This window comes from Amycolatopsis echigonensis (genome assembly GCF_014174495.1).
GTDB classification, from domain to species: domain Bacteria; phylum Actinomycetota; class Actinomycetes; order Mycobacteriales; family Pseudonocardiaceae; genus Amycolatopsis; species Amycolatopsis echigonensis.
Map to the genome: position 1 here is coordinate 1 of NZ_JACJHR010000004.1, position 115343 is coordinate 115343.

At 67.5% G+C, this 115343-nt stretch carries 101 protein-coding genes and 6 pseudogenes; 77 read left to right on the top strand and 30 right to left on the bottom strand.

Going from position 1 to position 115343, the window contains the following annotated elements; genetic code table 11:
* The 7 genes from H5411_RS04050 to H5411_RS48335 all read left to right on the top strand — a co-directional run.
* On the top strand, window positions 1-987 hold a 987-nt coding region (locus H5411_RS04050; protein WP_183122999.1), incomplete at its 5' end, for a branched-chain amino acid ABC transporter permease.
* Window positions 984-1763 carry an ABC transporter ATP-binding protein gene (locus H5411_RS04055; RefSeq protein ID WP_183123000.1) on the top strand — a complete coding sequence of 260 codons (780 nt, stop codon included), beginning with the start codon at window positions 984-986 and terminating at the stop codon, window positions 1761-1763. The genes H5411_RS04050 and H5411_RS04055, both read left to right, overlap by 4 nt.
* Window positions 1760-2581, top strand: a complete 822-nt coding sequence (locus H5411_RS04060; protein WP_183123001.1) for an ABC transporter ATP-binding protein — start codon at window positions 1760-1762, stop codon at window positions 2579-2581. Before H5411_RS04055 ends, H5411_RS04060 begins: the two co-directional genes overlap by 4 nt.
* A gap of 665 nt (window positions 2582-3246) precedes the next feature.
* The gene (locus H5411_RS04065) at window positions 3247-4149 is read left to right on the top strand and encodes a LysR family transcriptional regulator (protein WP_183123002.1); all 903 of its coding nucleotides are present in this window, start codon (window positions 3247-3249) and stop codon (window positions 4147-4149) included.
* A 134-nt stretch (window positions 4150-4283) separates the two neighbouring features.
* Window positions 4284-5615, top strand: coding sequence for an MFS transporter (locus tag H5411_RS04070; RefSeq protein WP_240690818.1), 1332 nt, complete (start codon window positions 4284-4286; stop codon window positions 5613-5615).
* The gene (locus H5411_RS04075) at window positions 5612-6367 is read left to right on the top strand and encodes a maleate cis-trans isomerase family protein (protein WP_101438500.1); all 756 of its coding nucleotides are present in this window, start codon (window positions 5612-5614) and stop codon (window positions 6365-6367) included. Before H5411_RS04070 ends, H5411_RS04075 begins: the two co-directional genes overlap by 4 nt.
* Window positions 6368-6515: 148 nt before the next feature.
* Complete coding sequence (locus H5411_RS48335; RefSeq protein WP_255443468.1) at window positions 6516-6644, top strand: hypothetical protein; 129 nt, start codon at window positions 6516-6518, stop codon at window positions 6642-6644.
* A 519-nt stretch (window positions 6645-7163) separates the two neighbouring features.
* On the opposite strand, the gene H5411_RS04080 is transcribed toward H5411_RS48335, so the two are convergent.
* Window positions 7164-7913: an IclR family transcriptional regulator domain-containing protein gene (locus tag H5411_RS04080; protein WP_078870664.1), complete on the bottom strand. Its 750-nt coding sequence runs from the start codon at window positions 7911-7913 to the stop codon at window positions 7164-7166.
* 117 nt (window positions 7914-8030) lie between these two features.
* Here H5411_RS04080 and H5411_RS04085 point away from each other — a divergent pair, with 117 nt between their 5' ends.
* Genes H5411_RS04085 through H5411_RS04105 form a run of 5 tightly spaced genes read left to right on the top strand, consistent with a single transcriptional unit; the run spans window position 8031 to window position 13196 of the window.
* Window positions 8031-9344: an aromatic ring-hydroxylating dioxygenase subunit alpha gene (locus H5411_RS04085; protein WP_240690817.1), complete on the top strand. Its 1314-nt coding sequence runs from the start codon at window positions 8031-8033 to the stop codon at window positions 9342-9344.
* On the top strand, window positions 9344-9808 hold the full coding sequence (locus tag H5411_RS04090; RefSeq protein WP_020661405.1) for an aromatic-ring-hydroxylating dioxygenase subunit beta: 465 nt from the start codon (window positions 9344-9346) through the stop codon (window positions 9806-9808). The genes H5411_RS04085 and H5411_RS04090 overlap by 1 nt, the downstream gene beginning before the upstream one ends.
* On the top strand, window positions 9805-10779 hold the full coding sequence (locus tag H5411_RS04095) for a PdxA family dehydrogenase (RefSeq protein WP_101438501.1): 975 nt from the start codon (window positions 9805-9807) through the stop codon (window positions 10777-10779). Before H5411_RS04090 ends, H5411_RS04095 begins: the two co-directional genes overlap by 4 nt.
* A 1-nt stretch (window position 10780) precedes the next feature.
* A complete protein-coding gene (locus H5411_RS04100) occupies window positions 10781-11806 on the top strand; it encodes a 2Fe-2S iron-sulfur cluster-binding protein (protein WP_101438502.1) in 1026 nt (341 codons plus the stop codon).
* Window positions 11807-11828: 22 nt separating this feature from the next.
* On the top strand, window positions 11829-13196 hold the full coding sequence (locus H5411_RS04105; RefSeq protein WP_101438503.1) for an MFS transporter: 1368 nt from the start codon (window positions 11829-11831) through the stop codon (window positions 13194-13196).
* A gap of 170 nt (window positions 13197-13366) precedes the next feature.
* On the opposite strand, the gene H5411_RS04110 is transcribed toward H5411_RS04105, so the two are convergent.
* A complete protein-coding gene (locus H5411_RS04110) occupies window positions 13367-14431 on the bottom strand; it encodes a LacI family DNA-binding transcriptional regulator (RefSeq protein ID WP_312877571.1) in 1065 nt (354 codons plus the stop codon).
* A 598-nt stretch (window positions 14432-15029) separates the two neighbouring features.
* Between H5411_RS04110 and H5411_RS04115 the strand changes: the two genes are divergently transcribed.
* From H5411_RS04115 to H5411_RS04165, 11 genes are all read left to right on the top strand, one after another.
* Window positions 15030-16502, top strand: coding sequence for a nicotinate phosphoribosyltransferase (locus H5411_RS04115; RefSeq protein ID WP_183123004.1), 1473 nt, complete (start codon window positions 15030-15032; stop codon window positions 16500-16502).
* Between the two features lie 141 nt (window positions 16503-16643).
* The gene (locus H5411_RS04120; RefSeq protein ID WP_183123005.1) at window positions 16644-17738 is read left to right on the top strand and encodes an LLM class flavin-dependent oxidoreductase; all 1095 of its coding nucleotides are present in this window, start codon (window positions 16644-16646) and stop codon (window positions 17736-17738) included.
* A gap of 40 nt (window positions 17739-17778) precedes the next feature.
* A complete protein-coding gene (locus H5411_RS04125) occupies window positions 17779-18186 on the top strand; it encodes an NIPSNAP family protein (RefSeq protein ID WP_312877572.1) in 408 nt (135 codons plus the stop codon).
* Window positions 18187-18336: 150 nt separating this feature from the next.
* Window positions 18337-19836: an aldehyde dehydrogenase gene (locus H5411_RS04130; RefSeq protein WP_183123006.1), complete on the top strand. Its 1500-nt coding sequence runs from the start codon at window positions 18337-18339 to the stop codon at window positions 19834-19836.
* A gap of 53 nt (window positions 19837-19889) precedes the next feature.
* Window positions 19890-20531: an HAD family hydrolase gene (locus H5411_RS04135; protein WP_183123007.1), complete on the top strand. Its 642-nt coding sequence runs from the start codon at window positions 19890-19892 to the stop codon at window positions 20529-20531.
* Complete coding sequence (locus H5411_RS04140) at window positions 20528-21325, top strand: glutamine amidotransferase (RefSeq protein ID WP_183123008.1); 798 nt, start codon at window positions 20528-20530, stop codon at window positions 21323-21325. The genes H5411_RS04135 and H5411_RS04140 overlap by 4 nt, the downstream gene beginning before the upstream one ends.
* On the top strand, window positions 21322-22311 hold the full coding sequence (locus tag H5411_RS04145) for a ribokinase (protein WP_183123009.1): 990 nt from the start codon (window positions 21322-21324) through the stop codon (window positions 22309-22311). Before H5411_RS04140 ends, H5411_RS04145 begins: the two co-directional genes overlap by 4 nt.
* A gap of 60 nt (window positions 22312-22371) precedes the next feature.
* Window positions 22372-23442 carry a ribose-phosphate diphosphokinase gene (locus tag H5411_RS04150; RefSeq protein WP_312877577.1) on the top strand — a complete coding sequence of 357 codons (1071 nt, stop codon included), beginning with the start codon at window positions 22372-22374 and terminating at the stop codon, window positions 23440-23442.
* Window positions 23443-23484: 42 nt separating this feature from the next.
* A complete protein-coding gene (locus H5411_RS04155) occupies window positions 23485-24789 on the top strand; it encodes a metal-dependent hydrolase family protein (protein WP_183123010.1) in 1305 nt (434 codons plus the stop codon).
* Between the two features lie 114 nt (window positions 24790-24903).
* Entirely contained in the window at window positions 24904-25092 is a 189-nt protein-coding gene (locus H5411_RS04160) for a tautomerase family protein (protein WP_101438505.1), read from the top strand.
* Between the two features lie 495 nt (window positions 25093-25587).
* The gene (locus tag H5411_RS04165) at window positions 25588-26865 is read left to right on the top strand and encodes a bifunctional 3,4-dihydroxy-2-butanone-4-phosphate synthase/GTP cyclohydrolase II (RefSeq protein WP_246368745.1); all 1278 of its coding nucleotides are present in this window, start codon (window positions 25588-25590) and stop codon (window positions 26863-26865) included.
* A 277-nt stretch (window positions 26866-27142) separates the two neighbouring features.
* Here the strand turns inward: H5411_RS04165 and H5411_RS04170 are convergent.
* Both H5411_RS04170 and H5411_RS04175 read right to left on the bottom strand, forming a co-directional pair.
* Window positions 27143-27352: pseudogene (locus tag H5411_RS04170) on the bottom strand (hypothetical protein); the annotation flags it as partial.
* 603 nt (window positions 27353-27955) lie between these two features.
* The gene (locus tag H5411_RS04175; protein ID WP_037817683.1) at window positions 27956-28906 is read right to left on the bottom strand and encodes a flavin reductase; all 951 of its coding nucleotides are present in this window, start codon (window positions 28904-28906) and stop codon (window positions 27956-27958) included.
* Between the two features lie 861 nt (window positions 28907-29767).
* Here H5411_RS04175 and H5411_RS04180 point away from each other — a divergent pair.
* From H5411_RS04180 to H5411_RS49745, 4 genes and pseudogenes are all read left to right on the top strand, one after another.
* Complete coding sequence (locus H5411_RS04180) at window positions 29768-30865, top strand: phosphotriesterase family protein (RefSeq protein WP_101438507.1); 1098 nt, start codon at window positions 29768-29770, stop codon at window positions 30863-30865.
* Between the two features lie 216 nt (window positions 30866-31081).
* Window positions 31082-31444: a cupin domain-containing protein gene (locus tag H5411_RS04185; protein WP_027927857.1), complete on the top strand. Its 363-nt coding sequence runs from the start codon at window positions 31082-31084 to the stop codon at window positions 31442-31444.
* A gap of 127 nt (window positions 31445-31571) precedes the next feature.
* Window positions 31572-32522, top strand: coding sequence for a nucleoside hydrolase (locus tag H5411_RS04190; RefSeq protein WP_199817981.1), 951 nt, complete (start codon window positions 31572-31574; stop codon window positions 32520-32522).
* 1064 nt (window positions 32523-33586) lie between these two features.
* A pseudogene (locus H5411_RS49745) lies at window positions 33587-33798 on the top strand (sugar kinase); the annotation flags it as partial.
* Window positions 33799-34045: 247 nt separating this feature from the next.
* On the opposite strand, the gene H5411_RS04200 reads toward H5411_RS49745, so the two are convergent.
* The 8 genes from H5411_RS04200 to H5411_RS04235 form a co-directional block, all read right to left on the bottom strand.
* On the bottom strand, window positions 34046-34891 hold the full coding sequence (locus H5411_RS04200) for a carcinine hydrolase/isopenicillin-N N-acyltransferase family protein (protein ID WP_037817750.1): 846 nt from the start codon (window positions 34889-34891) through the stop codon (window positions 34046-34048).
* Window positions 34892-34911: 20 nt separating this feature from the next.
* Complete coding sequence (locus tag H5411_RS04205; RefSeq protein WP_134667171.1) at window positions 34912-36609, bottom strand: purine-cytosine permease family protein; 1698 nt, start codon at window positions 36607-36609, stop codon at window positions 34912-34914.
* 367 nt (window positions 36610-36976) lie between these two features.
* A complete protein-coding gene (locus H5411_RS04210) occupies window positions 36977-37960 on the bottom strand; it encodes a zinc-dependent alcohol dehydrogenase family protein (protein WP_134667169.1) in 984 nt (327 codons plus the stop codon).
* Complete coding sequence (locus H5411_RS04215; protein WP_051729383.1) at window positions 37957-38733, bottom strand: aspartate/glutamate racemase family protein; 777 nt, start codon at window positions 38731-38733, stop codon at window positions 37957-37959. Before H5411_RS04215 ends, H5411_RS04210 begins: the two co-directional genes overlap by 4 nt.
* Window positions 38730-39773, bottom strand: coding sequence for a dipeptidase (locus H5411_RS04220; protein ID WP_020661379.1), 1044 nt, complete (start codon window positions 39771-39773; stop codon window positions 38730-38732). Before H5411_RS04220 ends, H5411_RS04215 begins: the two co-directional genes overlap by 4 nt.
* Window positions 39770-40165 (bottom strand): nuclear transport factor 2 family protein, encoded by a 396-nt coding sequence (locus H5411_RS04225; protein ID WP_020661378.1) that lies wholly within the window; start codon window positions 40163-40165, stop codon window positions 39770-39772. The genes H5411_RS04220 and H5411_RS04225 overlap by 4 nt, the downstream gene beginning before the upstream one ends.
* Before the next feature lie 11 nt (window positions 40166-40176).
* The gene (locus tag H5411_RS04230) at window positions 40177-41727 is read right to left on the bottom strand and encodes a hydantoinase/oxoprolinase family protein (RefSeq protein ID WP_134667163.1); all 1551 of its coding nucleotides are present in this window, start codon (window positions 41725-41727) and stop codon (window positions 40177-40179) included.
* Window positions 41728-41735: 8 nt separating this feature from the next.
* Window positions 41736-42803 (bottom strand): DUF917 domain-containing protein, encoded by a 1068-nt coding sequence (locus H5411_RS04235; RefSeq protein ID WP_020661376.1) that lies wholly within the window; start codon window positions 42801-42803, stop codon window positions 41736-41738.
* Window positions 42804-42964: 161 nt separating this feature from the next.
* Here H5411_RS04235 and H5411_RS04240 point away from each other — a divergent pair, with 161 nt between their 5' ends.
* The 4 genes from H5411_RS04240 to H5411_RS04255 all read left to right on the top strand — a co-directional run bounded on the left by H5411_RS04240 (window position 42965) and on the right by H5411_RS04255 (window position 48107).
* A complete protein-coding gene (locus H5411_RS04240; RefSeq protein ID WP_183123012.1) occupies window positions 42965-43930 on the top strand; it encodes an ornithine cyclodeaminase family protein in 966 nt (321 codons plus the stop codon).
* Window positions 43927-45189 (top strand): NAD(P)/FAD-dependent oxidoreductase, encoded by a 1263-nt coding sequence (locus H5411_RS04245; RefSeq protein ID WP_051729380.1) that lies wholly within the window; start codon window positions 43927-43929, stop codon window positions 45187-45189. The genes H5411_RS04240 and H5411_RS04245 overlap by 4 nt, the downstream gene beginning before the upstream one ends.
* A 234-nt stretch (window positions 45190-45423) precedes the next feature.
* The gene (locus H5411_RS04250) at window positions 45424-46500 is read left to right on the top strand and encodes a DUF917 domain-containing protein (protein ID WP_037817668.1); all 1077 of its coding nucleotides are present in this window, start codon (window positions 45424-45426) and stop codon (window positions 46498-46500) included.
* On the top strand, window positions 46497-48107 hold the full coding sequence (locus H5411_RS04255; RefSeq protein ID WP_134667159.1) for a PucR family transcriptional regulator: 1611 nt from the start codon (window positions 46497-46499) through the stop codon (window positions 48105-48107). Before H5411_RS04250 ends, H5411_RS04255 begins: the two co-directional genes overlap by 4 nt.
* Before the next feature lie 73 nt (window positions 48108-48180).
* Here the strand turns inward: H5411_RS04255 and H5411_RS04260 are convergent, their stop codons facing one another.
* The gene (locus H5411_RS04260; protein WP_134667157.1) at window positions 48181-49545 is read right to left on the bottom strand and encodes an MFS transporter; all 1365 of its coding nucleotides are present in this window, start codon (window positions 49543-49545) and stop codon (window positions 48181-48183) included.
* 686 nt (window positions 49546-50231) lie between these two features.
* Here H5411_RS04260 and H5411_RS04265 point away from each other — a divergent pair.
* From H5411_RS04265 to H5411_RS04325, 13 genes are all read left to right on the top strand, one after another.
* The gene (locus tag H5411_RS04265) at window positions 50232-50843 is read left to right on the top strand and encodes a TetR/AcrR family transcriptional regulator (protein WP_037817664.1); all 612 of its coding nucleotides are present in this window, start codon (window positions 50232-50234) and stop codon (window positions 50841-50843) included.
* A gap of 111 nt (window positions 50844-50954) precedes the next feature.
* A complete protein-coding gene (locus tag H5411_RS04270; protein WP_101438518.1) occupies window positions 50955-52499 on the top strand; it encodes a class I adenylate-forming enzyme family protein in 1545 nt (514 codons plus the stop codon).
* Between the two features lie 75 nt (window positions 52500-52574).
* The gene (locus tag H5411_RS04275) at window positions 52575-53285 is read left to right on the top strand and encodes an SRPBCC family protein (protein WP_101438519.1); all 711 of its coding nucleotides are present in this window, start codon (window positions 52575-52577) and stop codon (window positions 53283-53285) included.
* Entirely contained in the window at window positions 53282-54682 is a 1401-nt protein-coding gene (locus H5411_RS04280) for an aldehyde dehydrogenase family protein (RefSeq protein WP_101438520.1), read from the top strand. The genes H5411_RS04275 and H5411_RS04280 overlap by 4 nt, the downstream gene beginning before the upstream one ends.
* Window positions 54679-55791, top strand: a complete 1113-nt coding sequence (locus H5411_RS04285) for a zinc-binding dehydrogenase (RefSeq protein WP_037817659.1) — start codon at window positions 54679-54681, stop codon at window positions 55789-55791. The genes H5411_RS04280 and H5411_RS04285 overlap by 4 nt, the downstream gene beginning before the upstream one ends.
* Window positions 55788-56582, top strand: a complete 795-nt coding sequence (locus H5411_RS04290) for an MBL fold metallo-hydrolase (RefSeq protein ID WP_020661364.1) — start codon at window positions 55788-55790, stop codon at window positions 56580-56582. The genes H5411_RS04285 and H5411_RS04290 overlap by 4 nt, the downstream gene beginning before the upstream one ends.
* A 2-nt stretch (window positions 56583-56584) precedes the next feature.
* Window positions 56585-57349 (top strand): SDR family NAD(P)-dependent oxidoreductase, encoded by a 765-nt coding sequence (locus H5411_RS04295; RefSeq protein WP_037817657.1) that lies wholly within the window; start codon window positions 56585-56587, stop codon window positions 57347-57349.
* The gene (locus H5411_RS04300) at window positions 57346-59679 is read left to right on the top strand and encodes a xanthine dehydrogenase family protein molybdopterin-binding subunit (protein WP_101438521.1); all 2334 of its coding nucleotides are present in this window, start codon (window positions 57346-57348) and stop codon (window positions 59677-59679) included. The genes H5411_RS04295 and H5411_RS04300 overlap by 4 nt, the downstream gene beginning before the upstream one ends.
* Window positions 59676-60401: an enoyl-CoA hydratase gene (locus H5411_RS04305; protein WP_020661361.1), complete on the top strand. Its 726-nt coding sequence runs from the start codon at window positions 59676-59678 to the stop codon at window positions 60399-60401. The genes H5411_RS04300 and H5411_RS04305 overlap by 4 nt, the downstream gene beginning before the upstream one ends.
* A gap of 10 nt (window positions 60402-60411) precedes the next feature.
* Window positions 60412-61230, top strand: a complete 819-nt coding sequence (locus H5411_RS04310) for an FAD binding domain-containing protein (protein ID WP_020661360.1) — start codon at window positions 60412-60414, stop codon at window positions 61228-61230.
* On the top strand, window positions 61227-61709 hold the full coding sequence (locus H5411_RS04315; RefSeq protein WP_020661359.1) for a (2Fe-2S)-binding protein: 483 nt from the start codon (window positions 61227-61229) through the stop codon (window positions 61707-61709). Before H5411_RS04310 ends, H5411_RS04315 begins: the two co-directional genes overlap by 4 nt.
* On the top strand, window positions 61706-62209 hold the full coding sequence (locus H5411_RS04320) for an LLM class flavin-dependent oxidoreductase (RefSeq protein WP_158242519.1): 504 nt from the start codon (window positions 61706-61708) through the stop codon (window positions 62207-62209). The genes H5411_RS04315 and H5411_RS04320 overlap by 4 nt, the downstream gene beginning before the upstream one ends.
* Window positions 62210-62226: 17 nt before the next feature.
* Complete coding sequence (locus tag H5411_RS04325) at window positions 62227-62841, top strand: TetR/AcrR family transcriptional regulator (protein ID WP_240690815.1); 615 nt, start codon at window positions 62227-62229, stop codon at window positions 62839-62841.
* A 298-nt stretch (window positions 62842-63139) separates the two neighbouring features.
* Here H5411_RS04325 and H5411_RS04330 read toward each other — a convergent pair whose 3' ends face one another.
* On the bottom strand, window positions 63140-63466 hold the full coding sequence (locus H5411_RS04330) for a hypothetical protein (protein ID WP_158714542.1): 327 nt from the start codon (window positions 63464-63466) through the stop codon (window positions 63140-63142).
* A 52-nt stretch (window positions 63467-63518) separates the two neighbouring features.
* On the opposite strand from H5411_RS04330, the pseudogene H5411_RS04335 reads away from it, so the two are divergent.
* From H5411_RS04335 to H5411_RS49755, 3 genes and pseudogenes are all read left to right on the top strand, one after another.
* Window positions 63519-63812: pseudogene (locus H5411_RS04335) on the top strand (NlpC/P60 family protein); the annotation flags it as partial.
* 197 nt (window positions 63813-64009) lie between these two features.
* Window positions 64010-64561, top strand: a pseudogene (locus H5411_RS49750) (site-specific integrase); the annotation flags it as partial.
* Window positions 64562-65020: 459 nt separating this feature from the next.
* Window positions 65021-65767, top strand: a complete 747-nt coding sequence (locus H5411_RS49755) for a DUF2637 domain-containing protein (protein WP_240690823.1) — start codon at window positions 65021-65023, stop codon at window positions 65765-65767.
* Between the two features lie 486 nt (window positions 65768-66253).
* Here H5411_RS49755 and H5411_RS04345 read toward each other — a convergent pair whose 3' ends face one another.
* Window positions 66254-66862 carry a response regulator transcription factor gene (locus H5411_RS04345; protein WP_101438524.1) on the bottom strand — a complete coding sequence of 203 codons (609 nt, stop codon included), beginning with the start codon at window positions 66860-66862 and terminating at the stop codon, window positions 66254-66256.
* The gene (locus H5411_RS04350; RefSeq protein WP_101438525.1) at window positions 66856-68070 is read right to left on the bottom strand and encodes a sensor histidine kinase; all 1215 of its coding nucleotides are present in this window, start codon (window positions 68068-68070) and stop codon (window positions 66856-66858) included. The genes H5411_RS04345 and H5411_RS04350 overlap by 7 nt, the downstream gene beginning before the upstream one ends.
* A gap of 2 nt (window positions 68071-68072) precedes the next feature.
* On the opposite strand from H5411_RS04350, the gene H5411_RS04355 reads away from it, so the two are divergent.
* The 7 genes from H5411_RS04355 to H5411_RS04385 all read left to right on the top strand — a co-directional run bounded on the left by H5411_RS04355 (window position 68073) and on the right by H5411_RS04385 (window position 74051).
* Entirely contained in the window at window positions 68073-68282 is a 210-nt protein-coding gene (locus H5411_RS04355) for a hypothetical protein (protein ID WP_134667151.1), read from the top strand.
* A 567-nt stretch (window positions 68283-68849) separates the two neighbouring features.
* The gene (locus tag H5411_RS04360; protein ID WP_158242522.1) at window positions 68850-70052 is read left to right on the top strand and encodes an iron-containing alcohol dehydrogenase; all 1203 of its coding nucleotides are present in this window, start codon (window positions 68850-68852) and stop codon (window positions 70050-70052) included.
* Between the two features lie 332 nt (window positions 70053-70384).
* Window positions 70385-71746: a glycosyltransferase family 2 protein gene (locus H5411_RS04365; RefSeq protein ID WP_134667149.1), complete on the top strand. Its 1362-nt coding sequence runs from the start codon at window positions 70385-70387 to the stop codon at window positions 71744-71746.
* A 58-nt stretch (window positions 71747-71804) separates the two neighbouring features.
* The gene (locus tag H5411_RS04370; RefSeq protein ID WP_101438528.1) at window positions 71805-71972 is read left to right on the top strand and encodes an LPXTG cell wall anchor domain-containing protein; all 168 of its coding nucleotides are present in this window, start codon (window positions 71805-71807) and stop codon (window positions 71970-71972) included.
* A gap of 59 nt (window positions 71973-72031) precedes the next feature.
* Window positions 72032-73180 (top strand): non-hydrolyzing UDP-N-acetylglucosamine 2-epimerase, encoded by a 1149-nt coding sequence (gene wecB / locus H5411_RS04375; RefSeq protein WP_101438529.1) that lies wholly within the window; start codon window positions 72032-72034, stop codon window positions 73178-73180.
* Window positions 73177-73899 carry a class E sortase gene (locus H5411_RS04380; protein WP_101438530.1) on the top strand — a complete coding sequence of 241 codons (723 nt, stop codon included), beginning with the start codon at window positions 73177-73179 and terminating at the stop codon, window positions 73897-73899. Before wecB ends, H5411_RS04380 begins: the two co-directional genes overlap by 4 nt.
* Window positions 73896-74051 (top strand): hypothetical protein, encoded by a 156-nt coding sequence (locus H5411_RS04385; protein ID WP_167442035.1) that lies wholly within the window; start codon window positions 73896-73898, stop codon window positions 74049-74051. The genes H5411_RS04380 and H5411_RS04385 overlap by 4 nt, the downstream gene beginning before the upstream one ends.
* 217 nt (window positions 74052-74268) lie before the next feature.
* On the opposite strand, the gene H5411_RS04390 is transcribed toward H5411_RS04385, so the two are convergent.
* From H5411_RS04390 to H5411_RS04420, 7 genes are all read right to left on the bottom strand, one after another.
* Entirely contained in the window at window positions 74269-74640 is a 372-nt protein-coding gene (locus H5411_RS04390; RefSeq protein ID WP_101438531.1) for a helix-turn-helix domain-containing protein, read from the bottom strand.
* 51 nt (window positions 74641-74691) lie between these two features.
* The gene (locus H5411_RS04395; RefSeq protein ID WP_158242523.1) at window positions 74692-75426 is read right to left on the bottom strand and encodes a response regulator transcription factor; all 735 of its coding nucleotides are present in this window, start codon (window positions 75424-75426) and stop codon (window positions 74692-74694) included.
* 190 nt (window positions 75427-75616) lie between these two features.
* Complete coding sequence (locus tag H5411_RS04400; RefSeq protein ID WP_255443453.1) at window positions 75617-76714, bottom strand: UDP-N-acetylglucosamine--N-acetylmuramyl-(pentapeptide) pyrophosphoryl-undecaprenol N-acetylglucosamine transferase; 1098 nt, start codon at window positions 76712-76714, stop codon at window positions 75617-75619.
* Window positions 76704-77312 (bottom strand): D-Ala-D-Ala dipeptidase VanX, encoded by a 609-nt coding sequence (vanX, locus tag H5411_RS04405; RefSeq protein WP_101438534.1) that lies wholly within the window; start codon window positions 77310-77312, stop codon window positions 76704-76706. Before vanX ends, H5411_RS04400 begins: the two co-directional genes overlap by 11 nt.
* Window positions 77309-78343, bottom strand: coding sequence for a D-alanine--(R)-lactate ligase (gene vanA / locus H5411_RS04410; protein WP_183123013.1), 1035 nt, complete (start codon window positions 78341-78343; stop codon window positions 77309-77311). Before vanA ends, vanX begins: the two co-directional genes overlap by 4 nt.
* Window positions 78336-79343, bottom strand: coding sequence for an NAD(P)-dependent oxidoreductase (locus H5411_RS04415; protein WP_101438536.1), 1008 nt, complete (start codon window positions 79341-79343; stop codon window positions 78336-78338). The genes vanA and H5411_RS04415 overlap by 8 nt, the downstream gene beginning before the upstream one ends.
* Entirely contained in the window at window positions 79340-79768 is a 429-nt protein-coding gene (locus tag H5411_RS04420; protein ID WP_240690814.1) for a beta/alpha barrel domain-containing protein, read from the bottom strand. The genes H5411_RS04415 and H5411_RS04420 overlap by 4 nt, the downstream gene beginning before the upstream one ends.
* On the opposite strand from H5411_RS04420, the gene H5411_RS47350 reads away from it, so the two are divergent.
* Window positions 79761-79973 (top strand): hypothetical protein, encoded by a 213-nt coding sequence (locus H5411_RS47350; RefSeq protein WP_240690813.1) that lies wholly within the window; start codon window positions 79761-79763, stop codon window positions 79971-79973. The genes H5411_RS04420 and H5411_RS47350 overlap by 8 nt on opposite strands.
* A gap of 31 nt (window positions 79974-80004) precedes the next feature.
* Here H5411_RS47350 and murC read toward each other — a convergent pair whose 3' ends face one another.
* A complete protein-coding gene (gene murC, locus H5411_RS04425) occupies window positions 80005-81435 on the bottom strand; it encodes a UDP-N-acetylmuramate--L-alanine ligase (protein WP_101438538.1) in 1431 nt (476 codons plus the stop codon).
* 541 nt (window positions 81436-81976) lie between these two features.
* Between murC and H5411_RS48835 the strand changes: the two genes are divergently transcribed.
* From H5411_RS48835 to H5411_RS49225, 9 genes and pseudogenes are all read left to right on the top strand, one after another.
* Window positions 81977-83761: an Ig-like domain-containing protein gene (locus H5411_RS48835; protein ID WP_183123014.1), complete on the top strand. Its 1785-nt coding sequence runs from the start codon at window positions 81977-81979 to the stop codon at window positions 83759-83761.
* Window positions 83762-83923: 162 nt separating this feature from the next.
* A complete protein-coding gene (locus tag H5411_RS04435) occupies window positions 83924-86155 on the top strand; it encodes a hypothetical protein (protein WP_183123015.1) in 2232 nt (743 codons plus the stop codon).
* 173 nt (window positions 86156-86328) lie between these two features.
* Entirely contained in the window at window positions 86329-87534 is a 1206-nt protein-coding gene (locus H5411_RS48840) for a sensor histidine kinase (RefSeq protein WP_101438541.1), read from the top strand.
* A 156-nt stretch (window positions 87535-87690) separates the two neighbouring features.
* Window positions 87691-88581, top strand: a complete 891-nt coding sequence (locus tag H5411_RS04445; protein ID WP_101438542.1) for a sphingomyelin phosphodiesterase — start codon at window positions 87691-87693, stop codon at window positions 88579-88581.
* Window positions 88578-89837 carry an MFS transporter gene (locus H5411_RS04450; RefSeq protein WP_101438543.1) on the top strand — a complete coding sequence of 420 codons (1260 nt, stop codon included), beginning with the start codon at window positions 88578-88580 and terminating at the stop codon, window positions 89835-89837. Before H5411_RS04445 ends, H5411_RS04450 begins: the two co-directional genes overlap by 4 nt.
* Window positions 89838-90259: 422 nt before the next feature.
* On the top strand, window positions 90260-91756 hold the full coding sequence (locus H5411_RS04455; protein WP_101438544.1) for an aldehyde dehydrogenase family protein: 1497 nt from the start codon (window positions 90260-90262) through the stop codon (window positions 91754-91756).
* A gap of 53 nt (window positions 91757-91809) precedes the next feature.
* Window positions 91810-92238, top strand: a complete 429-nt coding sequence (locus H5411_RS48340) for a helix-turn-helix domain-containing protein (RefSeq protein ID WP_158242524.1) — start codon at window positions 91810-91812, stop codon at window positions 92236-92238.
* 111 nt (window positions 92239-92349) lie between these two features.
* Entirely contained in the window at window positions 92350-92784 is a 435-nt protein-coding gene (locus tag H5411_RS04465) for a GlcG/HbpS family heme-binding protein (RefSeq protein ID WP_101438546.1), read from the top strand.
* 68 nt (window positions 92785-92852) lie between these two features.
* Window positions 92853-93017: pseudogene (locus H5411_RS49225) on the top strand (hypothetical protein); the annotation flags it as partial.
* Between the two features lie 14 nt (window positions 93018-93031).
* On the opposite strand, the gene H5411_RS47370 reads toward H5411_RS49225, so the two are convergent.
* From H5411_RS47370 to H5411_RS04485, 3 genes are all read right to left on the bottom strand, one after another.
* Window positions 93032-93382: a hypothetical protein gene (locus H5411_RS47370; RefSeq protein ID WP_183123040.1), complete on the bottom strand. Its 351-nt coding sequence runs from the start codon at window positions 93380-93382 to the stop codon at window positions 93032-93034.
* Window positions 93383-93497: 115 nt separating this feature from the next.
* On the bottom strand, window positions 93498-93701 hold the full coding sequence (locus H5411_RS04480; protein ID WP_101438547.1) for an LxmA leader domain family RiPP: 204 nt from the start codon (window positions 93699-93701) through the stop codon (window positions 93498-93500).
* Window positions 93702-94003: 302 nt separating this feature from the next.
* A complete protein-coding gene (locus H5411_RS04485; RefSeq protein WP_158242525.1) occupies window positions 94004-95038 on the bottom strand; it encodes a DUF2891 family protein in 1035 nt (344 codons plus the stop codon).
* A gap of 567 nt (window positions 95039-95605) precedes the next feature.
* Here H5411_RS04485 and H5411_RS04490 point away from each other — a divergent pair.
* Window positions 95606-96274 (top strand): HAD family hydrolase, encoded by a 669-nt coding sequence (locus H5411_RS04490; RefSeq protein WP_101438549.1) that lies wholly within the window; start codon window positions 95606-95608, stop codon window positions 96272-96274.
* Between the two features lie 61 nt (window positions 96275-96335).
* Window positions 96336-97277, top strand: a complete 942-nt coding sequence (locus H5411_RS04495; RefSeq protein ID WP_134667140.1) for a hypothetical protein — start codon at window positions 96336-96338, stop codon at window positions 97275-97277.
* 1192 nt (window positions 97278-98469) lie between these two features.
* Here the strand turns inward: H5411_RS04495 and H5411_RS04500 are convergent.
* A complete protein-coding gene (locus H5411_RS04500) occupies window positions 98470-98718 on the bottom strand; it encodes a hypothetical protein (RefSeq protein ID WP_134667137.1) in 249 nt (82 codons plus the stop codon).
* A 1241-nt stretch (window positions 98719-99959) separates the two neighbouring features.
* Between H5411_RS04500 and H5411_RS04505 the strand changes: the two genes are divergently transcribed.
* Window positions 99960-100379, top strand: coding sequence for an AMP-binding protein (locus H5411_RS04505; RefSeq protein ID WP_240690812.1), 420 nt, complete (start codon window positions 99960-99962; stop codon window positions 100377-100379).
* 302 nt (window positions 100380-100681) lie between these two features.
* Here the strand turns inward: H5411_RS04505 and H5411_RS04510 are convergent, their stop codons facing one another.
* Window positions 100682-101545: an AraC family transcriptional regulator gene (locus H5411_RS04510; RefSeq protein ID WP_158242526.1), complete on the bottom strand. Its 864-nt coding sequence runs from the start codon at window positions 101543-101545 to the stop codon at window positions 100682-100684.
* Window positions 101546-101665: 120 nt separating this feature from the next.
* Here H5411_RS04510 and H5411_RS04515 point away from each other — a divergent pair, with 120 nt between their 5' ends.
* The 3 genes from H5411_RS04515 to H5411_RS04525 are packed head-to-tail and all read left to right on the top strand — an operon-like array spanning window position 101666 to window position 103706.
* Window positions 101666-102424, top strand: a complete 759-nt coding sequence (locus tag H5411_RS04515; RefSeq protein WP_101438552.1) for a nuclear transport factor 2 family protein — start codon at window positions 101666-101668, stop codon at window positions 102422-102424.
* Window positions 102425-102442: 18 nt separating this feature from the next.
* Complete coding sequence (locus H5411_RS04520) at window positions 102443-102772, top strand: MoaF-related domain-containing protein (protein ID WP_101438553.1); 330 nt, start codon at window positions 102443-102445, stop codon at window positions 102770-102772.
* Window positions 102773-102806: 34 nt separating this feature from the next.
* On the top strand, window positions 102807-103706 hold the full coding sequence (locus H5411_RS04525; RefSeq protein ID WP_101438554.1) for an SDR family oxidoreductase: 900 nt from the start codon (window positions 102807-102809) through the stop codon (window positions 103704-103706).
* 181 nt (window positions 103707-103887) lie between these two features.
* On the opposite strand, the gene H5411_RS46910 is transcribed toward H5411_RS04525, so the two are convergent.
* On the bottom strand, window positions 103888-104061 hold the full coding sequence (locus H5411_RS46910) for a hypothetical protein (RefSeq protein ID WP_205670154.1): 174 nt from the start codon (window positions 104059-104061) through the stop codon (window positions 103888-103890).
* Window positions 104062-104068: 7 nt separating this feature from the next.
* Between H5411_RS46910 and H5411_RS49230 the strand changes: the two genes are divergently transcribed.
* The 7 genes and pseudogenes from H5411_RS49230 to H5411_RS04560 all read left to right on the top strand — a co-directional run.
* Window positions 104069-104236 (top strand): hypothetical protein, encoded by a 168-nt coding sequence (locus H5411_RS49230; RefSeq protein WP_369333437.1) that lies wholly within the window; start codon window positions 104069-104071, stop codon window positions 104234-104236.
* Window positions 104237-104317: 81 nt separating this feature from the next.
* Window positions 104318-104677 (top strand): hypothetical protein, encoded by a 360-nt coding sequence (locus tag H5411_RS04535; protein ID WP_134667133.1) that lies wholly within the window; start codon window positions 104318-104320, stop codon window positions 104675-104677.
* 418 nt (window positions 104678-105095) lie between these two features.
* A complete protein-coding gene (locus H5411_RS04540; protein WP_134667131.1) occupies window positions 105096-106799 on the top strand; it encodes an Ig-like domain-containing protein in 1704 nt (567 codons plus the stop codon).
* A 256-nt stretch (window positions 106800-107055) separates the two neighbouring features.
* A complete protein-coding gene (locus tag H5411_RS04545) occupies window positions 107056-109980 on the top strand; it encodes a penicillin acylase family protein (protein WP_205670153.1) in 2925 nt (974 codons plus the stop codon).
* A 448-nt stretch (window positions 109981-110428) separates the two neighbouring features.
* A complete protein-coding gene (locus H5411_RS04550) occupies window positions 110429-111508 on the top strand; it encodes a lytic transglycosylase domain-containing protein (protein WP_101438556.1) in 1080 nt (359 codons plus the stop codon).
* 265 nt (window positions 111509-111773) lie between these two features.
* Window positions 111774-112901: a hypothetical protein gene (locus H5411_RS04555; RefSeq protein WP_101438557.1), complete on the top strand. Its 1128-nt coding sequence runs from the start codon at window positions 111774-111776 to the stop codon at window positions 112899-112901.
* 102 nt (window positions 112902-113003) lie between these two features.
* Window positions 113004-114437, top strand: a pseudogene (locus H5411_RS04560) (M1 family metallopeptidase); the annotation flags it as partial.
* Between the last annotated feature and the right edge of the window lie 906 nt (window positions 114438-115343).

A 115343-nucleotide genomic window follows, 5' to 3' on the forward strand; every position in this document is an offset into this window, starting at 1 on the left:
ACCGTCGAGGCACCGGCGCCTTCCCTGCCGGAGAACCCGCCCGCCGCCCGCCGCTTACGCCGTCCCCTGCTGCTGGCGCTGATGGCGGTGGTGCTGGTCGCGCTGCCCTTCGCCGCCGTCGGCTGGACCGAACTGCTCGTGGTCGTCGAGATCTTCCTGCTCGCCGTGCTCGGGCTCGACGTCCTCACTGGACAGACCGGCCAGGTCTCCTTGGGGCAGACGCTGTTCATCGCGATCGGCGGCTACGGCGCCGGCCTGCTGACCGTGAAAGCGCACTGGCCGACCTGGATCGCCGCGATCGTCCCGGCGTTCGCCGCGGCCGCGGTCGCGTTCCTGCTCGGCCGCGCGTTCCTGCGGCTGCGCGGTTACTACCTCGCGCTCGCTACGCTCGGACTGGCCGTGGTCACCCAGGCCGTCGCCACCGGCGTCGGCAAGGTGACCGGCGGCCCGTCGGGACTGGTCGGCATCCCCAGCTTGTCGCTGTTCGGCTGGGAGGTCTTCTCCGATCTTTCCAACTATTACGTGTTGCTCGTGCTGTGCGTGCTCGGCGGGCTGTTCGTCACCAACCTCCGCCGCAGCCAGTCCGGCAGGGCGCTCGCCGCCGTGGCCCACGACCCGCAAGCCGCCGCGATGCTCGGCATCAACGCCGCTCGTTACCGTACCGGCGCGTTCGTGGTCTCCGCGGTCTTCGCCTCCCTCGCAGGCAGCATGTACGCCTACTACCTGCGCTTCTTCTCACCGGACGTCATCAACGTGACCGTGGCGCTGTCCATCGTGATCATGCTGTCGATCGGCGGCGTGCGCTCGGTCGCCGGACCGGTCCTCGGTGTGCTGCTGCTGCAAGGGCTGCCGCTGGTCGGGCAGTCGTTCGCTCTGTGGCAACCGCTCGTGGCCGGCCTCGTCCTGGTCGTGGTCCTGACCTACCTGCCTGACGGGCTCTGGGGCGGGCTGCGCAAGCTGATCACCGGTCTGAGGAGGACCGCATGACCGACGTGCTGCTCGAGGTCCGTGGCCTGACCAAGTCCTTCGGCGGCCTCTGCGCGGTCGACGGCGTGGACTTCACCGTGCGCGCCAACAGCGTCCGCGGGCTGATCGGGCCGAACGGGGCAGGCAAGACCACCCTGCTGGACCTGATCACCGGCTTCACCGCGCCCGACGCCGGAACCGTCCGCTTCGGCGGCGAGAACGTCCTGGGCAGGCCGTCGCACACACTGCCCGCGCGTGGGCTCATGCGGACGTTCCAGTCGGCGAGGCTCGTGCCGCGGCTGACGGTGCGCGAGAACGTGATGCTGGGTGCGCACCACCTGACGAAGGCCGGGTTCCTCGCCGACGGCCTGAGGCTGCCGCTAGCGCGCCGCGAGCAGCGCGCCCTCGAACGCCGTGCGGACGCGGTCCTGGACTTCCTCGGCCTTGGACGCTTCCGGGACACCGCCGGAGCTGAGCTGCCGACGGGCGCGCAGCGGCTCTTGGAGGTGGGCCGGGCGCTGGCCGGTGCGCCGACGTTGCTGCTGCTCGACGAGCCTGCCGCCGGTCTCGACGGGACCGAGACCGCCGAGCTGGGCACGGTGCTGCGCGCGATGGCTGCCGCGGGGACGGCGCTGGTCCTCATCGAACACGACGTCGAGCTCGTCATGGCGATCAGCGACGAGGTCCTGGTCCTGGACGCGGGCAAGGTCATCGCGGACGGGCCGCCCGCTGAGGTCCGCACAAACCCCGCGGTCCTCGCCGCGTACCTGGGAAGCACCGAGGAGGCACCGGCATGACACTGGAGATCCAGGACCTCGAAGTCCGCTACGGCGTGGTCCGGGCACTGCGCGGGATCAGCCTCACCGCGGCGACCGGCCGGGCGACGGCCCTGCTGGGCGCGAACGGCGCCGGAAAGACCAGCCTGCTGCGCGCGGTAGCCGGGCTGAAACGCCCGGCGGCCGGCCGGATCCTGCTCGACGGCACGGACATCACCGGCGTGCCTGCGCACAAGCTCGCCGCCGACGGCCTGGTCCTCGTGCCCGAAGGCCGTCAGCTCTTCGACGAGCTCACGGTCGCGGAGAACCTGCGGATGGGCCTGCACGGGACCGGTGTCCGCGGTGCGCGGGCCCAGGAGCGGATCGACGAGGCGTGCACGCTGTTCCCCGCTCTGCCCGGGGCGATGGCACGGCGGGCCGGCCTGCTGTCCGGCGGGCAGCAGCAGATGGTGGCCATCGCCCGCGCGCTGGTGCGCCGGCCCCGGGTGCTGCTGCTCGACGAACCGTCGCTCGGCCTCGCTCCACGGCTGGTGACCGAAATCCTCGAGACCGTCCGCCGGCTGGCGAGTGACGTGGTGACGGTGCTCGTGGCCGAGCAGAACGTGGCCGCCACCCTGCGGGTCGTCCACACCGGAGCAGTCCTGCAAAACGGCCGGATCGTTGCCGAAGACGAGGCTGCCGCGCTGCTCGGTGACGAGGAGTTCACCCGGCACTACCTGGGCTCTCTCGCCGACCTGGGCAACGGGGGAGCGACCGCCCCGCCGGCGGTCGAGTTGCCCGAAGAGCTGCTCCGGACCACGCTCGTCCCGGCGGACCGAAAGGGGCGAGCGTCACGGTAAAAGGCGGTTTCGTGAGCCGTCGGGCACGCACTGCATCGGTGGCGGAAACGTGACCCCAGTATCGGGAGAATCGGTGCGATGAACGCAAGAAACTATGGTTTGACCACCTCGTGAGACGTGAGCCATGGGTCTCGCCAGCCAAGCTGTCCGGCCACTCATCTTCCTTTCCGGCAGAGTTTCGGCTGGCTTTACCCATCGTCGATGGTGGCGAACGTGGCCAGCGGGACGTTAACCGTCGATAAAGATTCCGTCGATTTCGTGGCGCACTCCGAACGCTGCGGAAGAGCGCGTGGTCTTTCGGGATGTGGTTTCCGGACACGACCTGTGCGGCGCGGACTCCTTCGACCAACGGTCGCCGGCACGGCGCACGCACTCGGCGTGCAACTCGTCGAAGGATCCGAAGCGTGCCTGGACGAACGATTCCGGCGCCTGTGCGGCGGCTGCGGCAGCCGGAGACGTGCGGGAGTATCCGCGGCTCCGGAATTCTGCGGGGGCTGCTTCGGGGACCCGGATGCCCGGTGTTCCCGCGGGAGGTCTGCGTCGTGCTCGGGCATGCGTATTCTGTCGGCCGAAGCGTCCCGATCGCGTTGCTTTCCCGTACCCGGCCGAAACGAGCCGGGAGCAACCGGGGAATGCTCAGATCGGTGGAAGGAGAGACCGGAGCGATGACGCTGGACCCGATGTCGCTGAAACTGTTCGTGCAAGTGGTCGACCACGGCACGATTGCCGAGGTCGCCGACCGCGAGCATCTCGCCGCCGCTGGGATCAGCAGGCGGCTGCGCGATCTGGAACAGATGCTGGGAACGGAACTGCTGGTGCGCACCAATCGCGGAATCACCCCGACCGCGGCCGGTGCCGCTTTCGCGGTCTCGGCCCGGCAGGTGCTCGACGACCTGGCCGACCTGACGCGACGGATGCGGGACTTCTCGTCCGGGGCGCGCGGGCTCGTACGTCTGCTGGCGAACATCTCCGCGGTGTCGACCTTCGTGCCGCCGCTGGTCGCGTCGTTCGCTGCCCGCTATCCCGGCGTCCGGCTGCAGGTGCTCGAACAGGACAGTCTCGCGATCACCGAGGCGGTCGCCGAGAACCGGGCGGATATCGGGCTGTTCACCAGCCTGCCGTACCACGCCGACATCGAGGTCTACCCGTTCCGCAGGGACGAGCTGAAGGTGCTGGTGCCGGAACGGCATCCGCTGGCCGCGCGCGATTCGGTCGCCTTTGCCGAAACGCTCGACCACGAGCACGTCGTGCTCCGCACCGGAACGCATCTGCGGCTGCAGATGCTGACCGCCGCCGGGCAAGCCGGGCGGACGCTGCGGCATCAGATCGAAGTCGCGTCCTACGACGCCCTGTGCCGGATGGTCGAATGCGGCCTGGGGATCGGCGTCGTTCCGGCCGGGAACCTCGTGGGGTACGCCTTGACCGGCACCAGAACGCTGGCTCTCGACGAGCCGTGGGCCAGCCGCGACCTGTCCCTGTGCGTCCGCCGAGCCGAGGCGCTGCCACCCGCGGCGCGGCTCATGTTCGAACACCTCCTCAGCGACGAAGGTCGCGCCCTCCAGCCATGACGGCAGGTGATGGCGGTCTCGCGAATCATTGCTGTGCAACGGCAACGCGTCCTGCTTAATCTTCATCGTCCGCTCCGGACCAGCCGTCGGGCACTGGCGCCGGAACACCGGAACAAGGGAGAGAGAGGACATCGATGATCCGTGCTGACTCGCCAGAGTCGCCGTCTGCCGGCATGGGCTCGGTCGCACCTTCCGTGCGCTGGAAAACGCTCGGAGGTTGCTGGGGTGCTTGGCTTTTCGACGCGCTCGACGCCGCAGTGTTCAGCTTCGTCCTGCTCGCGGTCGCGCACACGTTCCACACCACACTCGCCGAGGTCGCTGCCTCCGTCGCCTGGTTCTTGCTGGCTACCGGTGTCGGCGGCTATCTTTTGGGCTACCTCTCCGACCGCATCGGGCGGAAACGCACGTTGCTGGTATCGGTCGTCACCTATGCGACCGGAACCCTGCTCTGTGGCTTCGCCCACAATGTCGTGGAGCTGAGCGTCTACCGGCTGTTGGTCGGCATCGGCGTCGGCGGCCTGTGGTCGGCCGCGGTCGCGCTGGTCAGCGAAGTCTGGCCGACGCGGAAACGCGCGTGGGCGATTGCGGTCATGCAGACCGGATGGTCCGCGGGCAACCTCCTGGCCGCGGTCCTCGCCTGGACCGTGCTGGATCCCGCCGACCCGGCGTCATGGCGCAAGCTGTTCGTCATCGCCGCGATCCCCGCGTACGTCGTCGCTCTCGGCATTCTCGTCGCGGTGCGCGAATCTCCCGTCTGGATCGCCGAGCAAGCATGTGGGGGACGCGAAACCGCCCGGCCCGGCATCGCGGCGATCTTCCGGCGGGAACTCCGTGCGACCACCGCAAAAGCCTTGTCGATTTCCGTCCTGGGCATGTTCGGCTACTGGGTGATCATGACGTTCACGCCGACGTTTCTCCAGAGCGTGCTGCACGTCCGGATCGACCAGGCGCCGGTTTTCCTGGTGTGGACCGGGGTCGGCGCGACCGCCGGCTACCTGCTGTTCGGCGCCCTCGCCGAACGGATCGGCAGGAGGCGGGCATTCGCGTTCTTCTTCGCGGGCATCGCCGTCGCGATCCCGCTGTTCGCCTACGGCGTGCGCATGATCCCGCTGCGCGACGGAGCAATGGCCTGGACGACAGCGAACATCGCGATCGTCGGCGGGCTTTCGGCCCTGCTCGGCTTCTTCACCGGGTACTTCAGCGGATTTGGCGCCTGGTACGCCGAACTGTTCCCCACCCGTGTCCGGGCTGCCGCGGCCGGGTTCTGCTTCAACTTCGGGCGGGTCGGGGCGATCGCGGGAATCGTCGTCGTGCCGCTGCTGGTGCCCGTCGCCGGCTTTGCCCTCACCTACTGCCTGGCCTCCGTGACCTACCTCCTCGCCGCCGGCCTCGTTTTCACTTTGCGCGAAACCGGCGGCGAGGAACTCGACGTGAACCACTACCCCGTTTCCGAGGAGAACGCATGACCACCAACTTCCGCATCGGCCAGATCGTGCCGAGTTCGAACACGACGATGGAGACCGAGGTTCCTGCGATGCTGCACGCGCGGCACCGGCTCTTCCCCGAAGAGCGCTTCACGTTCCATTCCGCGCGGATGCGGATGATGCACGTGGATCCCGACGAGCTCAAGCGCATGGACCTCGACAGCGACCGCTGCGCCGTCGAGCTCAGCGACGCGCGGTGCGATGTGCTCGCCTACGCATGTCTGGTGGCGATCATGTGCCAGGGGCCGGGTTACCACCGCGTGTCCGAGCAGCGGCTCGGCGAGGTGGCCGAGGCTAACGGGGCACCGACGCCCGTGATCAGCTCGGCCGGGGCGCTGGTCGCCGGTCTCAAGACGATCGACGCCAAGAAGGTGGCGATCGTGACGCCGTACCTGAAGCAGCTGACCGCTCAAGTCGCCGGATACCTGGAGAGCGAGTCGATCGAGGTGAGCGACGCGCTGAGCCTGGAGGTGGCGGACAACCTCGCAGTGGGCCGCCTCGACCCCGCCGACCTGCTCGACCATGTCGAGCGCCTGAACATCACGGGTGCGGACGCTGTCGTCCTGTCCGCGTGCGTCCAGATGCCCTCGCTGTCCGCGATCGAGCCGGTGCAGGACAAGCTCGGCGTGCCAGTGGTCACCGCGGCCGCGGCGACCGTGCATCGCATCCTCACCACGCTGCGTCTCGACACCACGGTGCCGGACGCCGGTCATCTGCTGTCCGGCGCCTACTGACTCCTCCATACGGGATACCTCGAACGGACAGTCGTGCGGTGCCGCAGGCGTGCTGCCTCCACCGGGCAGAACGTGCGCCAAACGGCCGCAACGGCAGGCAAACCGGCTACATCGACGTTCTCCATTACGTCCACTATGGAGCGAATCGATGACGTCCGGCGAAGGGTCCCTGCGACGCAGTCTGTCCACCCGCGCCGTGATCGCCACCGTCGCGATGGTGTTCACCGCACGGTCGCCCGGCGCGGCCGGGGCAGGCCACTCGGAGGGCCCGATGTGAGCACCCCGATTCCGTTGTGCCGCCTGGATATCGCGGATCGCCCGGAAGGAGCCGTTGACCGGATCCGGTTCCCGGGCGTGGGCGAAAGCCGGCGGCGCTCGCTGTGCCGAGAGAACCTGTGGTGCATCCCGTGTTCGGGGATGTCATGCGACGAAGCCTGTCTTGGTACCTCGCGCCTGGCGTTGGGAAATCCTTCGTCCAGTTGAGGTTCGCTCGTGCTCTGGACACGGGTGCGAGCGTTGGCAGAGGGCCGGTCTGGCGTGCCTAGCCGCCCGGGCGAGGGCAGCCGCGTGCACGGTTGAGTGGTAGTGGCAGCGGTTGCTCCTTCGATGAGGCCCATGTCCCGCAGCATCGCTAGTTACCGGTCCGCTGAGGGCACCGGTATCGCCCACTGCCCAGCAAGCTCCTTCACTGAGGCATCGGCCGCTGCGCGGCGAGGGCGAACAACGTCACCAGCGCCCGGCGAGCGCTGTCGGGTTCGGGCGTGCCACCCCGGTGTTCTCCGCGGCTCGTTCCCAGTCAGAGCTGCCGCCCGAGTTCGGCCGCGTGCTGTTGCATGACCGGCCGGACACGGTCGCGGAACTCCTCGACAGTGACCCGGGAGCTCGAGGCGCTGATGGAGATGGCGGCAACGACCTGGCCGGCCGGGTCGCGGACCGGCACGGCGATGGAGAGCAGTCCTGGTTCGAGTTCCTCGTCGCCGATGGCCACACCGTCCGCACCGGCGTCCTTGACGCGCTGTGCGACGGCGTCGGCAGTGGTGGGCGTCTTGGGGGTGCGCGCTGGAAATGGCGCGGCGGCGAGGTAGTCGGCCAACTCGGATTCGCTCAACGCGCCGAGCAGGATCTGTCCGGTCGAGGAGGCATAGAGCGGGATTCGCGCGCCCACCCGAATGCTGCTGTTGAGGATCCGGGTGCCCTCGCTCCGGGCGACGAACAGCGAGTCGTTTTCGTCGCGGACCGCCAGCGAGACGGATTCGTCGATCACGTCGCGGATAGCCGCCAGGTGTGGTCGTGCGAGCTGCGGGAGAGCTGCGGACTCGGTGTAGGCGGCACCGATGCGGAGGACTCGGGGAGTGGGGGAGAAGAACTTCCCGTCGAAGGTGACATAGCCGATTTCCGCAAGCGTGGTCAGACAGCGTCGAGCGGCGGCGCGGCTCAGCCCGGCGGCCTGGGCGGCGTCGCTGATCGTCAGCCGGGGCGTGGCCGTCCCGAATGCCTCGAGGACAGCGAGCCCTTTGGCGAGTCCTGCCATTCCTTCGACTGCCATGCAGCCCTCCTCTTGACATGCGCGCCCCGCGGCACGTCTACTGAAGCAGATGTTCGGAAAGCGGTTATACGTTCGCATACCGAACGGAATTAGTCAAGTGTCTCCGGAGGGAATGCGTTGAACGAGTCGAGAGGGGCAGGGGCGGCGTCGCAGGCCGCGGCGCGTGCCGACATGTCGAGCCGCGCGTGGCCTGTGTCGCTGACCGAAGTTCCGTACTGGGTTTTCCAGGACGAGGACGTCTATCGAGCCGAGCAGCAGAACATCTTTCACGGCCCCACGTGGAACTACCTCTGCCTGGAAGCGGAGCTCGCCGAGCCGGGAGACTTCTGCGCCACCTTCATCGGAGAGCAACCGGTGCTCGTGACCCGCGATCACGACGGCCAGATCTATGCCTTCGAAAACCGGTGCGCACACCGCGGCTCCTTGATCGCGATGGAGCACTACGGGCATACCAAGGACTTCACGTGCGTCTACCACGCCTGGACCTACAACCTCCAAGGCGACCTCACCGGCGTTGCCTTCGAAGACGGCATCAATGGCAAGGGCGGAATGCGCAAGGAGTTCTGCAAGGCCGCGCACAGTCCGCGGCGGCTCCGCCTCGCGAACGTCCACGGCCTGATCTTCGGCAGCCTCGACAACGACGTACCCGCGATCGAGGAGTACCTCGGCCAGGAGATCCTCGACCGGATCGAGCGTGTTCTCGGCGGGCGCAAGCCGGTAGTGCTCGGGCGGTTCACCCAGACGCTGCCGAACAACTGGAAGCTGTACCTGGAGAACGTCAAGGACTCTTACCACGCCAGCATCCTGCATCTGTTCTTCACCACCTTCGGGCTCAACAAGCTGAACCAAAAGGGCGGCATCATCGTCTCCGAATCCGGCGGCAACCACGTGAGCTGGTCGGCGATCAACCGGGAGGCCGAAGCCAAGACCGCTGAGCACTACAAGGACCAAGGCATCCGCTCCGACTCGGAATACCAGCTCGAGGACCCCTCGCTGGTGAACAGCTTCCGCGAGTTCGGCGACGACGTCACCCTGCAGATCCTGTCGGTCTCGCCGGGATTCGTGCTGCAGCAGATCCAGAACTCCATCGCGGTGCGCCAGGTGCTCCCGACCGCGGTCGACTCCACCCGCCTCAACTGGACTTACCTCGGCTTCGAGGACGACACCGAGGAACAGCAGCTGGTGCGGATGAAGCAGTCGAACCTGGTCGGCCCAGCCGGGTTCGTCTCGATGGAAGACGGCGCGATCGGCGGCTTCGTGCAGCGGGGCATCGCCGGCGCGAGCGGTGAGTTCGCCACCGTTCAGATGGGCGGCGACCAGGCGGTTTCCAGCGAGAGCAGGGTAACCGAGGCCTCGATCCGCGGCTTTTGGAAGGTCTATCGCGAAGCCATGGGTTTCTCGATCGACGAGTGCGAAGGAGTGCGCCGGTAATGGACGCGTTCACGCTGATCAGCAGGGCCCAGGGCAGTTACGTGCGCGCCATCGACGACGGCCCGATCGAAGACTGGCCCGAGCATTTCGCCGAGGACGCCTTCTACAAGGTGACCACCGCCGACAATCACCGCCGCGGCCTGCCCGCTGGCCTCATCTGGGCCGACAACAAGGCGATGCTCAAAGACCGGATCTCCGCGCTCAAGGAAGCCAACATCTACGAGCCGCACGTCTACCGGCACCTGCTTGGCCAGCCTGCGATCCTCGCCGAGAGCAAGTCCGGCGCCACCAGCGAAACCGCCTTCCTGGTCCTTCGCATCGCCGGCAACGGGCCGACGGATGTCTTCGCCAGCGGCCGCTACCTTGACGAGTACGTCTTCGCCGACGGCGCGGCGCTGTTGAAAAAGCGGGTGGTGGTCTGCGACAGCTCCCGCACCGACACATTGCTGGTGCTTCCGCTGTGAGCGAGCCGCGCAGAGCGCTGCTGAGCATCGGTGACCCGAACGGCAGCGGCCCCGACATCGCGGTCAAAGCGGTTGCGATGCTCGGCGCCGCCGCACCGGTCGTGGTGGGAGACCGGCACGTCCTCGTGGAACCTGCCCGCAAGGCCGGCCTTGCCCTTCGGGCAGCGGTCCCCGGGGCGAGGGCCGACGCGGGAATGTGCGACGTGATCGACGTCGGCGCACTCGATCCCGCGGAGCTGGCCATCGGCCGAGTGACCGCTGCGGCAGGCGCAGCGACCATCGCCTATGCCGCCAAGGCAGTTGCGCTGGCGATGGACGGCGGCTACCGAGGCGTCGTCGCCTGCCCGCATTCAGAGAACGCGGTCCGCCAGGCCGGCATCGCCTTCGCGGGCTACCCGCCGCTGATCGCCGAGCTGACTGGTACGCCGATCGACGAAGTCTTCTTGATGCTGGTCGGCGGCGGCGTCCGGATCGCGCATGTGACTCTGCATGAACGGCTCGTCGACGCGATAGGCCGGCTGACCCCAGAGCTGGTCGTCCAGGCCGGTGTCGCTCTCCATACGGCGCTTCGCCGGATGGGCATTGCCGCGCCACGGATCGGCGTTTTCGGGATCAACCCGCACGCAGGCGAGCATGGCCTCTTCGGGGACGACGACCGCCGGGTCACCGAGCCTGCGGTGGCGGCCTTGCGTGCGCGTGGCATTGACGCCGAGGGGCCGACCGGGGCAGACGTCTTGCTCGGCGGCACGCGGGACGCGGACGCGTACTTGGCGATGTACCACGACCAAGGGCACCTCCCGGTCAAGACACTGGCCGGGCGCACCGCCGCCGCGATCACGATCGGCGCGGGCATTCCGTTCTCCAGCGTCGGTCACGGCCCTGTTTTCGACAAAGCCGGGAGCGGCACCGCCGACCCGAGCGCCGTGCTCTCCGCCCTCCGGTTGCTCGCACCGCCCGTTCAGGAGGACTGAGATGACCGCCATCAGCGTCAAAGACACCGCTATCACCTTCGACTGCGCGCCCGAACAGAATGTGCTCGACGCGGCAGAGGCCGCGGGGTGGGCAATCCCTTACTCCTGCCGCAAAGGCGTATGCGACACCTGCGTCGGCACCTTGACGGCTGGAGAGGCGGAAATACCCGGCAGCGGCCGAGCGTGCGGTCCTGCGGAAGTCCGGCTATGCCGAGCGCGCCCGATCGGCGACGTGGAGATCGCCCCTCGCCGCATCGAGGCACGCACGCCTCCGGTGCGCAAGAAGCTCACCACCACCGTCTACCGCCGGCGCCAGGTCGCGCCCAGCGTCACGATTCTCGACCTGCGTTACCCGATCGGCCGGCGCACGCCGTTCCGCGCCGGCCAGTTCCTCAACGTCATCCTGGACGACGGCGACACCAGATCCTATTCGCTGGCCAACTCTCCCCAGCACAATGACCTCGCCCAGCTGCACGTGCGCCACGAGCCCGGCGGAGCGTTCTCCGCGAGGATCCTGCAGCAGCTGGAATTCCACGACACCGTAGAGATCGAAGCCCCCTTCGGCGAGTTCTTCGTCGAAGACCCCGCCGAAGGGGCGGACCAGGCCGGCTCCCCGATCCTGCTGCTGGCGACCGGCACTGGATTCGCGCCGATGCGGTCCATCATCCTAGACCACATCGCGCGCCGACTGACCCGTCCCGTCCACCTGTACTGGGGCGCACGCACTGTCGAGGACCTGTACCAGTTCTCCACCCTTCAAGCCTGGGCCGGCCGTTTTGACTGGCTGAGTTTCACGCCCGTGCTCTCCCGGCCGCACCCTGGCTGGGAAGGCGCCACCGGCTGGGTCCAGCAGGTCGTCATCGCCGACCACGCGGACCTCGGCGGCCACCAGGTCTACGCCTGTGGCAGTGAATCCATGACCCGTTCCGCTGCGGAGGAGCTGGGCCGTGCGCGAGGCATTCCTCCCGAGCGGTTCCACTCCGACGCGTTCGTCTCCGCCGTGCCCGTGCCGTACCCCGTCGGCTGATCCTCTCGCACCTGGAGTTCCCATGCCCGAATACACTTCGCCTCCCGCCACCGCCGCCGGGCCGCCGGGACTGTTGCGCCTCCCGGCCTTGATCGACGAACGCCGCCCGGGCCGCTTCCAGTTCGCCGTTGCGCTGCTGTGCGGACTGGTCATGCTGCTCGACGGGTTCGACACCCAGGCGATCAATTACATGGCCCCCGCCATCACCCGAGACTGGGGTATTTCCACCGGCACGATGAGCACGATCTTCTCCGCTGCGCTGGTCGGCCTGATGATCGGCTATCTGCTGCTCGCTCCGCTGTCGGACAAGTTCGGCCACAAACGGCTCGTCCTCGCCGGGGTGGCGGTCTTCTCGCTGTCCACGCTGCTCTCGGTCTGGGTGCGCAACCCCGATCAGCTCCTGGTGCTCCGGCTCGTCACCGGCATCGGACTCGGCATGGCAACCCCGAGCACGATCGCGCTCACCGCCGAGTACAGCCCGAAACGGGCCCGGGCCAGTTTCGTACTGGCGATCTACTGTGGATTCTCTTTGGGATTCGTGGCTGCCAATTACGCCGCCGACTGGCTCATCCCGATGCACGGCTGGCGCTCGGTCTTCCTCGCCGGAGCGATCCTGCCGCTCATTCTGCTGGGCTTGCTGACCTGGCGGCTGCCGGAATCGCTGGCTTTTCACGTGCGCCGCGGCGAGACCGCCAAGGCATACGCCCTGTGCCGGCGGATCGACCGGCGGCTGCCGGATACGACCGCCGTGCGGATCGAGGCGGCGAGCGCCGACCCGCGCAAGCGAGTCAAACTGTCCGAACTCCTCTCTGGTCGGCAGCTGTTCGGCACAGTCCTGTTGTGGGTCGTCTTCGCCGTCAATTTGGCGATGTTCTACGGCCTGCAGAGCTGGATGCCCACCGTTCTGCACGAACGCGGATACTCGGCGGGCACCCTGGCCACCGCTTCCTCGATGACCACGATCGGCGGCATCGCGATCGCGTTCCTGGTCGGCCCCGCGATGGACCGGCTCGGCGCGTATGGCGCGCTCGCCACGCTCTACCTGTCCGGCTGCGGTTTCCTGGCACTGATGAGCGCGGTACTCGGCGCACCGGCGTGGCTCGTCCTCGTCGCCATCTTCCTGATCGGCTGTTCGGTCTCAGGTGGACAGAAGAGCGTGATCGCGCTCGCCGCCGTCTTCTACCCCGAAGAAGTGCGGTCCACCGGTGTCGGGTGGGCACTGGGGATCGGCCGGGTCGGAGGCATCCTCGGCCCGCTGATCGTGGGCGGCATGCTGTCCGCCGGATGGAGTCATCAGCAGTTGTTCCTCACCCTGGCAATTCCGTCCGCGTTCTGCGGGTTGATCGTGCTCTACCTCGGCTTGCGTGCGAAGAAATCCACGCGCACCTGATCCTGGCGGCTCGTCTCGCACGCTTCCTGGCCCGGTGTCGTGAACGCTTGGCCAGGAAGCGGCGACGTACAGCCGGTCCCGGCTCACCCCGGGTGTCAGATGCCGAGTCCGCAACCTTGCCGGGCAGCTCTAGGGGCACGTACCTCTGAGCATCGATGCTTTTACGCTCGTCAGTGGACGGAGACGGGACCTGTCGACTCCCGGATCTTCAGAGTTACCGGCGACGGAGGGGGAGGGGTCGGATCGGTGCCGTCGACCATGCCGAGCAGCAGCTTGACGGCCTGGATGCCCATCTCCCGAGCGGGCTGCCGGACGGTGGTGAGAGCTGGCGTCAGGAGGGAAGCGAACGGCAGGTCATCGAATCCGACCACCGAGACGTCCTCCGGCACCCGCAGGCCAGCGCGGCGACAGTAGGACAGAGCCCCAATTGCCATGAGGTCGTTCGCGCAGAGTAAAGCAGTGGGCCGAACGTGCGCCGGGCGGCTCAGGATCGCGGCGGCCAACTGCTCGCCCGACGACATCTTGTAGTCACCTACGAGCACGGGGATGCCATCGGGATCCAATCCGGCGGCGGCGATGGCCTCTCGGTAGCCCGAGAGGCGCTGTTCGGCCGTCCAGAGCTCGAGCGGACCGCCAAGGATGGCCAGGCGCTCGTGCCCGAGCGAGGTGAGATGGGTGGCGATCTCCCTCGCGCCCCGACGGTTCTGCGAGACCACGGACGGCAGGTTGAATCCGGGGAGCTTTTCGTCGACGAGGACGACAGGGCCGACCTGGGTCAGCTCGACCAGAGCCTCCATTCGCGTCTCTGACCCGGAGAGGTAGATGAGCCCGTCGAGGCGCTGACTGCGCAGCAGTCTGCTGTTCCAGGACTCGCTGCCACCGGTCGCTTCCGGTGTGCAGAACACCACCAAGACGTCCTTCTCGGACGCGGCTTGTTCCACTCCCTCGGCGATCAGCGCGAAGTACTGGTTCACCAGGTCGGGGACGACGAGGCCGACGGTGGCCACGCTGTGTCTCTTGAGGTTGCGAGCAGACTCGTTGGGCAAATAGCCCAGCGCGCGGACAGCCTCCAGCACCCGCGCACGCCGGTCGGCCGCGACAGGCCCGCTGTCGTTGAGCACGTAACTTACCGTGCTGATAGCGACTCCTGCCCGCTCAGCAACCTCCTTCATCGTGGGCCTGCGCGTCGGCATGGCTCCCGAGTTTCGGGTCAAGTCACCCCCACGTGTCCTCATGCGGCACTTCGTTCACGTCGCGAAGGGTAACCATAGCTGATTCCAGCTCAGAGATAGAACGGTTTCCAGAACTACTGCTGGACTAGGCTGGCCGCGAGTGGCGCAGCGTCCCCGATGACGCGGGTGGCGCGGGTCTGTCGGCCGCTGCGCATCGCCGCTCCGCGCCCCGGTTCGGGCGCTGGCCGCTGAGGCGGCCTGGAGCCGCAAGCCCGCCGGACACGAGCGGGCGCGGCCGGCGACGGACGAGCAGTGATCCGCGGTAGGGGGTGGTGGCACCGGAATCTCCGACCTCCACGGTCACGACATCTTCGAGTTCGATCGAGAGCTCGACCGCCGTCAGGTACCCCTGGCCGGGCCGCTCGGGTCCTCCCTGATCTGGTTCCCTCCGGCCGATCGAAACTCACCGTTTACAGAGCCGATCTGCCGCTGATACAGTCCGGTCGCTAGAAAGGTTTCTACCTGATGAGTCAACGATACTGAGCAGCGAAAGTCGTGGTCGCAGACCGGATGCTTCGGCACCTGTGTAGAATCGTTAATGGCCTGCCGGCGACTGCTGGTGACTACTCCAGTCGCGGGGCGACCGAGAGGAAGGACAAAGATGTCCCTGGGCGAGCAGTTCGACAACATCATCGTCAACACCGACAACTACAAGCATTGCCACTACTCGCTGTACCCGCCGGGCACCGAGTACATCTCGTCGTACATCGAGTCCCGCGGCGGCGAGTTCCCCGTCACGATGTTCGTCGGCCTCCAAGCCTTCATCCGGGATTACCTGATGCGCCCCGTGACGCTCGAGGATGTCGATGAGGCCGAGTACCTCATGCGCGAGCAGGGGATGCACTTCAACCGCGACAACTGGATGGGCATCATCAACGACCACGGCGGCTATCTGCCCGTCGAGATCGAGGCGATCCCCGAGGGCACCGTGCTGCCCAGCAACAACGTGCTCGTGCAGCTCATCAACACTGACCCGAAGTATCACTGGGTGACCAGCTTCTTCGAGACCGCCCTGCTGAGGGCGGTGTGGTACCCGACCACGATCGGCACCCTGAGCTGGCTGTGCAAGCAGGTGATCCGCACCGCCCTGGAACGTACTTCCGACAACGAGGGAGCGCTCCGGCACATGCTTCACGACTACGGCGCACGGGGCGTCAGCTCGCAGCAGTCCGCCGCGCTGGGTGGCATGGCGCACTTGGTGAACTTCAGCCAGAGCGACACCACCCCGGGCATCCTCGCCGCCAAGCGCTGGTACAACGCCGTGGCTCCATCGAACTCCGGCCCCAACTCCGAGCACGCCGGCTTCACCGCCTGGGGGCGAGACTTCGAGGTCGACGCCATCCGAAACATGCTCGAGACCTACCGGGACAACGGCTTCGCGCTGGTCTTGACCGACACCTACGACCACGAGCACTGCGTCAAGAAGATCCTCGGCGGCGAGCTGAAGGAATTGATCCAGAACTTCCCCGGCCTGGTGGGCGCGCGCCCCGACTCCGGCGACGTCGTCCAGGTCACCTCCGACACCACCGAGTGGCTCATGGACGCCTTCGGCTACGAAGTCAACAGCAAGGGCTTCAAGATCCTCCCTCCGTTCATCCGAGTGGTGCAGGGCGACGGCGTGACCGGCGAGAGCCTCCGGGCGGTCCTCATCGAGATGGAGCGCCGCGGCCTGGCGGCCGACAACGCCGTCTTCGGCATGGGCGGCGGCCTCCTCCAGCACGTCAACCGCGACACCAACAACTTCGCGCAGAAGGCAAACGCCGTGTGCGTCAACGGCGAGTGGCGCGATATCTCCAAGCAGCCCACCGGAGCCAGCTTCAAGAAGTCCAAGGCCGGGCGGCTCGCCCTCGTTCTGGAGGACGGTGAGTACAAGACCGTGCCGCGCGACTCGGTCAGCCCCGAGCAGAACCTGCTCAAGCCCGTCTTCCGCAACGGAAAGCTGCTGAAGAAGTGGGACTTCTCTGAGCTGATCGCTGCCAGTGAGGCACCAGTGCCGCAGGAATGGTACGGCGATTACCTCGCGCCGATGGTCACCGGATCCGCACCGGCACCCGACGGCGCGGCCGTCAGCTGAATCACTCACCCGCGAGGCATTCAAGAAGCAGTCCACGGCATCGTGGTCTTTCCCGATTCCGTGGACTGCCGCGCCGAGAGCCTCGGGGGTTGGTCCTGCGGTCCCCTTGGAAGTCAGCGAACAAGAGTTGAGGAAAACACCATGGCAATGAAGTTCTGGGTTACGGCGCCGTTCTTTTATCCGGACACGACCCGGCCCTGGTCCGAGGTTTTGGACAGCATGCTCAGGATCGTCGATGCCGCTGAGGAGTTCGGCTTCGAGGGGATCACGATCAACGAGAACCAGTTCCAGAACTACGTAGCCAATCCCTCGGCGATGATGTTCGCGACGGTCGCGGCTCAGCGGACCAAGCGGCTGCGGATCGTCCCGGGGGTGGTCGTCCTGCCGGCTTACAACCCGCTCCTGGTCGCTTCCGAGATGAGCCTGCTGGATCATCTCGCGCCAGGTCGGATCGGGATCGGCGTGGCACGCGGCGGGAGCAGGTTCCAACTCGATCGGCTCGGGGTGAAACCGGAGAACCAGCGGGCAATGTACGAAGAAGGGCTGGAGATCGTCCGTCGGCTCTTCGCTGAAGACGACGTGTCCCATGACGGCCAGTTCTATTCATTCCCGCCGACGACCCTGGTCCCGAAGCCGGCGACGAAGCCGCATCCTGACATCTGGGTCGCATCGCAGAGCAACGAAGGTGTTCGCCGGGTCGCTCAGCAGGGCCTGAATCTGATCACGGCGCCGAACTACGGCAACTTCGAGCCCTACGGCGACCTCGAGGAGCTCATCGGGAGCTACAACGACGAGATCGAAAAGACCGGGAATCCTCGCGGCGAGGTCATGGTGCTCCGCCACACCTGGGTCGGTCGTACCGAGGAAGAGGCGTTGGAGTACTTCGACGACGTCGTGAACGAATACAACTACTACATGGCCCTGGTCAAGGGGCCCGGCACGGTCGACACCAAGGAAGAGCGGCTCGCCACCCGCAATGTCGGCGAGAGCCGAGACTATGTGCACCGCGGGAATATGACACCTGAGCAGCATTCCTTCTCCAAGGACAACCTGCTGGAGAAGTACGCCGACCCGGTATTGACCACGCCGGATCGCATGATCGAGCGGTTCAAGTCCTACGAAAAGCTTGGAGTGGACCACTTGGCGTGCCTCATCGCGGTCGGTCAGCCCACCGACGCGATCGTCAAGAACATGAAGATGATGGCTGAAGAGGTCTTTCCCGCGTTCGCGGACTAGCACCCTTCGCGTCTCCAAGTGCGCCTGAGCGATACCAGCCGTGGACGTCCACCCGTCGATTGCCGTGAGGGCTCAGAAGTCGAAGACCGCAGAGGAGGTCAACAAGGTGATTTACGAGGTTCGCGAGTATGTCCCGGCGGCAGGTCGTTTCCGAGATGTCGTCGACCTGTTCACGTCCGTGGTGGTGCCGCTGTTCAGGAAGCACGGGATGGAGATGACGCAGGTGGGTTACACCACCATCGGCGACAACTCTTTCAACGAGGTCGTCTACACGATGCGGTTCTCCGACCTTGCCGAGCTGGAGCGCAAATGGGGCACGTTCCTTGCGGACCCTGATTGGGCATCAGCGTTGGCCAGTCGTGAGGAGAACGGTCCGCTGTACCAGGCCATCCGTCGACGGGTAATCGAATCCACGCCCTTCGAGGGAGTTTTGGATCACGCTGCGTGACGGCGAGTCGCTGGTCCGCCGCGTCCAGTTCCTTGGCCACCGGCCTCGCGCCCATCGCCGACTGGGCGCGATCCGATGAAGTGCCGGGTCGGCAATTGACGACAACCACCAGCTCTGCGGTAGCCGACCAGTTGGAGGCGAAGCATTCCGATGACAATCAAGACGCCCAGCGCGCCGATCTCGAATCCGGGGCAATTCTACATTGACGGGCAGTGGGTCGATCCTTCGACGACCCACACGATCGACGTGATCGAAGCGGCGACGGAGGAGCGGTTTTTCAGTGTCGCTGAGGCCGAAGCGGCGGATGTCGCGCGGGCGGTGGGAGCGGCACGCCGGGCCTTCGACGACGGCCCGTGGCCACGGATGCCGCCGAGCCGGCGGGCGGAGTTCCTTCGCGCCATCGCTCAGGCCGCAGCCAAACGCTCCGACGACCTGGTCCAGTTGTGGCCCCGAGAGACGGGGATCATCGCCGGCATTGTGCCGGCCGTCCTGCAGGAGGTCCCTGCGGCGTTCGACTACTACGCGGATCTCGCCGATCGGTATCCGTTCGAGCAAGAGGTGCCCACCAGCTCGGGCGAAGGCTTCGGGATGATCGTCGGGGAGCCCGTAGGCGTCGTGGGGGCGATCATTCCGTGGAACACCCCGATGCACCTGGCCGCCTGGAAGCTGGCACCCGCGCTGCTCGCCGGGTGCACGGTGATCGTCAAGGCGTCACCGGAGGCACCGGGAGCCGCGTATGTCCTCGCGGAGATCGCTGAACAGGTCGGCCTCCCCCGCGGCGTGGTTAACGTGCTCACCGCCGACAGGGAGGCCTCTGAAGCGCTGGTGACCGATCACCGCGTGGACAAGATCACCTTCACCGGGTCGACGGCAGTGGGGAAGAGGATCGCGGGGATCATGGCCGAGCGCATCGGGCGGTACACCCTCGAGCTGGGAGGCAAATCGGCCGCGGTCGTCCTCGACGACATGGACATTGCGGAGGCTGCCGACAGCCTGACCGGGGGCGCGTGCTTTGTTTCCGGCCAGATCTGCGCATCGCTGACTCGGGTGATCGTGGCGCGCCATCGGCACGACGAGATGCTCGAGGCGCTCGCCGAGCGGTTCTCTCGGGTCAAGGTGGGGAACCCGTTCGACCCCAGCGTCCAGATGGGGCCGCTGGCCTCTCGCCGACAGCGTGAGCGCGTCGAGGGTTATGTCCAGATCGGCAAGGACGAAGGGGCCACTCTGGCGTTCGGCGGTAACCGCCCCAAGGACCTCGACCGGGGCTGGTTCATTGAGCCGACCGTTTTCGGGAATGTGAACAACTCCTCCCGGATCGCCCAAGAGGAGATCTTCGGGCCAGTGATCTCCGTCATCGCCGCTGCTGACGAGGAAGACGCGATCCGGATCGCCAATGACTCTGTGTTCGGCCTCAATGCTTCGGTGTTCACCAACGACGCGGACCGTGCTCGCGAGGTGGCCAGGCGCCTGCGCGCAGGGACAGTGGGGCAGAACGGCAACCGGGCAGACTTCGGGATCGGCTTCGGCGGCTTCAAGCAGTCTGGCGTCGGCCGAGAGGGCGGCGTAGCCGGCCTTCTGCCGTACCTCGAGAACAAGACCGTCGTACTCGATCAGAAGCCGCGGTTCTCCTCGCCTGAAGGGCGGGCCTGAAAGTGAACACATCCGCTGAGGCCAGCCAGGTGGGCTGCCTCCATGTCTTCGACATGGACGGCACCCTCCTGCGGAGCACCGCCACGATCGAGCTGGCTCGCCAGATGGGCCAACTCGAGGCAGGACAGGAAATCGAGAGGGCATGGGGCGAGGGGACAATCTCCGACACCGACTTCTGGTCGAAGCTCCTCGACATCTGCAAGGACGCATCCCCTGCCGACTTCGACGATGCCTTTCAGAGCTCGCCCTGGATGGACGGTGTCGCCGAAACGTTCGAGAACATTCGATCTCACGGCGAGGACGTGATCGTGATTTCCCAGTCGCCGACGTTCTTCGTCCGCAGGCTGGAGCTTTGGGGCGTCAACGAGACCTACGGCTCGGCCGTCGAGCTGGGCAGCCCGCTGGAGAAATCAGCCACGCTGATGCCAGAGGCGAAGGTGGCAATCACCCAGTCTGCTCTCGCTGCTCGCAACCTGACCGCCGACGAGTGTGTGGTCTACGGGGACTCATCCAGCGACGTGGAGCTGTTCACGACGTTCCCGCACTCGGTCGCGGTGAACCCGTCGCCCGTCTTGGCACCCCTGGCCGCGAAGACCTACCTCGGGATCGACATCCGCGAGGCGCATGCGCTGGGTCGCCAGCTCAAAGCCGCATCAACCAGAAACCATTTCGCGCAAGGGAGTTCCAGTTCATGAGCACCATCGGGTCGCCGCTCAGGGTTCTGTTCGTGGGGGAGTCGTGGGTGAAACACACGATCCACATGAAGGGCTTCGACCAGTTCCACTCGACCGAGTACGAGGAGGGCGCGGGCTTCTTCCTCCGCTGCCTGAATGACGCTGGGTTCGACGTCACCTACGTCCGCGGCCACGAGATCACCTTGCGGTTCCCCCGCTCGCCGGAGGAAATCGACGAGTTCGACGTAATCGTCATCTCTGACATCGGATCCAACTCCTTCCTGCTGCCGGACGAGAGTTTCCTGCGATCGGAGAGGTCGCCAAACCGGCTTGGCCTGGTTGCGGATTACGTCAAGCGCGGTGGCGGGCTCGTCATGGTCGGGGGGTATCTTTCCTTCACCGGAATCGATGGCAAGGGCCGCTTCGGCATGAGCCCGCTCGCCGATCCGCTGCCCGTAGCCATGCTCCCGTACGACGACCGTGTCGAGAGGTCGGAGGGGGTCGAGGTGGAGGTCTGCCAGCCTGATCACCCGGTCCTGGGCGGCACGCCGCCGGAATGGCCCCACCTTCTCGGCTACAACAAACTCATCGCGAAGCCGGACGCCACCGTCGTGGCGCGGGCGGGCGAGGACCCGATGTTGGTCGTGGGCCAGCACGGTGACGGCAGGACCGCGGCGTTTGCCTCCGACCTCGCCCCGCACTGGGCACCTCAGGAGTTCCTGGACTGGCCGCACTACGGCGAGATGTGGACGGCGATTGTCTCGTGGACCGCGCAGGCGCAAAAAGCGCCGGCGCTCGGGGAAAAGGTGTCGTGAGCTTGAGCGACGGTGCGCGGTCGGCCGGATCAGGCAGGGGCGGGCGCCTCCTCGTCGTCGGGGCGCTGAACGTCGACATGGTCGTCGCCGCCTCCAGGCTTCCCGGACCAGGGGAGACCGTGGTGGGGGCGGACTTGCAGCGTCACGGCGGAGGGAAGGGCGGCAACTCCGCTGTCGCGGCGGTGCGCTCAGGCGCCGACGTCCGCTACGTCGGCGCCGTCGGGCCTGACGAGTTCGGAACGGCTGCGTTGGCCGAACTGCGAGCCGAAGGGATCGACGTCAGCGATGTCGTGATCAAGGAGGGGTCCGCTACTGGAGCTGCGCTCATTGTCGTGGATCCCTTCGGGGAGAACCAGATCGCCGTCGCCGCCGGTGCAAATGCGGCGGTGGGCGCTCGGGACGTGAGGGCCGCGATCGAGCGAGCGAGCGGGTGGCCAGGGTGTGTTCTGGTGAGTACGGAGATCTCCGCCGCGGCAGTCGTCGAAGCGGTCGAAGCCGCCACCGCGCAGGGGTGGCAGTGTGTGCTCAACCCGGCGCCTGTCGCCCCCGGCATCCAAGAGCTCCTCAAGCTCGCCCCGATCATCACCCCGAACCAAGGCGAGCTGCGAGACCTCTACCAGCTGCTCGGTGAGCCCGGAGACCCGCCGGCGGAGAAGATGGCGGCCGCGGTGGCATCGCATACGAGAGCGCCGGTGGTAGTCACACTGGGCGCCGACGGGGTGCTGTTGTGCGGTGCTGACGGAGTCAGCACCCGGATCCCGGCTTGGCCGGCACGTCGAGTGGTCGATACCACCGGCGCTGGGGACACCTTCAACGGCGTGTTTGCCGCCAGCTTGGCAGCGGGAACGGACGTCGCCGGCGCGGCGCGGCGCGGAGTGGTTGCTGCGGCGTTGTCGGTTGAGTCGGCGGGCGCGCGCACGGGCATGCCGAGTGCGGCGACGATCGACGCCGTCTTGGCGACCACCGAGCGCCGCGCGGGCACGTAACGGCGGTCGAACCCGCAGCGTCTCCGATTTTTCGGACCGAAGTAGAAAGGCTTCTGCATCGTGAATCTGACCACTGACCGAGGAAGGTCGGATGCGCCCTCGGGCGCCCGTAATCCGCACTGGCGGAGTGGTGAGCTCATGAACGCGTCGTTGCAGGCTAATTGGGGCAGGCGGCTGATGGTGTTCTCCGGCCGGTCCAACGCGCCATTGGCGGGTGCCATCGCTGAGCTTCTTGAGATCGAGCTCGGCAAGGTGACCCTGAAGACGTTCTCCAGCGGAGAGGTCTACAGCAGGTTCGAAGAATCAATCCGTGGCGCGGATGTCTTCATCGTTCAGCCGATGTGCGCGAACCCGGAGACGGGCGTCAATGCGAACGACTCGCTCCTGGAGCTCCTGGTGATGGTGGACGCCGCCGTCGGCGCGAGCGCGCACCGCGTGATCGCAGTGACTCCGTGGTATGGCTACTCGCGGCAGGACAAGAAGTCAGCTCCGCGCGAGCCGATCTCGGCTCGCATGGTGGCTCGCGCACTTGAGGCGACGGGCGTTGACCGAGTGCTGACGATGGACCTGCACGCCGGCCAGCTGCAGGGGTTCTTCGGCATCCCGGTCGACCACATGACGGCGTTGGGCATCCTCAGTGACTACTTCGCCGGCCTCGACGACGACCTGGTGATCGTCGCTCCGGACTCGGGTCGGGTGAAGCTCAACAAGCAGTTCGCCACGCAGATCGGGGCCGGCCTGGCCATCCTGGACAAGGAGCGGCCCCAGCAGCAGGTCGCCGAGATCACCACCGTCATCGGCGATGTCCGCGGGAAAACCGCCATCGTGATCGACGACATGATCGACACCGCCGGCACGTTGTGCGCGGCAGGAGAGGCGCTCAAGCACGCGGGTGCTCGACGAGTGCTCGCCGCAGCGACCCACGGGGTCTTCAGCGGGCATGCGTACGAACGTCTTGCTGCGTCGCCTTTCGAGCAAGTCGTCGTCACCGACACGATCCCGCTCCGCGCAGGTGCCCCTGACAAGATCAAGGTGCTTTCCTGTGCCCCGCTGCTCGCGGACTCGATCAGCAGCATCTTCACCGACGGTTCCGTGAGCGCTGTCTTCGGCGGAAAGAACCACACCTTCTAAGGGGATGAGAATGTCAGATCCAGCGTGCTTCCCGGGCTCGCGATGACTGCCGGCGACATCGCGATCGAAGGCGGCTTGGTGTGGTCGGGGCCGGGCCAGCATCACAGCGACGGACTCGTGCACATCCGAGCAGGCACAGTGGCCTACGCAGGGCCGCGGGCAGAGGGCAGGGTCCCCCCGGGGACTCCCCGGCTTGACGCTGCAGGTTGCACCGTCCTGCCCGGCCTGATCGACGCCCACGTCCACCTGACGACCAATTCCGATCACCAGCACGTAATTGCAAGCGATGTCTTCCGCGGCCAGGTGAGCAAGCCAGCCAAGCTGCTGCACGGGCTGCGCAACGCCCACCGAGCGCTCGCCGCCGGATTCACGACGCTGCGTGTCATGGGGCACCGCGGCGCCGGAGAGCCCGAGCTTCGCGATTTCACCGATGAAGGCTTGGCGGTCGGACCTCGTTTGGTGGTCGCTCCGTGGTGGATCACCATGACCAACGGTCACGGCGATCTGTTCTACCCGCCGTACACACCACGAGAACAGTGGGACACGGCAGACGGCATCGAGGAGTGCCGCAAGCTCGTGCGCCTCCAAGCCCGGGCTGGTGCGGACTTCATCAAAGTGATGGCCAGCGGCGGGATGTCGAAGGGCGAACGGCCGAGCTGGCCCAACTACAGCATCGCCGAGCTGACCGCCATCGTCGAGACCGCCCACGAGCTGGACCTGCGGGTCGCAGCGCACGCACTCTCTGCCGAAGGCATTCGACGCAGCCTTGCCGCAGGTGTCGACTCCATCGAGCACGGTTCGTATCTCGACCAGGAGATGGCGATCGAGATGGCTGAGCGCGGGACCTTCCTCGTCCCCACCATGTCCTTCAACGACTGGTGCCAACGGGAGGGGACACTCCGGGGCCTGACCCCCCAAGGGGTGGCGGACCTCAGCGAAGCACACGACCGCACGCTGAAGTCGTTCACACTGGCACGCGAGGCCGGGGTCAAGGTGGCGATGGGCACCGACTCCTCGGGCACGCTGTGTCCGTTCGGCGCGCACGCGCGCGAGCTCGAGCTGTACGTGCGGCACGGCATGTCCGCAGAAGAAGCGATCACCACCGCTACGACGAACGCGGCGTCGCTGTTGGACCGACCGGATCTTGGCTCACTGCGGAACGGTGCCGTCGGCGATGTCGTCGTAGTCGAGGGAAACGTGCTCAACGACATCGGCCGCCTGGCCCAGCCCTCCAACATCAGGCACGTCGTGCGGGCCGGGCGTGAGCTCAGCGGGTATCTGCGCGCCGTATCGGAGGCGCTCGACCTCCAGGAAACGGAGCACCCGACTCGGGCCGAGGATTCCTGATCGAACTACCACCACGAACTCACCGAGAACGGCGCCAGCGAACGGCGGGGCCGGCCCCAGCCGGGCTCAGACGACTTTCGCACGTGGTAACAACGGAAGAGGAGAAAGAAAACAATGGCTCACATCGAAGCATCGTTCTTCAAGAGTCGTTTCGACGACGAGACGTTCAGCGCGAAGATGGTCGAGGCGCTGACGCAGGCAGTCGGCTCGGTACTCGGGGACGAGGCTGCCAACGACACAGCCATCGTCCTCCACGATATCGAGCCCTCGCACTGGGGCTACCGCGGCAAGCTGCTGGGCTGACCAACCGCCGACCCTGCTGACGGAGTTGTGGCCGCGCCTACGGCCTGGGACCGGCGAGTGCTGGCCGACGACCTGCACGTCGGCCAGCACTGCGCCCGTGCGCGGACTCTGACCGTGATCTGGAGACAACGATGACCGATACCACCTTCGCGGTTCAGAACCCGGCGACCGGCCTTCCTTCGAGCGGACCGCTCCGTACGGACAGGAGCTTCGTGTGATTCGAGAATACCGGTCAAGCGCGCATTCAGAGCTTGTCGCTGTCGCGACCGCTGGGTCTTTTTTATTCTGACCCGGACACATGGTCATATGATCGGTGCGTCCTGCCGGGCGGGATCACGAACTCGTCCTTTTCCGAGTGGGCACGTTCGAAACCTCGACGTTGTCTCACTCCCGGCTTCCCCGGCAGCAAGTTTCGTGAGCTGGTGATGTGAATGTCCGTGTCATCGTCAGCGAGCGGTCAAGTCCTGGGACTGGCCTTGACAGCGTCGCGGGCCGATGTCTCGCTGTCGCGCATATGACGACTCACTGAAGAAGGAAACCGTGCACGGAACAGCTGCAGTCGAGGCGGCCATAGCCGATTTCGCCGCTGGGCGACCGGTGATCGTAGTCGACGATGAAGACCGCGAGAACGAAGGCGATCTGATCTTCGCCGCCCAGTTCGCCACCGTCGAGCTGGTCGCATTCACCGTCCGCCACACGTCCGGATACATTTGCGTGTCGCTGACGAGCGAGGATGCGGACCGGCTCGACCTGCCGCCGATGGTCAACACCAACCAGAATCGGCGGGGAACCGCCTACGCGGTCACGGTCGACGCTAAGCACGGGATCTCGACGGGGATCTCGGCACGCGACCGGGCGAGAACCATTCGCTGCCTGGCTGATCCGGCGTCCACCAGCGGCGACTTCAGCCGTCCCGGTCACGTCGTCCCGTTGCGCGCCAGGCCCGGCGGGGTGTTGCGCCGGAAGGGGCACACCGAGGCGGCCGTCGACCTGGCGGTGCTCGCGGGCCTCGCCCCGGTGGCTGCGTTGTGCGAGCTCACCAGTGAGGACAACCCGGTCGAGATGGCCCGCGGCCCGGAGCTGCAGCGCTTCGCGGAACAGCACGACCTGAGAATGATCTCGATTGCCGATCTGATCGCCTATCGGTGGCGGGTCGAGAAACTGGTCGAACGTGTTGCCTCGGCCCGTCTCCCCTTGCCGTCGGGGCAGTTCACCGCGATCGGCTATTCGTCCCTCCACGACGAGCGTGCGCATATCGCATTCGTCTGCGGCGACTTGTCCGACGGCGAGGACGTGCTCGTGCGCGTGCATTCCGAGTGCCTCACCGGTGACGTCTTTCGTTCGCTGCGCTGCGACTGCAGTCCCCAGCTGGATGCCGCCCTCTCGGCCGTCGCGCGGGAGGGCCGAGGTGTCGTGCTGTACATGCGGGGCCATGAAGGACGGGGGATGGGGCTGCTGCACGAACTGCAGGCCTACCAGCTGGAGGAGCTGGGCGCGGACACCGTCGACGCCAATCTGGGGCTCGGCCCGCCCGCGGACTCCGCCGACCACGGCACCGAGGCGCAGATTCTCAGCGACCTCGGAATCCGTTCTGTGCGCCTGCTGACGAACGATCCCGCCAAACGCGTCGGGCTCGAAGCTTACGGCCTGCAGGTGCTCGGTCAGGTGCCGGTGCCGGCGACCCCCCAGAACATCCGTTACCTGGAGATCAAGCGGGATCGGGCGGGGCACGAACCGAAGCTGATCCTCGACGACGGCCGAGTCGCCCAGTGACCTGAAGGAGCCGATATGGGCGAGCACGTCCTGTGCGCGGTCAGGGGTGTTGTCGTCATCGGCGCGCAGCGCGGGTGAGCGCTGGGTTCCGCACCGCCAATGTGGACCCGGGCCCCACGTCGCCGGTGCAGCCGCCTGATGCGGCACCCGCACTCAGCTGGTGGGCGACTTCGTCGTTTGCCGTGACTGAGGCGAGCTTAGTGCTGGCATCGGCGTTGCCAGTACGACCATGAGCAGACGTACTCGGGATCGGGAACCTGCCGGTGCACCTGGTTGATCAAGAGTCGGCGGATCGCGTGCTGGATAGCAGATCACCGCATCGCGGACACCGATTCCCTTTTGCGGCGATGGTTCTGGTCGTGGGCAGCCAGGCGCGCGCGAGCATGGGCAGGGTGGTGTGCGCGGACCACGCCCGCCAGGACCGGACCTGGCAGCGATCCAGCCCGGCCGCGTTCTTGGCCTGCTGGAAGCACTCCGTGAAATGCCAGTAGTGAACCGGAATAGCTCAGGGCCGCAGCACACTCACCGCATTCTCTGGAGCGAACCGGCGGCGACCACGCGTCGCAACAGGTACTTCTGGATCTTCCCGGTGGACGCTTGGGCAGCTCGCCGACCGGAGGGCCGTGGGCACCTTGAACCGATGTTGCTGCAGCTGCCCGGAGCCGGTCCCGTCCTGGCCGCCCGCATGATTAGTCGTTTCGGATCACTCGACCGGTTCCCCACCCCGATCCCTTTGCGTCCTGCTGCGGCATCGCGCCCATTGAGTTCTCCTCTGGCGACGTCACACGCCGCTGGCTATCCCGCACCGGGGGCCGGAGCTCAACCACGCACCGCATCTCATCGCACTCAGCCACGCCCCGGCGTGAACTCAATGCCAGTGCAAGCGCGCAGACGGCAACGGTCGCCGCGAAGCCATGTGCTGCCTCAAACGACGGCTTGCCACTGTCATCTGCCGCCGCCCGACAACCTGCCTACCCCTTCAACACACGCCGGGACTTGACAGAGAGGAGCTGGCTTCGAGCGCGCACCGCGGCGGGAAACCAGCCACCCAGCTTCGCGCAGGCGTCACCAACGCCATGGCCTCGTGCGGCTACATCTCTTCCAGCGTGGCCCCGTCGTAAAACTTCGCAGCCTTGTAGACCATCGGATCCGAGCTGGAAACTTCCAGGTAGGTGACTTGCGCAACGATCAGAACATGCGTTTTTGCGCGGAAGCGTTCTTTGATCTCTGCCTCGATCGATGCGGCAGACCCGCGGATCAGAGGGGAATTGTCCGGCCCGGAGTGCCAATCGAGCCCGGCGAACTTGTCGTCCGATTTGGACGCGAATCTGTCGATGACCGCACGCTGTGTGTTAGCGATGATGTTGATGCCAAGGTGCTTGGATTCGAAGAGCGACGGGTAGGTCGAGGATGTCTTCTGCACGCACAAGGCCACCAGCGGCGGGTCCAGCGAGATGGGCATGTAAGCGCTGACAGCCAGTCCGCGGGGCCGATCTGCGGAGTCCATGGTCGTCACCACGGTCACACCGGTGACGAACTTCCGGTTGAACTCCTTGAGATCCTCGATGCTGGGCATCTCGTCCGCGTCGCCCGTGCCGGTGAACGCGGCGGACGCTTCGAGCGCCGATCCCAGGCCAGGTGCTCCGAGGTCGGACAGCATGTCGACCGACGGATCCCAGGTCACGCGCTCGCGAATGATCCGGCCGTCGCGGAGCGTTCCCTGTACTGCGCCTCGGGCGTGCAGCGCAGACCTTGTCGGAGGGACGTCGCCGAACGCGTTCATGAACGTACCGGTTGCCGACCAGAAAAGCGCGAAGTCGTCGCCGTCCACGACGATGCTGTCCACCGTCGTCTGCAGGTCCGGGATGGACATCCGCATGTCGTGAACCTGGCGCTTGAGCTCGGCCAGCCCTGAGGTGCTCCCCAGCCCGGCGTTCTCCAACTCGTAGTCGGCGTGGACGATCTCGTCCAAGGCATCGGAGTCGCCTCGGTTCCAGGCTGCATCCCAGGCCGAACGCACCAGGTCTTTGAAGTCCGACATCTCTTCTCATCCTCACTTCTGGCACCGAGAGGCACACGACTCCACGGTTGCGGCTCGGTCTGGTCGACTTTGCCGAGTCCCCCCGGGGTGTGCGAACTCGGCCGCGGGCCTCGCTGGGCGCATGGACTGCAGGTACGCTCTGGGGCAAAAGTATTATCGATTCTACTTTCGGTGTCAACGACCTCTCCGATCTTGTCATTTCTGGCGATAGAAGTGCGATACGGCGCTTCAGGGCACCTGTGGAAGCGATTCGATACAGTTCTGGCTGCTCTTGACCGCGAGCAGTCGTGGCAGGGCCCGCATCCTTCTGCCGTCCCACGATCGCCGCGCGCCGGCTGTCCGCCGACGTGGGGCGGGGGCGTTGCTTTAGCGTGCGGGCTCCCGAACCGGCGCGGTCGCGCGTGAAGGGAACCCGGCGGGTCTGTGCCCCGTTGCCTGTTGCGGCGCGTTGCCAACTGCTCGAAGCCCTTGGCCTCGCGGTTTTGGAGCCAGCGTTGCGCGGAAAACAGCGCGCTCGCTGCCGGTCAACCGGCATGCCGGTTGACCGCTGGCCGACGGTGCGCTCGACGTCGGCCAAGGTGCCTCTGCGAAGGGATTCGTCCAGCAAGCGGCGGGTGTAAGCCCATGCTGCAGGCACCGTGAGCAGCCTCGCGCTGATCCTCTCGCAGGTGTCGATCGCGCGCCCGACGAGGTGTTGGTGCCGATCTGTGCATCCGGAAACGACGCGCGCTCAAGTCGGGGGTGCCATGCGGCTGCCGCGCGGGTGGTTCTCGCTGAGCTATGCTCCGACTAGAAACGATTCGAGTGTCTGTGGGCGCCGCGGCGGCGCGGCACCGTGAATTCAATGAGGGAACCGCACCTATGGACGAAGCCTCTGCCAGCCAGGTCCAGGTCAACGCCGTCCTGGGTCCCGTGCCGGCCGACAAGCTCGGAACGACGCTGACGCACGAGCACCTCATCTGTGACTGGACGAAGGCCCTGCGCAAACCGCAGTGCGCCGTTGACCGCGGTGTCTTCGCTCGCCGTGTGGATCCCTCGATCCGTTGGCTGCTCACAGAGGATCCGTCCTGCTGCTACGACAACGCACGCCTAGAAGACACCGCGGCCGCGGTCGATGAACTCCAGTGTTTCATCGACGCAGGAGGACGGACGGTCGTTGACTGCACCAACGGAGACATCGGTCGAAACCCTCGTGCGCTGCGCGAGATCTCGGTGCGAACCGGTCTCAATATCGTCATGGGTTCTGGTTGGTACGTGCACCGGTATCACGACAGGGGGACCGCCCTGGCCACTGCAGCGGAGCTCTGCGCGCAGATCCTCGCCGAGTTTGCGCACGGCGTCGGCGACACGGGGGCGAGGCCGGGTGTCATCGGAGAGATCGGCGTCTCGCCCGAGTTCACCGAAGCAGAAGAGGTCCGCCTCCGCGCGGCCGCTCGGGCTCAGTTGGCACTGGGCGTACCGCTTCTCATCCACCTGCCGGGATGGCAACGCCGTGCCTTCGAGGTGCTGGACATTGTCCTGACCGAGGAGGGCGTTGCGCCGGAGGCAGTGGTCCTCTGTCACATGGATCCATCCGGCGAGGACGTTGTCTACCAACGCGAAGTAGCTGATCGGGGTGTCTGGCTCGAGTTCGACATGATCGGCATGTCCAACTACTTTCCGGGCGAGGGACAGTCGCCTGCGCCGGAACAGACGGCCGCGGCGATCGCGCGCCTCGTCGCGGCTGGGCACGCCTCCCGCCTCCTCCTCAGCCATGACCTGTCGCTCAAGAACATGTGGACGCGGAACGGGGGAAACGGCCTCGGCTACGTGCCTCGGCTGTTCCTCCCTCGGCTCCAGCGCCACGGCGTGCCGGGCGGGGTGACCGCCGATCTGCTGACGGCCAACCCCCGGCGCCTGTTCGTCGGTTCCGCGCTTGCCTCGGCCGCTGGCGACAGCGGCTCGGGAGCGCGGAGGTGAACGCAGGGGAGACCACGCACAGCAGAAGCGACTTGCCTTGCGCTCGCCTGAGCACTCCGCAATTGCCGGTACCTGTCGGAGGGACGCGCGGCCGCGGGGCCTGCCCAGAGGGGTCGTCCTTGACGGCACGGCTGGAAGCGTCGCAGGCAGTGTAGCGACGAAGAGCTCGCGCGACAGCTGCGACAACAGGATTCACGCATCGAAAGGACCAAGAAGGTGACGCAATACCTCGGGAATGCATTCAACTACGACCTCGTTGCAGAGGGCTACGAGTCCCTGGAAGACAGGTGCACAACCATCCATACGGGGGCCTGTCACATCGGAATGGTCGATGGCGTCAACGTCGGGGTGTGGGAGGCGGAGCCGGGTCTCATCGGCGGGCTGACTGCCGACGAGATCTTCGTCGTTCTCGAGGGCCGCGCCGAAGTGACATTCGAGGACACGAAGGAGCGGCTCCAGATCGGCCCAGGCGACGTCGTCCGCCTCAATGCCGGCCAACGGAACACCTGGCGCACCTTCGAGCGATTGCGCAAGGTGTCCGTCTGGTCGGACTCCGGAGCCCAGCATCGTTCCTCGTGACCGCCGGCGCGCGCCCGACTCGCGGTTGTCGATCCGAGTACGGCGGGACTTGTCCGCAGCCATCGCCCAGCGTGTCCCCGAATCCGCATCAACCCGATCTTGAGAGGCCCGTATGTCACGCCGTCCCGTGATCCTCGATGTCGACACCGGCAACGACGACGCTGTCGCAATCATCATGGCCGCGACTCATCCCGCCATCGAGCTTCTCGGTTGCACGACTGTTGCCGGCAACCTCTCGCTCGAAGAGACCACCGACAACACTCTCCGGGTGCTGAACGCGATCGACAGGAGCGACATCGAGGTCCACACCGGGCTCTCGCGTCCCTTTGCTCCGAGGCCTTACACGTCGGGCGCGAACGAGGTGGAGGACGTATTCCATGAGAGCACATTGCCTGTTGGCACGTCAGGGCTTCAACCATTCAGTCGGCACGGCGTCGAATGGCTCATCGAGACTCTGCGCCAGACAACAAGGCAGGTCACGCTGATCTCGGTCGCTCCGCTCACCAACATCGCCGCCGCGATCACCGTCGCGCCCGACATCCTCGATGCGATCGACGAGGTCGTCCTCATGGGCGGAGCATCGACCTTCGGGAATAGAACCCTGGCCGCTGAGTTCAACATGTTCACCGACGCCGTCGCAGCGAACGTAGTGCTCAGAGCTGGCATCACGCGCCTTACGATGGCCGCGCTCGACGCGACGCACGAAGTGCTCGTCAGCCGGGACGACTTGCACCGCTATCGAGCGCTGGGAACGCGGGCCGGAGACGTCGCGGCCGCTGTGACCGAATACTACATCGATGGTTACGAGGCGTCTGTCAGTCCTGTCGGAGCCGGCTCGTCTGCGCCGCCGCATGACGCGTTGTGCGTTGCGTATGCGATCGACCCGAAAGTCCTTGACATCACGGAGGCGTACGTGGAGGTCGACACGGTGAGCCCGCACAACTACGGGCGCACAACCGTCGACTTCCACGGGTACCGAGGCGAGCCGGCGAATGCCCGTTTCGCGAAGCACGCGGATTCGGCTCGATTTCACCGGATTCTCGACGAGTGCCTTCGCGGAACATGTCGAGCAGTTTGATGCTCGTCTTGCCAGCCGGTCTGTATGAGGGCCTCCGGTGAGGGCTGGTTGATCCAGTCGGCTTCGGGCAGCTTCGGTGCGCATCGGGGCAACGCGACTTCCTCGCGGAGGCAGCAAGTGGGCGGGGCTGGCCGAGGTCGGGGCTGACCTGGCCCCTGCGCCTCCCCGGTGCCCATGCTGCGAAATAGCAATGCTTGGCCGGGAGCTTGCGGTGCCTCGAGCCGCTGCCGGTGACCGTGTCTCGTCGGGAGTTGCCTGCGGGGGAGACCGCTGGTGGCACCGAGGGGTGGGGATTGCCGATTCACAGCGGCGGCGAATCGGATTCCGGGCAACGGTGACGATGCTCTCGCTGAATTTCGAAAGGCAGCCGATGACGAGGGCCTCGTCGGCCTTTGACGCTCGTGGCAAGGTCGTCCGGCGCGCCTCGTCGTTTCCCGGGGGTAGCTCGATCGGCCGCGCCGCTGCGGCAGGACCCGGTGTCCTCTGCCTTGCTGCGGGACGGGCTCGCGATCTCACTCCGCCTGGGAGCGTGGCTGCCGGGAACCTGGGAGCCCGTACGGCAGTCAGCCCTGCTGGCCCTCGCATATTCTGCTGCGCGGTCGAGTGGTTCCCGGTCGGTATGCTGGGCCGGCCGATGCGGACGCCGCCCTGTGCGGCTGGTGCAATTCGAGACCGATCCGATGCGCGGCTCGTGCGCTGTCTCCGCGCTCGCCGGACGTTCCGGCCGCCTGGCCGAGGCATTACGAATCCGGGTTCCCGTCGATGGCTCCCCTCAACCCGATCGGCCCCGGCCGGCAATACTCTCGGCGCCGACTCAGCCAGGCAGACCGGCCGGCCCCCTCGTCCGGCCGGTCCGCGCTGTTGCGTCCCGGCGCAGGCGAGCGCCCGGGACCGCATCACGATTCGCCGGAGTGGCCAGAGAGGATCGGCTTCCCCGGCGATCTATTCTGTCTCCGTCCGATTCGCCGGGGGTCTGGGGCGGCAGGCGGCAAAAGCCTAGGCGGAAGCTCAGGCATGCTCAAGGGACCGTTCTGGTGAGCGCGGCCAGACAGCAGGCTGATCCGTTGGCGGCCATCCGGGAGGCGATCTACCGCCGGTCGCTGCCGCTGGCCACCCGCGACCCGCGGATCGCCAGCTCCTCGCTGGGCCCGCGCCGGTGTCGTGGGCGCGGCCTTCATGGGTCCTCGACGAGCTGTTCGCGCCCGACCGGCTGGCCCGCTGGCTTGACCTCGGCAGCCCGGCCGGGCACCCGCAGCTGGCCGAGGCGGTCGCTTGAGACAGCCCGCCTCCGGCGGGCCGCGGCGGCGACCCGCCGGAGGCGGGCGTTCCGGTCTCGGCGACCAGGGGTGCGATCCGCTGGCGGGCGCGGGATCCGGGGCCGCCGGACCGCGCGCGAGCGCGGTGAACGAAAGCCGGCCGTCGTCACTTCAGACCCGCGACGACCTTCCGGCCCGTCCGATGCCCCGCGCCGTCCGTTCGTCACCGACCCGCATGATCGCACCAGCGCGCTGGAGGGGGCGCGGTCAGGACATGAGCCGCACGCCAAGGGGCGTGATAGCGCCGTCAGCGGTGGTGAGGTCCCCGCTTTCGGAATCCTCCGGCAGCGAGAAGCGGACCACCCGTCCCCACGGCCTGCGGCCGTCCTGCTCGTACCCTCGGGACCGCCCGCACGGGAATCCGAAACCAAACCACAGGTGCCCGGCCGGGTCGATGATTTCGCTGGAGATTGTACCGTCGCTCGTGCCGTGGTTGCACAACGATCGGCCGTGCTTTCCGGCCGGCTCGCCGTCTTCCTGGTGATCCCGCAGAACCTGCCGCAACGCTTCCGGTGTAGCGCTGTCCAGCGCGCCGAGCAGCTCGCTGCCCCGGCCGTGCCGGTGTGTCGACGCGGTGGCCTCGTCCCAGGCAGGAGCCGGGTTTTCGGCGAGGCGCTGCCACACATTGGCTCGCGCTTCGGTGCCGGTCGCGGGACCGCACACCGCCACCCGTCCGCCTCCCACCTCTACCGCTGCCATGGCGCCTGCGCGGTCGGCGAGCAGGTAGTTGCCCGGCAGCGTGCTGTCCTCGCGCAGGTAGGCCACCGCCTCGTCCACAGTGGACGCATTCGCGAGCATCCCGGCGGACCACTCCTGCGTGGGGTAGTCCGCCATGTTCCGCTCCGGCACGAACGCGTAGGTGAAGCCGAGCCCGGCACTGTTGACTCCGCGAGTGAGCATTCCCGCCCACGGCACGAGCACGTCGGCCGGCGGCACGACGACCCGGACTGCCAAGTACGAGTGGCGTTCGCCGCTCGCGGCCAGCAGATGATTCTTTGTGGCGTACGGGTTGTCGCTGTTGCTGGCCAGCAGCCAGTGCCGCGGGCCGTTCATTCCTGCCAGGAAACACATGACTACTCCGATGCGGAATCAGCATTGCGGGCTGCCGTCTGCGGCGGCCGGGTTTTGCCGCGCAGACGCGCGTTGGCCGCCTCGAGGCCGGGCGTGCGCGGCGGCAGTTGCGCGATCTGCACCAGGACCGGCTCCGGCATGGAGCGGCAGGCGTCGCCGCACTCCTTGGTGTGCATGCAGTCCTGAGAACAGATCCACTGCTTGTGGTACGGGCACGGGAACAGGTCGTCGGTGCTGACCACCTCGCCGTCGAGGGGGCACTCGACGACGAGATCTTCTCGCGGCCAGGCGATCCGAGGGCGGATCGCGTAGCCGCGGCCACGAGCGCGCGTGCCCAGCCACCAGGTCAGGCCGCCGGCGATCAGGAAGCTGACCCAGTTGGACAGGTAGAGCGTGACCTGGCCGCCCAGATGTCCAAGAAGGCCGCCCACGGCCAGAAAGGAGCCGACGACGGTCGCGGCGAACAGGGGGACTACCCCGGACCAGTTCCAGTGGCGCAGCATGGCGCGGCGGTACTCGATGAACCGGCCGTTGTCCGGCCCGTGTCCGCCCCGCCCCCGGACCAGCAGCAGGTCGGCGATGCTGACGCCGATCCAGGCGGCCAGCAGCACTCCCTCGACGGCGAGGACGGTGCCCAGGTGGTCGAGGACGTTGAGGTACATCGCCAGAGTGCCGAGCACGACCATGACGACCGCCCAGACCGATCGTCCCGGCGTGAAACGCAGACGGGAGAAGAAGTTCGCCAGCGACAACGAGCCACTGTAGGCGTTGATCAGGTTGATCCGCAGTTGAGTGATCACGATGAGCAGGAAGCCGCCGACGCCCATGATGGCGACCATGTACTGGCCCGGGTTGGCATCGCCGCCCGAGGCCGCCCACAGGAGCAGGCCGATCGCGCCGGCGATGACGTAGGCGCCGAAGGCGTACGGCAGCAGCGCGACACACAGTGTGCCGCGGCGGCCGCTGCGGACGAGGCTGTGGTCGTTCGCGAGCAGCCGTCCCATGTCGGCGTGCCCGAACGCCACGTTGCCGACCAGTCCGTTGTACGACGCGACCGCGCCGAGCAGCCCGATTCCGCCCACACTGCCCACGTGCGCGGCGATGAACTCGCGCGTCACCGACAGATCCGCTCGGGACAGCACGATGACCAGCAGTGCCGCGAGTCCGACGACGTAGGCGTAGAGCGTCCATTTCTGGAACTTGGCGACGAACTGCAACCCATACAGCACCAGCGGCAGGAACACCAAACCCACCAGCAGGTACGAGACCTTCACCGGGATGCCCGTCTGCGCGGACAAGGCGCTGGAGAGGATCTGGCCTTCGGTCGCGAAGTAGGTCAGCCAGCTCACCCAGTAGAGCAGCGTGGTCCAGGCAGCGCCGTCGAAGCCGAGGGCGAGGCCGCGCGACATGAGTGCGGAGCCCAGTCCAGTGCGCGAGGCGGTCTTGACATACAGCACGTTGAGCAGGGTCTGCACCAGGACCGCGTAAACGATCGCGACGAGCACGTTCGCGATGCCGAAAGATGCCGCCAGTCCGGCGGGCAGCGAAAGGAAGATGGCCGCCGTGGCACCGCCCGTCAGCGAAAGCACGATCTCGGACGTGCGATAGCGCCAGGTGGGCGGCACCTTGCCCAAGGCGTAGTCGTCGCGTGCGACGCTGCCGGAGCCGATTCGCGCGGGCAGGTCACCGGTATCGCTCACTGTCTCTCCTCAGAAATTCGTCGAGGGCGGGGGACTCTCACGAGCCTGCGTGCGCTCCGCCGCGTGACCCAGGCCAGCGTCTCGGCGCTAGCCCACAAGTGCCGCGCGACTCTGTTCGCTTTACTGCGGAACTGCCGTGAAGGGGCCCTCGCCGGACTCAGATTCCCGCAAGGGGCCCTTCCGGGGCCTGGCTCGCCGCGCCTTCACCGGCGTCAAGGTCCGCCTCGACCAGACCAACATCAAGAAACTCGTCGACAACCCTGCAAAGCAAAGACACCGGCTTCACGAGACGCTAGGTGCAGAGCTCCCGCGCACGTGGTGTACTTCCACCGAGAACCCGGAGGACGTTCACTTCCCCGAGAAGAGGTCAGGGAACCGTCACGACGATCTTCCCCGCCTGGTTGCCGGATTGCATGTACCGGTACGCGTCCACCACGTGTTCGAAGCCGAAGACCCGGTCGACGCGGGGCCGGAGGCACCCGGACCGGATGGCTTCGCTGACCAGGGCTATTCCGCGGGCACGCTGGCCAGGGTCGTCCACGTGGTTGAACATCGAGTACGGGTGGAACACCGCCCGCGCCCGGCACATGGCGGCAGCTGGGACCACTGGCTGGCGGTCGGTCAGCGTGCCGTACCCGAAGACGGTCGCGCCCGGAGCCAGGTGGTCGGCGTAGCGCTGCAGCGAATCGCCGCCGAGGGGGTCGAATGCCGCCTGCAGTCCTTTTCCGTTGCTGGCGCGGGAGATCGCCTTCGCCAGGTTCTCGTCGCCTACGACTACCTCGCTCGCGCCCGATTGCCGCAGGATCTCCGCCTTCGCTGGCGACCGGGTGGTCGCGATCGCGGCCACGCCGAGCTCCCGGCACAGCTGTAGCGCGCCCAGTCCGGCGGAGCTGGACGCGGCTGTGATCAGGACTGCGTCTCCCTCGCCGAGATCGCAGACTTCCTTGAACGCGAAATACGGTGTCAGGTACTGCATCCAAACCGCGGTTGCCTCATGGTCGTCGAGCCCGTCGGGCGCGGTGGTGACGTAATCGTCCGGCACGACCGCACTAATGCCCTGGACGCCGTTCTGCGTGAAAAACGGGATGGTGGTGACCCTGTCTCCGGGAACGAACGCGGTGACCTCGGAGCCGGTCTCGGTGACCACTCCGCAGGCTTCAGAGCCTATTCGGGACGGGAAAGCGGGGATTGTGTAGTGCTCGCCGGCCAGGTACATGAGGTCCGCGCGGTTGAGCGCGAACGCCGAGACCCTGATGCGCACGTCGCGCTCGCCGAGCGGTTGTTCCGGCCACGGTCCGACACGCAGGACCTCGGGGCCCCCGAACTCGGTGAAGTAGACGGCCTCGCTCATCGCGGATCCTTGGTCAGGTTCGGCTCCAACGGGGCCAGGAAGCCGGAGTATTCTGCCGCTGCCGGGCTCTGATAGCCCAAGCGTCCGGACACTGTCCAGCCCTGCAGCGTCGCGACGTCGGCGAGGAACTCGGCATAGCGGAGCGGGGCGACGGTGGCGTCGATGACGGGCACGCCCAGTTCCGCCTGCAGGGTGCGGTAGAACCCGAACTCGATGGTGCAGCCGAGGATCACGGCGTCGGCCCGGTCCTGCTCGACGGCGGCGCGCGCCTCTTCGAGGATGCGTCGCTCGGTGAACGCCGGGTCGGTCTGGAAGTCGTTGACGCCCATGCCGAGTTCTCGGAAGGAGGCGAGCGAACGCTCCGCCCCGTAACGGTGGATGTTCTCCTCCATCTCGGGAATCCACTTCGCGCGCCCCACGAGCACGGAAAACCGTTCGCCGACCGACTGGGCGACCCGGATGCAGGCCTCGGCCGGGGCGGTGACTGGCATCCGCCTGGTCACCTCTTTCGCGGCGCGTACAAACGGGTCGTAGAAGCATCCGATCACCATGGCGTCGTAGCACTGCTGCTCGGCCCAGAGCACGGTCCGCAGCGAGGGCTCGGCCACCATCAGTTCGTACGCGTTGTATTCGAGGTGGACGGGCCCGGTTCCGTCGAGCGACGCCACGTCCAAGCGGGTGTCCTCCCGCGCCTCAGCACGCAGGCTGTCGCCGATCGGGACGTCGTAGGCACTGTTCATGACGGGGTTGAGCCAGAGGATTCTCCGTGTCACGTGCTTGCTCCTTGACGGTGCGATGTCGCCTCTTCGGCGGTTTGGCCATCGAGCATCGAACAGATGAACTCCGTGAGGTTGTCGCCGAGGATTTGCCGCGCCAGGTTCCTGCCGAAGCGTTTCTCGGCTGCTTCGGCGAGCGCGGCGAAATCGGCTGGGCGTTGCAGTCCCGCGGTTTTGGGGATCTGGGTCCAGTCGACGAGGAGGCCGGTGAAGACAGGGTCGACGACGTCGGCGACGTCGTCGATGAAGTCGGTGCCGAGTCCCACCCGGTCCGGCCCGAGCAGGCCCATGGCGTGCTCCATGTGGTCCAGGAACCGGTCCAGCGTAGGGACTTCGTCGGTCAGGAAGGGACCGAACGCGTTGACGGCCAGGAATCCGCCGGCCGCGCCGAGCACCGCGATCTGCTCGTCGGTGAGGTTGCGCGGGTGATCGGCCAGCGCACGGCAAGAGGAGTGCGACGCGATGAACGGCTTGCGAGCGACCTCGGCGAGGTGGAAGAAGCCGGCCTCGGAAAGGTGGGAAACGTCGACGATGATGCCGAGGTCTTCCATGCGCCGCACGGCGTCGATCCCCAGTTGGGTGAGGCGGCCGCCGGTGTCGCGCTCGGCGATGCCGTCTGCCATCATCGTGCGCCGGTTCCATGCCAGCGAACACATCCGCACGCCCTCGCGCCGCATCACGTTCACCAGCTCGAGCGAATGACCAAGCGGCTCGGCTCCCTCGATCGCCAGCAGGAGCGCGATCTTTCCGGACGCGATCGTCTCGGCGATTTCGGCGCGGGTCGAGACGAGCGCGACGGCGTCGCGGTGCACGTCGGCGATGTGGCGCGCTTCCTCGATCATCAGCAAACACCGGCGCAGCGCGCCCTCGCCCACGAACTGTTCCTCAGTCGCCACCGGGAGCACTTGGAGGCTCACGCCGCCCTGGCGAAGCTGGGGCAGCCAGAAGTCGCCGAAGGGGTCTTCGCGTCCCCGTTCGCGCAGATGGCGCACGGCCATCAGCAGGTCGTTGTGGCAGTCCGCCACCCGGTAGCTCATGGGCGCTCCTTTGCGGCGGCTTCGAGCACGGCGTCGAGCGCGGCTCCGTCGTAGTAGAGGTACGCGGAGCTCATCACCCCGTTCGTCACGGTCACGATCGAGCAGCCTGCGACATCGAGGTCCGGCACGCCCGGCCGGCTCGAGGTGCCGGACATCCGCCAGCGGACGACGGCACGGTCGCCGACGGCGAGGGTTTCGTCGACCTGCCGGCGGTAGTCCGGATACACCGCGCGGAGTTCGCGCATCGCGTCGGAATCGTCTTGTGCGGAGCCGACAGCGGGCTGGCCGTTGACGGCGACGTCGAGGTCGGCGGCGACCAGCGATCCCATGGTCTCGAAGTCGCCGACGTTCTCGGCGCTGTTGTAGGCGAGCCAGATCGCGTCGGCGTCCATCGTCTGCTCCTTCATGACTTGAGCGGCCCGGCTGCCTTGACCTGCACCCGGCACGCTTGGCCGGGGACGTAGGACAGCGGCACCTCGTGGACGGACGTGATGCGGACGGCGCCCGGGTCCGCGCCCGAGCGGATGGCCGCGTTGACGGCGAGTTCCCGGGCCTCGGCCAAGCACGCCTCGCGGCCTTTGTCCTCGTAGCGGAATACTCGATCGACGGTGCCCGAGGCATCCGCGATGGCGGCGCCGTAGGCGTTGGCCACGGCGTGGTGGTCGGGCCGAACCACTTCGGTGACTCCCGGAACCTTGTCCGGCACGAGGTGGGAGCCGCCGCCGACGGCGATGAGCGGCAGTTCGTGCCGGCTGGCTTTCATGCGGTCGGCGATGATCCGGATCTGCTCGTCCACCCACGCCAGGGCAGCATCGACGGTGCTGGGCGAGAGGGACGCGACGGACGCCGGGTCGCCGAATCCGGTCAGCCGGCCCGCCCGGGTGGAGATGTCGGAGAGGGTGAGGGTGGACCCTCCGCACACCAGCGCCTCGGACACGACGCGGTAGCCGACGGAATCGGGCCCGACGGTCACCCCGCGCCCCGTGCCGCGCACCACGGTGCCGCCGCCGAGGCCGATCGAGATCAAGTCCGGCATGCGGAAGTTGGTGCGCACGCCGCCGACCTCGATCGCCGCGGTGGACTCGCGGGGGAAGCCGTCGACGAGGATGCCGATGTCGGCCGAGGTGCCGCCGACGTCGACGACGAGCGCGTCGGAGAGGCCGGCGAGCGAGCAGGCGCCCCGCATGGAGTTGGTCGGTCCGGACCCCAGCGTCAGGACGGGGAAACGGGCCGTCTCCTCGGCGGTCATGAGGGTGCCGTCGTTCTGCGTCAGGAAGGAGTCGATGCTCAGCCCGTTATCCGCCAGCGCGGTCTGGAAACCGTTGACGACGTCCCGTGCCACGCCGAGGAGGGCGGAGTTCAGGACGGTGGCATTTTCCCGTTCGAGCAGGCCGAGCGCGCCGACCTGATGGCTCAGCGACACGGGGAAGTCCGGTCCCAGTTCCTCGGCGATGATCTCCGCGGCCCGCAGTTCGTGGACGTGGTTCGCGGGGGAGAAGGGCGCGGACACCGCGACCGCGGCGACCGTGCCGGCGCAGCGCGCCGCGAACCGGCGGACCGCGTCCTCGTCGAGCGGGGCGATCTCGGAGCCGTCGAACTCGTTGCCGCCGCCGACGATCTCGGCCGGGCCCATGATCGTTTCAAGCAGGTCCGCGGGCCACGAGACCCCAGGGCGGACGCCGCGCGAGGCCGGTGCCGCTAGCCGGATCACCCCGACCCGCTGGAGACCGCGGCGCTGGATGATCGCGTTGGCGGGGTGGGTGGTGCCGAGCATCGCCTGGGTGATCCGCTCCTGGTCGACCTCGGCGACAACCTTGGACAGCGACGCGCGGATCCCGTCGAAGGGATCGGGGGTGGTGGCCGACTTGGTGGCGGCGACGACCTTGCCGGCGCTGTCCACGACGACCGCGTCGGTGTTGGTTCCGCCGACATCGATACCGATTTTCAGGCTCATGGGGCGGCTCAACCTTTCAGGGGGACGTAGTCGACGTCGTAGCCGAAGGCAGCTGGACCGACGATGTCGAGCATCCCGTCGCGCTTCCAGCCGTCGGCGCAGGGCAAGCCGAGGACACGCACTCGCTGGCCGTAGGCGAGGCTCTCGGTGGTGATCGGCTCGGCCGTCTCGAAATCGAGCATGCAGATCAGGTCCGGCGGCGTGACGACCGGACGGCCGTTCTCGATCGCGAGCAGCAGTTCGTTCTGGATTTCGATCCGGAGCGTCCGGCTCGGGTCGGCGAAGTCCTCGACGGTGACCGTGCCGCGCGCGAAGCCGGTCGTGGTCCGCCGGTCGAGGTCGATGATCTTGCCGTCGAACACGACCCGGCCGTCGGCGAAGTCCAGGAACCGGTCCCAGCTTCCGTCTTCCTGGCGCTGCACCGCGCGCAGGAGACCGCCGATCTCGCTGCAGAACTGCATCGAACCCCACACGGCCGCGTCGCGCGCTTCGGCGACTGTCATCGGATAGGCGGCCAGCGCGTTCGCGAGGCCGAGCATCATGGCGGAGCCGCGGACCAGTTTCTCGCCGACTTGGTTCGAGACAGTCTCGAACGCGATCCGGTTGCCCTTCTCGTCCGCGAGGCTCATCGGAGAAGCGGACAGGCCGGCCAGGGTGAACGTGGTCATCTCGATCTGCGGGAAAGCGCGGCGCATGCCGTCGGCGTCCACGCAGGGAACGCCGAGTTCGGCGGCGACGGCCAGCGGAATCAAGGTGTTCATGCCGCCGACCTCGACCGGCATGATCGCGTCGATGTCGCGCCCCAGATAGGAGACGAGCGCGCGCACCGCATCGGCGAATTCGCTGCCGGACGGGATCTTTTCGATGATGACCGTCGGCGCGCCGACGACCGCCACGGTCGCCAGCTGCGCCGCGGCGGGAAGTTCGTCGAGGCCCACGATGTCGATGGGACCGTGGTCGTTGATCGCCTGCTCGACCATGAGCTTGGCGATGAACGGATCACCTCCGCCGCCGGTGCCGAGGAGGGTCGCGCCCAGCGTCAGCTGATCGAGCGCGTCCAGTGCGAGTTTTCGCATGTCGCGAGTGTTCCTTCCCGAGCTGTCCTGCGAAGAATCGTTGGCAGGGACGGTAGAACCCGGCCGCGCTCGCCGACGATGGGCACTTCGCACTGCTTCGCCGGAGGTCGTTGGACCGAACGCCCATTGGGGCGTATCGGCGGCTCGGTCAGGCTGGGGAGGTGACTCAACTACCCGACGTATCCGACCTGCTGCTGCTGACGGCCAGCGAAGTCGACGGCCTTCTCTCGGTGGAGGAGGCCGTCGATACGCAGCGTGCGGCGTTCACCGCATTGGCCGCGGGGCAAGCGTTCCTCGCGCCCCGGATCCTTTCCGAAGGGACCCATGGCGACACCGCGTTCGCTTACGTGGCAAGGCAATCTCTCGACGCGGGGGTGGTCGCGAAGATTGGTTGCGTCGTGCCCGCCAACGTCGCCCGCGGATTGCCGACCATTCACGCGATGGTAGTCGCCCTCGACGCAGTGACCGGGCGTCCCGCCGCGCTGGTGAACGGCGAGGCAGTCACGAAACTGCGCACGGTCGCTGCGTCGCTGCTGGCAGCCCAGACCCTTACCCCGCCGCCCGAGGCGGTGGCGGTCATCGGCTACGGAACCCAAGGTCGCGCGCACGCGGACGCGATCAGGCGCCGTTACCCCGGCGCCGAGGTTCGCGTGTGGGCGCCGCATCTGGAACCCGGCACCATTTCGGACCGGATCACGGCGTGCCGGTCAGGTCGCGAGGCTGTCGCCGGTGCGGGCCTCGTGATCACTTGTACCACGAGCCTCACGCCGGTGCTGGAAGCGGACTGGCTCGCGGCCGGTGCGACGGTGATCAGCGTCGGCTCCTTCGGGCCGAACCGGCGCGAGGTCGGCGACGACATCGTTGCCCGGTCCGCCGTGGTCGTCGACGATGCCCCGACTGCCCTCGAGCACGCAGGCCCGGTCAAGCACGCAATCGCCGCGGGCGTGCTCGGACTCGACCGGATCACGACTCTGGGGGAAGCGCTCACCCAGGGTTTCACGCGCCCGCCCGACGCGGAGTGGACCTACTACAACACCGTCGGCGTCGGAATTCAGGACGCCGCGGTCACCGCGGCGATTCTCGACCGCGCGAGCGGTGCCGGGGTGGGACGGCGGATCCCGTGGTGAACCGGCCGGACGTCACGGTTGTCGGCGCCGGCGCGGTCGGCCTCTCCACGGCTCTGTTCCTGGCTCAGGCCGGCGCGAGCGTGGAAGTCATCGACCGCGGCGGCATCGGTGCGGGCGCCTCGCGCAACAACGCGGGCTGGGTTGTGCCTTCGATGAGCGAGCCAGTGCCTTCTCCGGCAGCGCTTCGTGCCGCAGCGAAGTGGTTCGGCCGCAGAGAAGGCGCCCTCAAGATCGGACTGGAACCGTCCGCCGGGTACGTCTCTTTCCTTGCCCGCATGCTCTTCGCTGCCCGTCCCGCGGCCTATCGGCGGGGGCTGGCGGCGACCGCGTCGCTCGCGGTCGGCGCGGTCGCGGCATTCGACGAACTCGTCCGGCTCGGCGTGGACTTCGAGCGGCACGCCCGCGGCGTCCTGCTGCTCTTCGTCGAGGAGCACGGCATTCAGTCTCATCTCGACGACCTCACAGTCATGGAGAAGCTCGGCCTGCCGGGCGCGGAGTTGCTTGCCGGCAGGGAAGTCCGGGAGCTGGAGCCGGAGGCGGGCCAGGGCGTCGTCGGTGGCATTCTGTGCCGCGGCGACCAACACGTCGCCCCTTCTTCCCTGGTCGACGGATTGGCGGCCGCGTGCGCGCAAGCCGGTGTGCGGCTGCGTCTTCATGCCCCCGTGACGCAGATCGCCGAAGGCGTCGGGTGCGTGCGCCTGACCGCGGGCGGCGTCTCCTTGTCCACCGGTGCTTTGGTGCTGGCTGCCGGTGTCGGCACTCGCGCACTCACCGCGATGGTGACGAAGCCGGTCCGCATCCGCGGCGGGAAGGGCTACGGATTCGACTACCGTCCAGCGCCGTTCACCCTCGGCCATGCCGTGTACCTGAGCGACCACAAGGTCGCCGTGACGCCGTTGGACCAGGGGATCCGTCTTGCCGGAACGATGGAGTTCGGGGCGGAGAACAGCGAGATCGATCACCGTCGCGCGGCCGGTGTCGCCAACGCGATGCGCGCGTACTTCCCCCGCTGGCCGGTCCGCGCTCCCCGGGCCTGGAGCGGGTTGCGACCCCTCACCCCGGACGGACTGCCGGTCGTCGGACGCCTGCCGACGCGGGCGCCGATCTACGTCGCGGCTGGCCACGCGATGCTCGGGATCACCCTCGGACCGATTACCGGGCAGCTGCTGAGCAGGCAGATCGTGACCGGCGAATCCGATCCGCTGCTCGCCCCGTTCGCCCCGGACCGGCACCGGCTGGCGCGGTCCAAGAGAGGCTGATCCCACGCACCTCGCCGGCAGCGGCCACCCGGCTGAAGTGCCGGGATGCCTGGGCGCTCCCTCGTCGCGGAGTGACTGGCCGGGCAGGTGAGCCGCCGAGAGAGGACGCTTGTGGGTACGCGCAGCCATTGTGCGGAACGCACAATAATCCGGATTCCGGTTGAGCAGATTGCTGGTCGCCGGGCTTACGGTGTCCTCGTAATCTTCGGATCGTCGCCCGGGGAAGGACGTGCCATGAGGCAGCTCGGCAAACCGGAGTTGGACGAGTTGACGCTCGGCGCCACGTTGCTGGGCAACGGCGGCGGGGGAGACCCGGCCCTCGCGAGGCTCATCGCGGAGCAGGCCATCGACGACTACGGGCCGGTCACCGTCGCCAAACTCGACGAGTTCCCGGACGACGCGCAGCTGGTCACGGTCGGGGTAGTGGGCGCGTCCACGGCCATCGTCGAGAAAATCCCCGCCGGCCGGGAGTTCATCGCCGCGGTGCGCGCTCTCTCGTCGTACCTCGGCCGCAAGGTCGACGGCATCATGCCGGTCGAGGCAGGCGGGATGAACACGCTGATCCCGCTGGCGGTGGCCGTCGAACTGGGCGTTCCTTGCGTGGACGCGGACGGGATGCGACGCACTTTCCCGCAGATCGAGATGACCACGTTCACCCTCGGCGGCATCAGCGCGTCCCCGATGAGCCTCGCGGACGAGAAGGGCAACAAGATCACCTTCGAGGCGATCACGAACCAGGTGGGCGAACGACTGGTCCGCGGCTCGGCGATGATGCTCGGGCTGGCGAACGCCTTGGCCTCGTACCCGATGACCGTCGCCCAGGCGAAGGCGACCGCGATCCCCGACTCGCTGGAGTACTGCAGCACGATCGGCCGGTTGCTGCGCGCGATCCAGCGCCGGGAGAACGGCGCGTGGCAGGAGTTCCTCGAGTTCACCGGAGGCCGGAAGGTCTTCGAGGGGAAGATCATCGACCTGGACCGGCGGACGACGACCGGCTTCGCCCGCGGCACGGTGACGATCGAGGGGTTCGTCGATCCGACCTGCACGATGCGGATCGAGATGCAGAACGAGCTTCTGCTCGCGATCGAGGACGGGCTCCCCGTCGTGACGCCGCCCGATCTCATCTGCATGCTCGACCACGACACGGCGGAACCGGTCACCACGGAGTCGCTGAGCTACGGCGAGCGGGTCACGGTGCTGGGCTTGCCTTGTGCCGAACAGTGGAACCGCGAAGGGTTCCTCGACGTGGTCGGGCCTGCCGCCTTCGGTTACTACGTCGATTTCGCTCCGCTGAACGGGACGATTCGATGAATGGGGATGCCGGAAGCGGCACCGTCGCATCGCAGCGCGATCCGGACGGACCGGGCGTCTGTCTCGGCGAGGTGCTCAGGTGGGGCCGGCTGGCCGCGGCCACTCTCCTCGGTGGCGAGTCCGCCCTCGACCGGCGTGCGACCCGCGTGCTGATCGCTCCTGCCGGACGTTCGCGCGAAGGCGGCTTTGCCGGCGCCATCGTCCTGCTGGACGGTCGTGAACTCGCTCTCGACACGTACTTGGTGGACGTCACCCTGCGCTGGATGGGCGAGGCAGGCGCGATCATGCTCGTTGTCGTTTCTCCGGAACAGCCGCCGGGCATCGCCAGCTGCCGTCTGGCCGACCGCAGCGGGGTCGCGCTGGTCGAGACCGACGACACTGTACTCGAGCTGGCCGACGCGCTGAGGGAGCTGGTCGAAGCGCCGCAACGCGTGCTGGCCAGGGTGATCGTGGACGCGGTGGACAAGCTGGCCCATCTGTCCCCCAGCAGCGGGGTCGCGGGCGTCCTGGACGTCGTGCGGCAGGCTCTCGGCGCGCAGGTGTCGCTCGTCGCCGCGGAGGGCGAGCTGCTCGCCGGGGATCCTCTGACGCCGCCCTTGCTCCGCAAAGACCAGGTCAACGTCCAACTGTCCACTGTGGTCGGCACAACCCACCGCGTCACCCAGCCGGTGACGCTGGCCAGCGGCGAACGGCCGAGCTTCTGGATCGTCGCCGAGCTGGAGGCGCCGGGCGAGGTGCGCACCAGCGCGGCCCGGTCGTTGCTGAAGATCGGCAGCAGTTACGTCGCCAATCGGCTGATTTCTGACCGGCTCGAACAGGAACGCGACGCCCGCGCTCGTCTCGGCGTGCTCAACGCCATCATCGCCACCGCCGGCCGCCCGTCCGCAGCGCTGGTACAGCAGGTCGCCACGCTAGGGTGGATCACCGACGGCTGGGCCACCGCCGTGCATCTGCGGATCGCCGGGCCCGTCGACTCGATGCAGATCCTGGCGCTCACCGATCCGGTGCGGGCGCTCTTGGCGGAGGCCGGCTTCGACGGTCCCCTCGTCGAACGCTCCGACGGATGGACGACCTGGACCGTACGGCTTGTGGAGCCACCGGCCGCGAGTTTCGCGCACGACACCGCGGCGGTCCGCCAGGCAGTACGACGTTTTCTGGAAAAACGGGACCACCTCAGGGTTTATGCCGGGATCGGCCGGCCGTATCTCGGACTGCAGGGACTGAAACGCAGCCTGGCCGAAGCCCACGAGGCGATGACTATCGCCCAGGGGGCCGGATCCCGCAGCGGCGTGCAGCACATCGACGAGGTCGGCCTGCAACGGATCTTGGTCGGCTGGTACAGCTCCGAGGAGTCCCGCGACCTCGCGCGCAGCCTGCTGCGCCCGGTGCTCGAGATCGACCGGCAAGAGGAGCTGCTCAGCACCCTCGAAGTGTTCCTGGACAACGAGTCCTCTCCGACCGTGACGGCCGAAATCCTCGGAGTCCATCGCAACACCGTCGTGAACCGGATCTCCCGGGCGAAGAGCGTGCTGTCCGCGGATCTCGACGACCCGGACGAGCGGCTCGCGGTCCAGCTCGCGTGTCGATTGGCGAAGCTGCGCGGCTGAGGACGAGCCTGTCACCGCACTCGCCGGGAGGCAGTGCGGTGACAGGCTCACAGTGCTGTATCGCGTGCGACCGCTACGCGAGCTCCCGCCCTTCCGTTTCGGGTATCACCACGGCGAAAACTGCTGTCGCGACGAGGAAAAGGTCGATGAAAAGAACAGTCGAGGAGAATCCGCTCGCGTGTGCCAGGAGAATCCCGACCACGCTGGGCGCGATCGTGTTCGCGACGCGCTGGCCGCAGAAGCCGACGCTGTAGCCCAAGCCCCGTACCGGCGACGGATAGATCTCGCCGACCCAGGTGTCCCAAACCCCCCATGCGCCAAGGCTGAAGAACGACAACACGAAGCTGCCGATGTACAACTCGGCAAGCGTACTGGCGTTCGCGAAGTAGAATCCGCCGGCCGCGGCAGCGAGGACGTAGCCGACGAAGATCTTTTTGCGGCCGTACCTGCCGGTGAGCCAGGAAGCGCTGACGTACCCGGGAATCATGAACACCGCGCTGATCGCGGCGAACCCCAGGCTCGAGGATGCGGACAGACCGCGCTGTTCGAGCAGGGTCGGCAGCCACGTCTGCAGGCCCCAGTATCCCCAGGAGAACAGGAAATTCACGACCAGCTGCAAAACAGTGATCCGGCCGAGCCGTCCCCGGAACAGTGCCGCGAACGAACCCGCCCGCACCTCGGGGACGGACAAGGACTGCGCGCTGAGGTTCTCCGCGTCCGCGGCGCCGAGCCGCCGCAGGGTCGTCAGCGCCTCGTCCTGGCGGCCGCGCTGGACGAGCCAGTACGGGGACTCCGGCACCCAACGGCGGATGACGAGCACCCACAGGCTGGCGACCGCGCTCGCGATGATGACGCCGCGCCATTCGTGCGTGCCGAGCAGCGCGGTGATGCCGACGGCGAGGAGCATGCCGAGCGGCCAGCCCGCTGCCAGGTACACGGTGAGCCGGCCGCGATGCCGTACCGGCAGCAGCTCTTCGAAGTAGGGGAACGTGATGGTCAGGATGCCGGCGAAAAGGAAACCCGCCACGGCCCGCGTCACGAGAAGCATTTCGTAATTGGGGGAGAAGCTGCCGACCAGGGTGACTACGCCGTACCCGGCGAGACTCCACGTGCAGGTCGCGCGCCTGCCGATCCGGTCGGAAATCGGCCCCCAGGCGAGGGCTCCGGGGATCATGCCGAAGAAGAGCGCGGAGATGACGAGTCCCAACTGCGCTGCGGTGACGCGCAGTCCGGCCTCCACCGCGGGGGCGATGTAGGTCAGGCTCAGCATTTCCCACGACTCGATGGCGAGAGCGGCGTAGAGTGCGATTCCGATCTTGATGTGGACCCGCGACAGCGGCATCCGGTGGAACATGGACCCGACTGAGACGGTCGCGGCTGATCTGCCCAACGCCTCTGTCGACGGGGCGCGGGTTCGGCCCGCTTCTTCGCTGCTCATCGGACGACCTCCGGGCGGACGGCTTGAGAAGTGTGCGAACTGTAGGCACCCGGTCATTCAGCCGACGATGTGCTGTGCGCACTGCTCGAGCAGCCCGGCTTGGGCGATGCGTCCAATCCCGGCGGGGCGAAGATCGGAATACGCGCGGGGTCGCCCCCGAATCGTGAGCCTGCGTGACACTCAGCGTTCCTCCGATCAACAGGTCACGGACGCGGTTGAGCCGCATCTCCTTCGCGAACTGGTACGGCGATTTCCCCGTCACCTCACAGAAGAGGTGCGAAAACGCCGACGGGCTGAGCGAAACCCGTTACGCCATATCGGTCACCGTCAGCGGCTCGGACGTGTTGTCCTGCACGTAGGAGACGACCTCTCTAACCGGGTTGCGCGCCACCACCGCGATTTCCAGCAGCCGCGGGTACTGCTCAGTTGCCGGATCCGGTACACCATCTCGGCCCGGTAGATCGGCGCCACCACCCGGCGGTCCGCACCGGTTCCCGTCGCCTGGTGAGTGGTAGCGACGTGCGGCACCGGGGCCACCAGCGCGGTCGACCCGATCGACGCGATCGCTGACCTATACCTGTGGCTGCACGTCGCTCACAGGCGGATCCGGGACATGCCGATGACCACGGGGTGCCTGCGGGGGGTGCCCGGAGGACGGGTGCGGGCGGCGGCCCTGTCATCATGAGATGGTGAGTTCCAAGACGTCGGCGGGGCGAAGCGAGACCAAGGCGACCGTGAGCCCGGGTGCGGTTCGGGAGGCCGCGCTGACGTTGTTCGCCGAGCGGGGGTACCACGGCACCGCACTGAGCCAGATCGCGGACGTCTTGGGCATCCGCACGCCGAGCCTCTACAACCACATGAAGTCGAAGCAGGACCTGCTGCGGGACATCATCGCCGACACCACCGAGCAGGTGTGGGCGGATTACGAGCAGGCGGTGCACAGCGTCGGCGACGTGGTGGAACGGCTGCGTCGGGCAGCGCGTGTCTATGCATTGCGGCACGCCACCCACCGCCGTGAGGCGATCATCGTCAACCGCGACGTCGACAGCTTGGAAGAACCAGTGCGCTCGGAGGTGCTCGAGCTGCGCCGCCGCCATGCCGGTGCCATCCGCGACCTCATCGAGGAGGGCGTCCGCGAAGGCCGGTTCACAGAACCGGAGCCCACCTTGGCCGCATTCGGCATCCTCGAAATGTGCGTGAGCATCGCCCGGTGGTTCCGGGAGGACGGCCCGCAGTCGGCCGAAGCCGTCGCCGAAACCTACAGCCGCTATGCGCTCCGCGTCGCCGGCCTGAGCTGACCGGCCCTCGGTCCGACTCTCCCGGCCGACCCCTTGTGCAGTGAGAAGGGCAGCGCTACCCTCTCAAAACTAACGAGCATTAGTTAGTAACTTGTCCCGTCAGGAGTGCTCATGCTCAGAGTCGAGCTGATCCGTCCCGTGCCGCAGCTGCTCGTCGAGCAGGCTGCGCGGTGGGGCGACAAGATCGTTTTCAGCGACGACCGTCGTTCAGTCAGCTACCAGGACCTCGCCGACCGCACCCGCCGGGTGGCCGGTCACCTGGTCAGCGCGGGCATTGCCCGGGGTGATCGCGTGCTGATCTACCTGGACAACAGTGCGGATATCGCCGAGGCCTACCTCATGACGACCCGGGCTTCGCTGGTCGGCGTCTGTGTGAACGCCGATGCCGCTCCCGCGGAGATCGAGCACATGCTCGTCGACTCCGGCGCCTCGGTCATCATCACCGACCGGGCCCACCTCGCGCACGCCCGCGAGCTCGGCCGCCTCCGGGGCGCGATGGTTCTCGTGGTCCGGCCGGGCCGGGTCGAGGACGCGCGGTCGTACGAGGAACTGGCCACCACCGAGCCTGCCGGCCCGCCGCGCGACGACCTGGGACTGGACGACGCCGCGTGGATGCTTTACACCTCCGGGACCACCGGTCGGCCCAAGGGTGTTGTGCTCACGCAGCGCGGCTGCCTGTGGGTGGTGGCCGCGTGCTGGGCCCCGATCGCCGGAATGTCCGAACAGGACCGGGTGCTGTGTCCCTTGCCGCTGTTCCATTCCTACGCGCTGGTCCTGTGCGTGCTGGGAGTGTTCGCGACGGGCGCGACCGAACGCATCCTGCCCAAATTCTCGCCCGGCCGGGTGCTCGATTTGCTGGCCACGGAGGACTTCACCATCCTGCCCGGGGTGCCGACCATGTTCCAGTACCTCGTGCACTCCGCCCGGGAACGCACGGTCGATGCCGAAGGACTGCGGCTGTGCCTGTCCGCCGGGGCGATCCTGCCCGCTGCCCTGAACGCCGAATTCGAGGAGGTGTTCGGAGTCAAGCTGCTGGAGGGCTACGGCATCACCGAGACCTCGACGATGGTCACCATGAACACCCCCGACGGCGGGCGTGTGCTCGGCTCGTGCGGGCTGCCGATGCCGGGGATCGGGGTGCGCCTGGTGGACCCGGTGAGCGGTCGCGATGTCGGCGTAGGCGAAGAAGGCGAGCTGTGGGTCAGCGGACCGAATGTGATGCGCGGCTATCACAACCTCGACGAGGCCACCGCCGAAGTGCTCCAGGACGGCTGGTACCGGACCGGAGACTTGGGCAGGCGCGATGCCAACGGCTTCCTGACCATCAGCGGCCGGACCAAGGAGCTCATCATCCGGGGCGGGGAGAATATCTACCCGGCCGAGGTCGAAGCCGTGCTGCTCAAAGCGGACGAGGTCCGCGATGCCGCCGTGGTGGCGCGTGAGCACCCCGATCTCGGCGAGGTGCCGGTGGCGTTCGTCGTCCCGGAAGAACCGGGAAAGCTGGACGTCGACGCGCTCTTGGGCCGATGCGCCCGCGAACTGTCGAAGTTCAAGGTCCCGGCAGGCGTCTTCGAGATCGAGTCGATCCCGCGCACAGGCTCGGGCAAGATCATGCGGTTCCTTCTGCAGAAGCAGTTGCCGACGCCGGCCGGCTGAGGGGCCTCGCGTCATTGACCTGGCATCCGGCTGCCCGTAGCATGCAAACTAACGTTAATTAGTAAGGTGGTTCAGGTGGAGCTCTCCAACACCTTCACGGTCAATCTGCCGGTCGATGAAGCCTGGCGGGTGCTGACCGATCTGGAACGCGTCGCACCGTGCCTGCCGGGCGCCTCGCTGCAGGGCGTGGAGGACGGCGTGTACCGCGGCGGGGTCAAGATCAAGGTCGGCCCCGTGTCGGCGCAGTACCGGGGAACCGCCCGGTTCGCCGAGAAGGACGACAAAGCGCACCGAGCGGTGGTCCGTGCCGAAGGCAAAGACGCGGGCGGGCAAGGCAACGCCGCGGCGACGGTGACCATGAGCCTGGCCGAACAGGGGTCGGGAACCAAGGTCGACGTCCGCACCGAGCTCGACTTGTCCGGGCGGGTCGCCCAGTTCGGCCGGGGAGTCATCTCGGACGTCACGAACAAGCTGATCGGCCAGTTCGTGCGACGGCTGGAAGCCGAGTTCGCCCCGGGCTCCGCGTCGACCGAGGCGCCTGCCGCGGCCCGCGCCGCCGCTCCCGCCGACGAGGTCGAAGCGCTCGATGTCTTCTCGAGCATGGGCGGCCTGATCGCCAAGCGCGCGCTGCCCGTCGTCGGCGGACTGATCGCGCTCCTGGCCGGGATCCTGGTGTTGCGCAACCGCGGCCGCTCCGGTGCCCCGTCGGCGTCCCCGCCCGTAGTGATCAACCTGTCGTTTCCGGTCGCAACCGGCCGGACCTACCCCGAGGAGGCGGTCCTGTGACGGACGAGCTGATCCGCGAACCCGCGCTCTACATCGGCGGCGACTGGGTCGCCGGCCACGGCGACGACAGCGAAGTCGAGAACCCGGCCACCGAGGAAATCACCGGTGTAGTGACCCAGGGGACCGAGTTCGACGTCGACCAGGCGGTGAGCGCCGCCCGCGCGGCCTTCCCGAAGTGGGCGGCCACGCCGGTCGAAGACCGGGTGGCGGCGCTACGCCGCCTGAAGGACGTCCTCGCGGACCGGGCCGACGCCTTCGCCGGCCTCATCAACCGCGAACAAGGCTCACCGCTGCCGCTGGCACGGAAGCTGCACGTGGACGTGCCGCTCGCCGTCATCGCCCGCACGGCGGACGCCCTCGCGGAATTCCCCTTCCGCGCCCAGCGCGACAACTCGGTGATCCTGCGCGAGCCGGTCGGCGTCGTCGCGGCGGTGACGCCGTGGAATCTCCCGCTGCACCAGGTGATCGTGAAGGTCGTTCCGGCGATCGCGGCCGGCTGCACAGTGGTGCTCAAGCCCGCCGCCCTCACCCCGCTGACCGCGTTCGAGCTGGCACGCGCTTTCGAGGCCGCCAAGTTCCCGCCCGGGGTGCTGAACCTGGTCACCGGAGGCGGTCGGGTGGTGGGTGACCTGCTGTCTCGCCACCCGGGCGTCGACCACGTCTCCTTCACCGGCTCCACGCCGGTGGGGCGGCAGGTCGCCGCGGCCGCGGCCGAGACCGTCAAGGGCGTAACCCTGGAACTCGGCGGCAAGTCCGCGAGCGTAGTGCTCTCGGACGTGTCCGACGAGCTGCTGGCGAAGGCGGTCAAGGTGACCGTGGCCAACTGCTTCCTCAACGGCGGCCAGACCTGCACGGCGTTGTCCCGACTCATCGTCCCGGCGTCCCGCTTGGCGCAGGTGGAGCAGCTCGCCGCCGCGGCGGCGGCCAAGTACATGCCCGGCGACCGGCTCGGCCCGCTGATCTCGGCGGGGCAGCGCAAGGAGGTCGAGAGCTTCCTCGACCCGCAGGGCGGCAAGCTCGTCACGGGGAGCCTTCCGGTTCCGGACAAGGGACACTTCGTCGCCCCAGCCGTCTTCAGCGAGGTCGACCCCGCCTCACGGCTCGCCAGGGAAGAGATCTTCGGCCCGGTCCTGTCGATCCTGCCGGCCGACTCCGACGACCACGCGATCGAGCTGGCCAACGACTCGATCTACGGCCTCGGCGGCGCGCTGTGGATCGGCGACGTCGACCAGGCGCTGGACTGGGCGGCCCGGATCCGCACCGGCCAGATCGACGTCAACGCGGCGCCGTTCAACCCGCGCGCCCCCTTCGGCGGCTACAAGCAGTCCGGCATCGGCCGGGAGATCGGCGACTTCGGCATCGAAGACGTCCTCGAGATCAAGGCGGTGCAGCTGTGACGGACGGATACCAGGTCGAAGTGAACGCGCTCGTGCTGCGGTCGCCGGACAAGCCGATGGAGGTCGAACGCATCCGGCTGAAGGACGTTGGGGCGGGTGACATCCGGGTACGTATCGACGCCACTGGCGTTTGCCACTCCGACCTGTCGCTGGCCCGCGGCGTGCTCGCCCAGCAGTTGCCCGCGGTGCTCGGGCACGAAGCCTGCGGCACCGTCGTGGAGACCGGTTCCGCCGTCACAGACCTGCGGGAAGGCGACCGCGTCATCCTGCTGTGGATCACGCCGTGCGGGCACTGCGTCAGCTGCGCGCGCAACGAACCGCACTTGTGCGTCAACGGGTCCGCGCGGGGTGCCGAGCCCTACGCGCTGGACTCGTCGGGTGAGCCGGTCTACCCCGGACTGACGGTCGGCTCGTTCGCCGACCAGACCGTCGTCCCGTCCGCGGCCGCGGTCAAGGTGCCCGACGACATCAGCACTGAAGACGCCGCTTTGCTGGGCTGCGCCATCACGACTGGCGTGGGCGCGGTCACGAAGACCGCCGCCGTCACTACCGGCTCGTCGGTGCTCGTCGTCGGCCTCGGCGGCGTCGGACTGGCCGCGGTGCAGGGCGCCCGACTCGCCGGCGCTGCGAATGTCATCGCGGTGGATCGCAATCAGGACAAGGCGAGTCTGGCGATCGCGCTCGGCGCGCACCACTTCGTGCCAGCCGACGACGACACCAAGAAGACCGTCCGGGGGCTCACCGACAAGCAAGGCGTCGACTTCGCTTTCGACTGCGTGGGTTCCTCGCGGACGATCCGCGACGCGTGGGGAATGACCCGGCGCGGCGGGACCGCGTGCGTGGTCGGCATCGGCGGAAAGGACGACCAGGTCAGCTTCAGTGCCTTGGAGCTGTTCCACTTCGCCCGAACCCTGGTGGGCTGTGTCGCCGGCTCGCTGGACGCGAACCGAGACCTGCCGCGCTACTTCGACCACATCCGGGACGGCCGGCTCGACTTGGCGGCGATGGTGACCGGGCACGGCAAACTGTCCGATGTGGAGGCTGCGCTGGCGGAAATGGCCGCCGGACGCGGCATCCGCACGTTGGTCGTGCCGGACGGTGCCCGATGAAGGTCGGGGCGCTGAGCGTCGAACCCGTCTACGACGGCTACGGCCAGGAGCCTGCCCGCGAGGTGCTGACCTACCCGGGGCGGTCGGACGCGTGGTCCTGTCACGAGCATCTCCTCGACGAGTCCGGCCGCCTGCGGCTCGAGCTCGGCGGCTTCCTGGTGCGGACCGGGGAACGGGTCATCCTGGTGGATGCGGGTGTCGGGACGATCGACAACGACAAGTACCACGGCGGGCGGTTTCTGGAGAGCCTGCGTGCGCTTGGGGTGGATCCCTGGGACGTCACCGACGTCGTCTTCACCCACCTGCACTTCGACCACGTGGGGTGGGCCACGAAGAAGGGCGAGGTCGTGTTCCCGGACGCGACCTACCGCGTCCACCGCGCCGACTGGGCGCACTTCGTCGAGAGTCCCGACGCCGATCCAGGCGCGGTGCGCAAGCTTTCCCCGCTCACCGAGCGGCTGGAGACGTTCGAGCACGACACCACCCTCGCTCCGGGGTTCGACGTCCGCCACCTGCCCGGCCACACCCCGGGGACTGCGGTCTACGTGGTGTCGAGCGAAGGGGAACGGGCGATGCTGCTCGGCGATGTCGCGCACTCCCCGGTCGAACTCACGGATCCCGCATGGGAAGCCGTCTTCGACCTTGACCCGGTGGCCGCGCGGAAGGTGCGCGCGGACCTCGTCGCGGTCGTCACGGACCAGCCCGATTTCGTCGCCGCCGCGCACTTCCCGCCCGGCCGCCTGATCACCGTGGACGGCGAGCGCCGGTTCACCCCACTCGAGAAGGAATGACCATGGATCTTCAGCTCCGCGGCAAGAACGTCCTCGTAACCGGTGCCGGGCAGGGCCTGGGCCGTGCGATCGGGCTCGCGTTCGCAGCGGAAGGCGCCAATGTCGCCTTCCACTACAACTCCTCCTCCGACGGCGCGGAACAAGGCGCGAAGGAGGCGGCTGCTCTGGGCGTCAAGTCGATCGCCGTGGGCGCGAACCTGCAGGACGGCGAATCCGTGACGCGCGCGGTGGCCGAGGTCGCCGACCAGATGGGGTCGATCGACGTGCTGGTCAACAACGCGGCCGCGACCCAGAGCAAGCCGTTCCTCGAGACGACCGAAGAGGACTGGGCACCGCAGATCGGGGTGACGGTGGCGGGCACGCTGCGCGTCACCCAGGCGGTGGCTCGGCAGATGGCGGAGAACGGCGGCGGGTCGATCGTCAGCCTGATGGGCGACTCCGGCCGCGTGGGCGAATCGCGGCTGCTCGTCACGGCGACCACCCGCTCGACAACCGTCGGGTTGACCAAATCGCTGGCCAAAGAACTGGCGCGGCACAAGATCCGTGCGAACGCCGTCTCGATCGCGCTCGTGCAGACCCAGAGCCTCGACGCCCACACCGGCAACGCGGACGAGGCCAAGATGAAGAAGATCCTCTCCGCGTACCCGCTGCGCCGCCTGGGCACGCCCGCCGACATCACCCCGACCATCCTGCTGTTGGCCTCGCCGCTGTCGTCCTGGACCACCGGGCAGATCGTGTCGGTCAACGGCGGGTACACGATGCCATGACCGCGCACGACGACGAGCCCGACGACGGGCGCGCGGTCGGACGAGCCTTCCGCCGCAAAGAGGACACGCGGCTGCTGACCGGCCGCGGCCGGTACGTCTCCGACCTGCAGCTGCCGAGGATGCGACACCTCGCGTTCCTGCGCAGCCCCTACGGCCACGCCCGGATCAAGTCCGTCGACACCTCCGCACTAGGCGTCGCCGCGCGCGCGGTGTTCAGCGGCGACCACCCGGCGTTCGCGGCGATCGGGCTCCGTGCGAGGTCCGCGTTGCCGTCCTATGTGGAGACCGAGCAGCCGATCCTGGCCCGGGACAAGGTGCGGTTCGCCGGTGAGCCGGTGGCCGTAGTGGTAGCAGACGACCGGTATCAGGCCGAGGACGCGCTCGAGCTGATCGACGTGGACTACGAGCCGTTGCCCGCCACGGTCACCGCATGGGTGGCGCCGAAGGAGCCGGTGCACGCAGACGCGCCGGACAACGTCCTGCTGGAGCGCACTTTCGACACCGGCGAGGTGCCGGATGCCTTGGCGCAGGCCCATCTGGTCATCGAGCGCGAGTTGGTGACCAACCGGCACGCGGGAAACCCGATGGAGTGCCGAGCCGGGGCGGCGGTCTGGGACGGCGAGCGCCTGACGTTCTGGTCCGGCACCCAGGTGCCGCACATCGCGCGGAACATGCTCGCCGAGCTGCTGGGCCTGCCCGAGGGCACCATCCGGGTCATCGCTCCCGATGTCGGCGGCGGTTTCGGCGTCAAGGCGGTGCTCTATCCCGAAGACGTCGCTGTCTGCCTGGTCGCACAGCAGATGCCCGGCATCCCGGTGAAGTGGGTCGAAGACCGTGCCGAGCACCTCCTGGCCGCGACGCACGCCCGAGACCACCGGTATCGGGTGCGAGCGGGGTTCACCGCCGACGGCGAGCTGGTGGCGCTGGACGCCGACGTCACGTGCAACGTGGGCGCCTATTCGGTCTACCCGTGGACAGCCGGCATCGAGCCGCTGATGGCCGGCGGGCTCCTGTCTGGGCCGTACCGGCTGCGGAATTACCGGTGCACCGTCCGCGGCGTCGCGACCAACACGTCGCCATCCGGGCCATATCGCGGCGTCGCCCGCCCCGCGAGCGTCTTCGCGATGGAAACCCTGCTCGACGAAGCCGCAGCCGCCCTGCGGATGTCCTCTTTGGACATCCGCACAAGAAATCTGATCACCCCGGCGGAGATCCCGTACCGGATGCCGTCCCGGCTCGTCGACGACTCCGGGTGGTACGGCGAGTGCCTCGAGAAGGCGATCGCCACCATCGGCTACGACGACTTCCTCGTGGAGCAAGGTCGGCGGCGAGAGGAAGGGAAGAATCCGATCGGGCTCGGCATGGCCTGCTACAACGAGCTGACCGGCCTCGGCCGGGCTGCTGCCGCGGGGCCGCGGATGCCGTTCCGCACCGGACACGACGCCTGCACGGTCCGGGTCGACCCCGATGGCCGCGTCACTGTCCTTTCCGGAGTCACGTCGCAGGGGCAGGGCTTGGAGACGACAGTCGCGCAGATCGTCGCAGATGCGGTCGGTGTCCGCTTTGAGGACGTCGAGGTGCGCATCGGCGACACGAACGAATCCTTGTGGGGGTTCGGCGCGTTTTCCTCGCGGCAGGCCGTCATCGGGGGCGGGGCCGCCCACCGTGCCGGAACGTCGGTGCGGGAGAAGATCATCCGGCTGGCGAGCGAGTTGTTCGAGGTAGGCCCGGCCGATGTCGAGATCAAGGCGGGCGAGGTCAGGGTCGTGGGCGAGCCGAAGCCGCTCGGGACGCTGGCCGAAGTCGCCCGGGTCGCCTACCTCGAGTCGAATCGACTGCCCGAGGGCATCGAGCCAGGCCTGGAGGCGACGGAGTTCTACGACCCGATCCGGGGCGCGTTCGCGGCGGGCGCGCAGGCCGCGGTCGTCGAAGTCGACCGGGCGACCGGGGAAATCCGGATCCTCAAGTGGGTGTGCGTCGAGGACGCGGGCACGGTGATCAACCCGCAGATCGTCGAGGGGCAGATCGCCGGGTCGATCGCCCAGGGCATCGGCGGCGCGCTGTACGAGCACCTGATCTACGACGAGTCAGGGAACCTGTCCACCGGAACGCTGATGGACTACCTCATGCCCACGAGCGCCGAGGTCCCGGACCTTGTCATCGACCACCTGTCGAATCCGGCGGACAACCCGTTGGGGGTACGCGGAGTCGGCGAGGGCGGCACCCTCGGCCCGAACGCGGTGCTGGCCGGGGCCGTTGCCGATGCTCTCGGCGTCCGGGTCACCCACCTGCCGCTGTCCCCGGCTGCCGTGTGGGAGGCACTGCGATGATCACCACCGAGGAACAGGGCGGCGTAGGGCGGATCGTGCTCGACCGCCACGAGAAGCGCAACGCTCTCGACATCGAACATCTGCAGTCGCTGCGAGCGGCGGTGGAGAAGTTCGCGGACACCTCCCGCGCGATCGTCGTGACCGGTGCCGGCACGAGCTTCTGTGCCGGTGCCGACTTCGGCGGTGTCTACGGCGAAGGGTTCCGCACCGCGCTCTACGCGACTCTGCACGCCATCACCGCCGCGCCGGTACCAGTGATCGCGGCGGTCAACGGTCCCGCGATCGGGGCCGGGACACAGCTCGCGATCGCCTGCGACCTGCGCGTGGCGGCCGACACCGCGGTCTTCGCGGTGCCGACAGCCCGCAATGGGCTCGCGGTGGACCCGTGGACCGTCCGGCGGCTGGCGTTGCTGGCGGGCGGCGGAGCAGCGCGCGCAGTGCTGCTCGGCTGCGAGCGGCTGGACGCGGCACGCGCACTCGGCTGCGGTCTGGCGGACCGGCTAGGGACGGACGCCGAGGCGACCGCGTGGGCCCGGGAGATCGCGGAGTTCGCGCCGTTGTCGTTGCGGTACGCCAAGACCGCGCTGGAGTCGCTGTTCGAGCCTCGGCGGTGGGATCCCCGCCTCGACCAGCTTTTCGATTCCTGTTGGAGCAGTGAAGATTTCGCCGAGAGCCAGCGTGCCCGCGACGAGAAACGCGCCCCGCGGTTCCGCGGGCGCTGAAAGGTCCGCCATGAAACCAGCTCCGTTCGACTACCTCCGCGCCACGAGCGTCCGGGAAGCCGTGCAGGCCCTGGCCGACGCAGCCGGCGACGGGAAGATCATCGCCGGCGGACAGAGCCTGGTGCCGGTACTCGCGCTGCGCATGGCGCGGCCCAAGGTCCTGGTCGACATCAACCGGATCCCCGGGCTGTCCACGATCGTGCCGGTTGACGGCGCCCTCCGGATCGGGGCGCTCGTCCGCCACGCCCGCCTCGTGGAGCAAACGGCACACCCGATGCTTGCCGAGGCCGCGCGGTGGATCGGGCACACGGCGATCCGTTCCCGGGGCACCTGCGGCGGCAGCATCTCCCACGCCGACCCGGCCGCGGAACTGCCAGTGGTCGCCGCTGCGCTCGGCGCGACCGTTCACATCGCTAGCCTGCACGGTACTCGCACAAGCTCCGCGGCAGACTTCTGCACCGGTCCGTTGGAAACCACGCTCGCCGACGACGAGGTGGTCACTGCGGTCGACATGCCGTTGCCGCAGCGCTGGGGATTCGCGGAGTTCTCCCGCCGGCACGGCGACTTCGGTCTGGTCACCGTCGCCGCCGCCGAGGTCGGCGGACACTGGCGGATCGCGATCGGCGGCGTCGGCGGCGTCCCGCTGCGCGCCGAGGAGGCTGAGCAGTTGCTCGACGCCGGCGCTCCACCGCACGAGGTGGCTGCCGCAGCCGCCGCAGCCGCCTCGCCGAGCTCCGACATCCACGCCTCGGCCGAGTACCGGCGTGCGATGACTGAGGAATTCGTCCTCCGTGCCCTCGGGCAGGAAAAGGAGCGGGTCGCAGCATGAAGATCGAACTCGCTGTCAACGGGGATCGTCAGCAGATCGACGTCGAGCCGAGGCGAACGCTCGCTGACGCGCTGCGCGAAGACCTCGGACTGACCGGCACGCACGTCGGTTGTGAGCACGGGGTCTGCGGCGCGTGCACCGTTCTGGTCGACGGCGACCCGGTCCGCGCGTGCCTCATGTTCGCGGTCCAAGCGGAAGGCACCTCGGTGACGACGGTCGAGGGGATGGCCGGGCAAGACGGCTGCCTACACCCTCTTCAGGAGGCGTTTTCGACGCACCATGGGTTGCAGTGCGGCTTCTGTACTCCGGGCATGCTGATGTCCGCGCTCGACTTGCTCAACCGCGAAGAACGGCCGTGCCGGGCCCGCATCCGAGAAGAGCTGTCGGGCAACATCTGCCGGTGCACCGGCTACGTCGGCATCATCGACGCTGTCGAGGCGGCGGCGAGCGAACTGGCCGCCGAACCGGAGCCGTCGTGACGCGCCGCGGGGTCGTCCTGCGGCTCCGCGGCGCGCCGGCAGCCGGGCTTGGGCGCACCTGCCAAGTTCTCGATGAAGCCGGCTGCGACACGCTGTACTTCGAAGAGGACTTCGTCTCGTGCGCGGCGGCGGCCGTGGTGACCCGGCGGGTCCGCATCTGCTGCTTGACCACTTCCAAGGACGCGCCGGCCGTGGCGGAGGCAGCCGAAACCCTTGACTACCTCAGCGATGGCCGCTTCATCCTCGGCGTTGGCCCGCTGCTTGCCGACGACGGCCCCTACAGCGGAGCAGCGGCAGCAGAAAGGATCCTCGAAGAGGTTCTCGCACGCGTGCCGAAGCTCCCTGTGCTCGTGGCGGGCAGCGGCCGAGGACCCGCCCGGCTGGCCGCCGAGTTCGCTTCCCGGAATCATCCGGAACGCGACGAAGCCATGACTCCCTTGACGAGATGCCTCCAATCCGTGGGCGATGCGTCCGCCTGGCTCGCCGGAGTGACGCGGTGAGCGAACTCCGAGCTGGCGTGAGCGAGCGAATCGTCCTCGACGTCGCCCTGACCCTTTTCGCGGAGCGCGGCTTCCACGGCACCGCTCTGAGCCAGATCGCCGACACTCTGGGCATCCGCACACCCAGCCTTTACAACCACATGCGGTCCAAACAGGACCTGCTGCGCGCAATCGTGGACGAGACCACGGCGACCGTGCTCGAGGAGTTCCACCGTGCGACCGCGAACGGAGACTGGGAAACTCGGCTGCGCGGGGCCACCCGGGTCTACGCCTACCGCCACGCGACACACCGCCGCCAAGCCCTGGTGGTCAACCGCGACACAGATTCTCTCGACGAGCCGCATCGCAGCCGCCTGCAGAGCAGGCGCCGGCAGCACGAGCACGCCTTCCGCGCGATCATCGCAGGTGGAGCTGCTGCCGGAGCTTTCCATGTCGATTCGCCGGCACTTGCCTCATTCGCGATCCGGGAGATGTGCGTGAGCATCGCCCGGTGGTTCCGGGACGACGGAAACCTGTCCGCCGACGATGTCGCGGAACAATACAGCCGTTACGCGTTGAGCATCGCTGGCGCAGAGTCGATAAGAACTAATCCGGCCAGGGCTCCTGTCTCAGCAGTCCCAAGGGACAGTTGAGCACTCGGCTATTTCTGGTCTGACTATGCGGGGTCGACATGCTCTGGACCCCGCTGTTCCCATCTGGCCGGACCGCTTCTCGCTGTTGTCCTGGCCGCCGGCGTCCTGATCGCAATCGCCGACGACGCCTCCGACCGAACCACCGACGCACCCGGAGAAGCCCCGGAACCCCGTCCGTCATGCTCACCGCCCACCCGCGCGCCGCACACCGGGTCGCCCGGGTTCGCCCCGGCTGCCGAGGCATGCGCTGGAGCATTCTCGCCGGCATCGCCGGGGAAGAATCCCGCCACGCCGCCGGCTACGCCATCGCACCGAACGGCGACATCAACCCGCCGATCCTCGGCCCCAACTGGACGGCGCCGGCACCGGCGGCAACCACACCCCGATCCGCAACCCCGACGGCACCTTCGCCTGCGCCGAAGGACTGTTCCAGTTCCTCTCCACCAGTTGGCAGACCGTGGCGCAGGACGGCAACGATGACGGAATCCGCAACCCGCAGAACGCCTTCGACGCTGCCCTCGCCGTCGTCCACCTGTGCGGCCGCGGCCCCCGAGACCTCGGCAAGGACGCCGACGTGCGCGACGCGATCTACTCGTACAACGCCAGCCGGGTCTACGTCGATCACGTCCTCGCCGACACCCGCGGCTACGACGCGCTGCAACTCCGCCCCGCCGCCCATGGACCGGCGAGCGGACGAGCCAGGCAGGTCATCGACGCGGCCATGTCCCAGATCGGTGTCCTACGCCTGGGGAGGCGGCACCGCCGCCGGTCCGAGCCAGGGAATCCGCGACGGAAGAGTGCCCGACCGGCACGGCGACTACAACAAGATCGGCTTCGACTGCGGCGGACTCGCCCGCTACACCCGCGCCCGCGTCGGCATCACGCTGCCGCACCAGCGCGGAGCCCAGTTCGCCCTGGGCGATCGCCTGCCCCGGGCCGCGGGCATCGAGGCGCTGCATCCGGGCTACCTCGTCTTCTTGTCGTTGCACCGGATCCGGGAAACCCTGCGAGCCTTGCTCAAGCGGCGGGTGCGGGAAGGGTTGTTGCTGGTGAACGTGGCGGTGCTGGTGGAGTTGCCGCGGGCGGAGCGGCCGAAGCCGCGGCTGTGGACGCCGGAGCGGGTGGCGAAGTGGCGGCGCACCGGGGAGGTGCCGTTCCCGGTGATGGTGTGGGCGGGGGAGCAGACCGGGCGGTTCCTCGACTTCGCGGTCGACCACCCGCTCTACCCGTTGTTCCATCTGATCGCGTATGCGGCGTTGCGGCGTTGCGGCGGGGCGAGGCGTGCGGGCAGCGCCGCTCGGACACGTTCCTGGACGCGGGCTGTCTGGAGGTGGCGAACCAGATCGTGCAGTACGGGTGGGAGACCGGCCAGTCCAAGCCCAAGACCCCGTCGTCGGAGGGGATTGTGCCGCTCGACCCGGACACCGTGCTCGTCCTTGCCGCGCACCTGGCCCGTCAGGACGAGGCGAAGACCCGACTCGGCAGCGATTGGCGGGAGCACGACTTGCTCTTCACCTGCCCCGACGGGAGCCCGTTGCATCCGGCGGACGTCGCGGACGAGTTCGCCCGCCTGATCGTGATGGCCGGCCTGCCCCCGATCACTCTCCACGGACTCCGCCACGGCGCGGCGACGTTGATGCTCGCGGCGGGGGTGGAGATGAAGGTGATCCAGCACATCCTCCGGCACTCGTCGATCAAGGTCACGATGGACCTCTACACCAACGTCGCCCAGGAACTCGCCGCCGACGGCGCCCGCCGGCTCGCCGGGGCCATCCCCCGGCAGGCCGCGTTGCGGCCGGCTAGCGTTCTCGGGCTCCCTCGGGCTCGCAGGAGACCACAATGGACAGTCGAGAACCGGAAGAACAACGTCCGCATAACACAAAACCCCAGGTCATCGTTTCCGACCACCTGGGGTGTGAGGGTGCGCCATCAGGGACTCGAACCCCGAACCCGCTGGTTAAGAGTGACGTACCGGGTGGTGCCGAGTGATGTCGGACAGGGCCGTTTTCCTCAGTGTGGGTGTGTCGCTGGTGTCGGGCGGTGTCGCGGTTTGTCGTCGTGTTTCTGCGCTCTCGGGCTCCCCTCGGGCTCGCAGGTGCTGGGTTGTGTCGGCCGGCCCGGTGGTCTCCGGGCGGTTGTACTTCCGGTCGTTGGCGCGCGTTGTCGGGGCGGTGCGGTGATGGGGGAGACCGGGAGTGGGGTTGCTCCGAACCTTGCTCTGTGGGTGCAGTGCGCGTGTACGGGCTTGGTGGCGGTGGGTGCGGCGTATGCGTCGTATCGGCATGGCCGGGAGTTTGCGCTGAGGTTCGGTGCGGATATGTCGACAGCGTCGATCTGGCCGTTGCTGGTCGACGGGTTGTTGACGATCGCCACGGTCGAGCTGTGGAAGAAGAGGAAGGTCGGTCGGGAACGCGGTCGGTGGGTGGCGTGGTCGGCGTTCGTGTTCGGGATTGGACTGTCGTTGCTGGCGAATGTGGGGTCGGCTCCGGTCGCGAGTCCTCTCCAGGTGGTGGTCGCGGCGTGTCCGCCGGTGGCTTTGTTGTTCGCGGTGGAGTTGTTGAACCGTGCGTTGAAGCAGCGGAATTTCGAGACCTGCTCCGAGACCGTGTGTGAACGAGGCGAGACCGAGACGGTTGCGGGTCGTCGCGGGACCGGGACCATGCCAGCGGGCCGGGGCGCAGTCGCGGAGGGTCTCGGCGGGGAGGGTGTGTTGACGGCGGAGGAACGGATGTGGGTTCACTATTCGGAGCAGGTTGCTGTGGGGCGTTCGCCGAGTGGGGCGGAGTTGGATCGGGTGGCGGGGACGCACAACTATGGTCGTCGTGTCCTTCGCCGATGGCGGCGATCGGGCCGCGTGGCGACGGTTGCCGCCGATTCCGGCAAGGCCGAGGAGTCGGCGGCAGATGCGCTTCTAGCTGCCGGCTGACGAAGCAGTGTGCCGTGCTGTCTCGTAAACGAACGAGCGCCAATGGAGATGTCAATGCATGTCAACGACGAAGCGACCACTGGTCGCATGAACCGCCTGCCTTTCATTTGTGCACTGTTGCCTGCGGATATCGACTGGATTGAGGCATTGGCGGAGGACCACTGGGTTTGCCGGTGCGGAAACGAACCGCACCTGTCAGGGTTCGTTCCGGTCGGCCGTGGGGTTCCCCCGGTGGGCCGGACACTCTGATCCTTGGCCTGGGGAAGGATGTGTTTGTGTCTGGTTCGTCGAAGTAGCCCGAGCAGGTCCGACGAGATGCCGGTCGGCGGCCCGGGTGAACAAGCCCAGAGCCTTGTTAACGCTCAGCAGGACGATTTCCTCGCGCGCCGCGCATCGGCGCGAACGGGTGGAAGACGGGCTGGTTTCGACTCGCGCCCCGCCGGTCTCAGCCCTGTCGTGCGGCTGCCGCCGCTGAACCGTATCCGGTCAGAGCCAGCCGTAATGCTTGGCGATCTGGATGGCGTCCGTCGAGTTGCGCGCACGGAGTTTCGCGATGATCCGCGTGATGTAGTTCCGCACCGTTCCTTCGGCCAGGTGCAGTTGCGTGGCGATCTCCCGGGGAGGAGTACCGGTCGCGGCCAGTTGGAGAATGCTGCGCTCGCGAGGCGTGAGGGGGTTTTCGCCGGCTGCCAGCGCGGAGGAGACCAGGTCGGGCGAAACGACCCGCTTGCCCGCGTGGACGTCGCGGACGGCTTCGACTAGATCGGCGGCGGCGACGCCCTTGGGCAGGAAACCGTTCACGCCGAGGGTGAGCGCCTCCCGGACGACGCCGGGCTTGTCGAGCGAGGTCAGCATCAGGATCCGGACCGCCGGGAGTTGGGCCCGGACCCGGGCGGCCACGGTGAGGCCGCTGATGTCGGGCAGCCCGATGTCGAGGATCAGCACGTCCGGCTTCAGGCTGTCGGCGAGCTGGGCCGCCTCCTCTCCCCGTTCGGCCACCCCGACCACCTTGATGTCGCGCTCCAGCTGGAGCAACGCGACCAAGGCCTCGCGGAGGACTCGCTGGTCCTCGGCCAGCATTACCCGGATCACCACGCGGTTGCCTCCTGTCGCGACAAGGATTCTTGGGTGTTGCCCGAACTGAACGGCAAGGTGGGCAATCGTACGTCGAGGGTGAACTTTCCGCTCGCATGCTCGGCCTTGACCGAGCCGCCGAGCCGGTCCGCCCGATCGGTGATGCTGCGCGGTATCGGACCGGCCGTTTCCCCGCCTGGGCCCGCGCCGTCGTTCTCGAGCCGGAAAACGTACTCGTGGTCTTCTTCCACCAGTGTGATGGTGCATTCGGAGGCTGAAGCATGTTTGAGGATGTTGGTGGTTCCTTCCCGGACGATCCACCCCAGCGCCTCGGCCGCGATCCCGTCCGGGGACGCGGCGACGCGGAGTTCACAGTGGACGCCGGCCGCTTCGAGAAGCTCGACCGCGCCGTCGAGTTCCCGGTCGAAAGTGGTGTTCAGTCCGCCGTGCACGATGCTGCGCATGTCGTCCAGCGAGTCTTTCGCGATGTGGTTCACCGCGGTGATCTCGGACCGCGACTGCGCCGCGTCGGTGCCGGCCAGCCGTCCGGCGAGTTCGCTGCGCAGCATGATCACGACCAGGCTGTGGCCCAGCCGGTCGTGCAGTTCCTGTGACATCCGGGCGCGTTCCTGTGTCACGCTCAGGCGGCCGATCTCCGAATGCGCCTTTCTCAGCTCGATCGTCAGCACGGCCATAGTGGTCAAGGCACGAATACTGATTCCTATCGCAATGAATTGCACGAGGAAATTGATCCCGTGATATATCTTCTCGCCGGTGCTGAACGGCATCGGCGCCACGGAGCCGCCGATGCCGACGGCCAGGAGCAGGCCGTAGACCGACCATGCGAGGCGTGGCTCGCTGACGACGACGAGGCACAGCCAGCCCGCGACGATGAGCGAGGGCGCCCAGTTTCCTGGAACGCCCAGCGCCCTGGCGGAGACCAGGACAAGCTGGACAAGGCCGAGCGTGATGACGGCCCTGGCGGAGGCGGTCGACCGGATTCGGAAGGCGAGGCCGACCATGCAGACCGCGAGGAACGGGAGATAGCTCGCCCCGATCAGGGCGGCCCCGAACTCTCCGTGCGCGGGCTTCGCGGTTTCGTACTCGCCCAGCACTGCGGACCACAGGAAGAACGCGCAAATGCCCAATGTCGCCAGCCGGACACCGGGCCCGTTCACCCATACGGTCTTGGCGAGGCCGGTTACGGGGTTGAGCAGCCTGCTATGCATGGGTGCGGCATCCTCGCGTTCTGCGCGACGGCCCGGATTTCCGCGCGGTTGAGCGGGCAGTGCCCGGCAAGCCCGGCGGAATCGCCGTGCCGCGGGACGAATTCGCTCGGCCGACCGGCCGTTCGGCGACCGGTGGACGTCGCCGGGTCCACCACGAGGTCGCCACGGTCACGCATTCCTCCTGCCCCGGCAGCGTGCCCGCCGAGCTGTGATTCCGCAGCCTGCTGAATGCGGATAATTTCATACTAGATGCGGGATCAGCTCATACCGGCGCGCTAAACCTACCTGTTCGGGTGATTCGTGTTCGACACTTCAGAGCGAGTTCAGGCGCTGGTGTTGCTGGCAGTAGCACCGGTGGGCGGCGCTGAGGACGCGGCTGGATGGCCACCCCTTATCCGTAGCGCGCGAGCCGGTTGGACGGCCGCCGCAGGGAAGCCGGCCACGGCGTCGCCGTCCGGCCCCGAGCGAGCGCGGGCGCGGACCGCGTTCGCCGATCCGCTCCGAAGGTCTTGCCCAGGCCGCGGCGCAATGCCATTCATTTATTCCTGACTACTATGGCGTGAAAATATCACGGCATTAATCGGTTCAGGCCTGACCTGCTGCGGCGACGGTTTGCCATTCGGTCGCAAACCGTGCCCCATTGTGTGTAGGTCCGTCGCGCTCATCTGGGCATAATTCGATGGCAGTGGCCGGGTCGGCAATCCGTCCGGCCCCGATGCGGCACGCGATCGGGACGCGGAATGCGCCACCACCCGCGACGGGAGTTAGGCGAAGGGGTTATGGGACGGGCCAACGATGTGGTGCGGTGGGAATGCGGGACCCGGGTGTACGCGGGCGATGACGTGTGGCGTGCCGTGCCGTCCGGGGCGGCGCTGGGATCGCGTCTCATGCTGGTGGTGAGCGCCGGGTTCGCCGCGGCGAACTTCCTTCTGGTGGAGACGCTGCGAGTTCGCCTGGGCGTCGAGGCCGACCAGGTGCTGTTCGTGCAGTCGCCCTGCACGTTCGGCAAGGTCGAAGAGCTGGCCGGCTCGCTGGAGAGGGCGGGGGCAGAGGGAGTGGTGGCGGTCGGCGGCTCCTCGGTGCTGGATTTGACGAAACTCGCCTGCCGCCATCTCGCCGACCGGCGGACTCTGCCGACCGTGCGCGCCCGTGGCACCCGCCGGGGGGTCGTCCGGTTGCCGCCCGAATCGCCGGCGCAGCTGCATCGGACTTTCGTCCCGACGACGATCGGCGCGGCCGCGGCGGTGCGGCCATTCGCGTCGGTAGTGCTCCGGGGGCATCCCAGGTTGGTGGAAGGGGCGGGACTGACGCCGGACATCGCCATCGTCGACAGCGCGTTCACCACGTCGCTGCCGCCGCAGGCCATTGTCGAGGGGATCTCCGCGTCGGTCATGCGGGCGGCCGACTGGTACGTCGCGGACGAGGACGCCAACCCGTTGACCGAGGCGGAAACCAGGACCGCCGTGAGCTTGCTCGTGTCCCTAGGCATGCGAGCGGGGAAAGACGGGCTGGACGCGCACGATCGACTGCTCGCCAGCTGCGCGGACATGGCCCAGTTCGGTCTTCCGCTGGCCGGTCATCAACCGATCGTCACGGCTTCGCGGGCGGTCTCGGCCGAATTGGCGTTCGAAATGGGGGAGCCGCTCAACAGTGTGCTGGCGGCGTTGTTGCCGGCCATGTGGCAAGCCGTCGACGGCGGCGACGCATTGCTGGGAAGCAGGGCCAGGCTGCGTCGCGTGTGGAGCTGGATTCGCGCCGCGGGCTCGCCGGAGTGGCCCGCGGAGCCGGGGCCGGGCTTCGCCGCGATGTTCCGGTCGTGGAAACTGGGGTCCGGTTTGGCGTGCGATGCCACGGTCGCGTCCGCGGCGAGCGTGCGCACGCTTCGCTTCTGGGAGGCCGGCGTCCCCGCGCTCGCCGGCCGGTCGGCGTCGGAACTGGCCGGATGGATCGGGGACGCGGTTCAGGCCGAGGTGTGCAGTTGAACCGCGCCTCGCGACCTCGGACAGCGTGAATGTTTCACGCGTCCCCTATTAAAACTGCTATAGCCCAGCGGGGGGTAAAACGCCGATCTTCTTGATCTGCGTTGACGGCAATGTCCATACTCTGGGTAGAAAATTCTCGGAATCGCCGAGCGTGAATGGATTGATTGCGTTCTGCGGAGTTGTGCAAGGCAATCACGAGGGGCTGCGGGGAACGTCATGCCGGAAACCAGTCGGATCATCGTCGGTGGTGTGCTCGCCGTGACCCCGGGGCCCGGGCTCGCTGAACGCCGGCCCCGCTCCGCGTGGTGCGTCACGGAGAGGCTCGCCCGGACATGCTAGCGACAATTATCGGCGTGTTCACCTTCGTGAGCAGCGGCGTCTTCATCGCTTATGTGTGCGCCATCGTCGTGCCGTTCCTCGGCCGGAAGCGGGCACCAGCGGGGTCCCAAGCCGACTTCTCCTGGCACTTCTTCGTTCCGTGCCGGGACGAGGAAGCGGTGATCGGGGATACCGTCCGGCGGCTGCGCAGGACATTCCCCGACGCGCACGTGTGGGTCATCGACGACGACTCGCGCGACGCCACCGCGCAGATCGTCCGGTCGCTCGCCTCCGGGGAAAGCCCGGATCCGTTCGTCCACCTGGTCAGCCGGCGTCCGCCGCACGCGCGCACCGGGAAGGGCGACGCGCTCAACTCCGCCTACCAGCAGCTCGCGACCTGGCTGGGCAGGCACGAGCACTGGGAGAAGGTCATCGTCGGGGTGGTCGATGCCGACGGCGTGCTCGCTCCGGACTGCCTGGACGTGTGCGCGGCGGGCCACCTGTTCGGCGACTCGTCGGTGGGAGCGGTCCAGCTGGAAGTGCGCATGTTGAACCGGCACACCCCGCCGTCGGCCGGCGGTCGTTGGCAACGCTGGGCGGCGCTGAAGCTGGTGCAGCTGCAGGACATGGAGTTCCGCACGGCGATTTCGGCCGTGCAGCATTCGCGTGCGTACGCGGGCACGGTGGCGATGGGCGGCAACGGGCAGTTCACCAGGATGTCGGCGCTGCGCACCATCGACCGGGGAACCGGGCAGCCGTGGCGCGGGCTGCTGCTCGAGGATTACGAACTCGGACTGCACTTGCTGATGGCCGGCTGGCGGACCGCGGCGACGTCGGATTCCTATGTGTCCCAGGAAGGGCTGTACAGCCTCCGGCGATTCGTCACGCAGCGCACCCGATGGGGTCAGGGCACGATGCAGTGCGCCCGGTACCTGCCGTCGATCTGGCGGTCTTCGCATTTCAGCGAACTCGGCGTGATCGAGGCGAGCTACTACCTGATCCAGCCGTGGCTCCAGCTGATCGGTGCCGTCGTCTACCCGGTTCCGGTCGCGCTGCTGCTGGGCGCGGTGATCCGCGACCCGGCGATGCTGGCGGGAGCGGCGTCGATGCGAACCGTATTTCTCCTCCTTCTTTTCGTCGCGATATCCACCGGGCCGTTCGTGGTGTGGGGAATCATTTACCAATTCCGCTGCATCGGAAGACCGAATCTGCTCGCCGGCATCGGCTACGGACTGGCCTTCACGTTGTACGTCGGGTTGTTCTACGTGACTTCGCTGCGTGCGGTGTATCGGATGATGCGAGGCCGGCACGGCTGGGCCAAAACGCGGCGGAACGCCGAATCGTTCAATCAGGAGGAGGTTGCCGTCGAAGCATGAGCAACCGGGGATGCCCGTCGACAGCCACTAGTCACACAATCGCACCGAAAGGATCTGGATGTACAAGCACGGACGCGTCGGCACGGGCACGGCGGGCGGCCTCGCGGTCACCGGAGCCAGCCTGAGCTGGTGGATCGCACTCGCTGTCGCCCTCGTGGCCTTGGGGACGATGTTCGTCCTGTTCGCCCGGCGGCGACGCAGGATGGCGGAGGAATCCGACAAATGATCGAAGATGGCGGGCGCCTGTCGTCAATACGGGCGTCCGCCACTCGCGGAGGGGAAGAAATGACCACGAATCCAGAACTAATTCTTTTTGCCGGCACACGGCCGGAAGCAATCAAGCTGGCGCCCGTCGCGCTCGCTGCTGGGGAATTCGGGTTTCGGGCCCGGATTGTCGCCACCGGGCAGCACCCGGACATGGTCGACCAGGGCCTGGCCCCGTTCGGGGTGGTGCCCGACGACCGGATCGTCCTGTCGCGGGCGACCGGCACGCTGAGCGAGTTGTTCGCGCGACTCGTGCCTGAAGCGGACCGGGTGCTGGCAGAACGCCGCCCGGCCGCGGTCGTCGTCCAGGGCGACACGGCCACCTCCCTGGCTTGCACGCTGGCCGCGTTCTGGCGGCACATTCCGGTCGTGCATGTCGAGGCGGGCTTGCGCACCGGAGATCTCGAATCGCCGTTTCCCGAGGAAGCCAATCGCCAGCTGGTCTCCCGCATCGCCGCCCTGCACCTCGCGCCCACGCCGGCGGCCGCCGCGGCGTTGCGGGCGGAGGGAGTGCCGGACGAGAAGATTGTCGTGACCGGGAACACGGTCGTCGACGCGGCGCTGCACATCGCCGGACAGGGCCTGCCGCCCAAGAACGTCGCGGTCGCCGCGGCCTTCGCCGGGCCAAGGCCGCGGATCCTGGTGACGATGCACCGGCGGGAGTCGTGGCGAAGCGGCATCGGCGAAGTCCTGGGCGCGGTGATGCAGATCGCCCGCGAGTTCCCCGGCGCGCGGTTTCTGCTTCCTTCGCATCCGAATCCGAAGGTGCGCCAGATCGTGCATCGGATCCTGGGGACATGCAACGCGGTGACGGTGACCGAGCCGCTGGACTACCCGGACCTGATCTGGGCGCTGTCGAGGTCCTCACTGGTGATCACCGACTCCGGCGGCATCCAGGAAGAGGCGCCGACCTTCGGGGTTCCGGTGCTGGTGGCACGCGACACGACGGAGCGCCGGGAGGCGGTCGACGCGGGCTGGGCGCGGCTGGTCGGCACCGACTTCTCCGAGGTCGTGACCGCCGCACGCGCGGTGCTGAGCGGGCGGGAAACCGGCCCCGGAACGGGGAATCCGTTCGGCTCCGGCGATGCCGCCTGGCTGACCATGGACGCGATCCGCGGCCGGATCGCCGATCCCGCCCGGGTGCTGGCCGCCGGCCCCGGCGCGGCATGACGGCGCAGCGCCTCGCGGAGGAGGCGGAACAACGGCCGGCGGGCACCCGCCCCCGGAAGCCGCGCGCCAGCCTGCGGTGGCGGATTTTCGGGATCGCCGGGGAGACGGTCCTCATTCTCGGGCTGGTGATGCTCGGCTTCCTCGGGTATGAGATGTGGGGCACTGTGGGCGAACTGAACGCCGCGCAGGGCCAGCTCGACCAGGAGCGCAAGGCCTTGTGGGACAGCGATCCCACTGTCCGCGGCGCACCGCGGGCGGTCGCCGAGCCCCCGGCCGACGGCACCCCGGCCTCGGTCCTCGCGATACCGCGACTGGGTCTGGAGTGGACGGTCGTCGAGGGAACCAGGTCGAAGGACCTCCGGCACGCGCCGGGGCACTACGCCGGGACGGCGCCGCCCGGCCAGATCGGGAACTTCGCGGTGGCCGGACATCGGGTGCGCGGCATGTTCTGGGATCTTGACACGATCAAGCCAGGGGACCAGATCACGGTGGAGGACCGGACCCGCCGCTACGTCTACGAGGTCGACGCGAACCGGATCGTCCGCCCGGACGACGTCGGAGTGCTCCTGCCCGTTCCCGGGAAGCCGGGACAGACCCCGACGGAAGCCCGGCTGACCCTGACGACCTGCAATCCCAAGTGGGACAACTACGAACGGCTGATCATCGACGCGCACCTGGTCGGCAGCGCGGCGAAAGCGGATTCGGAGGGAGCACGATGATCGCGAGCCTCTGGCGGATCCTGCCCGGCCCGGCCTGGGTGCGGGCAGTGCTGCTCGCGGTGCTGTTCGCCGCGGCCTGCGCCGGACTGTGGTTCGGCCTGTATCCCTTGCTGGACGACTGGTTCATGACGACGAGCCCGGTCTTGGACTGATCGCGCACCGGTGACGCCCGCGCACGACCCGTGGAGACGCGACGCCTGTCGGTTTCGGCGGTGCCTTCGGTGCCCGACGCGTACCTGATCTCAGCGCTTGGACAGGACGTCACACGCGCGCACGCCACCTGGATTTGGCGGACGCTTGCCGGGAATCCCGTGCCGTCGGCTATTTCTGGCACCGTTGCCTCGTCGCCGAAGGAGCGCTGGTTCGGCTTCAGATCAGTCCCGCTCGGCATCCGATCAGCACCGCATGGGCGCGATCGCGCGCTCCGATCGCTCTGAACAGCGCTTTCAAGCTTGCCTTGACGGTGTTCTCGGACCTGCCGAGCCGGTTGCCGATTTCGGCGTTGGTCATCCCTCCGGCGATCATGCGCAGCTGAAGCAGAGAGGAGTCGGAGATGACGCCCGTCCGCGCCCGCGCTTCGTCGATCGCCGTGGTACGGACGAAAACCTGCAGCGGGCTCACCGGCCTGCTGATCGAGGTCAGTGCGATGCCCTTGGCTTCCAGATAGTCACGGGCACGGGTAAGCGCCTCCGGGTCCGCGCCGACAAAAACCGGGCCTTGCCGTTCGGTCTGCTCCGCCATGGTTCAGTTCTCCTCTTCAACCGATGGATTGTGCGGTTTGGCCGGTGTCGGTCACCGGGCGGCGGATTGCGCGGGCGCCGGTTGTGCCGCCTGGGGGCCGATCAAGTTCTCCAGGTGGCCGATCGCGACCGCGTGCGCGCGGTTGCGGGCACCCAGCTTCCGGTACACGTTCTTGACGTGGCTGCGCACGGTCTCCGCGGATACCGACTGCGCATCCGCGATCTCGGCGTTCGTCAGCCCGATGCTGATGAAGCCGAGAATCTGCATTTCGCGCAGGGTGAGTTCGTCGCTGTTGCGGCGGCGGGCCCTCGGGACGCGCGGCTCCGGCGTTCCCGGACGGAATTCGGCGGAGCTTCCCCAGAGGTGGTACTGCACGATCCGTTCGGCGAGCTTGACCGGGCCGACTGCCCGGTCGAGCAGGCAGACGGCACCGTATTCGGCGAATTTGCCGACCCGCTCTGGAGTGAGTTCCGCGGCACTGACCAGGACGATTACGGTCTCCACAGCGGGGCTCGAGGTCACGGTCCGGATGAGGTTGCCGCCGACGTCGAGCCGGGCGTCCAGAAGCAGGATGTCGGGCCGCATCCGGCTGCTGAGCGTCAGCGCGCGGTTCCCGTCGTTGATCGCGCCGATCCAGCTGAGTCGGCGCGACCGGTCGACCACCGCCTTGACTCCGAGCTGGAAAAGGACGTCTTGGTCGGCCGAGCACAGGGTGAACGCTGTCTCCTCTGATCGGCGCGTCCGGCCGTTCTGCGTCTTCTGCGCGAGCAGGGGGACCGAAGCCATCAGGTTGTCCTTCCAACGTGCCGCGATTCGCGCCAGGCGAGAATCGCGGCAGCGGGCAGATCCGTGGTTTTCCTGGGAATTCGGGCGAGTGCGAGACGACTTTAGCCGAAAATGCGCGGCGATTGGTAGGCGAAGCGACACCCGGCGCATGAGATGTGCGGAAATTCCTGATTAGCGCATGAATATTTCCTTAACCGCTGAATCGGCGCCTCTCGGCGATCGCGTCGAGCACGTGCCGTGCCAGGACCACGTCGGCGTCCGATGCTCCGGACGCCGACGCGCGGCTGGACATCGCCGCGATCTGACCCGGGTCGGTGAGCACCGGCAGCAGTGACTTTTCGATCCACGCCGGGGAAAACTCGGCGTCGTCGACCAGCAGAGCCGCGCCCGCCGCTACCGCTGGTTCGGCGTTGAGCCGTTGCTCGCCGCCGCGTTCAGGCAGCGGGACGTAAACGGCGGGCAGTCCGACAGCGGCCAATTCGGCGCACGTCATCGCGCCCGAACGGCAGACGGCGAAGTCGGCTGCCGCGTAGGCGTAGCGCATTTCGTCGACGTAGGGGAGGACCACGTACGGCGGGTCGCTTTCGGGCGCCGTGACCTTGTGGCCCGGTCCGCTGATGTGCAACACCTGCACGTTGGCGGCCCGCAGTATCGCGGCGGAGCCGGAGATCGCCGCGTTGATCGTGCGCGCTCCTTGCGAGCCGCCGGTGACCAGCAGCACCGGTCCCTTGGCGCGCAAGCCGAATTGCCAGCGGGCCTTGGCTCGCGATGCGGCGCGGTCGAGCCCGGTGATCGAGCGGCGCAGCGGGATTCCGATCGCGGTGGCGTTGGCGAGCCGGACTTCGGCCGACGCGGTGAAGACGCGGGTCGTCATCCGGGCGGCGAGCCGATTGGCGACGCCGGGCCGGACGTTCGCTTCGTGGACGACGATCGGTATTCGTCTTCGCCGGGCGGCGAGGACGGCCGGCGCGGCCACGTAACCCCCGAAGCTCACCACGACCTCGGCCCTGGTGCGGTCCAGGACTTCTCCCGCGGTGCGGACCGCGTCGCGCAGCAGCCCGGGCATGCGCACCAGTGCCCGGTTCACCGCGCGCGGCAACGGCACCGGCGGGATGAGTTCGAGCGGGTAGCCGCGGGCCGGGATCAGGGTCGTGTCCAAGCCCCGTACGGTGCCGAGGGCGGTGATCTTGGCGCTGGGATTCAGGCGGCGCACCGCGTCCGCCAGGTTCATCGCGGGTTCGATGTGCCCGGCCGAATGGCCGCCCGCGACGACGATTCTAGGCGACAACGAAATCAAAGTAGGTGTCCGGATACGGTTCGTCCTTCAGTGTGTAGTGCCACCACTCGGCATCGTATGCGGCGAACCCGCAGGATTCCATGACCGACCGGAGCAGCCACCGGTTGTCCGCCTCGGCTGAGGTGATTCCCGGTGCGCTGTGGTGCGAGACGGCGTCCATCAGGTCGTGGTGCCCGCCCATGGCGGCCAGTTCGCCGGTACTGAGGCAATACAGAGTCAGATCGACAGTGCTTCCCCTGCTGTGCCCGGACTTGCGGGCCACGTATCCGCGCTCGAACATTTCCGCCCGCTCGATATTGGGGTAGTGCTGTGCTTTTTTCCGCCCGTCCTCGGGCTGTCCGGTCCATCGGGCGAAGCATTCCACCGCGCGCTGGGGCCGGTATCCGTCCCACAGCAGCAGGCCGTACCCGAGCGACGCGGCCCGGTCCTGTGCGTTTCGCAGCGCCGTGCACAACTCCTGTGTCCCGACGATCCGATTCGCCGGGTACCCGTCGACCGGCCTTCCGGTGAAATTGTCCCAGGTGGCGTACTTGGCGTCCCAGCGGATCCCGGGCACGGCCTCGTCCACGTAGCCGAAACCGTCTTTCACCGCGCCTCCCCGGACAACGCGAGCGCGACGATCCGGTCCAGCATGGCCGGGAACGGCAGTCCGGAAGCCGCCATCATCCGGGGATAACGGCTGTAGGAGGTCATGCCGGGGAAGGTGTTCACCTCGTTCAGCGCCACTGTTCCATCGTCCTTGAGGAACATGTCGACCCGGGCGAGGCCTTTGCAGCCCAGCGCGCGATAGATTTCCCGCGCGGTCTGCCGGACGTGTGCGCGCAGTACGGCCGGGATGTCGGCCGGGACGATGACGGTCGAGTTTTCGGAGCCGCTTTCCGGGCTGTCCTCCTGGTGGATTTTGAAGAAACCGTGCGACAGGCGGATCTGGTCCGGTTCGCCGACGATCAGCTCCGATCCGTTGCCCAGCACCGCGCAGCCGATCTCACTGCCCTCGACCGGTTCCTCGATCAGCACCTTCTCGTCGAACTCCGCCGCGGCGGCCACCGCGTCCGGCAGGTCCTCGGCGCGGGAGACCTTGCTGACCCCGAACGACGAACCCGACCGGGCGGGCTTCACGAAGACCGGATAGCTGAACCGTCCCGGATCGACGCCGGTCCCCACGGTCCAGAAGTTCGGCGTGGCGATGCCCGCGGCGGAGACGGCGAGGTAGGCGAGGGATTTGTCCATGCACAGCGCGGAACTGGGCACGTCGCAGCCCGCGTAGGGGATGCCGGAGAGTTCCAGCAGGCCCTGCGTCGCGCCGTCCTCGCCGAACCTGCCGTGCAGCACGGGCAGCACCACGTCAAGGCCGACCACCTCGTACCGTCCCTGGTCCAGCAAGAGCAGTCCGCCCACGCCGCGGTCCGGCGAGAGCATCGCGGACGGGCAGGGACGGTCTTCCCAGCCGTCGCCGGGGCCGTCGCACAGCTTCCACGCGCCGCTTTTGGTGATCCCGACCCAGTGCGGTTCGTACTTCGCGGGGTCAAGGTGTTTCGCGATCTCCTGCGCGGACTTGACCGAGACCGGGTGCTCTTCGGACATCCCGCCGAAGACGATGCCGAGCCGGATTCTATTCATGGTGCGTCCCGTTTTCGAAGTTCCGGCAGTTGCGGAGGCTGTCTTCCACCGCGTCGCTCAGCGCGTGGTCGGTGTAGTAGGCGGTGTGCGGACTGATCAGTACGTTCGGCAGCCGCTGCAACCGCGTCAGCGCGGTGCTTTCGATCAGCTTGTCGCGGCAGTCGGCGTAGAACGTGCCTTCCTCGCCTTCGAGGACGTCCAGCGCCGCGCCGCCCAGCCGCCCGCTCTCCAGCGCGAAAAGCAGGGCATCGGTGTCCAGCAGCGGCCCGCGTCCGGTGTTGATCACGAACGCGCCGGGTTTCATCTGCTCGATCTGGCCGTGGTGCAGGATCCAGCGCGTGTCCGCGGTCAACGGAGTGTGCAGAGTGACGATGTCGGACTCGCGCACCAGCACGTCGAGCGGAACGTAATCAGCGCATGCGGCGGCGCGGACGTCGTGGGCCAGAATCCGGCAGCAGAAGCCGCGCAGACGCTCGATGACCGCCGCGCCGATGCGCCCGGTGCCGATCACGCCTACGGTCAGGTCGCGCAGTTCTTTGCCCGGTGCTTCGTTCAGCCGGTAGTCGTGCGCGTCCGTCCGGCGGACGACGGATTTCATGCCGCGCACCGCCATCAGCATCAGCAACACGGTGTAGTCGGCCACGCTGTCGGGCGAGTAGGCCACGTTCTCCACGGTGATGCCGACGCTTTTCGCGTACGCCGGGTCGAGATGGTTGCAGCCGATGCTTCGCGTGGAGAGGTACCGGACGCCGACCCGGCTGAGTGCGAGCAGCGCGGCATTGTCGATCGGGGTCTTGTGGCCGACGCTGACGCACCGGGTTCCGGCAGCCAGCTCGGCGCTCGCTTCGGACACGGCGGCTGTCGTCACGACCGGCTCCACGCCGAGACGACGGGCCAGCCGCCGGACCAGCTCGGCCTCGGCAGGTTCGCAGTCATAGACGGTGATTCCGGTCGCCGGGGGCGCCTGCGCCGCGGAGCGAGCGGGTTCGAGGGAGGTCATGCCGCCTCGCCGGTCACCTGCAGGAGTTCCCCGCCGATCAGCGCCATGTTGCCGCCCGCTTCGGCGAGCACGAGCAGAGTCGGCGGAAGGCTGTCCCGGATGCTTCGCAACGTGGCGAGGTCGGAACCCGCCGCCACGGTCACCTGTGCGCCGAGATCGAAAGCGACTTCCGCGTCTTCTTTGTCGTAGACCTCGAAAACCGCGGTCATTCCCAGTTCGTCGGCGAGTGCCGCGAGCCGCGCCAGCTCGGCGGGCCCGGCCAGCGCTGGAAGCAAGGTGACGGCGTCCGCGCCGAAAGCACGGGCTTCCCATACCTGGTACTCGGACGCGATCAGATCGCGCTGAAGCGTCGGAACGCTCGTCGCCAGGCAGACGTCCGCCAGCTCCGCGAACAGGTCGAGGTCATGATCCTGCCAGGTGCGCACGCTGAGCGCGGGACAGCCGCGCGCCACCGCGGTCCGTGCCTGGCCGGCGGACCTGACTTCGCAGACCGCCGAGAGCCGGCAGGACTGGCAGACGCGCCGGAAGTTCCGGGTGGGCTGGCTTTCTCGCGCCAGCGTGCGGATGCTCGAGGCGCTGCAAACGCGACGGCGGGCGTCCGTCCTCGCGATGGCCGATTCGCGGATGTAGCTGGCAAATTTCATCTTCCGGCCTTTCTCGGTCAGCGGGTGTGTTCGAGGGTCTGGACGATCTGTTCGGCGACGCGCGCCACGCCCGGGGCTCCCAGCGTGACCACCAAGTCGCCGGGTCGCGCGAAGGCATCGACCGCGCGAGCCGCGGCGTCCGGAGTGCGCGCCAGGAATTTGTCGTGGTCTGGCAGGTTCACCAACGACGTCAAGGCCTCCGAAGGCGCGGCGTGGTCGAAGGAGTCGTCGGAGTCGAAGACCGGAAGCACGACGACGCGATCGGCGACGGAGAGCGCGTCGGCGATCTCGGTCTGGAATTGATCCATGCGGTACTGCCGGCACGGCTCGACCACCGCGATGAGCCGGCCGCCCTCCGCGGTGTGCCGCAGCGCGGTCAGCGAAGCCCGGATGGAAGTGTGGTGGCACGCATAGTCGTCGTAGACCCGGATGCCGCGCGGCGCGCCCTTGAACTCGAACCGCCTGGCGACTCCCGGGTACTGCGCGATCCCGAGCCCGGCGCCCACGGGGGAGGCCCCCAATTCGAGGGCGGTCAGCAACGCGGCGGCGGCGTTGAACGCCATGTGCCGTCCCGGGACCGGCACCGTGAGCACTTCTTCGTCCTGATCGGACAATCGCGCGGTGAAGCGCACGGAGCCGGGAAGTTCGGCGTCGACGCGCACCGGCAGATCGGCGGCAGGCCCGTCGCCGAACGTGCGAACCCGGATGCCTTTCGCCCGAAGGTCTCGGGCCACCCGACGGCAATAGCGGTCGTCTTCCGGCATGACGACGAAACCGCTTTCGCCGACTTGCTCGGCGAATCTGGAGAACGCGCGGGTCAGTGCGTCGATATCGTGGTAGAGGTCGAGGTGGTCGGTGTCGATGTTGGTGATGACGACGGCGTCGGGCTGATAGGTCAGGAAAGACCCGTCGCTCTCGTCCGCCTCGACGACGATGGTGGACGTTTCGCCGGCGCCCGCGCCCGACTGGTTGGCGAGCCGGCCGCCGATCACGTACTCCGGAACGGCTCCCGCCGCGGACAGCGCGCTGACCAGCATCGCGGCGGTCGAGGTCTTGCCGTGCGTGCCCGCGACGGCCACCGAAAACCGTGCCTGCAACAGCGTCGCGAGCGCGACCGAACGATGCAGCACCCGGATGCCCCGCTTCGCGGCCGCGCGCAACTCGACGTTGTCCGGCGGAACCGCGGTGGAATAGACGACGGTGTCGACGCTGTGGAGATTGCTCTCGCGGTGGCTGGTGTAGATCGTGCATCCGGCCGCACGCAGCCGCGCGAGCTCAGGCCGGTCTTCGATCTCGCTGCCGCTCACCCGCAAGCCGCGCAAGCTCAATGCCTCGGCGAGGCTGGCCATGCCGACGCCGCCGCACCCGACGAGGTGGACCCGGCCCAGTTGCGCGACGAGGCCGAGACCGTTGTCCCGGATACCGGCCGTCTGCGACGAAAAGCTCATGCCGATAATGCTCCGTTTCCACTTCGACGAGCGCGTTCGGATTCTGTCACCGTTGGGTAACACGCGTATGTGCGCTGTCAATTTCAGGGGAAGATGAAAAATTTCACGGAATGCCGGTGAATAGTTGTACTAACGGCCGGCGGGCGATCTCTCAGGAGTCCGAAGCGGAGTGAATCCCGGCCTCTTCTCCTTCTGCGCGGCGGTGGACGGCCCGGTCGGGGCGTTCGCTGGTCCGCGGAGCCGGGTTCGGCCGTCTCAAGGGTATTGGCGCTTGCCAGGCGGACCCCGCGGCGGCGGGCGCCGACGAGCCCGCGATGCGGCCAGCGGCCGGCAGATCTGTGCGGATATAGTCGTGGCAGAGCGGGTTGGCGGCCGGGGAGAGTCGGACGGATTCCTGGCCGCTGGCAGCCTGACTGGCTCCGGCGGGTCACGGCGAGGCGACCGGAAACGCGCTTCGCGGTTTCGCCGAAAACCGGATCCGGACCAGGGGCGACGTGAAAGCTTCACAGCCGGCACGGTGATTCTGGTACACCCCAAGTGAGTGGCGATTTCCGGTTTTGCTTGTCGGGAACGGCGGGCCTGGTCAGGCTTATTGCAATCCCCCGCGGAGTGGGGGTTCCGAGATTACGGGTGGGATATACCTATGACGAATAAAGAACGGAAGCGCAGGGGAATGAAAACTGTCGCTCGCGCGGCCGTCCTCGCTGCGCTGAGCGCCGCGACGATCGGCGGGGCGATCGTGCCGAATGTCGCCTCGGCGGCAGGCCGCGGCCCGGACGGCTGGGCGGAACTGACTCCTTTCAACAACGTGCCGGCCCGGATGCACATCACCACGAACGCCCCGGGCGGTTACGCGGTGCCGGGCGAAAAAGCTACCGTCGCGGTCGAGTGGGATCTGTGGAACATCTGGAGCCAGTTCCAGACCGACAAGGCCAACGGGAATGTCGACGGCCTTCAGGACGTGGTGAAGATCTTCGCTTCTCAGACGCCCAGCCTGACTCTGGACGGCGTGAAGTGCGAAGAATACGGCGACCGCGACGGCAAGACGGCCATGGGCAAGGCGGAGGGGGGCACCAACTACGAGCCGGTCGACCTCGGCGGGCTGGTCGCCCAGATCCGGAACCTGCTGTCCAAGGCGGCGGCGCTGCCGACCGGCGGCAACGACAACGCCATTTCGAAATTCTTCCAGTCGAGGGTTCGCGCCACTTGCGAGTTCACCGTCAAGAAGAAGCAGGCGACGGACATCAACGTCGGCGGCAATGTCGCGCTGAGCAACATGTTCATCTTCAACACGACCCAGACAGGTGTCGCGGTCTTGCCGGTCAAGCAGCCGGACTCGCCGAACGCCCCGCAGTGGTCGACCTCGGCTGCGAGCGTGGAAGTCAACGAGGGCGGCGAGCTGACCGGGAAGGCCGACCCGGGTACCACGATCCGGTTGGAAGTGGACGGCGCGCCGCGGGAGAATCCCAACGTGAAGGCCGATGCCAACGGCTACTTCAAGATCAAGTTGCCGGATGACCTGAAGGCGGGCTCGGGGCACCAGATCGTGGCCACCTCCGAATCCGACAACGGCGGCAAGCCCGCCAAGTCGCGGTCGCTGTTCGTCAACATCAAGTCGGCTGACGAGCCGAAGCCGGTAGTCGACAAGCCCGTGATCACCTCGCCGACCGGCGACGTGAAGGCGGGCGACGAACTGACGGTGACCGGGACCGACGGCAATCAGGTGAGCGCGGTCGACCAGAACGGCAAGGTGCTCGCCGGTCCGGTGACGATCGCCAACGGTCAGGTCAAGATCAAGCTGCCTTCGGACCTCGGCGGCGCCACGCAGATCAAGGTCGTCGCGAAGCCGAAGGACGGCAGCGGCGAGGGCAAGGCCTCGGACCCGAAGAACGTCGTCGCCGAGAAGCCGGAACTGTTCCAGAGCGACCCGTCGACGGTGCAGCTGGGCAAGGAAGGCGTGGTGAACGTGAGCTTCGTGCCGAGGGACGGCGACTTCACCAAGATCGCGGGCAAGAAACTGGTGTTGACGGCTCCGGACGGGGTGGCCTTCATCAAAAAGGCGTCTTACCAGACCTTTGACGCTGCCCACAACCCGCTCAAGGGCAAAGGGGAATGGCTCGGAGAAATCGCGGAGGTCGGTGATGGCGGCAAAACTCTGACGGTGCCGCTGCCGGCTGCCAAGGACCTGGAGAACTCCAAGACGGTCGAGTTCAAGGTCACGGCGGTCGCCACCACGGCTGAGGGTGCGACCCCGGGCGAGAAGACCAATGGCACTGCGACGGTGGACGGATACACCGCTCCGCTGAAGGTGACCGTGGCTCAGTAACGAGCCTCGCCGGGGAGATTTCCCCGGTCGCCTGAAGTTCCGCCGATGTGGCCGTAACCGTGGTCGGGAGTCTGCCGTGGTTGCGGCCACATCGCTCAATTGTGCTTCGTTCCGGCCGGACTTTCCGACCGGCCTCCGTTTGGAAAGTCCCTGGAGAAAAACATGTCCGCAACGGGCAATCCGGCGTCCGGCCGGACCGGCGCCCCCGAACAGCCGGAGTCCTCCGGTCCCGCGCCGTCCTCGTCCGCCGCCACGGCAGTGGTCAGCGGGGATCTGATGGCCGAGTTGGCCGACAGCTGGGCGAGTGTCGGCGATTCCGATCGGCTGACCGAGTTCTTCGCGCTCGCGCCGGACAATCCGGCGGCCGCTTTCGCGGTGTACGGCGACGACGGGGAAGCCCCGCAGGTGTTCGGCCAGCCGATCGCGGCTTGGACGGCGTTCCGCGAATGCGGGCCGGGCGCCAGGTTGCTCGCGGTCGGCGACGCGCTGAACCGGAAGATCGCCGTCATCCGGCTGGACGGAGTCACCGAGTTCGTACCCGCCGACCAGGAGTCGGTGACGGGGGCCGGCGCCCCGGAGGCGTTGCGCGCGTGGCGGGAGCATCCGCAGGACGCGGCTGAGCAGGACGGCGAAGCAGAACCCGCACCGGAAGCCCCGGCGGAGGACGGCACCTCCCGGGGAATGGGCTTGTGGCGGCTGGGCTATGCGATGCTCGGCCTGGTGGCGCTGGTCCTGGCGTTCCTGTTCTTCCGGGTGACGATCGACGATTCGTTCATCACCTGGCGGTACGGGGAAAACCTGGTCGAGCACGGGGTCTGGGGCTGGAACGCCGACGGCCCGCCGGTCGAGGGGTACAGCAATCCGCTCTACGCGTTCCTGTCGATCATCCCGGCATTGCTGGGCATGTCCGCCGAACTGTTCTTCAAGATCGTGTCGGTCGCGCTCGCGGTGGGCTACGTCGTGGTGGTCCGCCGGGCCGGATTGCCGCGGGTCCAGGAGTTCGTGCTGCTCGCGGTCGCCTTGGCCAGCCCGATCTTCTTTCTCCAATTGTTCATGGGCCTGGAGACCGCCTCTTTCGCACTGCTGATCGGCTGGCTGTACGCGATCGTCTACCGGCGGGGAGGGCTGGGCCGCACCGGTTTCGCGGTCGCCGCCGCGGTCGCGCTGAGCCGGCCGGAGGGAATCGTGCTGGCCGCGGTCGCGATCGGCTGGTCGCTGCTGATCGACCGGAGCCGGGGAAACCTGCGCGGCGCGATCGCGGTGCTGGCCGGCTGGGCGGTTTACTGGTGTGCCCGATGGTGGTATTTCGGGTCGTTCTTCCCGAATCCCTATTACAAGAAGGTCGCAGGCGACATTCCGCTGCCGACGAAGATCCTGGACGCGATGCCCGTGGTGGGGCCGATCCTGCTGCCGATCGTGCTGGGTCTGGCAATGGGGGTCGCGCTTTACCGGAGGAGCACCAAGACGTCGATTCTGGCGCGCCCGGATCTGCTTCGGGACGCGGTGCCGGTACTGCTCGCGGTGACCTCGGCCGCCGTCGTTCTCGGTCTCTACCGGCAGTCGATGCTGGTGATGGACCCCGGGCACCGCTTCTACTGGCAGCTGCTGTTCCCGGTGGTGCTGGTCGTGCTGAGCCGGCGGATTCGCCTCTCCGGTCCGCGCGAGCTGGACCGGTCCGCACTCCTGGCGCTGATCGCGGTCGCCGTCGCGGCCTGCACCGGGGTGGTCTGGGATCCGGGAAACCTGACGACGGATGTCTGGGTGGGAGCGGGCATCGTGGCGATCGCCCTGTACGCCGGCGGTGTCCGGAAGATCGCCGGGGCTGCCCTGTTAGGGGCGATCGGGCTGGCCGCGGTGCTCGGTTTCGGGAATTCTGCGGAGACGACGAACCTGCTTGCGTATCGGTACCGGATCATGGCGCATCAGGAAGTCGGCGAGACGATCCGCGAGACCAAGTTGCCCGACGGTGCGATCGCGATCGGCGACTCCGGAGTGCTGCCGTACGAGGCCGACCGGTCCACGATCGACCTCGGTGGTCTCGCGAGCCGGGAGTCGTCCGCCGGCAGTCTCAGCCCGGAATGGCTGCGGAGCCGGAACCTGCAGCTCGCGGTCATGCTGTCCGGTTCGGACGACGCGGGGTCGGCGTGGACCGGCGGGGCTTCGACCTCCGTCCTCGATTACGTGCGCGACCCGCGCAACGGCTTCTGGTCGGCCAACGGCGCGGTGGCCGGGCCGGGCTATTACCTGAACTACTGGATCGGCCCGCAGTGGCAGAAAACCCCGCTGTCCGATCGGCTCGGCACTGTCTTCATGCGCACCAAGGCACAGAACGACAAGCCCGACGCACAGGTGTTCGTGGACAACCTCTGGAACTTCTCGTTTCTGACGAAGTAGCGGGGCGGCGGTGTCCTGGTATTCGCTCATGCGCGGCTGGTTAGCGTTGCCGAGCGGCGTGTCTCCAGCCGGTTCCTGCCACCCGAACGGATGATCCGATTCTGTGGGACGCCCGCGGCGCGGTTAGCATTGCGCTCCGGTAAGGGCAGGTCTGGCGAGGGGCAGGGCACGAGGTGGGCCGTTTCCTGTGGCCGGTGCTGGGCAAGGCTCGTTACTGGCGGACCATTCGCATCGGCGGCCGGGCGTTTCTGCTCGCCGCGGCCGGGATTGTCGGCGTCGTCGTCGGTGGAGTCGTCACGCCGGGCACGGGGAAGATCCTTGTGGACACCGCCGACCTTCAGCTGTCCGCCTGGTATGCCGTGCTGACTTTGCTGCAGACGCTGATCTGCCTGCACGGGCTGGTGTTCCGCGCGGCAGGGGTGCCGTTCCGGGAAACGTGGCCGCTGACCGTGCCGAGCACGCTGATCACAATCGTCGTCGCGACCGCCTTCCACGATGTGCTGAGTCCAGCGGGCTCGATCTCCATGGTCGGGGCGCTCTTGCTCATTCTGGTCCGCAACGAGTGGGTCTGGGCAGTATGTTGCGGCATCGGTCTCATCGCGCTCGCAACGTTCTGGTTGTGGCCGATGCCTGAATCGTCGATGCCGGACGACGCCTCGATCGCGCAGGGAGCTGTCGTCGGGATCGTCGGTGCGGTCGCCGTGCGGGCCACGTCCTGGCTTGCTCTCCGAACGGTCGAGCTGGCCGCGGCGAATGCCGAGATCGCGCGGCTGACCGTGCACCAGGAGCGCACCCGGATTTCCCGGGAACTGCACGACCGCCTCGGCCACAATCTCGTGTCGATCATGCTGCGCACGGAACTCGCGGAGCGGCTGGCGGAGGGGGACCGCAGGCAGTCCGAACGGGAAAGCCGGGCCGCGCATCTCCTGGCCCGGCAAACCCTGCAGGAGATGCGCAGCATCGCGCACGGCACCCTGGTCGCCGATTTGGACGCCGAACTCGCCGCGGCGATCGACTTGCTGGAGTCGCGCGGAGCGGTCTGCCAGATCAGGATCGGCGAACAGCCCGAGGGTGCCGCCGCCGAGACCCTGGCCTGGGTGGTCCGGGAAGCCGTGACGAACATCCTGCGCCACAGCCAGCCGGTGAACTGCACGCTGGAGCTGGTCCGGATCGAAGACCGGTTCGAGTTCCTGATCGGCAACGACGGCCTGCTCTCCACGGAATCGGTGGTGCCGGGACACGGGTTGGCCGGCATCGCCGAGCGGGTCGAGCGGATCGGCGGAACCTACGGTGCGGAAAGCGTCGGCGACCGTTTCCTGCTTCGCGTGACGCTGCCGTCGAACAGCCCGGTGCCGGAGGACGTGCCGGCTGACGAATGAGCGCGAGCCGGGCGTTTGACAGCGAACACACGCGGTGCTCACCCACAGGGGTATCGCGCGGCGAAAAACTTGAATCAAATTCACATTCTATCTACGGTGTGGTTCTGCGGCCCAGTGTGGGGCCGCCCTTCGAGCCAGGCAGGAGGCGTGCATTCCATGCTTCGTCTACTGACATTCAACGTGTTGCAGCTCCCTTTCATTTCGGCTTCGCCTCGTGGCTGGCGCCGGGCGGGCTGGGCCGTCGACGCCGTGCGTGCCGTCGATCCGGACGTCATCGTGCTGAACGAGGCGTTCGCGCTGTCGGCCGCCGGGCGGCTGGTCTCGCGGCTGAAGCGGCGCGGTTATCACGCGTCGCCCCAGATCGGCGCGCTGCGGGGCCGGCGCGGCTGGGACGGGGAAGTGCCCCGGGTCTCGCCGGTGCGAACACTGGTGGGCGGCGGAGTCCGGGTGCTGAGCCGGTATCCGTTCCGGTGGTGCGGCCAGCATCTTTACAGCGCGGTCCAGCGGAAAACTCAGGACGCGTTGTCCGCGAAGGGAGTTGCGCTGGTGGAGCTGGACACCCCGGACGGCCGGGTATGGCTGGCCGCGACCCATTTGCAGGCCGACGAGCCGCCGACGCCGGTGTCCGCGACCCGTGCGGTGCGGTTGGAACAGCTGAAAGAGCTGCGCGAGTTCGTCGCGAGGACGGCACCGCCGGAGGCGCCCGTTCTGCTGGTCGGGGATCTGAACGTCGAGTACTACGCGGCGGACGCGCGCGGTGTTCCCGGTGATCGCGGCCAAGACCTGGACGACGCGGCCGATGCGGTCGGCGGCCGCCTGGAACCGGACGGCGACATGCACGAGCACACGTTCGACAGCGCAAACAACCGCTTCGTGGCGCGTTCCCAGCCGGGGTACCGCAATGTGCTGGATTACGTGGGGTCGATCAACGAGAACGGCCTGCGGCCGGTCCCGCGCATCACCACCTGTACGGTCCCGTTACGGCCTCGCCGTCCCGCGAGCGACCACTTTCCGGTGGTGGCGAACGTGACCCTGGGGCCGGCGTGACCGCGGGCGTGGCAGCGGCAGGCGGCCGGTCCGCTTTGGACGAACCGGTACGCCCGGTCAGTCGCGTGTGGACGGTCTGCTGGTCGTTCGCGAATCTGGGACTGTTCCTGGCCAACTACGGCACTCAGCAGGTCTTGCTGCCGCGGCAGACCAACGCGATCGCGGGCGAGGGAAACGCCGCGGTGGTCGCGCAGAGCTGGGCCAACGCCTGCGCCGCGGTGGTGACCGTGGTCGCTTCGATTCTGGTCGGGGCATTGTCCGACCGCACCCTGCACCGCACCGGGCGCAGGCAGGTGTGGATCCTTTACGGCGCCGTGCTGTCCGCCGTCGCGTTCGTTTTCCAGGGCTTGCAACACGGCATCGTGGGCGTTGTCGTCGGGTGGGCCCTCTTCACGGCGGGCTCCTCCGCGGTCATGGTCGCGTTGTCCGCGGCGGTGCCCGACGACGTGCCGGTCAACCAGCGGGGCCGGGTTTCCGGCTACTTCGCGGTGGGAACCGCGGTCGGGCCGCTGCTCGGGGTCGCCGTGGTGACCTTCCTGTTCACCGGAATCCTCGATGCCTACGTTGGATTGGCCCTGCTGCTGTTGCTGTGCGTGCTCCCGTTCGGGCTCCGCGTCCGCGGGACACCGTTGCGGAGAGCGGAACGTCCTCCGCTGGCGCTCCGTGCGATCGCCGTCGGCATCTTCGCGCCGCTGCGCAGCCCGGACTTCGCTTGGGCGTGCGGGCAACGGTCGCTGATCAATCTGTCGAACGCGCTCGCGCAGATTTTCCTTTACCAGTACCTGAAAGACGCGGTGCACGTCGACCCCGACTTCGGCACTTTGATCCTGATGGTGTGTTACACGGCCAGCATTGTCGTTGTCGCGATCCCAGTGGGGCGCTCTTCGGACCGCAGCGGAAAGCGCAAACGGGTGGTCGTGTGGTCTTCGGCCATCCAGGGCGCGGCCGCGCTGGTCCTCGCCTTCGTGCCGACCATGTCTGCTGCCATCCTGGGCGCGTCGCTTCTCGGAATCGGCTACGGCGCTTATCTGTCTGTCGACCAGGCCCTGGTGACGCAGGTGCTGCCCCGGTCGGAAGATCGCGGCAAGGATCTCGGTGTGCTGCAGCTCGCGAGCGCGCTGCCGTCGATCGCCGCCGCCGCTATCGGCGGGGTCCTCATCACTTCACCGGGCGGTTTCCCTTCGTTGTTCCTAGCCTCCGCGGTCACTGGATTGGCCGCCGCGGCTTGTGTGCTGCCGATTCGAAGCGTGTCCTGAATTCCCTCGCAGCGGCGGTGCCAGGCATGAAATATTCACGAGTCTTCGCGAGGAAGTGACAGGTCGCGTCGATTCGGGCAGCCTGTGCTTACGCCCGCCGGCTGAAAGCGCTTTTCTCCGCTCGGGGAGCTGAGCATTCGGTTCCGGCAGATTGATGGGCGGCGGAAGCCCGGCCGATGCGTGTGGCCCCCCAGTCACGCATCGGCCGGGTGCCTTTCGCCGGTCTTTCCCCGCAGGGGGTTCGATCGCGATTCAGCCGAGAATTCTTCCTGCGACGACGATGAAATTTTGCCTCACTTTTCTCGTCGCGGAAGCTGAACCGCTGGTGGGGGCGGGGTACTGCGTTCGGGGAGCCAGGGAAACTGTTGGCAGTGTGCTAGCAAGATCGTAATCTGGGTGTTCACTGAAACGGGGAGGTGCCGATGACCTCGGTCCAGCCGAATCCGGCGCAGGCCGGCGAGACGTTCGATTCGCTCAGCCCGGCGACTGGCGAGGTCGTCGGCACTTATCGGGTGCAGACGGACGGCCAAGTTGGCGCGGCTGTCGAGCGGGCAAGGGCGGCCGCGCGCTGGTGGGACGGCCTCGGTTTCGCCGGTCGTGCGGAGCGGCTGCAGCGCTGGAAGGGCGTGCTCACCCGGCGGCTTCCGCAGCTGTGCCAGGTCGTGCGGGACGAAACCGGCAAGCCGGTCGCGGATGCCCAGCTCGAGAGTGTGCTGGCGATCGAGCACATCGCGTGGGCGGCGAAGAACGCCCGCAAGGTGCTCGGCAAGCACCGCCGTTCGTCCGGCCTCCTGATGGCCAACCAGGCCGCGACCGTCGAGTACCTCCCGCTCGGCGTCGTCGGCGTGATCGGGCCTTGGAACTACCCGGTGTTCACTCCGCTCGGTTCCATCGCGTACGCGCTGGCCGCGGGCAACGCCGTCGTGTTCAAGCCGAGCGAGTACACCCCCGGCGTCGGGAAGTGGCTGGTCGACGCGTTCGCCGAGATCGTGCCCGAGCAGCCGGTGCTGCAGCTGATCACTGGCTTCGGCGAGACCGGGGCCGCGCTGGTCGGCTCCGGTGTGGACAAGATCGCGTTCACCGGCTCCGCGGCCACCGGCAAGAAGATCATGGCCGCCGCCGCGAACACCCTGACCCCGGTCGTGATCGAGGCGGGCGGCAAGGACGCGCTGCTGGTCGACACGGACGCGGACCTCGAAGCGGCGGCTGATGCCACCGTCTGGGGCGCGTTCTCCAACTCCGGCCAGACCTGCATCGGCGTCGAGCGGGTCTACGTGCACGAACGCGTGGCCGACGAGTTCGTCGCGCGGGTGGTGGAGAAGGCGAAGAACGTGCGCGCGGGTTCCGACGAGGACGCGCAGTACGGCCCGATCACCATGCCCTCGCAGCTTTCGGTGATCCGCAGCCACATCGAGGACGCGCTGAAGCGCGGCGGAAAGGCGCTGGTCGGCGGCGTGGAGAGCGTCGGCGACCGTTATGTGCAGCCGACCGTGCTGGTCGACGTCCCGGAGGACTCCGAGGCGGTGCGCGAGGAGACGTTCGGCCCGACGGTCACCATCGCCAAGGTCCGCGACATGGACGAAGCGATCGAGAAGGCGAACGCGACCAAGTACGGCCTCGGTTCCACGGTGTTCTCGCGGGCGCGCGGCGCCGAGCTGGCGTCGCGGCTGCGCGCGGGCATGACCTCGGTGAACGCGCCGCTTTCGTTCGCCGGCATCGCTTCGCTGCCCTTCGGCGGCGTCGGCGACTCCGGGTTCGGCCGGATCCACGGCCCGGAGGGGCTGCGCGAGTTCGCCCGCCCGAAGGCAGTGGCCCGGCAGCGGTTCACCGCGCCGCTCACGCTCACTTCCTTCTCCCGCAAGGAATCCACGGACGCACTGGTCGCCAAGCTGGTGACCGTCCTGCACGGCAAGCGCTGAGAACTACACGAGACCGACGCGGGCCGGAAGCCGAACGGTGAGGAGAAATCAGGGTGCGACTTCGAGAAGATACGAAGAATTTTGGTCCGGCGCTGCTGAAAACGGTGCCCGGCACGGAATCGCCGGGTGGCTTCGTCGCCGCTTATCTGGTTGCCGGCGAGGCCGCGGCGGTCGCGGCGAACGCGCTCCATTCGGCGGGGTTGTCCGTCGAACCGCATCACGCCGGGCCCAGCCAGATCCCGCGCTACTCGATTACCGGCTCCCGCCGGCAGGAAAAGGCGGGTGCGCAAGGCCTCTCCGTGCGAGAGCGGCAGATCGTGGCGTTGATCGCCGTCGGCGGGGACAATCAGTCGATCGCCCGGGAACTGGGCTTGTCCGTCGACACGATCAAGGCCCACGTGCGCAAGGTCTTGGCCAAAATGGGTGCGCGGAATCGTTCGCACGCCGTGCACATCGCCCACGAATGGGACATCCTGCGGTGATTCGCGGGCTCCCGGCCGGGCCACCCGGGTTGAGTGAGTGGTCTCCCAACAGCCGATCGGAATGATCATGGTGTTTTCTTGGGTTGCCGGACAGGTTCACGGTTCCTGATCATGCCGGAACCAGTCGGCGAATACCCCGATTATGATTGGCTTTCGGTCCTGATCGACGTGGCGAAGGCGGAGGCTCGGGACCTGGGGGTGGCGTTCAGCTTCGCTGTCGTCGACTCGCGAGCCGATCTTCTCTACTTCGAGCGGCAACCGGAGGCGCCCCTGTACACCTGCCCTCTTTCGCAGGACAAGGCGTACACCGCGGGGAGGACCGGACGCTCAACCGCGGACTGGTCCGGCATGTTCCAAGACGATCTCATCGTTTCCCGCGACCTGATGGCCCTCGAGCGATTCGTGCCGTTGCCCGGGGGAGAACCGATTTCCCTGCAAGGGCGATGCCTGGGGGCACTTGGCGTTTCCGGCGGAACCTGGCGGCAAGATGTCGCGGTCGCACGATCGGCGGTCGCCTCCCTGCGGAATTTTGACCAACAGGTGTAGTTGCCGGGGCCCGGCATGCACTCAGGAAGCCCTGTCGCGCGGTGGGTTTCGAGGTGGTCTCGCAGTGCGTGGGCGGCGCACACCACCTGCGCGCTCCTGCCCGTCGAGCACTGGGACCGTCTCTGGCCGCGAACCAGCAGGCCGCTTTCGTCGGACAGTTGTGCACGCCGAAAGACCTCCTCGCCCGCGACATTCGCCTGCGCAGGCTGGCGATCGGCGCTCTCGTCCTCTTCGCGATGGCTGGTGCTTACGCCTGCAATATCAGCCATCGCGATTTCTTCGTGCACCCCGAGTCGGCCATCCACTTCGCCAGCGCGACGTGCGGTGCTTCCCGGCTCGGCTCGTCCGTCCATTCGTCGAGCAGGACATCGGTCCGGGACAACGCCGAGACGGCGTGCCGGGAAACGAAATTCGCGGCGGACCTGGTGAGTGCGACCTTCATCGAGACCGACGGCAGCATGGCGTCGATCCAGTTGATCCAGTACGGCAGGAATGCCGCGCTCAGCGCTCCTGAACCGACCAGCAGCATGCGCTCGAACGTCACCTCGCCGGTGACGACGTCGACCGCTTCGAGGTCGGATGAATAGAGTTCGGGCATAGTCGCTTCCGGATCGTTGGCGCTGCCGGGAAAGGGCCTCGGGACCGGCGAGAACGCCGGCCCCGAGGCTTGCCGAGCCGGCTGTCGGCGGTCAGCAGACCTTCCTGATGGTCTTTCAGATCCCGCCGCCCGCGGCGGCGTTCCCCGCCGCGCACTGCTGCGAGGAACGCGCGGCGATGATGCTGGCCCGGATGAGGATCGGAGCCAGGGCGGGGGTGGTCGCGGCGGGCGCGGTCTTGCCGTCGAACTGGTCCAGCTCCTCAGCGGTGGTGTAAGCGGTGTAACCGCTCAGCAGACCGGTTTCGGTCATCGTGTGCATCGCGTTCTCCCATCACCGTTCGCCCGGAGGCGTTCTCTCGCGAATATGGAGCGGTCAAGCATGAGTTCAACGTTTTTAGGCAATCGCCTCGCTTAAGGGAAGGCAAGATTTTTGGTGCCGTGAAATGTTGAACGGAAGGACCTCAATTTTTATGAGCGCATCAGCTGCTGCTGCGGACAACTCGAGAATCGGACATTTGCCGCGGCCGTGTCAACCTTCGCGGATTTTCGGCGCTGAAATATTCCCGCTTCGGGGCGCTGCCGAAGTGCGGCGATGGCACTGCGGGAAACGCGCTGCTTCGGTCAGCGGATTTGCTCCGTGTGAGTGAAAGTCTGATCGATGGCCCGGATTCCGAATTGCGCGATCCAGTGGGAGTTCAGGTAGTCCGAAGTCGTGTCCCAGTCCTGCGGGCGGGTGACCTCCGCCGTGACCAGCTTGACGAAGCCGTCGCGAACGGCAGAGTCGCGAGTGGTCTGGTAGATCTCCCACAGGGCGTTGGCCCGGGAGAAGTTGAGCCCTGCCGAATGTGCCGACCGCGGATCGGTAAGCAGCGACACCGACACATCCTTGGGCAGCCGGCGCGAAACCCACTCCGCGGTGCCCGGCCCTCCTGCCTTTGCCACCGCGGCCAAACGCATGAGACACGGTGCCAGGAAGCCATTCTCGGTGATGTCGCTCTTGGGTTCCAGTTCGCCGGAGAGTTCGCCCGGTAGCACCTTCGCGCATTTCTGGTCAGCTTGGTCGGTCTTCAGATACTTCGACACGTCTGCGCGCACCGACGAGAGAAGGGCGTTGTCGCCGGTGTACTGCGCCCATCCGGCCAGAGTCTGCAGTGTCCAAGACAGATTGGAATGCATGTCGTAGAAGAGATTCTGTTCCGCGTTGCCGTCGGCGAGCCACGACTTGATCTGCTTGACCGCCTCGTCGGCCAGCGGCCGGGTCGCGCGGGTTCCCGTGGCCTGCTCGCGCGCCCTCTCCGTCTCGAGCAGCCAGGCCATTCCATATGGGCTGTCCGCGGTGTCCTCGCCGATCGAACCGTCCTGCATGTACTTCAGTTCTCGCGCCACGACGCCGGGATCGCCCGCGGGCTGTATTTGCTTCTCTGCGGCGTCGAGGTACTTCTTGTCGTGAGTGGCCAGATAGGTCGCGTAGAGGGCGTAGTGCCCGTGCGCGGCCGAATGCCAGTCGTAACAGCCGTGGAAAATCGGGCTGTCCGCTGCTATATCGTCCTTCTTTCTGGTACAATTCAGTACCGGCTCCGCCAGCTTCTTCAACATGCCGGTCCGGCTGTCCTCGAACTGCTGCCAGCTGGGCGTGGCGGGATCGGCATGCGCCACTCCGGGCAGTGTCAGCGCGGCAGCCAGTACCAAGGGAACGAGCGAGCGCCATCGGAGTGGGCGGGAAGATACGACCATGTCACATGCCTGCTTTCGGAAGAGCGGGACGGGACTGAATGCGAAGAGCGAACTGGCTCGCTGTGGCGACTGTTGCGCACTGCTCATTCTAAGGATCGTTCAACAAATCTACAATAATGTTGTACGGGGGAGTAACTCCTTCGCCGATCATGAATAATATCACGTGGCGGACGGGAAAAATGCACTGGCTTTATTCGGGTGGTGACATGGCGCTTTACGTCGTGCACACTGCGCATAAAGCTGCGGCAAGAACGCCTCGCCCCGGTCCGGGGCATGGGCATTGACGGCGGCGGAAATTCCCGTTTTCACAGCAGCCCGGTCGGCGTATGCAGGCCCCTCCCGTGCGCCGGCCGGGTGTCGACTCCCTCGCGAAATGGGGACGTGTCGCGACGGGAGCGGGCACCCGCCTTGGGATAGGCGGGTGCCCTTTCGGCGCGCGGACCGTGATGCCGGCGCAAACGCATTCGACGACGAAGTGACGGTGCCCGCATGACCCTGCCCCGAGCGGTCCTCCTCGACCTCGACGGAACGCTGATCGACACGGAAGAACTTTATCTCGAGGTCGCCGACGAACTGCTGGGCGCGCACGGCTTGACATTGAGCGAGGAGGCGCGGATCGCAGCCATCGGTTCGTCGATGGAGACGCTCGCCGCGCTCGTCCGGGCGGCTGGCCTCGACGTGCCCTCGGAGGTCGTCATCGACGACATCGTGGCCGGGGTCGTGACCAGGCTCCGGGAATCGGTGCCGTGGCGAGATGGCGCTCGCGACCTCCTGGCGGCCCTGGTCGCGGCTGGGATCCGGGTCGGTCTCGTTACGATGTCCTACCGCGTGGTGGTCGATCGGGTGCTGCGGGACGTGGGGTTCGGCTTCTTCGCGGTTGTCGTGAGCGGAGACGATGTAGCGGAAGGAAAGCCCGCACCGGAAGCGTATGCGCGCGCGGCCGGCCTGCTCGGCGTCGATCCGAGCGACTGCGTCGCCGTCGAGGACAGCCAGACCGGTGCGGCATCGGCGCGAAGCGCCGGGATGTGGGTCATCGGGGCCCCGTTCTACCGTCCGCTGCCCGCGGACGCGGTCGACGAACTGTGGGACTCGCTCGTCGGACGGCGGGTCGACGACCTGATGAACAGGCCCGCGCCGGGACGTGGCCTCGCTCCCTGACATTCGCCAGCGGACGTGATTATTTCATTGCTCGCCGATGATTTATTCATTGGCTAAAAGGATGATCTTCTGGAATTTACTTGCCGTTTTCGATGTGAGATCGGCAATATGTGTTCCGGCCAAGCTGGGAAGGTTCGCGCAGCGGGTCGTCAAATTCCGTCCGAGTGATGTAAGGACTGTACGCATGAAATTCACCAGGATTGCCGCGCTCTCCGCGACGGTGGGCGTGGTCGGGTTCGCCGGAGCCGTCGGGACGGCCGGTCTGGCCAGTGCCGCCACTCAGGAACCAGTCGCTCCCAGCTCCTACGGGTACGTCCTCGGAGGGCAGGGCGACATTGTCGAGCAGGTGCTGTCGGCTAAGTACGTGTCGGCGGCGTCGCCGCGGCCGCCGGCCGCCGACCCCGCTGCGACGGCTCCGACCAATGCTCTGGCCGGAAACAAGGAGTTCAATCTTGGTTCGGGGACGTTTCTCAAGGTCGACGGCAACGCCGCGTTGTTGAAGGTCGCCACGACGGCAGACCCGGCCACCGGCGTCTCGACGGCGAAAGTCAGCGGCGGCTCCGCGACCCTCGACGCGAAGGCGGAACTCGGCGGCATCATCAGCGCGCTTCCCGTGGTTGGCCCCACCCTCCGCACAGCGGCCGAGTTTGTCGGGTTGGACACGAAAGCTGACGTCTCGCTTTCCCTGACGGCACTTGATTCGAGCTGTCAGGCCGGTCCGTCGGGCGCCAAGCCGACCGCGACCGCGACGGGCGTGAAAGCCAACATCACGGTAACGCTGCCGATCGCCGGGAAGGTTCTCGACCACGCACTGATCGATCTGGAATCGCCCCTGAACCTTGAAGTCAACGGGAAACCTTTCAGCGTCAAGAAGAACACGGTGACCCAGCTGGACGGCGGGGGCATCTCGGTCGACGCCGTCTCGGCCGGTTTCGGCAGCGAGCGGATCAACCTCGGACATGTCGAGTGCCGCCCGGGCACGCCGGCCGCGGACGCTCAGTGAGGTTCCCGGCCGTTTAGCAGCTCTGTCGGCGGACACGCTGGTGCCGTCCCTCGGTCGGGAGAATGCTGAGTCCTTCGGCATCTGATCGGCAACCGGTGGGTGAAGCGCGGCCTCGTCGAGCTTCACCCACCGCGTTCGGTTCGCGCACGCACTGGATTCACCATGTTCGCTTTTCTCCCGACGGCCCTGGCGTTGCTGGACTTCGGAGCATTGCTGGTCCGGGAGGTTCGCCGACGAGGACGTGCGGAAGACTGAGCGGACGGCAACCGCCCGGGTCCGGCGTGGGCCGGGTGGTTGCCACCGTCGCTTCGAATCGCCCGCGCAACCGGGGTTGTGCCGACCGATCAGGTGCCGGTGCCCGCGATCGCCGAGGAGTGCTGGCCGCGCGGCAGCGTAGATCGGCTCCACACCTTCCGCGGCATGCCGGGGGCCACTCGCGCGACCCGATCATATTCAGCTCCCGGTTCGCGACGAACCGTCCGTGAGTGCGTACCTGCTCGTCGTTCGAACCACGGAAGGCGCCCCGCGGCCCAGGGATCTGACCGGAAAGGCCTTCTCGCGCGTGGTCACTGGTCCGTTCCGGCACCACGCTGCGCACTCAACGTCGCCCTGGACACGTTCGGGCTCGTGATGACGAACCTGCGACTTCGACGCGCAGGCCGTCGCCGTCGCGCTCTCCACCGGCACGCACGGCACCGGTGCGCCGGGCGTGATCAGCACGGTCACGCTGCGGCGCGAAGCGTCCCTTTGTGCTCGCCGAGCAGGAACGTCCGGAGCCGCTGGAGTACAGCGATCTGCCGCACCGCAGGTCAGCGCTGGTTCACCCCGGTACCCCAAAGACCAGGTGAACCAGCGCTCCGCCAGGGGCCCGCTGAACGCGGGACGGGCCCCTGGCGGGCCTTTCCGGCAGCGCAACCCAGCCAGATCGCTTGCCGCGGGGGAATCTGAGCCTCACTGTGGACGGCGGGTGACAGGTCCACAGCGGAGCGACGCAAGGCTAACCGGAAATCCCGCAGAATTCAGCTAGCGCGCGCTATTTCTCACCCCGGCGCATCATGCGCGACATGGCAATCGGGTAACGCCTTGTTTCCTGCTGGACGCCAAGATGCATGAATACCTCATCTCGGTCAGCGGAGTTATCGCGCGGGCACCGGCTGTCCCGCGCGGATGCGGCAGTTGTTCGCGTTCTTGGTCACAGCGTCCTTCTGAAGACGCAGTAGGCCCGCGGGCGTCCGGTGTCGTCCAACACCGCGGAGAAGTCGGAGAGCATCCAGCCCTCCGCTTCCACCGCCTCGATCTGCTCCGCCCATCCGGCGACGGATCCGCTGGCCGTGAACGGGGCGTTGAACATCGCCGCGAACACAGTCCTCCCTCGGCGCGCCGCGCGGGCGGCCTCGGCGCCGACACTCGCAGCTTGCGCCCTGTTGAACAAAATCGGCATCCTCCAGTCCTCCAGAGCGCGATGTGTGCCCATGCCAGGGCCTCTCCCCGCGGTGGCGAAAGCTGTCCCAGCCCCGCTGGCGTTCGGTGGTGCGGTTTCAGCCGTCGGCGAGTCAGCGGCGGTCCTGCGTCATCGTCGGCGGCGTGGCGCGGTTTACCTTCGTCCAGGCCGGTGGCGGTTCCCGGATCCGCGATGAAGAGGCCGGGATCGGCTTGCGTGCCAAGGAGTGCGGACACGGGCTTTCCTGCGCACTAGGTCGTCCGCATGACCGGACAGTTGTCGTCGCGGTGCGGGCGACGATGGGCGGAGTGCGTGCAGGGGCGGGCTTTCGCGGGTCGGGCCGGAGAATCCGAGTGCTGTCGCTCCGGCGCCGGGCGCCTTCGCGGCCTTGGGCGATTCTGACCTGTTCGCGCACGTGTGGAGACGGGGCCTTCGCACAGCCCGGTTCCGCGCGAACCTTCGTGCCGGACCGCCGATGCCGAGCAGCGGCGCATTCCCGGTGACCGCCATCCGGTCGGCCCCTTCCGCTGAGTCCGCGCCGCACGGACTGCGTCCGGAACGGCCGTCGAGGCGAGAATCTCTTTCGCTGCCGGGAACGGGAATCTGTCATACCCGTGCGAGGGTGATATCTCCGGCCGCTCCCGGCGAAAGTCGCCCGCCAGGAAGGAGGACCCGCCGCGGGCTATGGGGGAATCACCGTCCGCGACGGGGCACCGTGATTCTAACCAGGAAGATTGCTGAGGCAACAGTGCGATCTTCACGTCTTTCGCGTGATATTGACGAGGTGTCCGGAAGGTCCCGGGCAATACCCAAGGGAATCCTCGTTCGGTCTGTCGCAGGGCGGGAGAACGTGAATGGTCCAGGTCCGGCTGCGGAATGCGCGGAGTGATCGAAGCGGGGGCGAGCGCCTTCGTCGCGCTCCCGCGGGCTCGATGGCTGCGCGCGAAGGCAGCCGGTCGCGGTGAGCCGACGGCTAGTCGTGCCCGCGCGAGCGGCCCCGCGCCGGGCAGACGTGATGACGATTCATGATTGGCGTGCTTTACTCCTTTGTGTCTGAGCGGGGAACAAGCAGTCGTCGTCGGCGGGCTGCTGATCTGAAAGACGCGCCATGGTGCCGGACCAACTGAACACCCGCGATCCGGAAGCACGGCTGTGGCGGCCGCGCAACCCGGCGAGCGGGTGCGTGCTGCGGCTGGATTTCGCCGACGTTCCGAACAGTCTCTCCGAAAAGATGGTGACCGATGTCGTTCAACCTCGCCACGATGCTCGTCGGATCGGCTGCGGCGCGACCAGACAAGCCGTTTCTGTACGCAGGGGGCCACTTGTTCAGCTATGCCGAGGTCGACGGGCTCTCCGGGAGGGTCGCCGAGTTTCTGGTGCGGCTCGGGCTCGAACCCGGCGACAAGGTCGCGGTCCAGTTGCCGAACGTGCCGGAGTTCGTCCTCGCTTACTTCGGCATCCTCAAGGCCGGGCTGGCGATGATGCCGCTGAATCCGCTGCTGACCGCCCCGGAGATCGGGCCGGTAAACCGGTGGAGTCAGGTGTTGCGGAACAGCGGTGTACACAGTGTTCCGCGCAGGATGTCGTCCAGGAGCGCGGGAAGGTTCGGGGGCAGGAGCTTCGCTCCAGGTGCGTCAGCGACCACCGGCGGGTCTGGATGAGGTTGGCTTGCTCGTTGGTGGTGTATGCCGGTGGCCGGGCGCGCATCGCGCGCTCGGTGAGCCCGGCGTGGGTTTGGTCGATGAGGAAGTCGCCGATATGCCGTGTCAGTGGGTGTTCTGTTTCCGGGGCGTCGCGGATGGCGTCAGCGACGGCAGTGTCCGGCCAGTTCACTCGACCCGATCCCCGCTCAGCTTGCCTGGCAACGACGGGTATCCCGCAACGTCAACGCCGCCTCGCAACCGCAAACCTCGCCCCGGGCTCGCCGGATCCACCTGGATGTGCGGCTGCTGCCGCCTGTGGGTCATGTGCGTTCGCGGGTGCGGAAGGTGCCGGGTGGGTGGCCGGTTTCGCGGTGGAAGAACTTGCCGAAGTTGGTGGGTTCGGTGAAGCCGAGGCGTCGGCCGATGGCGGCGACGGGCAGGTCGGTGTGGGCCAGGAGGCGTTTGGCTTCGAGGATGACGCGGGCTTCGATCAGGGTTTTGGCGGTGCGGCCGGTGGCGGTGTGGCAGGCGCGGTTGAGGGTGCGGAGCGTGTAGCCGAGCCGGGTGGCGTAGTCGCTGGCGTTGCGGGTGGCGGCGAAAGAGCGTTCCAGTTCGTGCTGGAAGCGCATAAAGGTGTCGTTCGCGGCAGGGGCGAGGTCGTCCGGCTGGGGGAGCCGGGCGATGCGCAGGATCAGCGCGCTGAGCAGGTGCCGCAGGACCTCGATGGCGATCTCGTCGGTGTCGGCGACGGCGTGGGCGTATTCGGTGGCCAGGTCGTCGATCGCGCGGGTGATGCCGGCTCGCTGGTGGGCCGGCAGGCGCAAGACGACGGGGCCGAACGGGCTCAGCAGGGCGCGGGCCGGCTCTAGCCGGGGCAGGAAGGCGGGGGCGAACAGCACCATCCGCACCTGTAGGCCGCCGTCGGGGGTGCTGGGGCGGGGCAGGCGCAGGACGCGTCCGGGCGTGACGTGGAGGAGCGTGCCCGGGGCGCAGGGGTGATCCACGAAATCGACCATGATGGTGGCCTGGCCTCTGGTGACGAGGAAGATCTGGTGGAAGTCGGTGCGGTGCACGACCGTGCGCGTTTCGGGTGAGATTCTGCCTGTCAGGCGGCCGAGGTCGACGACCTCGACGTCAAGCAAGGCTCGGTCCGGGTTGCCGAAGCTGAACTCGGCAACGGCCACGGAAGCATCGGGTTGTCCAGTTTTGACCATAGCGGTTCCCGATCTTACCTCGCCGTCCCGTCCTGTTCGGACGAACCTGGAGTCCGTCAACGCCACACCCGCGAAAAACGAAACGAGGACATGATGAACACCAAGGATCTGGTTGTGCGGGCCACCGGCGAGCTGTTCGGCGCGAAGGACACCGCCGCGGTGGACCGCTGGGTCGCCGCCGGCTACCGGCAGCACAGCTCGTTGGCGGCTGACGGTCCCGAGGCGCTGCGCGAACTGGTGGCCACCTTGCCCGAGGGTTTCCGCTACGAGCCGGCACGGGTGATCGCCGACGGTGATCTGGTCGCGCTGCACGGCACCTACCACGGCTTCGGCCCCCAGCCGCTGGTCGCCTTCGACCTGTTCCGCGTCGAGGACGGCAGGCTGACCGAGCACTGGGACGCACTGACCCCGGTGGTGGCCGACACCGTGTCCGGCCGATCGCAGACCGACGGCCCGACCACACCGGGCGACCTGCACAACACCGAGGCCAACCGGAAGCTGGTGACCGAGTTCGCGCAGAAGGTGCTCAAGGACGCCGACTACTCGGCGCTGACCGACTACATCTCCGCCGAGACCTATCGGCAGCACAACCCGGAGGCCGCGGACGGGCTGGACGGCTTCGGCGCGGCCGCCGCCGCCTGGGCCGAGCAGGGCAAGAACCTGGTCTACCGCACGATCCATCGGGTCGTCGCCGAGGGCGAGTTCGTCCTGGTGCAGTCCGAGGGCGAGTTCGGCGTCCCGGTCGCCTACTGGGACCTGTTCCGGGTCGCCGACGGCAAGATCGTCGAGCATTGGGACGTCATCGCCCCTGTTCTCGCCGAACTCCCGCACGGCAACGGCCTGTTCTAGGAAGGCGAGGAACCCGAGATGAGCGATCTGACCTATGCCGGCAAGACCTACCGGTTCACCGTCGACAACGGTGCGGTGTTCCGCAACACCTACGCCGCCGACGGCACCCGGCTGCACTACGAGGTCCTCGCCGGCCCGGCCGTCGGGGCAACCGAGAACGTCGACCTGCACGCCGCCGAGATCGCCCCAGGCGTGTTCCTGGTCGGCTGGACGGAGAAGTCGGGGATGACGGTCACCCACGCGATGAACCTCGTCACCGACACCGTTCACGCTTTTTGGACCTACTCCACCGCGCACGGCCGGGTCGGCGAACTGCACACCGGCACTCTCACCGAGCTCGCTCGCTGATCGTCGACCCCGCCACACTCCAAAGGAGCCCACAATGATCAACCGTCCATCCCTCCCCCGAACCGGAACCGCCCGGCTCCGGTCCACCAGCCCGATCGCGGTGACCGGGGCGACCGGGCAGCTCGGCGGCAGAGTCGCCCGGCGGCTGGAGGCGGCCGACTGCGCCCAGCGGCTGATCGTGCGGGACGCCTCCAGGGCGCCCGTACTGCGTAACGCCGAGGTGGCAGTGGCCGAGTACGCGGACCGCCCGGCGGTCACCGAGGCGTTGAGCGGGGTGGACACCGTGCTGATGGTCTCGGGGCACGAGGACCCGGCCAGGGTCGCCGCGCACACGACGTTCGTCGACGCGGCGGCCGAGGCCGGTGTCGCTCACCTGGTCTACATCTCTTTCTACGGCGCAAACCCCTCGGCCACCTTCACACTGGCCAGGGACCACGCGGCGACCGAGCAGCACATCCGGGCCAGCGGCTTGGCGTACACGTTCCTGCGGGACAACCTCTACGCCGACTTCCTGCCCATGCTGGCCGGGCCGGACGGTGTGATCCGCGGCCCGGCCGGCGGCGGCCGGGTCGCCGCGGTCACCCAGGACGACATCGCCGACGCGGCAACGGCCGTGCTGCGAAACCCCGGTCCGCACGCCGGCAACACCTACAGCCTCACCGGACCGCAGGCGCTGGGCCTGTCCGAGATCGCCGAGCTGATCACCAGGATCACCGGCCGGGAAACCCGCTACCAACGCGAAACCCTCGACCAAGCCAAGGCGTCCAGAGCCGCCTACAACGCCCCCGCCTGGCAACGGGAAGCCTGGATCTCCACCTACACCGCGATCGCCGCCGGCGAACTGGCCCAGGTCACCACCGACGTGGCCACCCTCACCGGCCACCCCCCGACATCCCTCGAACACCTTCTGCTCACCGGCCAACACCGCAAGTAGAACCTGCCCGGCCTGATGTCCCCAACGCGGCGCGTTCAACTGGCGCGATTGGGGTGCACGACCCTTCTGACACCTGCGCAGCGGACTCCGACCATCGACATCTCGGGCCGACGCATTCCGGCGTTCAACAATCGAACGATTACTGAATGTCCGCCCGTCGCCGCGCCGCTGAAGCCTCCATCTAGGTGGAGGTGTTCAACAACCGGTAGCTGGTCGGGCTGGTACGGGTCAGCACGAGCGACAGGAGACCGCGCGGCAGCGCGACGCGCTCGACGAACTGTGCGTGAAGGTATTCGAGGAGAAGATCAGCGGCAAGCTCGCCGTCGACGCCCCGCCCCGCGCTGACCGCCGCCATCGACTACATGCGCTCTGGCGACATGCTTACCGTGCAGGAAGTCGACCGACTCGGCCGCAACCTCCTCGAGGTCCTGCTCGTGCGACGTAGGCGTCGGCGTCGGTGGGTTCCATGTCCCACAACGGTTTCCCGAACCTGGTGCGCACCTGCTCCAGGTGCCCGACGTCCGAGCTGATCGTGCCGTCCGCAAGCCCTGCGTGATGTTCGACCTCTCCGAGATCGGTTCATCCAGACTGAGGTTGAGTCAGAACGACAGATGATCACCCGCAGGAATGGGAACGCCCTGGTCCTGGCCGGTACGGACCCTCGGGTCTCCGCCGAGGAACCCTGGAGCTCACGGGGCATCTCTTGGCAGACCCGTTTCCTCGACGTGGCGGCACGCAAGCAGCGCGGCTCACTCGTTCGAATTGTCAATGGCGCAGTGGCCGCGGGCTCGGCCGACAATGGAGGCATGTTCACCTCCGGCAATCAGGCCAGTCCGCGTCGCGGCCGTCAGGAACTCGGCGGCGGCTTGCTCGCACCCGCGGCGACGACACCGGATGCGCGGAACAACACCGTCGCTGTCGCCGAGCCCGAGGGAGATCCCACGCTGGCCTGCCACGCCCGGACCGAATAACTGCCTCTGCCGCCGTCGGCGATTTACCCGGCTCAGCGCAGGTAGGACTCAGCGTCTTGTTGTCGAGCAGCCCGGTGCCCTCTCGGGCGTCGCGCTGAGGCACGCGAGTGTGCAAGTTCCCGGTAATCGAATGAATGTCTCCTGCCGCGCGACGGCACGTTCGGAAGCGGTGTCGCTCCTTTTCAGGGCCACCCGTCGAACCTTCCGAGCCCCACTCGGACGACATGAAAATATCACCGTTTCAACGGATGAAAATGCATATCCCCGGCGGGATGGTCCAACGAATGCGAGTTGTGACGTTGCCAACACGGGTTCCGCGTGCTTAAAGTTCTCGTAAATTACGCGAAGCTCGTCGGCGCGGGGCCGATGTTTGGCAAAGGCTGAATTCCTCGGTCTTCAGGGCGAAAGAAGGCGCTTCATGGCAAACGCGATGAGACGCGTCGCGTCGACCACTCGCAGAGCGGTGTCCGTGGCGACGCTGATTGCTGCCGCCGCGGGAGGTGCGTTCGGCGGGGTCGCGTCGGCCGGTGCCCCAGCGCAGTTCCGGGAGCTTTCGGCGGAAGCCGGCACGCCGCCCGGCATGCAGTTCTCCACGGACGCGCCGCGGGCGGGGGCCAAGCCGGACAGTGTCGTGACAGTCAAGATGTCCTTGGCGCTGGCGCGGATGTCGGTCGTCGCACCGCGGCGAGGGGTCGCCGGCGGGCAGATCGAGTTCCTGCAAGGCCTTCAGCATTTCGCATCGTCGAAACTCGCCACGATCAAGCTCGACGGGTACCGGTGCGAGGATTACGACGACGCGATGGGAACCCTGCGGGTCACCGACGGTCAGCAGGACGGCCGCGACGTCGACGGTGCCGCGTTCGCGGCGTTCGTGCAGGACATCATCGCGAAGATGAGCAAGGGCTCCGACCCCGCCGCCGATCTCGCCGCATTGCGTGCTTATTCGCTCGTCGCGTCCTGTCGCTTCCGCGTCCCGTCGGACCTGGTCCGGAACATCGAGGTGGCGGGCATCGTCCAGTCCGGCGGCGGCAACGCGGCCGACATCGCGGGCCGGGCCTTTCTTCCCGTGGATCTCCCGGAAGCACCGGCCGCTCCGGCCGTCGACGGCCCGGACGACCTCGTCGTCCACGAGGGCGGCGGCCTGACCGGGACCGGCCCCAGGGACACGCTGATCAGGTGGAACATCGACGGTGCGCGAATTCCGGCCCCTACGGCCTACGTCGGCCACGACGGCAAGTGGGCGCTGCGGGTGCCGCCGGTCGTGCCTGCGGACGGCAAGCCGCACCAGGTGTTCGTCACGTCCGAGACGAGCGACGGCAAGGTCACGGGCCAGTCGGCGGGCCGCCGGCTGACGGTGCTTCCGGCCCTGGCCCGGCCGGTGATCACCGACCCCGAAGACGGCGCGGTATCGCCCGGTCAGGTGCTGACGGTCTCCGGCAGCAACGGAGCCACGGTCACCCCGGTCGACAAGAACGGCAAGCCGCTCGGGTCCCCGGCGACAATCGAGAACGGAACGGCTCGAGTCTCGCTGGACAAGAACGTGCCGCTCGGAACGGCCGTCCGGATTCGGGCGACGGACGCGGCGACCCCGGTCTCGGATGCGTTGTTCTCCGACCCGAAGACGGTTGAAGCCAGCGCGATCTCCTTGCTCTGGTCACCGTCCGCCGCGCCTGGCGGGGATCACCTGGCGACCTTCGCGATCCAGCCGGAGAACGGCGACCTCTCGTCGGTGGTGGGCAAGAAGATCACCATCAAGGCTCCGGACGGTTTCACGTTCCAGCCGATCTCGGACGAGAAATCCACGGTGCGCGGCCGCTACAACATCACGGCGAACGCCAGTGACAAGGACGGCCGGAACAACGGCGCGTGCACGTGGCTGGCCGATCTCGTTTCGGTGAGCCCGGACGGGAAGACGATGACCTTCGTCTTCCCGTCCGTGGACCCGGTGAGCCGCGACGACGTCGTCAAGAAGCTGTCCGGTGGCGACTACCCGCCGAACCAGCTTCAGGTGACGTTCCACGTCACCGCCGACGCGAACGCGACCGCGGGCGAGAAGACCGGCGGACAGGTGACGGTCGACGGTTTCGGCGCCGCTCAGTTCACCGGGCGGGTGACGACGTGAACAGCGGGAAACAGCCGCTGTTGAGTGCGGGCGAACCGCGGCCGCCGTTCCGAAGACCGGGGACACGCCGGTCTCCAGGACCGCATCGCTGACCGCACGACGGTCAGTCAGCTGAAGAGGTTTTCCGCAATGATGCGGGTACAGTAATTCAATTCCATGCTGGATATGGATTTGTCTTTCTTCGAGAATTCCTCGTCGTTTCCGGAGGAGAACGAGTCCGTTCGCGCGTCGTCGGACGTGCACCAAGGAGTGTCGCATGTCAAAGAGCAGCGTTGCTCGAAAAGTGAGCCTTGCGTGTCAGGCCCTGGTCATCGTCCTGGCATCGGTGGCCATGCCCGGCGTGGCGGGCGCCTCGCCAGGCGCTCCCGGCCCCGATCCAGGCGGCTACGCCGACTACTGCAGGGACCAGTGCCACGACATTCTGCCGCCCGGGCAGGGCAGCAATCTGTCGAGGTCCGAAGTGCTTCAGCAGTTCGCGAAGACCAGGTCGTTCTCCTTCGAAGTGCCGCACGGACGCGATCAGGTGGCAGCCTACGATTCGCTGCGGACGAACTATCAGAACCTGACGAACGAGAAGATCGGCGAGTTCATGAACTCCTCGTCGTTCGCCGTGCCGCAAGGCGGTACCGGGCCGGTTCCGGTTCCCGGCCGCGACGACGTGACCATTTCCCGGGATGCTCGCGGAGTCCCGTACATCAAGGGAACGACCCGGGACGGCACGACGTACGGCTCCGGCTACGCGGCAGGCCAGGACCGCCTCTTCATGATGGACCTGCTGCGCAACATGGTGAACGGTTCCGCGGTGCAGTTCGCCGGGAGCGTCGCGGGGGACTTCCAGAAAGAATTGTGGCCGAAGATCGCGGAGACCGTCGAAGACCGGGACCGGCAGATTGAGCAGCTTCGCAATAGCGGGCCGGACGGCGTGAAGATTGTGCGCGACCTCCAAAACTACGTGGACGGGATCAACCGGTACATCAAGGACGCCAGCGGGAGCAGCTCATACCTCAAGAACCTTTCCACGGCGAAAGACTTGTCCGCTGGGGACAGGGCATTCATTGATTCGCTCAAGCTGGATCTTCCCGCCGACTACTGGGGAAAGCTCTTGGAGCCGGGCACCGCGGTCGTGGGCGAGCTTTCGAAGCTGCTGCAGGGGAATTTTTCTTCCATCGACCTCGGCAAGCTGATCGCCAATGCTCCTAAACTGCTCGAGGTCTTGCATGCGCCGGAAATCAAGCCGTTCTCGCTGAACGACGTGGTCGGAGCGGCGACCTTGCTGGGCGGGCAGTTCGGCGCCGCGGGCGGCGGGCAGGCGCTCGCGGCGGTCGCGAAGGTGGCGGCGGAGCTGAAGTACGGCAAGGAACAGGGCAGCAAGGTGTGGGACTCGCTGCGGTCGGCGGACGATCCGGAAACGACCGTGACGCAGCGCGGTGCCGCGAAGGTCCCCTACGGGGCCAGCCCGAAGGACCCGCAGCACGTGGCGATGCCTGACCCGGGGTCGCTGACAGAAGAGCCGGTGGAGGCCGGTTCGGGCGGTTCGGCGAGCGCGGGTGCGCCAACCGAGGGAACGTCTTCGTCCCCGGAGGCGCTGCCGAGGAACTATCTCGGCCGGGCAAAGGGAATGTCGAACGCCCTGGTGGTTTCGGGAGCGCATACGAAGAGCGGGAGCCCGATCGCCATGTTCGGGCCGCAGACGGGTTATTTCGCTCCGGAGATCCTGATGCTCCAGGACATTCAAGGGCCGGGGATCAGCGCGCACGGGGTCATGTTCCCGGGGACCGGTCCTTACGTGCTGATCGGTCGTGGCCCGGACTACTCGTGGAGCGCGACGTCGGCGCATCAAAGCATCATCGACACGTACACGGTGAAGCTCTGCAACGTTGACGGCCGCCCGGCCGGCAAGGAATCCGACGGCTACCTGGACGGCGGCAAGTGCGAGAAGCTGGATCCGGTGGAGAGCGCGGACGGGTTGCGGGTGTTGCGGACGAAATACGGCATCGTGCGGCAGCGGGCCACCGTCGAGGGGGTTCCGGTCGCCTACACGGAGCTGCGGTCCACCTACCGCAACGAAATGCAGGTGGCGTTGGGGTTCATGAGGTTCAACGACCCGGAGCAGATGAAGGGGCCTGAGGACTTCCAGAAGGCGGCCTCGGAGATCGGATTCACCTTCAACTGGTTCTACGCTGACTCGAAGCACACGGCGTACTACAACTCCGGTCTCCAGCCGGTCCGGGCGGCGAACGTCGACCCGAACCTCCCGATCTGGGCGAATCCGGAGACCGAATGGCGGAACTGGGACCCGAAGACCAATGTGGTGCAGGGCATGCCGGGCGAGCAGCATCCGGCCTCGATCGACCAGGACTATTACGTCAGCTGGAACAACAAGTCCGCGGAAGGCCAGGTGGACGGAAGTTTCGGCGACGGATCCGTGCATCGCGCGGACCTGCTGGACCGGCGAGTGAAGGACCTGATCGCGAACGGGAAGAAAATCGACCGGGCCGACCTCGCGAAGACCATGGAGGACGCGGCGGTCGCGGACCTGCGGGGCGAGATGATCCTCCCGAACCTCTTGCAGGTGCTCGACAGCGGCTCGGGCGGCGTCGATCCGGCGGTCAAGAAGGGCCTTGAGGACTTGCGAAGGTGGAAGGAGCACGGCGCCAAGCGGAACACGATGCCGGGGGCCAAGATTTACATCGACGACCGCGCCATCAAGATCATGGACGCGTGGTGGCCGCGGCTGGTGGATGCGATGTTCCGGCCGGGCATGGGCGACCAACTGTACGCTGCCACGGAGCGGAACTTGCAGGTCGACGAGGCGCCCTCGACGCCCACTCCGGGTGGGAAGACGGCTCCGCACCGAGGATCCGCGTTCGAATACGGCTGGTGGTCCTATGTGGACAAGGACCTGCGGGCCACGCTGGGACAGCAGGTGAACGGTCCGATGCCGACCCGCTTCTGCGGAACGCTGGAAGACTGCCGCGGCACCCTGCTGCGCACGCTCAAGGAAGCCGTCGACACGCCGAGTTCAGAGGTCTACCCGGGCGACGACGAGTGCAAGGCCGGCGACGCGTGGTGCGCTGACAAGATCCGGTTCACGCCCATGGGCGCGGCGTTGGCGCCCAGCATCGGATGGCAGAACCGTCCGACGTATCAACAGCTGGTGGAGTTCCCGAAACACCGCTGATCACCAGCGGGGCCGGGGTTGACGAGCCGCCGTGGAGGCGAGGCGAAAGCCTCTCCGCCACGGCGGCTCGCGTTGCTGAAGCGCGCCCGCGCGAAAGTGAGACTGACCGCATGAAAAATTGCACAGCGGGTCAGTGATATTTCATTGTCGAAAGCCGCATCAGCGCGAGTTAACGTGGATCGAGGAGACGTTACGCGGACCCATCGAGGGGATTCGTAATTAACGCTCAACGCTTGGCTGGAATGGCGGGGAGTAGGCGGCGATGTGGCCTGATGGGAAACGCGGAACGCGTTCGGCTCGAGGGCGGACTGCGGCTGCCCTCGCTGGCGGCGTCCTGGCGATCCTGCCAGGGGTCGCGGCCAGCGGGCCGAGTTCGCCGGTCGCGCTCACCCGGCCTGGAGCTCAGCAGCTCCCCGCGCCGGCGGGCCCTCGTGCCGAAGTCCCGCCGATGTCGGTCGACGGACGTCTGCCGCAGCTGCCCGAGATACCCGAGCCGCCCGAGCCGCGCGCCGATTCCGGCTCAGCCGGAGCGTCCGGCCCGCTGGGAATTCCCGCCAGCATGCTCAAGGCATACCGGAACGCGGCCGCCCTCATGGGCAAGCAACAGCCGGGCTGTCGCGTCGACTGGGCACTGCTCGCCAGCGTTGGCCGCATCGAGTCGAACCACGCGCGCGGCGGCTACGTCGACGAGAAGGGGAACACCCTCGAGCGCATCCTGGGCCCGGCGCTCAACGGGACGGGCGGATTCGCGGCGATCCGCTCCTCCGACGGCGGCGTGTTCACCGGCGACCCGGTGTGGGATCACGCCGTCGGCGCGATGCAGTTCATCACCGGCACCTGGCGCCAGTACGCTTCCGACGGCAACGGCGACGGGGTTTCCGACCCGAACAACGTTTACGACGAAACTCTCGCCGCGGGCCGCTACCTCTGCTCGGGCGGTCTTGACCTTTCCTCGGACGGCGGCCAGCGGGTCGCCGTGCGCCGGTACAACAACTCGCAATCCTATGTGGACACTGTAATGGCCTGGGCGGTCCGCTACCGCGGCGGAGCCGCGGAACTGCCCGACGCCGACGCGCCGATCGGTGTTCCGCCGGGGAAACCGGCCGAGAGCACGCCGAGCGCGGTACCGGTCCCGCAAGCGCCCGCGGCACCGACCTCCGCGGCTCCCGACAGCACGGGGCCTGCGAACTCGAACTCGCCGAGCAGCGGCGCACCCGCCAGCGGGGAGTTGCCCGCCACCTCGACGAAGCCGGAACCGACGACTCCGCCGGCCAGCACGACCGGCACCCCGCCGACCTCGGCCAGCACGACGCCCCCGAGGTGCGAAACGCCGAGTCCGGACGAAGTTCCGTCGACGCTTGACGAAAAGGCGTCGCGGTCTCCGGAGTCATCGACGCGAGAAAGCCGCCGCAGCGGAGAGAAGTCCCCCGGCGACGGAGTTGGCGGCGAATGCGGGCCAAGCACCGAAACGTCGGCGGCCAGTTCAGCGAGTTCTCCGGCCAGCGGTTCGGGGCACGAGCCGCGATAGTCCGCTTTCGCTGCTGGCGCGGTCGTTCCCGTTCCGCGCTCTGACCGTCCTGGACGGAATCGGCTCGTGGACATTATTTTTCTCATGACTTTCGTGGGAACGCTTGACCATTCGCTCGCGTTCCGGCAAAGGGGAACCCGGCGGTCCGATTCAATACTAAAGTTCTGCCTCGATGCTGGGGTTTTTAGTTCGCGTACCTGTTCTCTCGGCGGATATTGACTTACGTTCGCAGCTTCGCACTGATGAACCGGAGGAGAGGTACCTCGTGTCACTACGCCCCCGAACTCTCAGCAGGACCTTTGTCGCAGTCGGTGTTCTCGTAGCGGCTGCGGCCGGTACGGCCGTCCCGGCGGAAGCGGCCGCGCCGAATCCGGCGAAGCCTTCTTCGGTAGAGAAGGACATCGCACAGTTGGAGCGGGAATTCCAGGATCTCGTGCAGGAGCCGGGAGTCGCCAGCGTGCTGCGCGACAGCAAGCCGCTGATCGAGTCGCCGATTTTCGGGTCCGGCCGGAAAGCCGAAGGCGAGCCGGGCGCCATTCCGGGTTGCACCCCCGGGGCGCTGATTTCCGAGTTCGAAAAGCTCCAAGCATCGCTCACGGATGTGGAAAGGCGAGCGGCGTCCGTGGTCGACAGCCTCAACAACCTGTACGCGTCGGTTGTCGCGAACGACAAGAGCCCGCAGGTCTTCGGCACCGACGGCCAGTACACGCCCCGCGCCACTGCCGCGATCGACAAGCTGCGCGGGTTCTGGGACATCGAGAGCTGGAACATTCAGCTGGTGGCGTATAAGGGCACGGACGCGGCCAGCCCGGAGAAAATGAAGGAGACGTTCGCGCGCGGCTTCGCCCCGGAGCGGGCCGCGGCGGCGGGCGCGCTGGCGAGCAAGGTCGTGCACGAGGTGCCGGCCTTGCAGGGCGGACGGAACCCATTGCTTTCGGGCAACGCGTTCGCGGCTCCGCCTGACAGCGCGGGCGGCAAGCGCATCCTGCTGGGCGACGGCCTGCTCGACCTGGTCGGCCAGGACGGCTTCGGCGATGTGTCGGTGGAAGGGATCTTGGGACACGAGTACGGGCACCACGTCGATTTCGCGCACGACAACTCGCCGAGCGACGAGTCCGGGGAAATGGGTCCGGACGCCTACGCGGGCTATTTCCTCGCGCATGCGAAGGGCGCGGCGTGGGATGCCCGCGCGCAGCAGGAGTTCGCCTACCTGAGTGCTTCCATCGGCGACTGCGAGCACAGCCACGGCACTCCCGCCCAGCGCAAAGCCGCGGGTACGTGGGGCGAGCAGCAAGCCCTCAAGCAGGACAACCCGAACAAGATCGTTCCGTCCGCCACGGTGATCGAGAAGTTCCAGAAGGAATACCCGAAGCTGATGAAGTCGCAGGCCTAGGCGCTCGTCGCCGCACGTTGACCTGACCGTGGGCCGTCGCGGTCCTCTCGAGACGACCCACGGACTCAGGGCACCGACGTTTCCACCACGATCAGGAGTGTCATGACAGCACCGCAACGCTGGCGTCGTCCGGCAGTTACCGTCGCCGCCACCCTCACCGCATTGACGTTCGGCGCCACCGTCGCCTCGGCCGGCCAGGACAGGCCGGCCCCGGGCGCGGACGGGGCCGGGGACAGCTACTACCCGCAGGACGGCAACGGCGGGTACGACGTGTCCGACTACGACCTCAAGGTCGCCTACGCGCCGGACAGCCGCCAGCTCACCGGCCTGCAGACAGTCAACGCACGGGCGACCCAATCGCTCAGTTCGTTCAACCTCGACTTGCGCGGCCTCACCGTCGACTCGGTCAAGGTCAACGGCCTTCCCGCCCAGTTCAGCCGCACTGGCGACCACGAACTCGTGATCACGCCGCGCAACTCGCTCGCGCGCGGGCTGCGCTTCAGCGCCGAGATCGCCTACCACGGCGTCCCGGAGGCGATACCGGGTGCTATCGGCGAGGACGGCTCGAACGGCTGGCAGCACACCAGGTCCGGCGGAGCGTTCGCGGCAGGCCAGCCGCAGTCGGCCATGACCTGGTACCCGGCCAACGAGACTCCCCGCGACAAGGCCCGGTTCCGGTTGGCCGTCACGGTTCCGGACGAGTGGAAGGCGATTTCCAACGGCCGCGAGGCGGGAACGTTCAAGACCGCTGGGGGCACCACGCACGTGTGGTCCGAGGACACTCCGGCCGCGCCCTACATGACCACGCTCGCGATCGACAAGTGGACCTTGAACAAGCGTCAGCGCGCGGACGGCACCCCGATCGTCAGCGCGTACGCCCCGGGTATCCCGGACACCACCAAGCAGGCCGACGCGAGGCTGCCGGAGATCCTCGACTTCCTGGAGTCGAAGTTCGGGAAGTACCCGGCCAGCGCCGCGGGCGGCATCTACCTGAACGAGCAGATCCCCTACTCGCTCGAGACCATGAGCCGTCCGATCTACTCCGGCGGCGCGGGCGACATCGGCACGATCGTGCACGAGAACGCGCACCAGTGGTACGGCGACTCGGTGGCCGTCGACAAGTGGAAGGACATCTGCCTCAACGAATGCTTCGCGTCGTATGCGACCTGGCAGTGGGAGCAGGCGAAGGACGGCGTGGACCTCGACGCCAGGTACTTCGACGAAATCGCCGCGAACGGTGAAAAGTTCTGGGCGGGCAAGCTCTACGACATGGGCCCGGGCAACGAATTCACCGACGTGTACTTCAAGGGCCCGGTCATGCTGCACGCACTGAGCAAGTATGTGGGGCAGGAGGCGTTCGACCGCGTGCTCAAGACTTGGCCCGCACTGCATCGCGACGGAAACGTGAACATGCAGGAGTTCCAGCGCTACGTCGAAGAGGTGTCGCACAAGGATCTGCAGGGCTTTTTCGATGCCTGGATCTACCGCAATGGCAAGCCGGCCCCGGAGTACCTCTATCCAGGCGACCTCAAACCAGTGCCAGTAGTAGCTTCGCCGGCAAAGGGCGCGTCGGTGCGGCCCGGCGCCGCGGTGAGCGGCACCGCCGCGCCGGGCCAGCGGGTGAGCGTGACCGTTGACGGTGCCGCCGTTGCTGAAACGGGAGCGTCGAAGGACGGTGCCTGGCGCACGACGCTGCCGGTGAACCTGGCACCCGGGCAGCACACCCTGACCGCCGCGTCCGCCGGACAGAAGCGTCAGTCCGCGCCGGTCCCCTTCACTCTGACGCCGGCAGGGGAGTCGGCACTGCACACCGAGCAGACCTTCGTCCCGGAGGCGCGAGCCGGCGCGAACACCGTCCTGACCGTGTCGTTCGCCGCCCCCAAGGGCATGCCCGTGTCCACCACGGCCGAACAGCGATTCGTCGCACCCACCGGCTTCCGGTTCACCGGCCTGGCGACCCACGTCGCCGACACCGGCGGCCCGGGACGCGATCTCCGCACCCGGATCGAGGACGACGGCCGAATCCTCGTCGTGCTCGACCCGATCCAGCTCAACCTTCCCGGATCCCCCGCGGGCGCCGACCACCGCACCCTGCAGATGACCGTCACCGCGGACAAGAGCGCCATCGGCCCGCACACCGACGGACAGCTCACCATCGGCACCCAACCCGCGGTCCCCCTTTCCGGGACAATTCGTGCCGCCTGAGCGCTCGGGACGGAAATCCGCAACCCGGCATGAATTTCTCACCCATCCTTCCGCGCGGCAGGATTAAAAGGGTTCTGCGAGGTATTATGCGACACCTTGGAAATGTCGGGGTTTTGGCTGAAAATGTTCGCGGATATGCTGCGCGCGAAGGTATTTCGGGTTAGACGGGCAGTGCTTCGCGATGGGCTGTTCCCTTCCAGTGCAGTCCATGGCGGGGCTTCTTCCCCTCCGGTTGGC

What these genes read in the sequence shown, in the direction of transcription:
- H5411_RS04055 (WP_183123000.1), top strand. Translation starts at nt 984, where the DNA reads ATGACCGACGTGCTGCTCGAGGTCCGTGGCCTGACCAAGTCCTTCGGC.
- H5411_RS04060 (WP_183123001.1), top strand. Translation starts at nt 1,760, where the DNA reads ATGACACTGGAGATCCAGGACCTCGAAGTCCGCTACGGCGTGGTCCGG.
- H5411_RS04065 (WP_183123002.1), top strand. Translation starts at nt 3,247, where the DNA reads ATGACGCTGGACCCGATGTCGCTGAAACTGTTCGTGCAAGTGGTCGAC.
- H5411_RS04070 (WP_240690818.1), top strand. Translation starts at nt 4,284, where the DNA reads ATGATCCGTGCTGACTCGCCAGAGTCGCCGTCTGCCGGCATGGGCTCG.
- H5411_RS04075 (WP_101438500.1), top strand. Translation starts at nt 5,612, where the DNA reads ATGACCACCAACTTCCGCATCGGCCAGATCGTGCCGAGTTCGAACACG.
- H5411_RS48335 (WP_255443468.1), top strand. Translation starts at nt 6,516, where the DNA reads ATGACGTCCGGCGAAGGGTCCCTGCGACGCAGTCTGTCCACCCGCGCC.
- H5411_RS04080 (WP_078870664.1), bottom strand. Translation starts at nt 7,913, where the DNA reads ATGGCAGTCGAAGGAATGGCAGGACTCGCCAAAGGGCTCGCTGTCCTC.
- H5411_RS04090 (WP_020661405.1), top strand. Translation starts at nt 9,344, where the DNA reads ATGGACGCGTTCACGCTGATCAGCAGGGCCCAGGGCAGTTACGTGCGC.
- H5411_RS04100 (WP_101438502.1), top strand. Translation starts at nt 10,781, where the DNA reads ATGACCGCCATCAGCGTCAAAGACACCGCTATCACCTTCGACTGCGCG.
- H5411_RS04105 (WP_101438503.1), top strand. Translation starts at nt 11,829, where the DNA reads ATGCCCGAATACACTTCGCCTCCCGCCACCGCCGCCGGGCCGCCGGGA.
- H5411_RS04110 (WP_312877571.1), bottom strand. Translation starts at nt 14,431, where the DNA reads ATGAGGACACGTGGGGGTGACTTGACCCGAAACTCGGGAGCCATGCCG.
- H5411_RS04115 (WP_183123004.1), top strand. Translation starts at nt 15,030, where the DNA reads ATGTCCCTGGGCGAGCAGTTCGACAACATCATCGTCAACACCGACAAC.
- H5411_RS04120 (WP_183123005.1), top strand. Translation starts at nt 16,644, where the DNA reads ATGGCAATGAAGTTCTGGGTTACGGCGCCGTTCTTTTATCCGGACACG.
- H5411_RS04130 (WP_183123006.1), top strand. Translation starts at nt 18,337, where the DNA reads ATGACAATCAAGACGCCCAGCGCGCCGATCTCGAATCCGGGGCAATTC.
- H5411_RS04135 (WP_183123007.1), top strand. Translation starts at nt 19,890, where the DNA reads ATGGACGGCACCCTCCTGCGGAGCACCGCCACGATCGAGCTGGCTCGC.
- H5411_RS04140 (WP_183123008.1), top strand. Translation starts at nt 20,528, where the DNA reads ATGAGCACCATCGGGTCGCCGCTCAGGGTTCTGTTCGTGGGGGAGTCG.
- H5411_RS04155 (WP_183123010.1), top strand. Translation starts at nt 23,485, where the DNA reads ATGACTGCCGGCGACATCGCGATCGAAGGCGGCTTGGTGTGGTCGGGG.
- H5411_RS04160 (WP_101438505.1), top strand. Translation starts at nt 24,904, where the DNA reads ATGGCTCACATCGAAGCATCGTTCTTCAAGAGTCGTTTCGACGACGAG.
- H5411_RS04165 (WP_246368745.1), top strand. Translation starts at nt 25,588, where the DNA reads ATGTCTCGCTGTCGCGCATATGACGACTCACTGAAGAAGGAAACCGTG.
- H5411_RS04175 (WP_037817683.1), bottom strand. Translation starts at nt 28,906, where the DNA reads ATGTCGGACTTCAAAGACCTGGTGCGTTCGGCCTGGGATGCAGCCTGG.
- H5411_RS04180 (WP_101438507.1), top strand. Translation starts at nt 29,768, where the DNA reads ATGGACGAAGCCTCTGCCAGCCAGGTCCAGGTCAACGCCGTCCTGGGT.
- H5411_RS04200 (WP_037817750.1), bottom strand. Translation starts at nt 34,891, where the DNA reads ATGAACGGCCCGCGGCACTGGCTGCTGGCCAGCAACAGCGACAACCCG.
- H5411_RS04210 (WP_134667169.1), bottom strand. Translation starts at nt 37,960, where the DNA reads ATGAGCGAGGCCGTCTACTTCACCGAGTTCGGGGGCCCCGAGGTCCTG.
- H5411_RS04220 (WP_020661379.1), bottom strand. Translation starts at nt 39,773, where the DNA reads ATGAGCTACCGGGTGGCGGACTGCCACAACGACCTGCTGATGGCCGTG.
- H5411_RS04225 (WP_020661378.1), bottom strand. Translation starts at nt 40,165, where the DNA reads ATGGACGCCGACGCGATCTGGCTCGCCTACAACAGCGCCGAGAACGTC.
- H5411_RS04230 (WP_134667163.1), bottom strand. Translation starts at nt 41,727, where the DNA reads ATGAGCCTGAAAATCGGTATCGATGTCGGCGGAACCAACACCGACGCG.
- H5411_RS04235 (WP_020661376.1), bottom strand. Translation starts at nt 42,803, where the DNA reads ATGCGAAAACTCGCACTGGACGCGCTCGATCAGCTGACGCTGGGCGCG.
- H5411_RS04250 (WP_037817668.1), top strand. Translation starts at nt 45,424, where the DNA reads ATGAGGCAGCTCGGCAAACCGGAGTTGGACGAGTTGACGCTCGGCGCC.
- H5411_RS04255 (WP_134667159.1), top strand. Translation starts at nt 46,497, where the DNA reads ATGAATGGGGATGCCGGAAGCGGCACCGTCGCATCGCAGCGCGATCCG.
- H5411_RS04260 (WP_134667157.1), bottom strand. Translation starts at nt 49,545, where the DNA reads ATGAGCAGCGAAGAAGCGGGCCGAACCCGCGCCCCGTCGACAGAGGCG.
- H5411_RS04265 (WP_037817664.1), top strand. Translation starts at nt 50,232, where the DNA reads ATGGTGAGTTCCAAGACGTCGGCGGGGCGAAGCGAGACCAAGGCGACC.
- H5411_RS04270 (WP_101438518.1), top strand. Translation starts at nt 50,955, where the DNA reads ATGCTCAGAGTCGAGCTGATCCGTCCCGTGCCGCAGCTGCTCGTCGAG.
- H5411_RS04290 (WP_020661364.1), top strand. Translation starts at nt 55,788, where the DNA reads ATGAAGGTCGGGGCGCTGAGCGTCGAACCCGTCTACGACGGCTACGGC.
- H5411_RS04295 (WP_037817657.1), top strand. Translation starts at nt 56,585, where the DNA reads ATGGATCTTCAGCTCCGCGGCAAGAACGTCCTCGTAACCGGTGCCGGG.
- H5411_RS04300 (WP_101438521.1), top strand. Translation starts at nt 57,346, where the DNA reads ATGACCGCGCACGACGACGAGCCCGACGACGGGCGCGCGGTCGGACGA.
- H5411_RS04305 (WP_020661361.1), top strand. Translation starts at nt 59,676, where the DNA reads ATGATCACCACCGAGGAACAGGGCGGCGTAGGGCGGATCGTGCTCGAC.
- H5411_RS04310 (WP_020661360.1), top strand. Translation starts at nt 60,412, where the DNA reads ATGAAACCAGCTCCGTTCGACTACCTCCGCGCCACGAGCGTCCGGGAA.
- H5411_RS04315 (WP_020661359.1), top strand. Translation starts at nt 61,227, where the DNA reads ATGAAGATCGAACTCGCTGTCAACGGGGATCGTCAGCAGATCGACGTC.
- H5411_RS49755 (WP_240690823.1), top strand. Translation starts at nt 65,021, where the DNA reads ATGGGGGAGACCGGGAGTGGGGTTGCTCCGAACCTTGCTCTGTGGGTG.
- H5411_RS04350 (WP_101438525.1), bottom strand. Translation starts at nt 68,070, where the DNA reads ATGCATAGCAGGCTGCTCAACCCCGTAACCGGCCTCGCCAAGACCGTA.
- H5411_RS04360 (WP_158242522.1), top strand. Translation starts at nt 68,850, where the DNA reads ATGGGACGGGCCAACGATGTGGTGCGGTGGGAATGCGGGACCCGGGTG.
- H5411_RS04365 (WP_134667149.1), top strand. Translation starts at nt 70,385, where the DNA reads ATGCTAGCGACAATTATCGGCGTGTTCACCTTCGTGAGCAGCGGCGTC.
- H5411_RS04370 (WP_101438528.1), top strand. Translation starts at nt 71,805, where the DNA reads ATGTACAAGCACGGACGCGTCGGCACGGGCACGGCGGGCGGCCTCGCG.
- wecB (WP_101438529.1), top strand. Translation starts at nt 72,032, where the DNA reads ATGACCACGAATCCAGAACTAATTCTTTTTGCCGGCACACGGCCGGAA.
- H5411_RS04380 (WP_101438530.1), top strand. Translation starts at nt 73,177, where the DNA reads ATGACGGCGCAGCGCCTCGCGGAGGAGGCGGAACAACGGCCGGCGGGC.
- H5411_RS04385 (WP_167442035.1), top strand. Translation starts at nt 73,896, where the DNA reads ATGATCGCGAGCCTCTGGCGGATCCTGCCCGGCCCGGCCTGGGTGCGG.
- H5411_RS04390 (WP_101438531.1), bottom strand. Translation starts at nt 74,640, where the DNA reads ATGGCGGAGCAGACCGAACGGCAAGGCCCGGTTTTTGTCGGCGCGGAC.
- H5411_RS04395 (WP_158242523.1), bottom strand. Translation starts at nt 75,426, where the DNA reads ATGGCTTCGGTCCCCCTGCTCGCGCAGAAGACGCAGAACGGCCGGACG.
- vanA (WP_183123013.1), bottom strand. Translation starts at nt 78,343, where the DNA reads ATGAATAGAATCCGGCTCGGCATCGTCTTCGGCGGGATGTCCGAAGAG.
- H5411_RS04415 (WP_101438536.1), bottom strand. Translation starts at nt 79,343, where the DNA reads ATGACCTCCCTCGAACCCGCTCGCTCCGCGGCGCAGGCGCCCCCGGCG.
- murC (WP_101438538.1), bottom strand. Translation starts at nt 81,435, where the DNA reads ATGAGCTTTTCGTCGCAGACGGCCGGTATCCGGGACAACGGTCTCGGC.
- H5411_RS04435 (WP_183123015.1), top strand. Translation starts at nt 83,924, where the DNA reads ATGTCCGCAACGGGCAATCCGGCGTCCGGCCGGACCGGCGCCCCCGAA.
- H5411_RS04445 (WP_101438542.1), top strand. Translation starts at nt 87,691, where the DNA reads ATGCTTCGTCTACTGACATTCAACGTGTTGCAGCTCCCTTTCATTTCG.
- H5411_RS04455 (WP_101438544.1), top strand. Translation starts at nt 90,260, where the DNA reads ATGACCTCGGTCCAGCCGAATCCGGCGCAGGCCGGCGAGACGTTCGAT.
- H5411_RS04465 (WP_101438546.1), top strand. Translation starts at nt 92,350, where the DNA reads ATGCCGGAACCAGTCGGCGAATACCCCGATTATGATTGGCTTTCGGTC.
- H5411_RS47370 (WP_183123040.1), bottom strand. Translation starts at nt 93,382, where the DNA reads ATGCCCGAACTCTATTCATCCGACCTCGAAGCGGTCGACGTCGTCACC.
- H5411_RS04480 (WP_101438547.1), bottom strand. Translation starts at nt 93,701, where the DNA reads ATGCACACGATGACCGAAACCGGTCTGCTGAGCGGTTACACCGCTTAC.
- H5411_RS04490 (WP_101438549.1), top strand. Translation starts at nt 95,606, where the DNA reads ATGACCCTGCCCCGAGCGGTCCTCCTCGACCTCGACGGAACGCTGATC.
- H5411_RS04495 (WP_134667140.1), top strand. Translation starts at nt 96,336, where the DNA reads ATGATCTTCTGGAATTTACTTGCCGTTTTCGATGTGAGATCGGCAATA.
- H5411_RS04500 (WP_134667137.1), bottom strand. Translation starts at nt 98,718, where the DNA reads ATGCCGATTTTGTTCAACAGGGCGCAAGCTGCGAGTGTCGGCGCCGAG.
- H5411_RS04505 (WP_240690812.1), top strand. Translation starts at nt 99,960, where the DNA reads ATGTCGTTCAACCTCGCCACGATGCTCGTCGGATCGGCTGCGGCGCGA.
- H5411_RS04515 (WP_101438552.1), top strand. Translation starts at nt 101,666, where the DNA reads ATGATGAACACCAAGGATCTGGTTGTGCGGGCCACCGGCGAGCTGTTC.
- H5411_RS04520 (WP_101438553.1), top strand. Translation starts at nt 102,443, where the DNA reads ATGAGCGATCTGACCTATGCCGGCAAGACCTACCGGTTCACCGTCGAC.
- H5411_RS04525 (WP_101438554.1), top strand. Translation starts at nt 102,807, where the DNA reads ATGATCAACCGTCCATCCCTCCCCCGAACCGGAACCGCCCGGCTCCGG.
- H5411_RS46910 (WP_205670154.1), bottom strand. Translation starts at nt 104,061, where the DNA reads ATGGCGGCGGTCAGCGCGGGGCGGGGCGTCGACGGCGAGCTTGCCGCT.
- H5411_RS49230 (WP_369333437.1), top strand. Translation starts at nt 104,069, where the DNA reads ATGCGCTCTGGCGACATGCTTACCGTGCAGGAAGTCGACCGACTCGGC.
- H5411_RS04535 (WP_134667133.1), top strand. Translation starts at nt 104,318, where the DNA reads ATGATCACCCGCAGGAATGGGAACGCCCTGGTCCTGGCCGGTACGGAC.
- H5411_RS04540 (WP_134667131.1), top strand. Translation starts at nt 105,096, where the DNA reads ATGGCAAACGCGATGAGACGCGTCGCGTCGACCACTCGCAGAGCGGTG.
- H5411_RS04545 (WP_205670153.1), top strand. Translation starts at nt 107,056, where the DNA reads ATGTCAAAGAGCAGCGTTGCTCGAAAAGTGAGCCTTGCGTGTCAGGCC.
- H5411_RS04550 (WP_101438556.1), top strand. Translation starts at nt 110,429, where the DNA reads ATGTCGGTCGACGGACGTCTGCCGCAGCTGCCCGAGATACCCGAGCCG.